The organism is Polaribacter sp. Z014 (assembly GCF_023555435.1).
Taxonomy (GTDB): domain Bacteria; phylum Bacteroidota; class Bacteroidia; order Flavobacteriales; family Flavobacteriaceae; genus Polaribacter.
Genome location: NZ_JALCZP010000003.1, coordinates 288,357 through 395,054, shown reverse-complemented (window position 1 = coordinate 395,054; position 106,698 = coordinate 288,357). Strand labels below are relative to the sequence as shown.

The following is a 106,698-nucleotide window of genomic DNA, read 5'->3' as shown; positions in this document are numbered from 1 at the left end:
CCATCTCGAACAGAGAAGTTAAGCCCAATCGCGCCGATGGTACTGCATTTATGTGGGAGAGTAGGTCGCCGCCTTTCTTTAAACCTCAATTCTTATGAATTGAGGTTTTTTTTTGTGCTAAAATGAAATGTTTTGGTGGAATTTTATCATATTTGTTTATTCTATTTATAATATTATAGCTTATTTTCGTTATTTATTAGAAGCTGTTTATTTATCTCTTAATGAATTATAAAAACATTGTATTTTCTATTTTTATTTTTTCTATTTGTTCTATGCGTGGACAAGTTGGGGGAGAAAAAGTGTATCAGTTTTTAAATGTATCTACTTCTGCTCGTCAAGTTGCATTAGGTGGAGAAGTTTTAACACTTTTAGATGATGTGAATCAACCTATATGGAACCCTTCTGTAATTAGTGTTGAGATTGACAATAAATTGTCTGCCAATTATACTAGTTTTTTAGCGGGAATAAATATTGGTTCTTTAGCTTATGCTAAAACTATTTCTAGACGGTTTGGTACCATTCATGGAAGTATTAAATATATTGATTATGGTTCTTTAATTGGAGCTGATGAAGAAGGCAATGAAACTGGAGATTTTAATGCTAGTGATATAGCGGTATCGGTGGGTTATGCTTTAAATATTCCAGGATCAAATTTTTTTGTAGGTTCTAATATTCGTTTTATAAATTCTAATATAGCTAATTTTTCTTCTATTGGTGTGGCAACAGATTTAGCTATTTTGTACTACAGTCCTTATAAGCCTTTTACATTTACTTTGGTTGCTAGAAATATAGGTGTTCAATTACAGACTTATAATGGAGTAAACGAAAAATTACCTTTTAAAGTTGCTTTAGGTGGTTCTTATAAATTAGAACATGTTCCTTTAAAATGGTATGCTACTATTGATAATTTACAGAAATGGGATATCTCAGTGCCAAACCCATCTGATCAAACAACGGATTTAGAAGGGAATATTACTAATGATAAAGTTGGTTTTATTGGTAATGCTTTTAGACATTTTGTAATTGGGGGAGAGTTGTTCCCTGAGAGTTTTATTAATTTAAGGTTGGGCTATAATTTTAGAAGAGCCGCGGAATTGAAATTACAAAATGCGAGAACTTTTAGTGGTTTTTCTTATGGATTTGGAATTCAAATGAACAGATTAAAGTTTAATTATGCGTATTCTAAGTATCACTCTGCAGCAAATGCAAGTACTTTTAGTTTATTAATAGATTTAGATAGTAGAAGATAATATGAGTAAAAAAATTATTATTGCAATTGATGGATTTTCATCTACCGGTAAGAGTACCATTGCTAAATTACTAGCAAAAAAGTATAATTATATTTATGTAGATACTGGTGCAATGTACAGAGCTGTTACTTTGTTTGCAAAACAAAATAGTTTTGTAGGTAAAGATTTTTTAGATAAAGAAGCACTTGTTTCTAGTTTAAAAGATATTTCTCTTACTTTTCAGTTTAACAAGGAATTGGGTTTTGCGGAAATGTTTTTGAATGGTGAAAATGTTGAGAAAGAAATTAGGACTTTAGAGGTATCTCAATTGGTTAGTAAAGTAGCTACTATTTCTGCAGTAAGAAAAAAGTTGGTGGCTGAACAACAAATAATGGGAGAAAATAGTGGAATTGTTATGGACGGTAGAGATATTGGTACTGTTGTTTTTCCGGGTGCAGAACTGAAATTATTTATGACCGCATCTGCGGATAAAAGGGCAACCAGACGTTATAAAGAGTTGGTTGATAGAGGTGATAAAGTGGATTTTAAAGATATTCTTTTTAATGTTGAAGAAAGAGATAGAATTGATTCTACGAGAGAAGACTCTCCTTTAATGAAAGCAATTGATGCAATTGGTTTTGATAATTCTGATATGGGAATTACAGAGCAATTTGAACGTATTTGTACGTTAGTAGATAGAAAACTTTCTGAATAACATTAAATTTATAAATGCGCTTAGCCCTGATTGAACGGTTTGTTTGAGCTCTTTTTTATTCCTTTTTAGGATAAAAAAAGCGAGTAGTGAAAGCAGGAAACAGCTTCTAATAAAAATAGTTAATACCTGAATATTATGGAATATTCAGGTATTTATGCGTTTGTAAAGAAATTTTCCACTTTGGATTTTTCATCACATAATCTACAATTTCTGGTGTCATTTTTTCTTTTTTACTCCATTCTGGTTGTAAAAATAACTGACATTTTTCGCCAACTTTGGCAGCTTCTTGTTCAGCAAAATCAAAATCTGACTTGTTATGAATAATCATTTTAAGTTCGTCTGCTTCTGGATAACATTCGTCTAAAGGCATTTTTGTTTTCTTTGGTGAAAGACAAAACCAATCCCATTTTCCGGAAAAAGAATAGGCTCCAGAAGTTTCTATATGTGTTTTTATATTATTCTGCTGAAGTAATTCTGTAATATAATTCATTGGCCACATTAAAGGTTCTCCACCCGTAATAACAACCGTTTTAGCGTGTTTTGTTACATTCTTTACAATTGTATCTGCTAGGGTTGGTGGGTGCAATTCTGCATTCCAACTTTCTTTAACATCACACCAATGGCAACCCACATCGCAACCACCAACTCTAATAAAATAAGCTGCAGTGCCTGTATGAGAACCTTCACCTTGTATTGTATAAAACTCTTCCATTAACGGAAGCATAATACCTTTGTTTACTAAATCTTTTGTCTTTTTATCCATCTTCATTAATATCAACCCTAAAAAGGTTTTAAAAGTGCAAAGGTAGTTTTTTGTGTATCAAGAATAAAAGGAATAATAAATTAATTCTAATTGCTTAATAATCAAAACAATTTTGTAAATTTGCACTCCTTTTTACGAGAACAGATTTATAAGAAGGATATTTAAAACAATTTATAAAAACAACTCTTTGCGTTTATATCGTTAAAATCTGATAAACAATAAGATACAAAATTATTATTCAGAAATGTCTGAAGAAACAAAAAACACTGAAGAGCAAGTAGTTGCTGCTGAAGTACAAGAAACAGCGACTCCAGCTGTAGATCCACAACAATTTTTAGCTGATTTTAACTGGCACAAATACGAACAAGGTATTGAAGCTGTTGATGAGGAAAAATTACAAGCATTTGAAAAAGCATTAGAAGGAACTGTAGGTTTTGTAAACGAGCGTGACGTAATTGAAGGAACTGTAATCAGAATTACTGATAGAGATGCAATCATCGATATCAACTCTAAATCTGAAGGAGTTATTTCTTTAAACGAATTCCGTTACAACCAAGGTTTAGCTGTTGGAGATAAAGTAGAAGTATTAGTTGACAAAAGAGAAGATTCTTCTGGTCAGTTAGTATTATCTCACAAAAAAGCAAGAGTTATTAAAGCATGGGAACGTGTTAACAATGCTCATGAAACTGGTGAAGTAGTTAACGGTTTCGTTAAATGTAGAACTAGAGGTGGTATGATTGTAGATGTTTTCGGAATCGAAGCATTCTTACCAGGATCTCAAATTGACGTTAAGCCAATTAGAGATTACGATCAATATGTTGAGAAAACAATGGAATTCAAAGTTGTTAAAATCAACCACGAATTTAAAAACGTTGTTGTATCTCATAAAGCTCTTATTGAAGCTGATATTGAATTACAGAAAAAAGAAATTATTGGTCAATTAGAAAAAGGACAAGTATTAGAAGGTATTGTTAAAAACATTACTTCTTATGGTGTCTTTGTTGATTTAGGTGGTGTAGACGGATTAGTACATATTACTGATTTATCTTGGTCTAGAATCAATCATCCTAATGAGGTTGTAGAATTAGATCAAAAATTAAACGTTGTAATTTTAGACTTTGATGATAACAAATCTAGAATTCAATTAGGTTTAAAACAATTATCTGCTCATCCTTGGGAAGCTTTAAACACTGACTTAAAAGTTGGAGATAAAGTAACTGGTGAAGTTGTTGTTTTAGCTGATTATGGTGCGTTTGTAGAAGTAGAACAAGGAGTAGAAGGGTTAATTCACGTTTCTGAAATGTCTTGGTCAACTCACTTACGTTCTGCACAAGATTTCGTAAAAGTTGGAGATAAAGTTGAAGCTCAAATTTTAACTTTAGACCGTGAAGACCGTAAAATGTCTTTAGGTATTAAACAATTACACCCAGATCCTTGGACAGATATTACTACTAAATATCCTGTAGGTTCTACTCACACTGGTACAGTTCGTAACTATACTAACTTTGGTGTATTCGTAGAATTAGAAGAAGGTATTGATGGTTTAGTTTATATCTCAGACTTATCTTGGACTAAGAAAGTGAAACATCCTTCAGATTTTGTAACTGTTGGTGATAAGCTTGAAGTACAAGTATTAGAATTAGATGTAGAGAACAGAAAGTTAAACTTAGGTCATAAGCAAACACAAGATAACCCTTGGGATGCACATGAAGCTACGTATGCAATCGGTTCTAAGCACACAGGAACAATCAAAGAAAAGAATGATAAAGGAGCAGTTGTAACTTTCGCTGATGGCGTAGAAGGATTTGCACCTACAAGATTCTTAGAAAAAGAAGATGGTTCTAAATTAGAAAAAGGAGACACAATAGAATTTGTAGTTTTAGAATTCTCTAAAGAATACAGAAGAGTTGTTGTTTCTCATACATCTTTATTTAAAGAGCAAGAGAAAAGAAATGTGAAAGTTGCCGTTAAGAAAGCAGCAGAAGCAGAAAAAACTACCTTAGGAGATATTGGTGGTCTTGCAGCATTAAAGAAAAAAATGGAAGAAGGTAAATAATCATTTACATTTCTAATATATTTTAAAAGTCGATACAATTTGTATCGACTTTTTTTGTGCCTTAAAATTTTCCAGTATAAAAAAAAATATTTTTCATTAGTGAATACTGAATACTGAATACAGCCAACACTTTCTCTGGGCGTTCCCTAAAAAGGTCGGGCTTTTCACTGTATCTTTTTATAGCTGTCATTGCGAAGTTTACTTTTTTGTAAACTGTGGCAATCTCATCATTAATTAACAGATTGCTTCGTTCCTCGCAATGACGCTTTTTAATAAGGGCTATAAAAAGGATGCCGTTACAATCCCTAACGCACATTTTTGCTAACATATAGCGTGCACAAAATTAACAGCTCACTAATTTATTTTATCACTTAATAGAATTATATTTGTTCCGCTTAAAAAGACAACCATAAAATATGACATTAATAAAATCAATATCAGGAATTAGAGGAACCATTGGTGGAAAAACTGCTGATAATTTAACACCAATAGATGCAGTAAAATTTGCTTCAGCTTACGGTGCATTTATTAAAGCAAGAAATGCAGGTAAGAAAAAAATAAAAGTGGTCATTGGTAGAGATGCTCGTATTTCTGGTAAAATGATATCTAGTTTAGTAGCGAATACGTTAGTTGGTTTAGGAATAGATGTAATCGATTTAGGTTTATCTACAACACCAACCGTAGAAGTTGCTGTACCTTTAGAAAAAGCAGATGGAGGAATCATCTTAACCGCTTCTCACAACCCAAAACAATGGAATGCTTTAAAACTTTTAAATGAAAAAGGAGAGTTTTTAAACGGAGCAGAAGGAGAGCAAATTTTAGTTTTAGCAGAAAGTGAAGATTTTTCATTTGCAGAAGTAGATGATTTAGGTTCTTATAAAAAGAATAAAAAATACCTTAAAAAACATATTAAAGAAGTTCTAAAACTAGATTTAGTAGATGTTAAGGCTATTAAAAAAGCAAAATTTAAAGTAGTTGTAGATGGCGTAAATTCTACAGGAGGAATTTTTATACCGGCTTTATTAAAAGAATTAGGCGTAAAATGTGTAGAGTTATATTGTACTCCAAATGGTGAGTTTCCTCACAATCCAGAGCCTTTAAAAGAGCACTTAACAGATATTTCTAAATTAGTAGTTAAGAAAAAAGCAGATTTCGGAATTGTAGTAGATCCAGATGTAGATCGTTTGGCTTTAATTTCGGAAGACGGTTCTATGTTCGGAGAAGAATATACATTAGTTGCTTGTGCAGATTATGTTTTAGGGAAATTAGGAGGAGGAAATACGGTTTCTAATTTATCATCTTCTAGAGCCTTAAGAGATGTTACCCAAAAACATGGCGGAACATACACTGCTTCTGCAGTTGGTGAAGTAAATGTGGTTATCAAAATGAAAGAAACCAATACAGTAATTGGTGGAGAAGGAAATGGCGGAATCATTTATCCTGCTTCTCATTATGGTAGAGATTCTCTAGTAGGTGTTGCTTTGTTTTTATCGCATTTAGCAAATAAAAAAATATCTTGTAAAGAATTAAGAGATTCTTACCCAAGTTATTTTATGAGTAAAAATAAAATTCAGTTAACACCAGAAATAGATGTTGACAAGATTTTAGAAACAATGGCGTCTACCTATTCTAACGAAGATGTTAATACAATAGATGGTGTAAAAATTGATTTTGCAGACGAATGGATTCATTTAAGAAAATCGAATACAGAACCAATTATTAGAATTTATACAGAAGCAAAATCACAGCAAGCTGCAGATGACTTAGCAGTAAGATTTATCAATGAAATTAAAGCAATTATAGCATAATATTTTGAAAAATAAAGTAATTATAGGTTCATTTTTATTAATGAGTATCTGTGCTTTTTCACAAGAAAAAAAGACAGAAGATTTTAAAAAAGTAGATAAAATAACAAATAAAGGAAAGTTCTTTTTTTATTGGGGATGGAATAGGGCTAATTATTCTAATTCTGATATTCATTTTAAAGGCGATAATGGTAGCTACGATTTTACCTTACATAATGTAAGAGCAAAAGACAGGCAGACTCCGTTTAGTTTTAATGATTATTTTAATCCAGGAAATATTACGATTCCTCAGAATAATTATAGAATAGGTTATTTTTTAAAGGAAAATTATACAATTTCTATTGGTGTAGATCACATGAAGTATGTAATGGTTGCAGACCAAACAGTTAAAATTGATGGAGTTATTACAAATTCTGGTAATCCTGATTTTGATAAAGTTTATAACAATGAAGATAGAATATTGTCTAAAGATTTTTTGCAGCTAGAGCATACAGATGGTTTAAACTATGTAAATGTTGAGTTTAGACGATTTGATGAAATTGGTCATTTGATAGGTATAAACCATAAAAACTTTCAAATAAACCTTAGTGAAGGTTTAGGAGCTGGTATTTTATATCCAAGAACAGATGTAACTTTATTTAATCAAGAAAGACATGATGAGTTTCATATTGCCGGTTGGGGAGCTTCTGCTGTAGTTGGTATAGATTTAACTTTCTTTAAATATTTCTATATTCAATCAGATTTAAAGTTTGGTTATATAAATATGCCAGATGTTCAAACTACCTATAATCCAAATGATGGAGCATCTCAAAGTTTTACTTTTTTTCAGAGAAACATACTTATAGGAGGAAGATTTCGCATATAAAAATTATAAATAAAGTACTAAAAGAATTATAAAAACTCTTTTGGTACTTTATTTCTATGTTTAAAACGTTTGTGAGACCATAAATAAACCTCTGGTTGGTTTCTAATATTCCTTTCCGTTATTTCTAAAAACTTATCGGTAAGTTGGTAATCTTTATATTCTTTTGGGTTTTCAGTAATCAATTCAAATTCTACTTCATAATAACCTCTTTTAATTTTTCTTGTCGTCCAGTAGACAAAAGACATATCGTACCTTTTAGCTAATGCTTCCGCACCCGTATGAATAGGAACTTTTATTCCCATAAATTCAGACCAATAATGAGTTTTATTTATTATTGGAGATTGATCGCTTAACAAAATATAAATTCCTTGTTTTTTATTTACAAAATTCCTGTGAATATTTCTTATTGTATCTGTTGTTCTATACAGAGTTCCACCAAATTTAGAGCGAGACATTTTAACAACCTTTTCAAAATACTTATTTTCGACTTTAGTATAAGCAGCATAAAAATGTGGTTTTTTAATTTGTAAAGGTAAACCCGTAAGCCATTCCCAATTTGCTTGATGAATTCCAACTAACGAAATACTTTTTCCGTTTTTTGCAACTTCTTTAAGTAAATCAATGTTTTTATATTTTATTCTTTTGGAAATTTCTTTTTCGGAAATTGTAAAGGTTTTTATCGTTTCTACAATAAAATCGGAAAGATGTCTAAGAAAACCTTTACTTATTTTTATAATTTCTTTCTCACTTTTTTCAGGAAAAGCTAAACGTAAATTTTCTAGTACAACTTTTTTTCTATAACCAATAATATAGTAGTTTAAGTAGTAAAGTCCATCGGAAATTAGGTATAATATCCTCATAGGAAGTTTAGAAAATAACCAGATGAAAGGATATATAAGACTAAAGACTATTAAATGCATGGAGTATTATTTTAGATTGCAAATATCGGATATAAATTTAAATTGATATAGTATTAGTAAATCAGATTTTAGTAAGTTTGTTGTATGATGAATAATATAAATCAAGCAGTTTTATTACTAATTATAGCCAATGTTTTGGTTTCTATGAAAGGGTTTAAGGATTATGCTTTTCTAGACAAATATAAATTTCAAGTAGGTAAAGTTTTATCTGGCGAAAAAATAAGAACAATTACCTCTGGTTTTTTGCATGTTGATTGGATGCATCTTGGTTTTAATATGTATGCTTTATATCTTTTTGGAGATATTGTAGTACATATTTTAGGAGTTGTAAATTTTTTAATTATTTATTTTGGTAGTCTATTAGCAGGCAGTTTATATTCACTTAGATACCACAAAAATGATCCTTATTATAGTTCCATAGGTGCCTCTGGTGCAGTTTCTGGTATTGTATACGCATCTATACTTTTATATCCGGGAATGGAACTGTATTTATTTTTTATTCCAATACCAATTCCTGGTTATATTTTTGGAGTTGGGTATTTACTATATTCAATTTACGGAATGAAAAAGCAATTGGGTAATGTCGGTCATTCTGCACATTTAGGGGGAGCTATAGGAGGTTTTGTAATATCACTTTTATTAAACCCTTCATTATTTAATACAAATAAGGTTTTAGTTATCTCATTGGGTATCCCAATTATTTTGTTATTACTTTTTGGTGATAAATTAAAAAATTTATAAAAAAGATAGCTGTTTTAAAGACATCTTTTTGCGCATAATTTTATTCTGAGAATTTATACTGTTTTTAGGAGAAACCTATTTCATCTTGTTATTTTTGTAGCGAACATATCTTTGTAAAGTTTTAGTAGAATTAATTTAAAATTTAGAATGAATTTAGAAATTGGAAATAAGGTAGCCGTTTTAGATGATGTTCTAAAAGGAAAAGTCATCAATATTAATGGTGATGAGATTTTTGTAGAAACTACGGATGGTATGGTGTTTAAGTTTCATTCGTCTGAGTTAGTTAGAATTGATGTAGAGCAACATGAATTATCTAAATATAGCGATATAAATAATGCTTTATTAAAAGATAAGATAGCCCAAAATCCACCGAAGAAAAGTTTATTCAAAAAGGAAAAAAAGGAAGTGATTTTAGAAGTCGATTTACATATAAATAAACTTGCAAAATCTACAAAATATATGGATAATTATGATATGTTAAATCTTCAGCTAGATACCGCAAAAAACAAAGTAGAGTTTGCTATTTCTAAAAGAATTTCTAAAGTAGTCTTTATTCATGGAGTAGGAGAAGGAGTATTAAGATCAGAACTTCAAAGATTGTTAAGTAAATACCCTGTTAAATTTTATGATGCTTCCTATAAGAAATATGGATTAGGAGCAACAGAGGTTTACATTTTTCAAAACCCTAATTAATTGTAATTTTAAGTTATGAATACTGTTTATTTAGATAGCGCAGCAACCACACAAATAGATGATGAAGTTATAGATGTAATATATACTTCTATGAAAAGTAATTATGGTAATCCTTCATCAATTCATCATTTTGGAAGAAAAGCAAAAACTGCGGTAGAAACTGCAAGAAAAAAAATTGCGAAACATTTTAATGTAACTGCAAGTGAAATTATTTTTACTGCAGGAGGTACAGAAGCAGATAATTTAATTTTACACAATGCTGTTTTTAATCTTGGAGTTAAAAGAATTATTACATCTAAAATAGAGCATCATGCCGTTTTACATACGTGTAATCATTTAGAAAAAACACATCACATTATTGTAGATTATGTTGATGTTGATGAATTTGGAACAGTTAATACTAAACATTTAGAAGAACTTTTATCAGCTTCAAAAGAAAAAACATTAGTAAGTTTAATGTTGATAAATAATGAAATTGGTAACATTTTAGATATTGATACTATTGCTGTAATTTGTAAAAATAACAATGCATTATTTCATTCAGATACTGTACAAGCTATTACTCATTATCCAATTGATTTACAAAAAATACCTGTAGATTTTATTGTAGCAAGTGCACATAAGTTTCATGGACCAAAAGGTGTAGGGTTTGCCTTTTTTAGAAAAGGATTTGGAATTTTACCGATGCTTCATGGTGGCGATCAAGAAATGGGAGCTAGGTCTAGTACAGAAAATGTACATGCAATTTTAGGCATGGAAAAAGCATTAGAAATTGCAATTAAAAATTTAGATAAGGACAAAAAAGATATAGAAAATTTAAAAGGATATTTTATGACTGAATTAAAGAGTCTTTCTAAAAATATTCAGTTTAACGGACTTTCTTCAGACTTAGAAAAAAGTAGTTATACCATTTTAAATGTGCGTTTTCCTTTTACAAATGAGATGCTTTTATTTAGTTTAGATATGGCTGAAATTGCTGTTTCTGGTGGAAGTGCATGCCAAAGTGGAAGCAATAAAGGTTCACATGTTTTAAGAGAAATTTTAAATGATGCTGATGCCGATAAAACTTCAGTTCGTTTTTCTTTTTCAAAATATACTACAAAACAAGAAATAGACTTTGTTGTAAATTATTTAAGAGAAAATATTTAAAATAAGGTGATAAATATAAAAACATCGCTAGTATTAAAAATATTTTTTAATACTAGCGATGTTTTTCATTATTTCAACTTCAAAAAAGAGATGTTATACTTTAAACCAAGGTTGATAAAAGGGCTACTCAATTCGCCTCCTTTTGCTTTTACATAACCTGAAGCTGCTCTTAAATTTAACGTTTTAGAAAGCTCATAATTGAATCCTAAACTAGGTTTTATAATTAAACCTTGTCCTGTACTAATGTTTCCTCCACCTGCGGCACCTCCTAAAACTTGTGTAAAAAAGGAAGTAGAATTATTTAACATCGGATTCGTTTTTAAACCTAAACCAACCAAACCTTCTGCATAAGCACCTGCATTACCAAAATTGGCAAAAGAAGTTTGACCAGCTACAAATATATTTTTATTTAAATCTAAATTTACTTGTAAAGAAATTTGATGCATGTGTTCTGTTACATCTTCCATTCTTTTGGCATTAAAATACATGTCTTGCTTTACAATTACCTCAAAACCTTTAAATTTTCCTTGTGTAAAAGAATTGTTTTCGATTTTTACACCATTTCTCTCTATATAATATTTAATACCAACTCCAAAAGTAGAGGTATAAAAATCTTTATTTGGCGTTAATAAATACCCTTTGTTAACGGAAACATAAATGTCTTTAAATAGTTGTTGTTCTAAAGAGATGTCTGGGTAGATTAAAAAACCACCATTAGTATTTATCCCGCCGCCGCCGCCGGCACCAATACCAAATTTAGCTAAAATGTTGGTTCTGTTATTGTTCATTGATAAATGATAACCTCCACCTAAAAAAACATCCATATAACCAGCTCTAATGCCATCATAGGCGCCATCTACTTTTAAGAATGTAAACCAGTTTTTATGTATGTAAGAAGTAAATTCGAATCCAGCTAATTTTATGGTTTTTCCATTATTAATTCCTTGTGTATCTCCTTTGATTTTAAGGTTATTAAAATGAACCATTAAAGAATTTCTTTTTGGATTTTGATTCCAACTGTTATTCTCAAAAGAATTTAAATCTATTTCTTTTTCTGCCGATTTATAATTTGAATATTCAAAATCTAAAGGAATTTCTAAAGCAACATTTAGTTGGTGTCCTTTAATTTCTCCACCATCAAAAAAGTTAATATAACTCCAACCTCCATTTATTGAAAAGTCTTTAAAATCATAACCTAAATTAAAATGAGGTAAGATAAAAGCACCACCACCATCTGGAGCACCCGCACCACCACCGCCACCAAAATGAAAACCGGTATCTGCATATAATTTTTCAGAAAAATATTTTTTAAGACCTGCATTTACACCTAATGTAAAAAAACCTCCTCTAATGCCGGAAATAGAACCATAAAGTCCAACACCAGCATAGAATTCATCATTTAAAAATAGATTATAATGAATACCGGTAAATCCCATGTTTGGTTCTTCAGAAAGGATACCATCAATTTCTAAAATAGGCATATCTATGGAAAGGAAATCTATTTTTGCAAATCCTTTTTGTGTTATTTTCTTCGGAATATTTTCTGTTTGAGAAAATAGTATTTGTTGAGAAATAAGTACTATAAATAAAAAAATAATCTTTTTCATAAAGTGATTTTTATCTTTTTTTGATGGTAATAATTACTGTTTTAGAAGTAGGAGTATTACTAATATCTGCTTTACTTTTTAAAGGCACGAGTACATTTGCTTCTGGAAAATAAGTAGCTGTACATTGATTAGGAATCTCATAAGGAACAACCAAAAAACCTTTTGCTATTCTTTCTTCATTCTTAAAATGACTTGTTAAATCAACTAAATCTAATTTTTTTAAATGTAATGAATTCATGTCGTTTTCATTCATAAAAATAACTCTTCTTTCATTTAAAACACCTCTGTATCTATCATTTAAACCGTAAATGGTAGTGTTGTATTGGTCATGAGTTCTAATGGTCATCATCATAAATTGATTTTTTTCTAACTCAATTTCAGAAGGTTTATTAATGCTAAAATTAGCTTTACCCGTTTTTGTAGGTGTAAAATCATTTTCTCGTGCATTGTTTGGTAAATAAAATCCGCCTTTAATTCTTACACGTTCATTAAAATTTGTAAAACCAGGAATGGTTGCTTCAATTTTATCACGAATAAGGTCGTAATTAGAAATTAATTCTAACCAATTGGTTGTTGAATTTGGTAATGTAGCATTAGCAATGCCAGCTACAATTGCAGCTTCACTTAATAATTGACTTGCACAAGGAGCTAAGGTTCCTTTAGATTGATGCACAACACCCATGGAGTTTTCTACAGAAACAAATTGTTCTCCTTTTTCTTGGAAATCTTTTTCTGTTCTTCCTAAACAGGGTAAAATTATTGCTTTTTTACCTGTAATTAAATGACTTCTATTTAGTTTGGTTGATACTTGCACTGTTAAGTTACAGTTTTGTAATGCTTTTGCAGTAAAAGTAGTATCTGGAGTAGCAGAAATAAAATTACCACCCATTCCCAAAAACACTTTCGCATCTTTTTTATACATGGCTTCTATAGCTTCTACAACATCAAAACCAAATTTTCTTGGGGCTTTAAATTCAAACTCTTTTTCTAAATTATCTAGAAAGGAAGCTGGCGGTCTTTCCCAAATTCCCATGGTTCTATCTCCTTGCACATTTGAATGACCACGCACAGGACAAGTTCCTGCTCCTTTTTTTCCTATACTACCTTTTAATAATAAGATGTTTACAACCTCACGGATATTATCAACCCCATTTTTATGTTGAGTTAAACCCATTGCCCAACAAATAATTATATTCTTATTGTTGATAATTAGGTCTGTAGTTTCCTTAATTTGTTCTAATGTTAAACCAGTTTGTGGTAATAAGGTATCTATAGAATATTTGTCTAAATCTTCTAAAAGAGTTTCTAAGCCCGCTGTTTTTTCTTCAATAAATTGATGATTGAAAACAGAATTAGGTTCAGCATCTTCTTTTTCTTTCATCAACTTTAAGATGATTTTTAATAAAGCAACATCACCATTAATTTTTACAGGTAAAAATAAATCGGTTAAATCTTGTCCACTACCAATCCATTTTAAAGGATTTTGAGGATCTTTATAATTCATTAAACCAACTTCTGGTAGCGGATTTATCGTTATTATTTTTCCACCTTGTTTTTTTGTTTCACCTAAAGCACTTAACATTCTTGGGTGGTTTGTCCCTGGGTTTTGCCCAATAACAATGACTAAATCTGTATGATTAAAATCGTCTAACGTAACAGAACCTTTTCCTATTCCTAGTGTTTGAGAAAGTGCAACACCACTAGATTCATGGCACATATTAGAGCAATCTGGTAAATTATTTGTCCCAAATTGGCGCACAAATAATTGATATAAAAAAGCGGCTTCATTACTAGTTCTGCCAGAAGTGTAAAAAATGGCTTCATCTGGCGAGTTTAAAGAATTTAATTCTTCACCAATTAATTTAAAAGCTTTTTTCCAAGAAATTTCTTCGTAATTAGTTGCTCCTTCAGGTAAATACATGGGGTGTGTAATTCGACCACTTTTACCAATTTCATAATCTGATAATTCAGACAATTCTTGCACAGAATGTGTTGTAAAAAATATAGGAGAGACTTTATTTTTAGTTGCTTCTTCTGCTACTGCTTTAGCTCCATTTTCGCAATATTCTGCTAAAAAAGCCCTTTTCTCATCAGGATCTGGCCATGCACAACCAGGGCAATCAAAACCATCTTTTTGATTTAGTTTTGATAACAATTGAATCCCTTTTGTAACACCAACTTCATTCTTTATATGAGTTAAAGCAGAAACAATAGCCTTTACACCAACAGCAGTTTTTGGAACTTCTGTTAAACGAATTCCTGTTAATTTTTCGGGAGGTTGTTCGTTTAATTTTTTAGACATAAATTGTTTTTGTTTTAATAAATGATGGATTTGAATAAATGGTCATTTTGTTGTCTCTGGTAAAACCAATTAAGCAGATACCAAATTCTTTGGCAAAATCTACCGCTAAAGAAGAGCAAGCAGAAACGGCTACAATAATAGGTATTTTTGCAATGAAGGCTTTCGAAACAATTTCATAAGAAACTCGGCCACTTACCAATAAGTATTTTGCATGGCTTAAATAATCTTTTATCAACAAATCTCCAATTACTTTATCAACAGCATTGTGTCTGCCAATATCTTCTTTAACAGTTAAAAATTCGTGGTTTTTATTAAAAAGTGCTGCAGCATGACTTCCTCCAGAATTTTTAAAAGTATGTTGAAAATCATTCATTCTTAAAAACATTTCATGTAAAATATCACTGGAAAAAGAATTTGGTTGTGTTAATTTTTCCCCATGCACTTTAATGTCTTTTAATTCTTTTTTACCGCAAATTCCGCAAGAAGAAACAGATAATAATGTTCTTTTATTCAAATACCCTTTTCCTAACAAATCTTTAGAAATAGGAATATTTATAATAGTAGGACTTCCATTTTCTTCCTTAACCACTTCAAAATTTAAAGTTTTATTACTTTTATAAATATCTTCGGCAAAAAGCAAACCTCTTATTAAAGCGTTGTCATTATCTGGGGTTCTCATAACCACAGTATAAGGTTCTTTATTAATATTAATTTGTAATGCAGCTTCTACTACCAAAACATCGTGAATTGAAGTTTGTGTATTTTCATTAATTTTTAGTGCTTGATAAGTAATCGTTTGCATGATTTATAAAGTTAAGCTTCCAATACAAACTTACTGAAAAAAGTAGTTGCTAAAAAACAAAAGTCTCGAAAGTGAATTCGAGACTTTTTATTTAAGTGTTTCAAGCCCCTAATCAAGGAACACTTAAAGTGTAGGTAAATTTAATAAAAAACTGATTGTAATATTGAAAATAAAATTTAATTTATTAACATTTAGCTAATTAAGTTGTGTTTTTTTGCAAATAAGAACAGCATACTCATTTATATTAAGTGTAGTAAGGAATAGATATAAATTGCCACCGTCTTTAAGTTTTGTTTCTTTTCTAATTTGAGCTACTGTTTTTGGGAAATTTCTAGTTGTAATATTGGCTTTGTTTTCAGGTACTAATTTCTTTAGTTTTTTCTTATCATAATTTACTACTTTTTCTATTTTAAAAACCCGTCCAGGAAAATTGATAATTTGATCTGAGGTATATAAATGTGAGTGTTGATGTAATTTAAATACTTTTAATTGTTGTGAAATTTCATGAAAACCACCAGATTTTAAAATGGCAGCATTTGGTTCATATAAATAAGTAAGCGGTTTAGAATATTCTGAAGTTAGTTCCTCTTTAAAATTAAAGTTAAAGGTTTGCAGTTCTTTTTTACCAATATTAACAGTTTTAATTTTTATAGGTTGATCATACTCTTTTTCTAATAAAAATAGTAATTCTTTTACTTCATTATTTACTGCAATAATATGAATTTCTTTTACATATTTTAATTCATTTATAGTGCTAGTAATATCTAAAATGGGAGAGTTTTTAAGGAGAATTTGATTTGTTTTAGAAAACAAAAAGTCGATATTTTCTGGAACATTAGGTAAACAATCTTTCAGTAAAAAAACTTTTCCTTTTACATCATCTCTTCTTGATGGATCTATGTAAATACAATCGAAATTAGCGGTGTCATTTTTAAGGAATTCAATTCCATCACCAGAAAAAGTAGTAATGTTTTCTTTTTTTAATTGCTGATAATTGTGCTTAACAATTGCAGATAAATGATTATTAATTTCGCAGTGCGTAACTTCTTTAAATTGTTTAGAAAAGTAAAAACAATCTACACCAAAACCACCTGTAATATCTATAATAGAGTTACCAGAAACTAAATTACATTTGTATTTTGCTGTAATTTCTGATGATGTTTGTTCGATGCTTATTTTAGGTGGATAATAAATGTTTTTTGTCTGAAACCAGGTAGAAAGTTTCTGTTCAGATTTTTGTTTTGCAACAATTTGATTCGCCAATTCTTGAATAGAGATATCCGTAAAAGGACTTCCTTTTAAAATCAGTTTTGTAATGTTCGATTTTAAATGATCAGTAATAAATTGCTGAACTTCTGGATGTAATATTGCTAAATTTAAGGACAATTTAAATATCTTTTGTAATCGATTTTACTATTTTATTATCAGACAAAAACTCTTTTAAAATCACTTTTAAGGCGGTGTACATTGGTACTGCAGTAATCATGCCCACAATTCCAAAAAGTAACCCACCGATAATAATAATTAAAAAGATTTCTAAAGGATGCGATTTGGTGGTTTTTGAAAATATAATAGGCTGACTCCCAAAATTATCAATTAATTGAGCGATAAAATAACCAATCATTACGTACATAGTTGTGGGTAAAATTTCTGTTTGAAAATCTTGACCAATATTACTAGTCATCGATAAAACAAACATAATAACAGCACCTATTAAAGGTCCCACATAAGGAATTAAGTTTAATAAGGCACATAAAAAGGCTATAACTACTGCATTGTCTATGCCGAAAATTAACAAAATAATGGTGTATAAAACAAATAGAATCGTAATCTGAAAAAGTAATCCTATAAAATATCTTGATAGTAAATCGTTAATGGTTTCCAAAGATTTAGAGAATCGACCTTCATTTCCTTTAGGAATTATTGTCATCACCGCTTTTTTTAGTAATAATTTGTCTTTCATAAAAAAGAAAGAGATAAATAATACTGAAAATAGGCCAACACTTAAAGTACCTACAGCAGCCAAAATAGCATTTAAAAAATCAGGAATTTCTTTAAATTGAGAAACAAAATTTAGATTTTTTAATTCGTTTAAAACATCAATTCCTTTCGATGAAAAATAAGAGGTTATTTGGTTAAATATTTCTTGAATATTTGCTTGTAATTTATCGACTTCTAATAATGATAAACTTTTACCTTGCTCAGCCACTAAGGGGATAAACATTAGAATTAAACCTGTTAAAAGTCCTAACATTAAAACCATTGTAAATACAACTGCCATTGTGTTCGGAAACTTTAATCTTTTTCTAAGAAAAAGAATGATGGGTCTTGCAATTAATGATAAAATTCCTGCAATAATAATATAAACTATTACAGATTGAATTGTATATAAAAAATAGCCTAGAAGGAAAATTCCTAATAGAATACTCAAGGCTCTTAAAATTCCGTTTGCTATTATTTTCGAATTCATTAGTTATATCCTTTTACGGTTCCCATGCTTAAAATTTTTCCATTACCAAATACATGATTTGTTGGTAATAAAGTTCCACTTTCTGTGGTTGTCCAATCTTGCCAAGTAGCGGGAGTTCCGTTCATTTTTTTACTTGGTACAAACATTTTATAACTTTTAGGAACATCATTAGAATCTAAAAGCCAAAGATATGAATCTCCAGGCGTAGAGCCGCCAGTTGTGTATTTTACTAATAAAGCATCTTTGTTCTCTTCTTTATAAATACTTCTTATAATTCCGTTTTCAAAAAGTTTATGAGGAGCAACCAACCAAAAAGAATCATTATTAAAAATGTCCCAAACTTTTTTTACAATGGTAGTATCTGCAATTTCTTGTTTTTTATTATTGAAGAAAATCGTACTTTTTTCTCTGTTTCTAGGAAATAAATTTACACGAATAGTATCCCAAGAAACGGCTACAACATGTTTTTCTTTATCCCATTTAAAATGTCTTTTACCAGCAAAACTCCATTCTATAAATCGTGTTTTTTTATAAGCTTCATGTTTTATTGCTTTTAAAATTTTATTGGCTAATTCGTTTGCTTTTTCATTGTATGCTTTCACATTTCCCATATCTAATTGTAAGCCGAATAAAGAAAAGGTATGTGATTTGGGTAATTTTATACCAGACTCTGTGTTTTTTAAATCAGACCAAGTTGCAGAAACGCCGCCCATAGGAATTATTGAAACCCACATTTTAAAAGATCTAGGTAAGTAATTATCGTCCAAAATCCATAAATAAGAATCTCCAGGAGTTGATCCGCCTGAGGTGTACGTAATTAATAGAGCATCTTTGCCATTATATTTTACAAGGCGTCTTTCTGTTCCTGGATCAAAAACTTTATACGGAGCAACCAACCAAAAAGAATCGTTGTTAAAAAAATCTTGTGCTTGTGTTATTAATTCTTTGTTTCCTGTAAGATTTCCATCAATATATACTTCCGATTTTTCTGGGTCTTTCGTATGTAAAGTTACCTTGTATTGTGCCCAAGAAATATGAACTATGTTTTCTTGCTTATGCCAAGTGTAATGATGTTCATTCCTAAAACTCCATTTTATAATTTCGGTATTATTATATGCATCAATGTTTAGGGAACTCAACATTTTAATAGCCAATTCATCTGCTTCCTTTCCTTGTGTTCCTTTGGGTAAAGATTCGTTGTTCGTCAAATAATAAATAGCTATGGTTGCAATTATAAGTACTATTATAATTCCGATAAATTTAAAAAACTTCTTCATGTATTATAATTTATAAGAGGTTGCTAAATTAATATTTTTAAAATGAAGAAACTATTTGTTGGCTTTATATAATTAAATATGGATTCTCAGTAAAAAAGGAAGCAAATAAAAGTTAAAAATCAGAAAAAATCTTTATAAATTTTTTAGGGAGTTCTTTTGTAATTAAAATAGATTCTTTTGTAAACGGATGAATAAACTCTAAATTAGCAGCGTGTAAATACAAGCCTTTTCCGTTTAGAATTTTATTTTCTATAAAATATTCTTTATCACCTAAAATAGGATTTTCAATAGCTAGTAAATGTTTTCTTAATTGATGTTTTCTACCTGTTTTTGGTTGTAGTTTTACCAAGTTTAAAAATCCAAATCGTTCTGAAAGGACAGATTCTAAAACTTCATATTCTGTTTGAGATTTTTTTTCATCAATAGAAAGATCAATAATTCCAGAAGCATTCATTTTACCAATAGTAATTGCAAAATAGGTTTTCTGAATTTCTTTATCTTTAAACAACTTTCCTAATACTGTAATAGCAGTGCTCGTTTTTCCGATTAATAAAAGTCCGCTTGTAGGATAATCTAATCTGTGGATTGGTTGTGGTTTTACTGCATCAGCTAAAGTACTTTTTTTAAGGTTTTGGGTTAAACCATTTGCAATCGTTACAAATTTGTTTCCACTGACTAAAATACCTGCAGGTTTGTATATAATGGCTAAATGATCATCTTCAAACAATACTTCAATATCAAGTTCTAATCTTTCAAAGGTGGATGAATTTTTAGATTCAAAAAGTTCTATTTTTTCTCCACCGGAAATGTATTTGGATGTGGTAGCTAAACTTCCATCAATAAAAACAAGTTCTTTTTTTATGGCTTTTTTAATGCCAGACTTTGTTGGAATGGATTTGAAAATTCCAACACCATATTCTTGAAAACGAATTGGTTTTTCAAGTTTTTCTACAATATGGGTTTCAGATAATTGCATTTTATTAAGTTTCTTTAATTCAATATTTTATTTTTGCTAACTGCTAACTGCTAACTGCTAACTGCTAACTGCTAACTGCTAACTGCTAACTGCTAACTGCTAACTAAAATCCAACAGCAGTATCGTCTCCACGTTTATCTGCTCCACCTTCTAAACTAGTATCCGGTAACACCAAAATAGCAGAAACTTTTCCTATAATTCTAGAAGTAGTTTCATCAATTGGGTACCCAAGTTCTTTTAAATCTGATATCACTTCTTTATCAAAACTATTTGGTTCCATTTTAATAACATCTGGCAACCATTGATGATGAAATCTTGCTGCATTTACAGCTTCTTGCATGCCCATTTTATATTCATGCACATTTAAAATTGTTTGTAAAACGGAGGTAATAATTGTAGATCCTCCTGGAGTTCCTACCACCATAAAAAGTTTACCTTCTTTTTCTACAATTGTGGGGGTCATAGAACTTAACATTCTTTTCTCTGGATGAATTTCATTGGCTTTTGCACCAATTAAACCAAACATATTTGGCACACCAGGTTTGCTGCTAAAATCGTCCATTTCATTATTGAAAAAGAAACCTAATTCAGGTGAATATAATTTAGAACCATAAGCACCATTTAAGGTTGTGGTAACAGAAACGGCATTTCCAAACTGGTCTATAATAGAATAATGAGTTGTTTCATCACTTTCTATAATTTCTATATTTCCATGAGAAACATCGGCAGATTTTGTAGCTTTTTCAAAAGAAAAATCTGCCATTCTTTCTTTAGCATATTCTTTAGAAATTAATTTTTGTTGTGGTACGGTAACAAAATCAGGATCACCTAAAAAGAAACTTCTATCTGCATAAGCGCGTCTTTCTGCTTCTGTAATTACTTGAATAGATTTGGTTGTATTGTGTCCGTATTTACCTAAGTCAAAAGGCTCAATAGCTTTCATTATTTGTGCTAAAGCAACACCTCCGCTAGAAGGGGGAGACATTGAAATTACTTTTAAATCATCATATTTAAAAGTAACGGGAGTTCTCCATTTCGCTTCATAATTTGCTAAATCTTCTAAAGTGATGATTCCTCCATTTGCTTGAATAAAACTCACTATTTTTTTTGCAGTTTCCCCTTTGTAAAATTCATCCAATCCGTTTTGTTGAATTCTGATTAAGGTTTCTGCTAAAGCAGGATATTTAATGGTGTCATTTTCTTTCCAGTTTTTACTTAAAGGAATGGAGTCTTTATTTGCTTTTAAAAATAAAGGTTGATAGTTTTTAATTCTGTCTTCTTGTTTTTTAGTTACAACAACACCTCGTTTGGCTAAGACAATTACGGGTTTTAGAATTTCGGACATAGGCAGAGTCCCAAATTTTTTATGAGCTGCAAAAATTCCTGCAAGCGTACCAGGAACTCCTACTGCCAATGCACCTAAAGTACTTTTTCCTGCAACAACATTACCTTCATTATCTAAATACATGTCTTTGCTGGCAGCTAATGGAGCTTTTTCTCTATAATCTAAAGCACCAATTTCTCCATCAGCTTTTCGGTAGACCATAAAACCTCCACCACCAAGGTTTCCTGCAAAGGGATAAGCAACCGCTAAAGCTAAATCTGTTGCAGCCATTGCGTCAAAAGCATTACCACCTTTTTTAAGAATTTCAATACCAATTTTAGAGGCTTCAACTCTTGCAGATACAATCATTGCTTTTTGAGATATTAAACCTGTAGAGTTTTTTTCTTTTTTAGGTGCTGTTTTACAGTTGATTAACAATAATGAAAATGTAAATAATAACAGTGCGTTTTTCATATAGTTAGTTGTTTTAATTCTTAAATAAATGATATGTCAATAGAAAAATTATTTCTATTTATTTTTATATTGAATGTCGGTTAATTCTTTGAATTTTTTATTTGTGTGCTCAATTAAGTCTTTAAAAAATAAGGTAAAATCTTCTTGGAGTTCATCTTCTAAAAGGCGTAAGTCTTCGATGGCTAGATTCATTTGAGATTTTCCTTTTGTTCTGGTATTCATTCCGTTTAAAACCTTTGCAATTCCGTCTTTATATTGATAATTGAATAAAATATTATATTCAATCATATACTTAATAAAGTTTTGAGACTTTACAGGTAAATCGTCTGAAATTTTGCTAAATAATTTATAAACGCTTTTGGTATACACATCCAAAGAAACGTCAGAATAATCAGCCCAATTTTTTGCTAAGAAATAATCATAAAAAATATCGATAATTACGCCATCATAATGTCTGTACCTTTTATGTAAACGTCTTTTGCTTTTCCGTACAATTTCATGAGCATCTGTAAAAGTGTCTATTTCTCTGTGTAAGAAAATTCCTTGCTGAATTTCTTTAGAAAAACCTTCGTAATTATTACCTCTAATATGGTCTGCAATAAAATTACCAATCATAATATTGGTGTCGTTTTGTGATAGATATAAATGGGCTAGGAAATTCATAAAGGTAAATGTAAAGAAAAAATTTACAAAGCATAAAAAAACCACAACTGAATTAAATTCAATTGTGGTTTTTTAAAATATCTATAAATTTAAGATTATAATAATCCGAATTTAACTATTCAACATTACAGGCATTACCAACATGGTAACTTGTTCACCTTCGTCTGTACCATCAATAGGAGTTAAAATTCCTGCTCTGTTTGGTAAAGACATTTCTATTAAAACATCGTTAGAACTTAAGTTGTTTAACATTTCGCTTAAAAAACGAGAGTTAAAGCCAATCTGCATATCGTCTCCTTGGTAATCGCAGCTTAAACGTTCGTCTGCTTTGTTAGAAAAATCTAAATCTTCTGCAGAGATATTTAATTCTGTACCCGCCATTTTTAAACGAATCTGGTGTGTTGTTTTACTAGAGAAAATAGAAACACGTCTTACAGAGTTTAAGAAAGAAGCTCTATCAACTGTTAATTTATTAGGATTCTCTTTAGGGATAACCGCTTCGTAATTAGGATATTTTCCATCAATTAAACGACACACTAAAACAATATTATCAAACGTAAACTTTGCATTTGCATCATTATATTCAATAGTAACATCGCTATCAGAACCACCTAAAATTCCTTTTAATAAGTTTAAAGGTTTTTTTGGCATAATAAATTCTGCAGTTTGATCTGCAGTAACATCTGTTCTTGTATATTTAACTAATTTATGTGCATCTGTTGCAACAAAAGTTAAACTTTGTGAACTAAATTGAAAAAATACTCCACTCATTACTGGGCGTAAATCATCATTTCCTGCAGCAAATATAGTTTTAGAAATTGCAGTTCCTAAAATGCTAGCAGGCACAACTGTTGTACTTGGTGATGCCAAAGTAACCGCTTTAGGAAATTCATCTCCACCAAAATAAGCCATGTCATATTTACCCTGATCAGAACTAATTTCAATTGCATTGTCACCTTCCGTTTTAAACGTTAAAGGTTGGTTTGGAAACGTTTTTAGAGTATCTAATAATAAACGGGCAGATACAGCAATAGATCCAGAACTTTCACTTTCTACTTCAACCACAGAACTCATAGTTGTTTCTAAATCTGATGCAGAAACCTTTAATTCATTCTCAGCTAATTCAAACAAAAAGTTATCTAAAATTGGTAAGGTATTGTTACTATTTATAACGCCGCCTAAAACTTGTAATTGTTTTAATAATTGCGAACTCGATACAATAAATTTCATGTAATGTATTTTCTTAATTTGTTTTACAAATATAACTTTATTAAGTGACTTTAAAAATTAATTTATTAACAGGTTATGAGCATTTTTTTTGAGGATTTAGAAACGTTATAATTATGTTAACAAACTTTATTTTGATTGATAAAAAACTACATTTGTTTTTATTGATAATCTCAGATTTTTTTAAGATTGTCACTTCGAACTCAGTTGAGAGGTTTCTATTAAGTCTCAACTGAGCTAGATCTGACAAGAATTGACCAATTTATACATATGAAGAAATTTTTACTTTCTACACTCGCATTTTTACTGATTTCAGTGTCAGTGTTCGCTCAAAAACCACAAAAATTAACCTCGAATCAGATTTTCGAAAAAATTCAGAAACTTAATTTCTTAGGGACCGCTTTATATATTGCGGCACATCCAGATGATGAAAATACACGTTTAATTGCCTATTTAGCAAATAATGTAAAAGCTAGAACAGGATATTTATCTTTAACAAGAGGAGATGGAGGACAGAATTTAATTGGTCCGGAAATTAGAGAATTACTTGGGGTTATTAGAACCCAAGAATTATTGGCAGCAAGAAGGGTAGATGGTGGAGAACAACTATTTACAAGAGCCAATGATTTTGGGTATTCTAAAGATCCAGATGAAACCTTAAAAATTTGGAATAAGGAAGAAGTTTTAAGTGATGTTGTTTGGGCAATTAGAACCTTTAAGCCAGATGTAATTATCAATAGATTCGATCATAGAACACCAGGTACAACACATGGGCATCATACAAGTTCTGCTATGTTAAGTGTGGAAGCTTTTGATATGGTTGGAGATTCTACAAAATATACAGGTCAATTAAAATATACTAAAACGTGGCAACCAAAACGTTTGTTTTTTAACACATCTTCGTGGTTTTATAAAACGCAAGAAGATTTTGATGCTGCTACCAAAGGAAAATTAACATCGTTTGATGTTGGTGTATATTATCCGTTAAAAGGAGTTTCTAATAATGAGTTGGCTTCTATAGCAAGCAGCCAGCATTTATGTCAGGGTTTTGGTAGATTAACTACCCGAGGAAGTGAAAATGAATACGTAGAGTTTTTAAAAGGAGAAGCTCCAAAAGATAAAAATGATATTTTCTCTGGAATAAATACCACTTGGAACCGTCTTGAAAATGGAGGTGAAATTGGTGATATTTTATATGATGTAGAAAATAATTTCGATTTTGTAAACCCGTCTAAGCACTTACCTCAATTAATGAATGCCTATAGTTTAATAGAAAAATTAGAAGATACGCATTGGCGAGCAATTAAAGAAAAGCAAATTAAAGAAATTATAGAAGCGTGTGTAGGCTTGTATTTAGAAGCTTCGGCAGTTAGTTCTTTTGGAACACCAAATTCTAAAATTGATGTAAATTTTGAAGTAGTAAACAGAAGTAGTTATCCTATGATATTGACTTCTATTACAACTACGTTGGATGAAAATACAATATACAAAGGCTTTGAATTAGAGCAGAATAAGAAACTAAATTTTAAAGAAAATATTTTACTGAAAACGGATGAATTTACAGATCCTTATTGGTTAAGAAAAGAACCTTCTTTAGGAATGTATAAAGTAGATAATCAAGAATTGATAGGGAAACCAGAAACACCAAGAGTGGTTAAAGTAGCTTTTAATTTGGTTGTAAATTATTTGCCAATAACAATTACTAAGAATGTTGTTATGCGATATGCAGAAAGAGATAAAGGAGAAGTTTACGAACCTTTTGAAATTTTACCGAAGGTAACTACTAAGCTAAAGGATAAGGTGCTTATTTTTTCTGATAGTATTTCTAAAAAAATTGATGTGGAAGTAAGAGCAGGAGCAAATTACGTAAACGGAAAAGTGAGTTTAAAAGTTCCAGAAAACTGGAGTGTTACGCCTAAAGATATTTCTTTTGATATTGCTCAGAAAAAAGATAAGCAAACCGTTTCTTTTATGGTAACACCTCCAAAAGAGCAATCTGAAGGGAAATTACAAGTTGTAGCATTGTTAGAAGGGAAAACGTATACCAAAGAATTGGTGGAAATTAATTATAGCCATATTCCCAAACAATCTGTTTTATTAAATTCTGAAGCAAAAGTGGTTCGTTTAAATATTAAAACAACAAATAATAAGATTGGGTATATAAAAGGAGCAGGAGATGTTGTTCCAGAAAGTTTACGTCAGATTGGGTATACGGTAGAGAATATAAATCCGTTAGAAATTAATGATAAAAACTTATTAAAATACGATGCTATTGTTGTGGGTATTAGAGCTTACAATGTAGTTGATGAGTTAAAGTTTAAACAAAAATACTTGTTAGCGTATGTAAAACAAGGAGGAAACATGATTGTGCAATATAATACGGATAGAAATGTAGATGTTGCCGCTCCTTATCCTTTAAAATTGTCTAGGGATAGAGTAACAGATGAGGCTGCAGCCGTTTTAATTTTAGCAGAAGACAACCCTTTAATGAATTTTCCTAATAAAATTACAAACGAAGATTTTAATGGTTGGGTACAAGAACGTGGTTTGTATTTTCCTAATATTTGGGATGAAGCTTACGTGCCTGTTTTATCTATGCATGATAAAGGAGAAAACATGAAATTGGGTAGTTTACTGATTGCAAAGTATGGAAAAGGAAATTATATATATACGGGTTTAAGTTTCTTTAGAGAGTTACCTGCAGGTGTTTCTGGTGCGTATAAATTATTTGCAAATATGCTGTCTGTAGAGAAAAACGTAGTAGAATAGTTTTAAAATTTTAGGTTTCAGGTTTAAAGTTGGAATAATAATATAGTGAAGTTAAAAAGAAAGCAAATAGGTTTAGCCCTGATTGAAACCTTTCGACTTCGCTCAAGACAGGCTTTATCCTTTTTTGAGGAACGAAAAAAAGATATAGTGGAAAGCAGGAAATAGCTTCTAAAAAATAAGATAAAATGAAAGAGCGAAAATATACTTGGAAAAAAGAATATTCAATGGTTTTAATTGCCAATGTAATTTACATTATTGCGTTTTATTTTATTACAAATTATTTTACGGTTTAGTCTATGGAAATTGAAAGTAAATTACATGCAATAGATTGGATTATTCTGTCTGTAACCTTGATTTTTATTGTGGCTTACGGAACGTATGTTACCCGAAAAAATGATAATGTAACCGATTATATAAAAGGAGGAAGCGATTCTAAATGGTGGACGATTGGACTATCTGTTATGGCTACACAAGCCAGTGCAATTACCTTTTTATCTACACCAGGACAAGCGTTTCATAGCGGAATGGGGTTTGTACAATTTTACTTCGGTTTGCCAATTGCAATGATTATTATTTGCGTGGTGTTTATACCCATTTATCATAAATTAAAAGTCTATACAGCCTACGAGTTTTTAGAGGGAAGATTCGATTTAAAAACGAGAAGTTTAGCGGCAATTTTATTTTTAGTTCAGCGTGGTTTGGCAGCGGGAATAACCATTTTTGCACCTGCAATTATTTTAAGTGCTGTATTAGATTGGGATTTGTTAACCCTGAATATTATCATTGGTTTTTTAGTGATTATTTACACGGTTTCTGGAGGAACAAAAGCGGTAAACGTAACACAAAAGCAACAAATGATTATCATTTTTATTGGAATGCTAATTGCGTTTTTTATGATTATGAGTCAGCTTCCGGAGAATATAACCTTTACCAATGCATTAGAAATAGCGGGAGCAAGTGATAAAATGCAGGTGTTAGATTTTTCTTTCGATTTAAGTAATAGATATACGGTTTGGACAGGGATTTTAGGAGGAACGTTTTTAATGTTATCGTATTTTGGAACAGACCAAAGTCAGGTGCAGCGTTATCTGTCGGGGAAATCGGTTAGAGAGAGTCAGTTGGGTTTAATTTTTAATGGATTGTTAAAGGTACCAATGCAGTTTTTTATTCTGTTAATTGGGGTAATGGTTTTTGTTTTTTATCAATTTAATGCATCTCCTTTAAATTTTAATCCTACAGCAAATGAAGCGGTTCAGAATTCTAAATATTTAGCAGAATATCAAGAGTTAGAAGCAGAGCATGCCATTATAGAAAATGATAAAAGGTTGTTGTTTTCTGATGGATTTCAAGTGGAAGAAAAACAAAGAATTCAAGAATTAAATTCTAGAGATTTAGAGCTAAAAGAATCGGCTAAAGAAATTATTAAAAAAGTTGATGAGAAGTCGATTAAAAAAATAGAATCGAATGATAAAGATTATGTGTTTATTCATTTTATTCTAAACAATTTACCAAGAGGATTAATCGGACTTTTATTAGCTGTAATTTTATCTGCAGCGATGTCTTCTACAGCGTCTGAATTAAACGCCTTGGCAAGTACAACTGCTATAGATTTATACAAGCGAAACGTAAGAGAAGATAAGAGCGAAGAGCATTATGTAAAGGCTTCTAAATGGTTTACGTTGGCTTGGGGAATTATTGCCATTTCGGTAGCTTGTGTAGCTAATTTATTCGATAATTTAATTCAGTTAGTTAATATTATTGGGTCTATTTTCTACGGAAATGTCTTGGGTATTTTCTTATTGGCGTTTTTTGTTAAATATGTTACAGGAAATGCTGTTTTTGTAGCAGCATTAATTACGCAAGCTTTAATTATTACTGTATTTTTACTTGATTGGTTGCCGTATTTATGGTTGAATTTATTAGGGTGTGCGTTAGTAATGGGAATTGCAATTATTATTCAAACATTTATGCCTTCTAAAGACAATCATACGGATGATTTAAAAACAATAGAAATTTAATGTGTTATGGAAAAGAAAACGATTAAATGGGGAATTATTGGTCTAGGTAATATTGCTCAAAAATTTGCTAAAGATTTAGCCACTGTAGAAAATGCAGAATTAGTTGCTGTGGCATCTAGAAGTCAAGAAAATGCTGATAAATTTGCTCTAAAATATAACTCAAAAAAAGCCTATGCTTCTTATTTAGATTTAGCTAATGATGCTGAGGTAGATGCAGTTTATATTGCAACTCCACACAGTTTTCATAAAGAGTATGCGATACTTTGTTTGCAACATAAAAAAGCGGTTTTATGCGAGAAACCTTTTGCAATGAATTTACAAGAGGTAGAAGAAATGATTGCGGTTGCAAAAGAAAATAATGTGTTATTAATGGAAGCGTTATGGACTTATTTTTTACCACATTATACCTATGTTTTAGAAAGTCTTAAAAACGAGAAATTTGGAAAGGTATTAAAACTAGAAGCAGATTTTGGTTTTTATAGAGCATTTGATAATGAGAGCAGATTATTTAAAAAAGAAGTAGGAGGAGGTAGTTTGTTAGATATTGGTATTTATCCAATTTTTGCGGCATTATCAACTTTAGGGATTCCAAATACTATAGAGGCAGATGCTACTTTTTTTGATAACGGAGCAGACTCTGCATGTAATATGACGTTTGCTTATAATGACACGAAAGCTGTTTTAAAAAGTACATTGTTAGAAGATGCTGCTACAGAAGCAATTTTTACTTGTGAAAGAGGGATTATAAAAATAAACACCATGTTTCATATGCCTACAACTGTAACAATTACAGAAAACGGCAAAGATGAAACCATCGATTTTAAGTACAAAACCATTGGTTATAATTTTGAAACAGAACACTTTAATAATCTGTTAAGAGCAAACAAAAAAGAAAGTGATGTAATGACTTTCGATTTCTCTAAAAACATAATAGCTACGCTAGATAAAGTTAGAAGTATTATAGGTTTGGAATATTAGTTTTTCTTCCAATAAAACGTATAACGTTACTTTTTGCTTTATGAAATAGACCTTCTTCGAGTTCTATTTCTTTTTCTTCTAATAAGATAATTTTAAAATTAGGAAAATCGTTTTTGATCATATCTATAGAAAATAAAAAATCAATGTTTTTTGGACCTCCAGCATTTGGGTTTTCTTTTTGTAATTCAAAATGATTTTTACTAAACCCTTCGAGGATTATAATTCCGTTGGGTTTTATCAATGCTGCTATTTTGGAGTGATACTCCGATAATATATTAGGAGGAAAGTGGGCGAAAATTAAAGAAGCAATATCAAATTTTTCATTCAATAGATTCAGACTAAAAAAATCGCCTACTTCATAATTAATTTTTACATTTTCTTTTTCAGCAAGTTTCAAGGCTTTGTTTTTTCCTTCTATACTAATATCAAAAGCAAAAATTTCTAAGCCTTTTTTTGCAGCATATACGGCGTTTCTACCTTCTCCTTCTGCAGGAAATAAAATTTTGCCTTTTAAATTATAGGTATCTAAAGTCTCTTTTAAAAATTCATTGGGTTTTATTCCATATGCATATTCTTTATCTGCATATCTTTCATTCCACATTTCTTTCATAGGATTATTTTAATGTTAAAATTGATTTTTTGAAGGAACCAATACTTTAAGGTTAAAAAAAATATTAAATTGAAAATAAATCTTTAAGTGTTAAATTGTCGTTTTTATTTAAACGTGCCATTATTTTTAAAAATACTATTGCGGTAATAAAAGCATCTCCGGTTGCCGTATGTCTATCGCTTTTAGAAACATTTAATTCGTCGCACAATGTATCTAAAGTAAAACGTTCTTTTTGGAGTGTGTTTTGATAAACAGCATGTTTAGATTTTCTGTATAAATGTTCCGTATCTAAAGTTTTGTTTTGAATATTGGGTAAATGATTTCTTTCTAAAATTTGGTTCATCATCATCATGTCAAAATTAATATGATGCCCTACTAAAATAGCATTACCAATGTATTTTAAAAAACTTTTTAGCGCTTCTAATTCAGTTATTTTAGTAATACGTCCTTCTTTTAAAAGGCCATGAATATGTACTGTTTCTGGATTAAAAAATTCTTGTTTTAAATATACTTCAAAACTATCGTTTACATTTAAAGTGTTATTTATTAAGGAAACGGCTCCAATAGATAAAACTCGATCTTTCATTCTATTAAAACCTGTAGTTTCAGTATCGAAAACAACAAATCTAGTTTCGGAGATACTTAGTTTCGGTGTATTTGAAATACTTTCTTCGTACTCTAAAAAGTAATCGGGAAGCTTATTTTGCTCTTTTTTATTAAACCAACTAAAATTCATAATTATCTAATATTACCGAGGTTAAATCTAATAGTAAGTACTTCTTGAATTTCTCTAATTGGTTTAAAACACCTTTTTAATTTTAACTTTTCTTCTTTTGTTAAGGACTCTAATTTTATAAATTTTCCAGAATCATTGTGTAAAATTCCTTGTTTGGTTTTAAATTTTAATAATGCTTTAAAAGCATAAGAACAAGATTGATATAGTTCTTTATTTTGAGGCTCTATTTCTGCTAATTTTTCAAAACGTTGTGCTGTATTATTTATTTCGAACACGTTGTTAGACAACGTTAAAAGTCTTGCAGCATTAATTAACGGCATTAAAGCTCTAGTTTTTATGTTAAAAGAGTCTTTATGGTCTCCGTTATTTTCTACTAAAAACTGTTTAAAAAATCCTAATGGAGAAGGACTTGCGATAGCTTCTTTTCCTAAAAGTGTAAATAAATGACTTCTTTCATTAAGTGTAGCAAAAATACTTTTAGTTAATTCTTTTGCCATGCTAACATCACCATAAATAGCATTAAAATCGAAGAAAATAGACGATAATAAAATGGCTTTTTCATCAACATTAATAATCCAATCGTTAAATTGATTTTTCCATTCTGTTAAAGATAGACACCATTTTGGGTTGCTTGCCATCATTTCTGCAGGGCAATATTCGTAACCGATTTTATGTAATGATTTGGTAATATAACCAGATAATTTTAGAAAATAGGCTTTTGTTTCTGCGTATTTATCTTCAGTTACTTCATCAAAAATAATTGCATTGTCTTGGTCTGTATATAAAAGTTGTTCTTTTCTTCCCTGGCTACCTAATGCCAACCATGTAAATTTAACAGGTGGAGGAGTTTCCATCTTTTTTAAAGAAAGCTCAATAACTCGTATGGCTACACCATCATTTATTTCAGAAATTATTTTAGAAATATGAGATAATGGAATGTTTTGTTCTAAATAAGATTTTAAAAGCTGATTGGCTTTGATTCTAATTTCTCTAATTTCTCTAGTTTTTTTAGCGCGTTTAATTTCCTTTAAAATTACTGTAGGGTTATTTCCTAAAGATGCTAAAACATCATGGTTTGTTAAAATTCCAATTAATTTAGAATTACTTGTTCCGTCTTCAGTAATACATAAATGCCCTACTTTATGTTTTATCATTTGCAGTTGAGCATCTAAAACCGTTAAGTTTTTAGATTGTGTAATTACCGGAAAAGACATGATATCTTCAACAGAATCATTAATAGAAAAAAGACCTGTTGCAATTTTATTTTTAAAATCGCTATTGGTAATAATTCCAATAGGTAAGCAGTTGTCATCAATCACTATAATGCAACTAATTTTTTGATTGCTCATTTTTGTTGCCGCTTCTTTAACAGTAGACTTAATGGTGCATTTTAAAGGTTTTTTAGTAAAGTTGACAGATTGTAAATTGGAGTCAGATAAATTATCTTGAACTATATAATCTGTAAAAACATTGTTGTTTTCTTCATTGGTATAAGGATCAAAAGATTTAGAGGCAAATGAAGTTAATAAGAATTTATTAATTTTTAAACTTCTTTGAGATACTGCTTCAAAAATTTCAATAGGAATACCGTATACAATAGATTCCTCATTGGCGACGGCGTCTAAAACATAATTCTCTTTACTAATTAAAGGTCTTAATCCAAAAATATCACCACCGTCGCATATATCTATTAAAGATTTTTTGTCTTCTAGATTTTTATACAAACTAATACCTCCATTTCTTACAATGTAAAAATGTTTGTGATTGGCTTCATTTTGGTGATAAAGAACTTTTCCTTTTTCTAAATAGATGATGGATACTTGAGAAGCGATTTCAAGTATTTTGGAACTTGTTAATAGATTGAAAGGAGGATAGTTTTTTAAAAAATCGTAAACGCGTTCTGCAATTGAGTTTTTCATCTTTTATGTATTTGTTGATGAATTTTGTTATAAACCGAAAAATATTGATACATATTTATATGTGATGAATGTTTGCTAGTAGTCATCTTTTCTAACAGGTGTTTTTTCTAAATCAAAAACGGCTGTACAAATATTAACTTCAAACCAATTTTTAAACATTTTGTAGTTACGTCTTTGAGGCCATTCCTTTTTATCAGTGTGCCAACCTTCTAATTCCATCATAAAATATTTATCATATTTATTTTTTAGATGAACTTCAATATCTTCGTAACTATTGCTGTTAATTAAATATGTATTTATATCATTGAGGTCTGATGCTTCAATGGATGTAGTTGGATAAATAGCATTATGCCAATCAATAAATGGTTGCAATGGTTTTAAAGAAATGGCAGATCTATTAATGTAGTTTTCATCAAAGTCATCAAGCTCATTAGTACCTTCATTAGGAAAATCCATTTTTAACATCTCGGAAAGATAGTCGTCTTCAGATTGTGTTGTTACTCTTAATGTTGGAACTCCATTCTTTTCAAAGAAATGAAAATCGACTACAAAATCTGTAAATTCTTTAAAATGACTTGCTTTATGATTTGTCATCTTTTCTAATAATACATAATCTTCACCATCTTCTTTTGCTAACGAAATAATGTTTTCAAATTCAGGTTTTTCTAGAATAGATCGCATATTTCCTAAGTTCCAAGTATTTTGGACTAACTCGTAAACGTCTTCATGATATTCATAACCTTTAAATTCATGATCAAACTGTTTAGCAAATTTTTCTAGCAGTCTGGCGTATTTTTCTTCTTTATTCTGATCAGTTTTGTTATCGCCAAATAGGTTCACCACTTTATTTTTTTTCATTTTGATGTGAACTTTAAATATTTTTTATAATTTTATTATAAACCGTACAATAATACTCATGAAATCTAGGGAGTAAAATATTTTCTAAATTTTCGGTGTTTTTTAAAGTTGATAAATCAAATAATTTGATGTCATCTACTTCTTCTTTTTGAATGCTTAAAGTTGATAAAGGAACTTTTAATTCTGCAATAAAAACATGATGATGTTCATTATCTTGAATTCCGTTTGCATGAGAAACTTGATGAATTCTTGTACCAATTTTAATGAGGTCTCTTTCTTGCAGTTCCAAACCAATTTCTTCAAAAACTTCTCTTTTTGCAGAAGTGATTACATCTTCTCCTGCGCCAATATGTCCTGCAACAGAAATATCCCACAAACCAGGAAACACTTTTTTGGTCAAAGCTCTTTTCTGTAGTAATATTTTTTCATCCGAAGTAAAAAGCCATATGTGAACAGTGGCATGAAACCAACCGTTTTTATGTGCTTCAGATTTTAAAGCAGTCTTTCCTGTAGGTTGTCCTTCAGAAGTTAAAATATCAATGAGTTCGTCCATATATAAGAATTATGAATTACGAATTATTAATTCGTAATTCATAATTGGAATAATTTATTCAAAATAAGAAAAAGTTTCATCACCTTTAATATTCAATAATGTTTCATAAATCATTTTAATCACATTTTCTACATCATCTCTGTGTACCATTTCTACAGTTGTGTGCATGTATCTTAACGGTAAAGAAATTAAGGCAGAAGCAACGCCACCATTACTATATGCAAAAGCATCTGTATCGGTTCCTGTAGCTCTAGAAAGTGCAGAACGTTGAAAAGGAATATTTTCTTTTTCGGCAGTTTCTGTAATTAAATCGCGTAATTTTTGTTGTACAGCTGGTGCATAAGCAATAACCGGACCTTTACCTAACTCTAAGAATCCAGCAGTTTTTTGCTCGATCATTGGTGTAGTTGTATCGTGTGTTACATCAGTAACAATAGCAACATTTGGTTTTATGGTTTGTGTAATCATTTCTGCACCACGTAAACCAATTTCTTCTTGTACCGCGTTGGTAATGTATAAACCAAAAGGCAATTCTTTTTTGTTTTCTTTTAATAGACGTGCAACTTCGGCAATCATAAAACCACCCATTCTGTTGTCTAAAGCTCTACATACAAATTTATCTCCATTTAAAATATGAAAAGTATCTGGATAGGTAATTACACAACCAACATGAACACCTAAAGCTTCTACTTCTTTTTTAGTAGCACAACCTGTATCAATAAAAATATTGTCTGGTTTTGGTGCTTCTTCATTCGCTTTATTTCTAGTGTGAATTGCTGGCCAACCAAAAACACCTTTTACAATGCCATTTTTTGTATGAATGTTTACCATTTTACTTGGTGCAATTTGATGATCTGATCCTCCGTTTCTAATTACGTAAATCAATCCGTTATCAGAAATATAATTTACATACCAAGAAATTTCATCTGCATGCCCTTCAATTACAACTTTGTATTTTGCATCTGGGTTTATAACACCAACAGCAGAACCATAAGTGTCTGTAATAAATGTGTCTATATAAGGTTTTAGGTAGTCCATCCAAATTTTTTGACCTTCCCATTCGTAACCAGTCGGAGCAGCATTATTTAGATATTTTTCTAAAAATGTAAGAGATTCTTTATTTAATATTGATTTTTTTGACATTATATATATGTTTATAAGTGTGAAAAGTTTTTAAAGCTAAAATGTCTGTTTGTAGGTTTTCTTTTTATGGAATTGAAAAAGAAAAAGTATTTAGAGCATTTTACACTTTCAATTGTAAAAATAATACGAATTTTTAGGAATTCCATTAAAATAATCACAAAAAAGTGTAACAAAAGTGCTTACTTTTACACTAATCACCAAACGAATATCACTAAAACCAACAATATGAAGTTAGTAATTGAAAATTTAACCAAGACTTATAAAAACGGTGTAAAAGCAATCGATAATCTAAGTATCGAAATAGGTACAGGAATGTTTGGTTTATTAGGCCCAAATGGAGCAGGTAAATCATCATTAATGAGAACCATTGCAACGTTACAAAGTCCAGATTCTGGTTCAATTACTTTTGGTGATATTAATGTTTTAGAAGACAATATGTCTTTGCGAAAAGTATTGGGGTATTTGCCACAATCTTTTGGTGTGTATCCAAAAATGTCTGCGCAAGATTTATTAGATTATTTTGCTACGTTAAAAGGAATTTCAAAAAAAGACGAAAGAAAAGCTATTGTAAAAGAAGTTTTAGAAATTACTAATTTATATGACGTAAGGCATAAGCATGTTGCAGGATATTCTGGCGGAATGAAACAACGTTTCGGAATTGCTCAATTGCTTTTAAATAACCCAAAATTGATTATTGTTGATGAACCAACTGCTGGTTTAGATCCTGCAGAAAGACATCGTTTTTTAAATGTTTTAAGAGAAGTTGGTACCAATACAACCGTTATTTTTTCTACGCATATTGTAGAAGATGTAAAAGAGTTATGTAATGAAATGGCAATTTTAAACGGAGGTAGAATTCTAAAACACACCACTCCGCAAGAGGCAACTTCGGAAATAGCAAATACTATTTGGACCAAAATTATAGAGAGAGAGGAATTGGAAGAAAACGAGAAAAATTTCAATATTTTATCATCAAACTACAATCAAGACAATACGTTAAATATTAGAGTGCATGCTTCAGAAAAACCTTCGGATGATTTTGTGGCTGCAACTCCGCAGTTAGATGATGTGTATTTTATTGCTTTAAAACAAGATGAACCGCAGTTGGTTTAATTTTTAGATTTCTAGACTTTTGGATGATTAGATTGTTAGAAACTCTATAATTTAATCCATAAATCTAAAATCCTATTCTTCTAAACATCTAATTAATCCATCAATCTAAACATCCAAAAAAATGTTTTCAACTATTTTCAAACAAGAATTAAAATACTGGTTTAGTAAACCGGCATTTTATATTTATATCGGTATTTTTTTAATATTGGCTTTCTTTTTATCAGCTGCTTCAGCTGGTTTTTTCGACTCTGTAACAGCTACCACTGGTTCATCGAGAATTGTAAATTCTCCCATAGGAGTTTCCAATTTATTTAACGCGTTAACTATTTTTATATTCTTTTTATTTCCTTCTATTGTTGGGGTTTCGGTGTATAGAGATTTCAAAAGTGAAATGCATACCATTTTATATTCCTATCCTTTTACCAAAGCAAATTACTTATTTGCAAAGTTTTTTAGTTCCATTGTAATTGTTTCTATCATTGTATTGTCTATTGCCTTGGGAATGATGATTGGATTTCGTTTTCCTGGAACAAACTCAGATATTGTAGGGCCATTTAACCTCCAAGCATATTTGCAAACGTATTTCATTTTTATTTTACCAAATGTATTATTGTTTGGTGCCATTGTTTTTGCCGTAGTTGCGTTTACTAGAAATATTGCAGCAGGTTTTATTACGGTTATTATTTTAATGTTCGGACAAGGGGTTTTAGAAGGTTTGCTATCAGACCCAGAACACAGAACTTTGGCTGCGATTTTAGATCCTTTTGGTTCTGCTGCGTCTAATTATTACACAAAATATTGGACACCTTCCGAACAAAATGAATTACAAATTCCATTAAAAGAAATGATTGTATACAACCGTTTATTGTGGTTGGCAATCTCAACTTTAATTTTTGGTTTGGTCTATAAGTTTTTTACCTTTAGTCAGAACGCAATTTCTATTTCCTTTAGAAAAATAAAAGGAGAAAGAGTGACAAAAACAAACTTTAGCGGAATTACTAAAATTACTTTACCTAAGGTTTCTTATGACTATTCTTTTATTCAGAATTTAAAAACTACTTGGAAGTTATCGAATATCGATTTTAAATACATTCTTAAAAGTTGGGCTTTTATTTCTATTGTTTTAGTGGGTTTGGTACTGATTGTTGTCATGCTTTCTGAAGTTGGTGATATTTTTGGAACACCAACATTACCGGTAACTTGGAAAATGATTAACCTAAGTGGCGTTTTCTTTGCTTCTATAAATATTTGTACATTTTTATATGCAGGTATGTTGGTGCATAGAGCCAAAATTGCCAAAATAAATCATTTGGTAGATGCCACTCCAATTCCTAATTGGACTCTTTTATTCTCTAAATTAATTGCGCTTATAAAAATGCAATTGGTTTTATTAGCAGTAATTATTGTTTCCGGAATGGTTTTTCAGATGTATAAAGGATATTATAATTTTGAAATTGGCCATTACTTTTTTGAGTTGTATTTTTTAAGTTTTATCAGCCTATTTATTTGGGCTTTGTTATCAATATTTGTACAAACTTTAATAGGGAATCCGTATTTAGGTTTATTCGTTTTATTAGTGATTTCTATTGGAATGCCGTTTTTATCTTTGGCAGGTATTGAGCAATCTATTCTTAAATATAACCAGGGTCCAGGGTTTAATTATTCGGATATGAATGGATATGGAGCAACTTTAGTTCCTTATTTATCGTATAAAATTTATTGGATTTTATGTGGATTGTTACTCTTGGTCGTTTCTTTTTTATTCTGGGTTCGTGGAATTCCGAGTTCGTTTTCAGAAAGAGTTACCATTGCAATAAGTCGTTTTAAAGGTTTTGCAGTTATTAGTTTTGGAGTATTATTAATTGCGTTTTTAGGGTTAGGGTATTCCATTTATCAAGAAACAGGAACCAAAACGAAAAGAACATCTTCTAAGGAAGCAGAATTACAAAGTGTAAGTTGGGAAAAAACCTATAAAAAATATGAAGGTTACGCTCAACCAAGAATTATTTCCGTTAAAACGGATGTAAATATTTTTCCGAAGGAAAGATTGTTTGATGCTGCAGCAACTTTTATCATGGTTAATAAAACGGACAAAGCAATTGATACCTTGTTTTTAAATCATAATTCTTTAGAAAGTACTTTTAAATTTAACAGACCAAATACCTTAGTTTTAGAAGATACTATTCAGAATTTTAACATGTATCGATTCGAAAATAAAATTTTACCAGGAGATACTTTACAACTTTCTCTTACTGTAAAAAGTAAGGCGAATACAAATTATAGAAAAAGATCGCCTGTAAAAGAAAACGGAACTTTTATCAATAATGTTTCAATGTTTCCTTCTTTAGGATATTCTTCTCAGGGAGAATTAACAGACAATAAAACACGTAAAAAATACGATTTACCAGAAAATGATTTACGTCCAGCACCAACAGATTCAACCGCTTTAGGTGATACCTATATTTCTAAAGATTCTGATTGGATCGATTTTGAAGCAACGGTTTCAACATCTAAAGATCAAATAGCCATTGCGCCTGGGTATTTACAAAAAGAATGGACAGAAGGAGATCGTAAATATTTTCATTATAAAATGGATAGTAAAATATTGAATTTCTATGCTTTTAATTCTGCTAGGTATGAAGTGAAAAAAGAAATGTGGAAAGGTATTTCTTTAGAAATTTATTATCATAAAGCGCACGATTTCAATTTAGATAGAATGATGAAAGGAATGAAGGCGTCTTTAGATTATAACTCTAAAAACTTTAGTCCTTATCAACATAAACAATTAAGAATTGTAGAGTTTCCTAGAACAGACGGAAGTTTTGCACAATCTTTTCCGAATACAATTCCGTTTTCTGAAGGTGTTGGTTTTATTGCCGATGTAGATGATAAAAATGAAGATGGTGTAGATTATCCGTTCGCAATTACGGTGCATGAAGTTGCGCATCAATGGTGGGCGCATCAAGTTATTGGGGCAGACGTTTTAGGAGCAACAATGTTGTCGGAAAGTTTGTCTGAATACGTGTCTTTAAAAGTATTAGAACATCAACATGGAAAAGATAAAATGAGAACTTTTTTAAAAGAAGCTTTAGATGGATATTTAATGCAAAGAACCATGGAGAGAAAACGAGAAAATGCCTTGATGTATAATGACGGACAAGGGTATATTCATTATCAAAAAGGTTCGTTGGTTTTTTATGCTTTGAGTGATTATATAGGAGAAGCAAACTTAAATGGTGCGTTAAAAAAGTATGTAGAAAAAGTAAAATTTCAAGAAGCGCCGTACACAACTTCTATAGAAATGGTGAATTATATAAAGGAAGCAACACCAGATTCTTTACAATATGTAATTAAAGATATGTTTGAAACGATTACTTTATATAGAAACCGAATTTTAGATGCAAAATCTACCCAATTAGAAAATGGAAAATACGAAGTGGAAATAGAATTTGAAGTTTCTAAGTATAGAAATGATGAAAAAGGAAAACGTTATTACGGAGAACAAGTAGGAGATACTTTAACCTATCAAACAGATAAAATGAAAAAACCTATTTTATCGGTTCCGTTGGCAGATTATATTGATATTGGTATTTTTACAGAAGAAGAAGTAGATGGCGAAAAGAAAGAAAAAGAAGTGTATTTAAAGAAACATAAGATTACACAAATTCATAATAAAATTAAAATTATTGTTGATAAAAAGCCAGTTGAAGTAGGCGTGGATCCTTATAATAAGTTAATAGATACAAAGTCTGAAGATAACAGAAGAAAATTATAAAGATGAAAAATCATAACAAAACACTTTCGGCATCAGCATTTTTTTTAATAGTTGTTGTATTGCATCTTTCGGGACTTTTATTTAATGATACTTTAGCTTTTATTACAAAACCTTTTATTGCCATTTCTTTAGTTATGGTGTATTTGACTTCTGTAAATAAAGCAAATTATTGGTATGTTGCTGCGCTGTTTTTTTCTCTTTGGGGAGATTTATTTTTGCTATTAAAAGCAGAATTTTTCATGTTCGGGTTGGTTGCTTTTTTAATGGCACATATTTTATATATTAAAATAGCGGCAGGTTATGTGAAAAAAATAAATTTCATTAAAATAATAACAGCTTCCATTCCGTTTATAATTGTTTTTGGTGCTGTCGTATTTTTGATAAGTGAACATTTAGGAGCAATGTTATTCCCTGTTATTGTTTACGGAATTGTTATTTGTTCTTTTGGTACACTTACATTATTGAATTATCTTCAAGAAAAAAGTACAGAAAATTTATGGTTCTTTTTAGGAGCTGTATTTTTTATATTGTCGGATAGTTTGTTAGCAATTAATAAGTTTTACGAGGCAAGAGAAGTGTATGGAATTAGTATCATGATTACCTATATTGTGGCGCAATATTTAATTTGTAAAACAATGATAGGTAAAAGTAATAGCGTGTTAAATAGTTAATTATTTATTATGAAAAACCTTGTTTTAATAGTTTTTGTATGTAGTCTTTTGCAATCTTGTACAAGTGAGAAAAAGATAAAACTAAATTTTTTAGATGAGTTTGTTTTGGCAGATTCAATTCCGTTTCAAAATTCAATTATTGGCGGTTTGTCTGGTGTAGATAATGCAAACGGAGCCTATTATTTTGTGGTTGATGATGCTAGGAATCCTCGTTTTGTGAAAGCTGAAATTAGTGTCAAACAAAATAAAATTGAGACAGTAGATTTAAAAAATGTTGTTTTACTAAACGATACTACCACATCTTATTATAAAGAAAATGCTTTAGATTTAGAATCAATTTTTGTAGATGCAGAAACCGAAGAAGTTTATTTTGTTGGTGAAGGGAATATTAATAAAGGTAAAAGCCCTACCGTTTTTAAAACAGCTATAAATGGTACCTTTTTAGGTGATTTTTCACTTCCTAAAAGTTTTAAAAATACTAAAATTATCAAACACAATGCTGCGTTCGAAGGATCTTCTAAAAGTATTGATGGAAAAGGGTTTTGGGTAGCAATGGAAGGACCATTAACTACAGATGGTGAAGATCCTACTTTTACAAAAGCATCATCGCCAGTAAGAATTACATATTTTGATAAAACAACAAAAAAAGCAACAAAACAGTTTGCGTATCAATTAGAACATATTACCAAACCAGCAAAAGGCGATATCAATTTAAACGGACTTACTTCTATTTTAGAATACAAAGAAAATCACTTTTTTATTATTGAAAGAACCTATCAAAGTGGTTACGGTTCTTATGGGAATATTGTAAGAATATTTGATGCTGTCATTAATAAAGAAACAACGAATGTTTTAAATATAGATTCATTGAAAAACTCAGCATTTATTCCGCTTAAAAAACGCTTATTATTAAATTTTGAAGATGTTAAAAATCATTTAACAGACGGAATAATAGATAACATAGAAGGTATTACCTTTGGACCAGAATTAGCCAATGGAAATCAATCTTTACTTTTAGTTACTGATGATAATTTTCAGGTGTATGGAAAACAATTAAATCAATTTATTTTATTAGAAATTACGCATCAATAATTTCTATTTTTGTCAAGTTAACGTACTATAAAAAATGAATTTTTCGAAGTTAAAAGAAGCGAGGTTAAGAAAAAAGTTTGATAAAAATATCAAACAAGTATCAGAGAGTAGAACTGTTTCTCAAAAAGAAATTCAATCTGTAGGTATTTTAACAACGGAAAGTGTTGCTTCAAAAATAGATGTTCAAGCAAAAATAGAATCCATTCTTGGTGTTAGAAATACTAAAATATATAGTTTTAAAAAGTATTCTAAATTAGATGAAGGCTCCTTTAAATATTTTTCAGAAAAAGATATCAATTGGAAAGGAGACTATACCCAACCTAGTTTTAATAGCTTTTTAGAGGAACCTTTTGATTTGTTAATTGGTTATTTTAATGAAACTAATTTGTACTTAGAAAATGCAGTATTAACATCTAATGCTACTTTTAAAGCGGGTTTTTCTGGTGTAAACTCTAAACTGTATGAATTAGAGATTTTAGGTGAAACCGAACATTTAGAAGCATTCTTATTAGAACTAAAAAAATACCTTCAGATTCTTAAAAAGCTAAAAAATTAAACTTTAATAAAAAAGTTGTGTATTCTTGCTAAGATTTGTTTTTTTAGTAATTAATTTCAGCTTTAAGTTGTAATTTTACTGCTTATAAAATACATAATAATGCAAAAATTTATTGGAACTGGAGTTGCGTTGATAACACCTTTTAAAGAAGATTTAAGTGTAGATTTTGATGCACTTGTAAAATTGGTGAATTTTAACATCGAAAACGGAACAGATTATTTAGTTATCAATGGTACTACAGCAGAAAGTGCAACTATTACCAAAGAAGAAAAACAAGAGATTATCAATATTATTATTAAAACAAATAATAAACGGGTACCTTTAGTTTTAGGGGTTGGTGGTAATAATACTGCTTTAGTTATAGAAGAATTACAAACAAGAGATTTTACAGGCTTAGACGGTATTCTTTCTGTAGCTCCTTATTATAGTAAGCCAACACAAGAAGGTTTTTATCAGCATTTTAAAGCCATAGCACAAGCTACAGATTTACCAATAATTTTATACAATGTTCCTGGTAGAACTGCAAAAAACATGGAGCCTGCAACCACAATACGTTTGGCAAATGAATTTGATAATATCGTAGCTATTAAAGAAGCCGGTAATAATCAACAACAGTATTATACATTATTAAAAGACAAACCAGCAAATTTTTTAATTATTTCTGGTGATGATGATATGGCTTTAGGAGTTGCTTTAGCAGGTGGTTCTGGAGTTATTTCTGTTATCGGTCAAGCTTTTCCAAAACAATTTTCTACCATGATAAACCATGGTTTACAAGGAAATAATAAAGACGGTTATGCAATTCATTATAAAATGATGGATGTGATAGATTATATTTTTGAAGAAAATAATCCGGCCGGAATAAAAACTGTTTTACAAGAATTAGGAATTTGTAAAAATGAACTTCGATTGCCTTTAGTAAAAGCAAGTGCAGAACTTCAATCTAAAATTGTTAATTTTGTAGCGAACTTTAAATAGAGAATATGTTATCACCAATTATAGAAAAAGCATTAAACCAACAAATAAGAATAGAAGCCCAGTCTTCTCAAATATATTTAGCAATGGCTTCTTGGGCAGAAGTTTTAGGTTTTGAAGGTGTTGCACAGTTTATGTATGCACATTCAGACGAAGAAAGAATGCACATGTTAAAGTTGGTAAAATTTGTAAATGAACGTGGTGGACATGCAAAAGTATCGGCTTTAGATGCGCCTCCGGTAGAATTTGGTGAATTTAAAGAAATGTTTCAAGAATTATTTAATCATGAAGTATATGTATCTGATTGTATTAATGATTTAGTAGATATTTGCTTACAAGAAAAAGATTATGCTACTCATAATTTCTTACAATGGTATGTTTCTGAACAAATAGAAGAAGAAGCATTGGCAAGAAACATCTTAGATAAGATAAAGTTAATTGGAGATGATAAAGGTGGTTTTTATCTGTTTGATAATGATATTAAACAATTAATTACTGCAGCTGTTCCTCCTCAACAATAATATTAACAAACTTTTAGTAACAACTAATCGCTTTTTTTGCGTCTTTTGTGTCATATATTATATGACATAATTTATTGTCAAAAAAAGCGTTTTATTTTCATACGTTATTTTAAATGCTGAGCATTTATAATTTCATTGAAACAGTTATCCTAAACTTATATTTACTGAACTTGTTTTAGTATTTTAGGAGCTAAAAGGGAAGAGTTATTTGAAGAAAAATAAATTCTTTTATTATCCATATTTAATCACTAATTTTGCACGATGCAAAAAATTAAAAATTTAGCGTATTTATTGTTGTTCTCACTTGTATTGATTTCTTGTGGTGAATATCAAAAAGTATTAAACAAAGGTACTACAGAAGAGCAGTATAAAATGGCTGTAAAATTGTACGAAAGCAATAAATATAGTAAAGCTTTACGTTTGTTTGAGAAAATTACACCAGCATATAGAGGTAAGCCACAAATGGAGCGTATTCAATTTATGGTAGCTCAATCTAATTTTAATGAGAAAAACTATAGTATTTCTGGTTATTATTTTGATCGTTTTGCAAAAAATTATCCTAAAAGTTCAAAGAGAGAAGAAGCAGCTTATTTATCTGCTTATAGTTATAAATTGGCTTCTCCTAAATTTAGTTTAGACCCAACGGATACAAATAAGGCATTAGATGCTTTTCAAAGTTTTATAAATACGTACCCAGATTCTGATAAAATTGATCAAGCAAATGAACAATATAAAGAATTAAGGTATAAGCTTCAGAAAAAATATTTTGAAATTGCTAAAACGTATTATAGAACTGCAGAGTACGATTTAAGAAATTATAAAGCTGCAATACAGGCTTTTGATAATTTATTGGCAGACTATTTAGGGTCTGAGTTTAAAGAAGAGGCATTGTATTACCGATTAAAAGCTGCCCATGATTTTGTTTTAAAAAGTTATGACAGAAGAAAACCGGAACGTATAAAAGATGCAATTGAAGCATACGATAAGTTAAAAAGAAATTACCCAGAATCTCAATATATGGAAGATGCAAACAAAATGTTAGCAACTTTAAATAAAGAGCAAATAAGAATTGATAACTTAATAGCGAAACAAGTTGAAGCGGCTGCTAAAACTAAAGTTGAAAAATCAAAAAAGAAATAATAATTAATTATGGATTATAAAGACACAAAGGCACCTTTAAGTACTATTACTTATAATAAGAATGAAGTAGAAGCTGCTACAGGAAATATTTATGAAGCTATTTCTATTATTGCTAAAAGAGCAAACCAAATCAACGGAGATTTAAAGAAAGAATTGGTTGATAAGTTAGAAGAGTTTGCAACTTATAATGATAGTTTAGAGGAAGTTTTCGAAAATAAAGAACAAATAGAAGTTTCTAAGTTTTACGAAAGATTACCAAAGCCAACAGCTATGGCTATGGAAGAATGGCTAAATGGTAAAGTATATTTTAGAACTCCAGAAGCAGAATAATGTCTGTTTTAAGTGGTAAAAAAATTCTGTTAGGAATTACTGCTGGAATTGCTGCATACAAAACGGCTAGTTTAGTTCGTTTATTTATAAAATTAGGCGCAGAGGTCAAAGTTATTATGACTCCTGCGTCTAAAGATTTTATAACACCTCTTACACTTTCCACACTTTCTAAGAACCCTGTGCATTCTACTTTTTACAATAAAGAAGATGAGGAGAATGAAATGTGGAATAGTCATGTAGATTTAGGTCTTTGGGCAGATTATATGGTAGTTGCACCTGCAACAGCTAACACCATGTCTAAAATGGCGAATGGAACCTGCGATAATTTATTATTAGCAGTCTATTTGTCTGCAAAATGTCCTATATATTTTGCACCTGCAATGGATTTAGATATGTACATTCATGCATCTACAAAAGAAACGTTACAAAAATTACAAAATTTTGGTAATACCATTATCCCTGCTACTTCTGGTGAGTTGGCAAGCGGTTTGGTTGGTGAAGGAAGAATGGCAGAGCCGGAAGATATTGTGTCATTTATAGAAAGTGATATTCTATCAAAATTACCTTTAAAAGGAAAAAAGGTCTTATTAACTGCAGGTCCAACATACGAGGCTATAGATCCTGTGCGTTTTATAGGAAATCATTCTTCTGGTAAAATGGGATTTGCAATTGCTAAAGCAGCGGCTAATTTAGGTGCTGAGGTTTATTTAATTTCTGGCCCAAGTCATCAAAAAATACAACATTCTTTAGTTCATAGAGTAGATGTGGTTTCTGCAGATGAAATGTACAAAGCAGCTCATAAATACTTTAAAGAAGTAGATGTTGCTATACTTTCTGCTGCGGTTGCAGATTATAGACCGAAAAATGTAGCTACTCAGAAAATAAAAAAGACGGCTTCTACGTTAGAGATTGAGTTAGAATCAACAAAAGATATTTTAGCTTCTTTAGGTGAAATTAAGGAAAATCAATTTTTAGTTGGTTTTGCTTTAGAAACTAATAATGAGCTAGAAAATGCAAAAGGAAAACTAAAACGGAAGAATTTAGATGCTATTGTTTTAAATTCTTTACAAGATAAAGGAGCTGGTTTTGCTACAGACACAAATAAAATTACTATTATTGATAAAGATTTGAATGAGAAATCATTTGAATTAAAATCGAAAGAAGAAGTGGCTAAAGATATTTTGGATGAAATTGTAAAGAATATTTCTTAATACTTCTTCTCTCCTCGAGCATTACTTTAATCAAAATATTTTTTGATTGAATACATTGAACGCAGTTTTCGAGGGGTTTAAAGTTAGGTCTAGACTGCGCTCGACCAGACGTAAAAACTAAAAACAAATGCGTAAAGTTATATTCATTTTTCTGTTATTATTTTCTGTTTCAGTGCTAAAAGCGCAAGAATTGAATTGCTTGGTTACCATAAATTACAAACAAGTTGATGGTTCAAATACGCAGGTTTTTAAAACACTAGAAAAATCTTTATCCGAGTTTGTAAATCAAACAAAATGGACTAATAACAACGTTAAGCCAGAAGAAAGAATAGATTGTGCTTTTACTATTATAATAACTTCTAGAGATGCAAATAATTTTAAAGGAACGATACAAGTTCAATCTACAAGACCCGTTTTTGGTTCTAGCTATGCATCACCTGTTTTAAATTTAAAAGACAACGATTTCAATTTTAAATACAATGAATTCGATCCATTAATTTATAATAAGAATTCTTACGATAGTAATTTAATTTCTACCATTGTTTTCTATACAAATATAATTATAGGTGCAGATGCAGATACTTTTAAAAAGAATGGAGGAGAAGCTTCTTTTAAAGTAGCAGAGAATGTAATGTTACAAGCACAGCAAAGTGGCATCGCTTCTTGGCAAAATGTGGTAGGTAAACAAACTCGTTTTTTATTAATAGATAGTTTTTTATCACCAAAACTATCGGCTTATAGAACGGCTACTTATAATTATCATAGAAGAGGTTTAGACGAGTTTTCTATAAATAATGGTATTGCTAAACAAAATATGGAAGAGGCTGTAATCTCTTTAGAAAGTATTTATAATAAAACGGTGGGTAATTACTTGATCCGTGTGTTTTTTGATGCAAAAGCGGATGAAATTGTAAATATGTATACGGATGATGCTACTTCTAGAAATCAAAATAGATTAAAAGAGGTTGTTAAAAAAATATCTCCGAATAACAACTCTAAGTGGAAAAATATTAAGTAAAACATTCCTTATAATTATTGTTTATACTTGGTACAATTTTCCTTAATTTTAGCTTCTAAATTTCAGAAAATTTGTTAACACAACTTTCCATTAATAACTACGCATTAATCAATCAGTTATCTATTGATTTTTCTTCAGGTTTGTCTATAATTACGGGTGAAACAGGAGCAGGTAAATCCATACTTTTAGGTGCATTAGGATTGGTTTTAGGTAACCGCGCAGATTTATCTTCCTTAAAAGACACCAGCAATAAATGTGTGGTAGAAGCTAAAGTGGCTATTGCGAATTACAATTTAGAAGATTTTTTTAACGAAGTAGATTTAGATTACGAAGCCGAAACCATTATTAGAAGAGAGATTTTGCCATCTGGTAAATCGAGAGCTTTTGTAAATGATACGCCCGTAACGTTGTCTGTTTTAAATAAATTAAGATCCAAATTAATTGATGTGCATTCGCAACATCAAACCATAGAACTGTCAGACAATCTTTTTCAGTTTTCAATTTTAGATGCTTTAGCAAAAAACACAGCAAAAATAGCTTCTTATAAACGTGGTTTTTCTCAGTTAAGTAAATTAAAAAAAGAACTTAGCGTTTTAGAAGATCAACAAAAAGAAGCAAATAAACAATACGATTATAATTTGCATCTTTTTAAAGAATTAGAAGAAGCGAAGGTTAAAGTTGAAGAGCAAGAAGATTTAGAAGAAAAGTTAGAGAAATTAAACAATATAGAAGATATTAAAGATAATTTGTCTGAAGCTTTAGGAATTACGGTAAATGAAGAAATCGGAATTCAGAATTTACTAAATACTTTAGAAAATCGATTGTCTAAAATTGCTATATTTTCTAAAGAATATCAAGATTTATCAGAAAGAGTTACATCAGTAAAAATTGAAATTGATGACATTGTTTCTGAGTTAGAAGATGCAAATGAAAATGTAGATTTTAATCCGAATGAAGCAGAAGAGATCAACGATAGATTACAATTATTATATAATTTACAGAAGAAACATACGGTAAGTAATAATAAAGAATTAATTGCTGTTTTTGAAGAGCTTTCAGAAAAAGTAGCGCAAGTAGAATCTGCCGACGAAGTAATTAATGAGAAGCAAAAAGAAATAGATGATGTTTCTGTTAAACTAGATAAGGTTGCAGATTTAATTTCAAGTGCAAGAACAAAATCAATACCAAAGTTAAATAAAGAACTACAAGTTTTATTATCCGATTTAGGTATGGAAAACGCGCGTTTCTCAATTAAAATAAAGCCAACTAAAAACTATTTTATTAACGGAAAAGACGAATTAGAATTCCTTTTTTCAGCAAATAAAGGAGGTAGTTTTGGAGAATTAAAAAAAGTAGCTTCAGGTGGAGAATTGTCTAGGATAATGTTATCAGTAAAAACAATTTTATCAGAAAACACACAATTACCAACCATTATTTTTGATGAAATAGATACTGGAGTTTCCGGTGAAGTTTCTAATAAAATAGCTGCAATTATGCAAAAAATGAGTACTAATATGCAGGTAATTGCCATTACACATTTACCGCAGATTGCCGCAAAAGGAAGTAATCATTATAAAGTATATAAGCAGGAAGTGAAAGGAGTAACCACCACTAATTTAAAACTTTTATCTACAGATGAAAGAATTAAAGAAATTGCAGAAATGCTAAGCGGAAAAGATATTACGGACTCTGCACTTACTCACGCAAAAGAATTATTAAATTAGTTTATTTAAAATTTAAAAAGTTAGAATGTCATTTCGAAATGAGCTTTTTAGCCTTTCAACTTCGCTCAATATAAACTAATGAGAAATCTCATAAAACAAATATTTAATAGCATGTACAACTTATTAAAAGGCAAAAAAGGAATTATTTTTGGTGCTTTAAACGAAAATTCAATCGCTTGGAAAACGGCACAAAGAGCGCATGAAGAAGGAGCAGAGTTTGTGTTAACCAATGCACCGGCTTCTATAAGAATGGGTGAATTAGATGTTTTGGCAAAGAAAACTAATTCTCAAATTATTCCTGCGGATGCAACTTCAATCGAAGATTTAGAAAATTTAGTAGAAAAATCTATGGAGATTCTAGGTGGTAAAATCGATTTTGTTTTGCATTCCATTGGTATGTCTGTAAATGTTAGAAAAAAGAAAGCCTACACAGACCCAAATTACGATTTCACTCAAAAAGGGTGGGATGTTTCTGCGGTTTCTTTTCATAAAGTAATGAATGTTTTATATCATAAAAAAGCCATGAATGAATGGGGCTCAATCGTTGCGTTAACCTATATGGCGGCGCAAAGAGTGTTTCCAGATTACAATGATATGGCAGACAATAAAGCCTATTTAGAATCTATAGCACGTAGTTTTGGTTATTATTTTGGTAGAGATTTTAAAGTGAGAGTCAACACCATTTCTCAATCACCAACACCAACAACTGCTGGAAATGGCGTAAAAGGTTTCGATGGATTTATCAATTTTTCAGAAAAAATGAGTCCGTTAGGTAATGCTTCTGCCGCAGATTGTGCAGATTATACCATTTCGCTATTTTCTGATTTAACCAAAAAAGTGACTTTGCAAAACCTATTCCACGATGGCGGATTCTCTAATATGGGAATTAGTAATGCTGTTATGGACAAGTTTGAGTAAAAAGATCTTCAATCTAAGTTTTAAAAAATAGCTTCATGTAAATATTTTTAGTTGAAGCTAGACCCTACTAGGAGTTTATCTCGACGTAGTCGAAAGACACTTGCTTTTTTTATTCAGAAACAGCATAAAAAAGTGCTCAAACAATAGCTTTAATGAGGGCTAAGTTATTTTGTTGGTGCGTAGATAACTAGATTTTTTTTATATTTTCAACTCCATCACCTATTTTTTGCCACATTAACCCAGTAGCATTGTCTGTTCTAGTTTTGTAATAATTATTTCATTAGAAATTCTAATGCTAACAGGCGTTTTTCTAAAATAGAAACCATTCTTCAATGTTATTTTTGATGCACTTATAAAGAGAATAACCCTATTAAACTTGTAAGAAGTTTAATAGGGTTATAAATAGGTGTGCTATATATTTTATTAGTAGTACTTATAAAATGTTGCGTAATTCTTGTTAATAATCTAGTTACATTTTCTTATAATCGAATTCTATTACCTGTTCATTCGAGTCACTATCCTTGTAAGTATAAATGAGGTTAATGGTAGTGTCATTTAGCAACTTAATAATTAAAGTAGAGGTTTCATTTATAGCTATCGTTTGCGCGTCTAAAACATTGTAATGTAGCTTACTTACTTTAATAAACTGACAATCCGCCTGGGTATTAAAAGTTACCGTGCTAACTCCTTTTGTTACACTTGCCGAAAATATTGCAGGCATTGGGTAGCTTACATTAATGTTATTACGTGTTAAATCACTTCTATTAAAAGTCTTTTTATGTTGAGAAAACACCAGTAAATCATCTGATTCAAAATTTAACGTATTTTTTTTCAAACAATCATCATCAACACCACTAATTGTCCAAACTCCCTTCAATTTTGCTATAACATCAGTGCCATCGTAACTATTGTTCGTATCAGTAGAGTCTTCCTCCTTATCAACTACATCTGTTTCATCAGCATCTTCTTCTTCAAATTCATCATTATCACTTCTAATAAATAGATCTACCTGCGTTTTATTAGCCGCATTTTTCGATGTTATTTGTAAAGTATTATCAACCAACGCTATTTCTGAATCTGAACCATAAAAAGTAACACTATTTAATTGGTTTACAACATAAGTACCAGAATAAGTAGATGTTGAAGTAGAAGCACCAGAACTTTTCTTATAAAAAACTTTGTAGGTATTATCTTCATTAAAGTTGGCATATGATTCTTTTAAGGTAGCAAAATCACTTTCAGCTATTAATTCCCCATCAACCTTACTGATAATAAGTCTCCATTCTCCAACAAGTTTTGCTTTAGTAGCATTCTCTACAGGTGTTTCTTTACTTTCTTCTGAGTTTGCATCATCATTAGATTCACAAGAAATAAGCCCAAATAGCACTAAACTAATTGTTAAGACTATTAAACTACTTTTTTTTAACAAATATTTCATTTTTATATATTTTATGTTATTGTCGCTTACATAAGCATGCAATTTACTTTTATTATTGCGAATAGTTTTAAGTTAACGCATCCTAAATTTCTTTATTGCGTATATATTTTTAATGTTTCACCATTTTTATAAATAACTAGAAGAAAAGAAGGTGTAGAAAGTTTATCTAAGTTAGTTTTTTAAAGTAAATATGCTATTATATACAATCTATTGGTTGGTTTTGTTATTGTATTTCATCAAAAGAAATAATATGCTATAATTACTTTTTTTTGAAGCTGTTTCCTGCTTTCCGCACTCGCTTTTTTTATTCAAAAAGATCATAAAAAAGAGCTCAAACAATTGCTTCAATCAGGGCTAGACTAGTTTGCTTATTTTAGTAAAGCTAAAAACTTTTAGGTTTCTTAAATTTAGGAGTGAGTCAAAAAAAAATAATCGAAAACGATGACGTAAATTTTGTATTTCTAATAATTTAATTATTGAAATATAAGTACTTACAAAACCCTTTAATACGCTGCTTATTTAAGATTTATAAGCATCAATAAGCCCTTGTATAACTTCTGAAGTCAACTCAAAACCTTTTAGTTGAGGCCAGCCTTCCCAAACAACAATCCCATCAGGATTAATAAGTATACAATGTGGAATTCCTTTTATTTCTAACGTTCTATTAAGTCTAGCTTTTCTATCAATAGCGCTATAATATTCAATTTTAGCCTTCTTAAAACCTTTAATTTTAGCCTTAGATTCGTTACTGATACCAATAACCACTAGATCTTTGGCAAACTCTTTATAAAAAGCATTCATTTCTGGAATCCCTCTAACACAAGGTCCGCACCAAGTAGCCCAAAAATCGATTAAAACAAATTTACCATCCGTTTCAGGTTTATCCGTTAACCATGTGCTAACCACTAATTCTGGTGCTTTTTTATTTAAAAACGACTTTGCCCACATCTTTTTTTGTTGCCCATAAGAAGTCATAAAAAAGAAGAAAATAGATAATAAAGTAAATTTTTTCATGTGTTTTTTATGCTATAATTTCGTAATCGATACTTAATTTTCTTAGAGCTCTTAAAGCAGATCCCGCATTTTTATCTTCCATTTCAATATCTACAACGTCACCTTCTAAAAGGATTTCTGTAAGTTCATTAGATAAAGACTCAGAAATGCTTACAGAAATTTCTGCAATACATCTAGCAATCGCTCTTTTATCTGGTCTTTGGGCATCACAAGACAATAAGTTTAATTTCATAATATTTATTTGTGAATGCAATATACAAGAATTGAAATAAGTTTTTCTAAATTAAAGACTATAGTGTGTACGTCCATTCTTAAATGAGCTTTTTTTAACGATTGAAGAATCTTATATCTGTGTAATTAAAAGATTTCTCCTTCTTTGTCATGTAAAATAACAAAGGCTAGATTAACTTTTATTAGGAATGTTAATTTATTTTTTGAATTATTTTATTTTAATCACATATAATAAGTTTCGATTTTTTGTTTCTTTTTCATCCATAGAAAAAAGAAAAGAATACTATCTTTACTATAAAATAAAGAATAATGAAAGTTGTAACCCTTACTATAAACCCTGCTTTAGACAAAAGTGCTAAAGTGGTAGAAATGACACCTTTTGATAAACTAGAATGTTCAGATATTACCTATCATCCAGGAGGAGGCGGAATCAATATTTCTAGAGTATTACACAGACTGTCTATAGAAAGTCATTGTGTATTTCCTTACGGTGGTAAAACGGGCGAGCACTTAAAAGACTTATTAGTAGATCAACAGGTTAACGTTTTTGCAACACCAATCTCTATTTGGACAAGAGAAAATTTTGCTGTTTTTGAAGTAAAAACAGGCTTACAATATAGATTCGGAATGCCTACGGCTTCTTTTTCAGAAGCTGAAATGGAAAATGTAGAAAAATTAATAAATGAGCAAGTAGCTACCAACGATATTTTTGTAATTAGTGGAAGTTTACCAAAAGGATTGCCCACAGATTATTATTCCAAAATTATTAAAAGTTTAAAAGCAAAAGACGTTAAAGTAATTGTAGATACTTCTGGACCTGTTTTTAACGAAGTTTTAAAAAACGAGTTGTTTTTAATTAAACCCAACCAAAAAGAATTGGCAAGGTTAGCAGGTAAAGACTCTTTAAATAAAGAAGAACAAGAAGCTTTTGCAATGCAACTTGTTACAAATAAAACAGCACAATATGTAGTGGTTTCTTTAGGGAAAGACGGTGCGTTTATGGCACATAAAAACGGTGTAGAATACGTTACGGCACCCGTAATTTCTGTAAAAAGTACCATTGGTGCAGGAGACAGTATGGTTGCAGGGTTAATTTATGCCATTACCCAAAACGAATCACCAAAAAACATTTTACGTTGGGGCGTTGCCTGTGGCGTATCTGCAACTCTAAGTGAAGGATCAGATTTGGCACACAAAGAAAATATAGAGAAAGTTTTAAAATTACTATAATATTTATTTGAAGCTATTTCCTGCTTTCCACACTCGCTTTTTTTATCCTAAAAAGGCTAAAAAAGAGCTCAAACAATTGTTTCAATCAGGGCTAAACTAGTTTGTTAACGATATAGAAAATTAGGATTTTACTTGTGTTGTTTTTAAAAACGGTGTAGGTCTGATTTTATCGACATGAAAAGACTTATAATTTTTTTAAATAATACAGTTGGATTTTTAATGTATTTAAGACGAAATAAAATCTCAAAGTAGAGATTTTGTAGAAGCCGCAATTTTATGTTTATGGTTTAATTTATCATAAAAATAACCTTCAATTTTAGAAGTTGTGTCATTCCGAAATGAGCTTTTTTAAGCGATTGAGGAATCTCACTTTATGATGATTATAAGATTTCTCATTACTTCAGTGTTTTTTATCAAAATAAAATTATAATTGAATAGAGTTCTGTATTAACTATTTTACAACTCATTTCAAAAGAAAAAAAGGAAAGAACTCAACTAAATCAGAACCCTATAAAATAAATAGACATCGTATTTTTTAATAATGTAATTAATTGTTATAGAGTGTTTTATTAGAATGATTAACAGTTGGGTATAATATGTCTAAACATTATAAGCCTTAAAAATCTCAACAAATTCTTATTTTTGGTAGCTGATTATCATTTAAATAATTAAAGAACAAACAAATGGCAAATACATTATTTGACAAAGTATGGGATTCACACGTTGTTCGTCAAGTTAAAGACGGACCAGATGTGTTTTTTATAGATCGTCATTTTATCCACGAAGTTACAAGTCCCGTAGCTTTCTTAGGTTTAGAAAGTAGAGGAAACAGTGTTGTATATCCTGCGCGAACATTCGCAACAGCAGATCACAACACACCAACCATAAACCAACATTTACCTGTTGCAGATCCTTTATCTGCAAATCAGTTAGATGCTTTAGAAAACAATGCAAAAAAGCATGGTATTTCTCACTGGGGTTTAGGAGATATTAATAACGGAATTGTACACGTTGTAGGTCCAGAAAACGGAATAACGTTACCTGGAGCGACAATTGTTTGTGGAGATTCTCATACATCTACGCATGGTGCTTTTGGAGCTATTGCCTTTGGTATTGGAACTTCGGAAGTAGAAATGGTGTTGTCTACGCAATGTATTATGCAACCAAAACCTAAATCCATGCGTATTAACGTAAACGGTAAATTAGGTTTAGGTGTAACGCCTAAAGATGTTGCTTTATATATTATTGCAAAACAAACTACTTCTGGAGCAACAGGTTATTTTGTTGAATATGCAGGAGATGTTTTTGAAGACATGTCTATGGAAGGTCGTATGACTGTGTGTAACTTATCTATAGAGATGGGAGCACGTGGAGGTATGATTGCACCAGATACTAAAACATATGAATATTTAAAAGGTCGTGCTCAAACTCCTAAGGGAGCAGATTGGGACAAAGCCATGAAATATTGGGAAACTTTATATACAGAAAAAGGCGCAGAATTTGATGTTGAATTTAATTATGATGCAGCAGATATTGAACCAATGATTACTTACGGAACAAACCCAGGAATGGGAATGGGGGTAACTAAATCAATTCCTTTAGCAGAAAGTGTAGAAGGTGGAGTAGATACTTACAGAAAATCATTAGGATATATGTCTTTTAACGAAGGTGATTCTATGATTGGTAAAGAAATTGACTTTGTATTCTTAGGTTCTTGTACAAATGGACGTATAGAAGACTTTAGAGGTTTTTGTTCTATTGTAAAAGGAAGACAAAAAGCACCTAATGTTACGGCTTGGTTAGTACCAGGATCACATAAAGTAGTAGATCAAATAAAAGCAGAAGGTTTAGATAAGATTATTACAGACGCAGGTTTTGTTTTAAGAGAACCAGGTTGTTCGGCTTGTTTGGCAATGAATGATGATAAAATTCCTTCAGGAAAATTATCAGTTTCAACATCAAACAGAAACTTCGAAGGAAGACAAGGACCAGGGTCTAGAACATTACTAGCTTCACCTTTAGTGGCTGCAGCATCTGCAGTTAGCGGAGTAGTAACGGATCCTAGAACATTGCTAGTAGGCTAGCAACGTTCGCTATTGGCAATTGGCGATTTGGCTTTTAGCTAATTGCGAAATGCTAACAAGCGAAAGGCTTAGAAAAATGAGAAACTTTAGAAAATATCAAGTTTGGGAATTAGGACACGAGATTACATTAGAGGTCTATAAGCTTTCAAAACAATTTCCTAAAGAAGAATTATTTGGAATAACGAGTCAAATGAGAAGATGTTCTTCTTCCGTACCTGCAAATATTGCAGAAGGATGCGGAAGAGAAACAGAAAAAGAGTTTAAACGCTTTTTAGTAATAGCTAATGGATCGGCAACAGAATTAGAATATTTTTTAATTTTGATAAAAGATTTAAAATTAGCAGAAATTGAATCAATAGAAAAGTTAATTGAAAAAGTAGATCAATTAAAAAGAAGTTTAAACAGATTAATAAGTAAATTGGGTTAAGGGCACTTTGCCTTTCGCTATTTGCAATTGGCGAAAAGTGAACAGCGAAAAGCCAATAACAAAAAAAATAAATTAAAATAATTGCTTCAGCAATTCGACAACCGTGAGAAGCGAAAGGCGAAAAGCTAAAAAGCTAAAAGCATAAAAGATGGCTTACGATAAATTTGACGTACTAACAAGTACAGCATATCCTTTACCTACAGAGAATGTAGATACAGATCAAATAATTCCTGCTCGTTTCTTAAAAGCAACTGAGCGTAAAGATTTTGATATCAATTTTTTCCGTGATTGGAGATTTGAACAAGACGGAACACCAAAAGCAGATTTTCCTTTAAACAAAGAAATTTATGCAGGTTCTAAAATATTAGTTGGAGGTAGAAACTTTGGTTCTGGTTCTTCTAGAGAACATGCAGCTTGGTCTGTGTACGATTTTGGTTTACGTTGTGTAATTTCATCTGCCTTTGCAGATATCTTTAAAAACAACTGTTTAAATGTAGGGGTTTTACCTGTACAAGTTTCTCCAAAATTTGCAGATACATTATTTGCAGCAATTATGGCAGATCCTAAAACAGAAATTAAAGTAGATTTACCTAACCAAACAGTAACTTTAGTTGCTACTGGAGAGTCTGAATCTTTTGTAATTAATACTTACAAAAAAGACAATATGTTAAACGGTTTTGATGATATTGATTACTTAAAAAACATCGAAAACGAAATTTCTGCATTTGCTGAAACAAGACCATTTTAAGAATACTTTTTAGGTTGAATATGGCTAGTAGAAAGATTGAAATAATGGATACGACACTGCGTGATGGAGAACAAACATCAGGAGTGTCGTTTTCAGTTTCCGAAAAATTAACAATCGCTAAATTACTTTTAGAAGAATTAAAAGTAGATCGTTTAGAAATAGCGTCTGCAAGAGTTTCTGAAGGTGAGCTAGAAGCTGTTAAAAAAATAACTTCTTGGGCTACTGAAAATAATTTTTTAGACAAAATAGAAGTATTAACTTTTGTTGATGGAGGGAAATCTATTGATTGGATGCTAGATGCTGGGGCGAAAGTTCAGAATTTATTAACCAAAGGATCTTTAAATCACTTAACACATCAACTTAAAAAAACACCAGCACAACATTTTGCCGATATTAAAGCAAATATTGAGTCTGCTGCTACGCATGATATAAAAACCAATGTCTATTTAGAAGATTGGTCTAACGGAATGCGTAATTCTAAAGAATATGTTTTTGAATATTTAGATTTCTTAACGGCTCAAAAAGTAGAACGTGTTTTATTGCCAGATACTTTAGGTATTCTAACACACGATGAAACTTTTAAATTTATTGCTGAAGTTCGTGAAAAATACCCAACAACGCATTTCGATTTTCATGGTCATAATGATTATGATTTAGGAGTTGCCAATGTTATGGAAGCTATAAAAGCGGGTGCAAACGGTTTGCATTTAACCATAAATGGGATGGGAGAGCGTGCAGGAAATGCACCGATGGCAAGTGTTATAGCTGTGATTAATGATTTTTTAAAGGATGTAACGATCGCTGTAAATGAAAAAGCATTAAATAAAGTTAGTAAGCTTGTAGAAACTTTTTCTGGTTTTCGTATTCCTGTAAACAAACCCGTTGTTGGTGCAAATGTTTTTACACAAACTGCCGGAATTCATGCAGATGGTGACAATAAAAACAACTTGTATTTTAATGATTTAATGCCAGAGCGTTTTGGTAGAAAACGGAAGTATGCATTAGGTAAAACATCTGGAAAAGCAAATATTCAGAAAAACTTACAAGATTTAGGTCTGAGTTTAAATGATGAAGAGCTTAAAAAAGTTACCCAAAGAATTATTGAATTAGGAGATAAAAAGGAAGTGGTTTCTCAAGAAGACTTGCCTTATATTATTTCTGACGTTTTAGATAGTAATGCTATTGAAAAACGTGTTGTTGTAGAAAATTATGTCTTAGGACATGCTAAGGGAATGAAACCATCTACTACTTTACAATTAAGAGTAGAAGGTGTACAATATGAAGCACATGCGCAAGGAGATGGGCAGTTTGATGCCTTTATGAATGCATTGCGTAAATTGTATAAAAGACATAGCAAAAAAGATTTACCAGCTTTAATTGATTATGCAGTAAGAATTCCTCCTGGGAGTAATTCTGATGCTTTGTGTGAAACGATTATTACTTGGAAATTAGAAGAAAAAGAGTTTATTACGCGTGGGTTAGATTCAGATCAAACAGTATCTGCAATTAAATCTACCGAGAAAATGTTGAATATTATTTAAAAAATGCCATTTGCTCTTAGCAGTTTGCTATTAGCTAAAAAAATAAATTAATTAAATTATCTGCTGTTTATTGAGCCAATGGCCAATAGCTAACAGCTAAAAGCTTAAACACATGAAATTAAATATCGCATTATTAGCAGGAGACGGAATAGGACCTGAAGTAATTGATCAAGCAGTAAAAGTATCTGATGCAATTGCTCAAAAATTTAACCACGAAATTACTTGGAAACCAGCTTTAACAGGTGCTGCTGCCATTGATGCAGTGGGTGAACCTTATCCAGATGCAACACATGATATTTGTGTAGCTTCAGATGCTGTTTTATTTGGTGCAATTGGACATCCAAAATATGATAATGATCCTTCTGCAACGGTTCGTCCAGAGCAAGGTTTATTAAAAATGCGTAAAAAATTAGGCTTATTTGCAAATGTAAGACCAACATTTACGTTTCCATCTTTATTAGATAAATCTCCTTTAAAAAGAGAAAGAATAGAAGGAACTGATTTGGTTTTTTTACGCGAATTAACTGGAGGTATTTACTTTGGTGAAAAAGGTAGAAGAGATGGTGGAGAAACTGCTTTCGATAATTGTGTATATACAAGAGCTGAGGTTCAAAGATTAGCTGTAAAAGGTTTTGAATTGGCAATGACTCGTGGTAAGAAATTATGTTGTGTAGATAAAGCAAACGTTTTAGAAACATCTCGTTTATGGAGAGAAACTGTACAAGCTATGGAAAAAGATTATCCAGAAGTTGAAGTTTCTTATGAATTTGTAGATGCAGTTGCAATGCGTTTAGTTCAATGGCCAAATAGTTATGACGTATTAATTACTGAAAACTTATTCGGAGATATTTTAACAGATGAAGCTTCTGTAATTTCTGGTTCTATGGGATTAATGCCATCTGCATCTGTAGGAACTGAGAATGCTTTGTTTGAGCCAATACACGGTTCTTACCCACAAGCAACAGGATTAAATATTGCAAACCCAATGGCTACTGTTTTATCTGCAGCAATGATGTTTGAAAACTTTGGTTTACAAGAAGAAGGAAAAGCAATTAGAGCAGCAGTAAATAAAGCTTTAGATGCAGGTTTTGTAACTGAAGACTTAGCAGACGGAGGAAAAGCTTACGGAACAAAAGAAGTAGGAGACTGGTTAGCTAAAAATATCTAGTAATTACTAGTTTAGATATATTAAAAAAGGTTCGCAATTTGCGAACCTTTTTTAGTTTTATAATATTTCCTTAGGAAGAATTTTACGTGTCCAAGTGTTTAAACGCTTGTATTTACTCACTTCAGAATCTGGATTAAAATCGAATGTAGTCTCCCAAGAATTTTCTGGGCGAAATTCTATTTCCATACCTTTTAGAACACCTTTAGATATTTTATCAGAATTTACAATTACAATACATTCTGTGTTTAAATTGGCGCTTCTAGGATCTAAATTAAAAGTACCAATTACAGTTGTTTTTTGATCAATAACCATCGATTTTGCATGTAGACCAAAAATAGGTTTGTGATCTAGTTTTTCTTGCAATTCTCCAGTCATTATTTTTGTACGTTCTGCGGCATCAGGTTTAAACTCAAAGATTCTAATTCCTGTTTCTAATAATTTTTTTCGATCTGTTTGATAACTGCTAAAAGCTTCTACATTATCTGTAGATGACAAACTGTTGGTTAATATTCTAATTTTTACACCACGTTGAACAGCTTCTTTAAATAAATTTTGAGCAAGCGCAGTTGTAATCAAATAAGGTGTTTGTATCTCTATAGATGATTTGGCGTTTTTAATTAAATCAATTAACGCACTTGTAGCAATACCACCACCTCCTAAACCATTCGCTCCGTCATTTTTACCAGGAGCATCAGAAATAAAAGAAACATCGTCTAACCAAACTAAATTTCCAGATGCTTCAATGGCATGAAAAGTTGTGGGCAAAGCGGCTATTCTTTGTCTAATTTGTGGCCAAAAATTAGCAGGATTACAGGCGTAGTTGTGTAAGTTATCAAACTTGTTTGTAGTGTAAATGTTTTTAGGACTTTCTTTTATTATACTCGTAACATTTTCACTTAAAGCACTATTCCAAAATTGATTGAATGAAGTGTTTACCTTTTTAGAGGCTTTACCTAAGAGCAAAATATCTCTGTCTCTAAAATTGTATTCGTGGTCGTAATCAAAATATTCATCGGCAATATTTCGTCCTCCAGTAATTACCACTTTGCCGTCTACAATAAATGTTTTATTGTGCATACGTTGATTTGCAGACCTAAAATCAGTTGTAAATTTCTTAATTTTATGAAAGATGTTCTTTCCTAAATTTACTCCGGGATTATAAATTTTAACAGAAATATTCTCATGAGAAGCAAAGGTTAGAATGTCTTCAATATCAGAATCAACCATAATATCGTCTACCAGAATTCTAATTTTAACTCCACGATCTGCTGCTCTTACCAAATAATCGCAAGCAATTAATCCTACGTTGTCTGTAGAGAAAATAAAATACTGAATATCAATTGTTTTTTCGGCATATTCTGTTAACCATGCTCTGGCAACCATAGAACCACTTCCGTCTTCTAAAACATACACACCTGTTTTAGTTTCCATCAATTCAGTAACATTTTCTAATTCTTTAGAAAGTGTTGTGTTGTCGTTTCTATGAATAGTAGCACAAAAGTCCTTTTCTGAACTTTGTTTTTGAGTTTTACTACAAGAAGCGATAATTATGAAGACAACTATTAAACTATACCTGAATTTTAAAATGAAGTTCATTTGTTTATTACTTTTTGGGATTCAAATAAGGTTTAAAGATAAATAAAAAAGGAAGGAATTATTTTTTCGCTCTTTTTACTAATTCTAGTTTATCTGTAGTTGTTTTTGTGGTAAAGAAACCATAATTAATAGTTACTTTTTTCTTATCAATTCTATCGATGGTTCCTACCGAATTTGAGCCAATCACTTTTACGCTGTCATCAATTTGATAGATGTATTCAGATTTTTCTTTGGCTATTTTAGCAGCTTCAATCTTCTTTTCTTTTCTAACTTCTACAACCTTTTGTAAAACTTCTTTTTCTACTTTCTTAATAATTTCTTGCTGTTGTTTTTCGGCTACTTTGGCTTTTTGTTTTTGTGCTTTGGTTTTTGGAGCTAAAGGTTTTTTCATTACTTGTTTTACCTTTAAGTCTGCAACCCATTTATTAAAATTAGTGTTTAATTCCTTTTTGTTATTGGTTTGAAAGTATTTATTAAGCAGTTCATTTGTTTTTCTTCCTAAAGAAAGCATTTTTTGGTTTTGGTCATATAGTTCTTGAAAACCAGATAATTTATCTTGAACACGTTGCTCTTTTTCTTGTAAATTATCTAAATGTTCTTGTCCTTTAGAATGTTGGTTTTCTAAATTATCAGAATGCTTTTGTAATCTATTACGTTCTTTTTGAAGTTTAGAAATCGTCTTATCTAAACGAACTTTTTCTGTCTCGACACGTTTTTTTGCTTTGTTGATAATACTAAACGGAATTCCGTTTTTCTGAGCAACTTCAAACGTAAAAGAACTTCCTGCTTGCCCTATAAACAAGCGATATAGCGGTTCTAAAGTACGTTCGTCAAATTGCATATTTGCATTGGTAACATTCTCTAATTCGTTGGCTAATACCTTTAAGTTGGAGTAGTGTGTCGTTATAATTCCGAATGCTTTTTTATAATAAAATTCTTCTAAGAAAATTTCTGCCAAAGCTCCACCTAATTCGGGGTCGGATCCTGTACCAAATTCATCAATTAAAAACAACGTATTTTCTCCACATTTACGTAAAAAATTACGCATGTTTTTTAAACGATAACTATACGTACTTAGTTGGTTCTCTATAGATTGATTATCTCCAATATCTGTTAAAACGGTATCAAAAATGTACGTCTGACTGCGTTCATCAACAGGGATTAAAATTCCACTTTGCAACATTACTTGTAATAAACCAATGGTTTTTAAAGTGATACTTTTTCCACCAGCATTGGGACCCGAAATAACAATAATTTGTTGTTTTTCGTTCAGTTCTATACTTTGCGAAACGGTAGGTAATTCTTGCTTTTTATTCTTTCTCCATAAAATAGGATGATATGCATCCTTAAAAAGTATCTTTTTCTCTCTTGATATTTTAGGTAAAACGGCATTCATTTCTACCGCATATTTTGCTTTTGCACCAACCACATCAATATGAATTAAAAAAGAAAGATATTCTTCTAATAAATAAACATGCGGACGAATAGTAGCGGATAATGCTCGTAAAATTTTTACAATTTCTTGCTTTTCATCATAAATTAAATTTTGATATTCTCTAGAATAAGCAAGTGTTGCTTGCGGTGCAATATAAACGATGTTACCAGATTTTGAGGAACCTAATAAGCTACCAGCAACCTTTTTTCTATGCATTGCAGAAACGGCCAAAACACGCTGATTGTCTACAACAGTTTCTTTAATGTCATCTAAATGACCGGCAGAAATTGCTCTAGATAAAGCACTAGAAAAACTGGCCCCGATTTTACCACGAACATTATTAATGTCTTTTCTTATTTGTCTTAAAGAATCTGATGCGTTGTTTTTTACTTCACCAGAAATATCAATGATCTTTTTGATTTCATCATCTATAAAAGTGGTGAATTCAATTTCTTGTGAAAGCTCGAAAAAAGTAGGGAATTGAACCTTAAATTTCTTAAAAAACTTAATCAATTCGTTTACAGTAAGAGATGTCGTAGCTATTTTTAAAAAAGCATCTGTTTCTACAAAACTATTTTCTATAGCCAAACGTTTTACGTTTTCTGTAATATTATCGAAGCTATGATTAGGAATTCTGTTTTCACTTTGAAAAGAAGAAACGTATTCGTTAACCAAATATAATTCTTTAAAAAGTGCTTTTTTATTAATGATGGGTTCAATTTCAGTAACTTGTTCTTTACCCAAACTAGAAATACAATGTTCTGCAACATGTTGTAAAACTGTTGAAAATTCTAAATCTTGTAATGTCTTGGATGATATGTTTTTATTCAAAATACGCTCTTTGATATCTTAGAAGACTTTTTATGATTTTTATAACCGGTGAAGTCTAAGTTTAGCGACAAAAATAACAAAGAATCTATGTAAAAGTAGCTGATAATTAAAAAAATATTTTGAATCTAATATCTGATTAATTTTATGATTATAGTATTTCTAGAATTATAAAATAAACTTTTTTTAGAATAAAATTTTTAAAGGTGTTTGCAGTGTATTAAGAATAATATTTTTTTAATAAAAACTCCATATCATATATAATAATATGGAGTTTTAATATTTTATTTTTTGGTAACGTATTAATTTACAATCACTTTTTTAGTAGCTGATTTTTCTTTAGTAACAAGCTTAAAAAGATAAATTCCTTTTGATAAATTTAAATCAGTAATTTCATTTTTGCCACTATTTAAAACTCTTTTTTTAATTTCATTACCTAAAAGTGAATAAATAAGTAAATCTGCTTTTTCTAAAGCTGTAATAGTAATTTTTCCGTTAGTTGGGTTTGGAAATAAAGAAAACGCTAGTGTATTATAAGTATCAGTACTTAATGCAGTACATTCAGCTTGATTATTCACAAAGTTTGATGTTGTATCAATATTTGTCCAATTGTCTGCACTCCAAGTAGCATTATCAACTTCAATACAAGTTAAATTTGGATTGTTAATGGCATTAAATAGTGTGAAAACGGTATTGTTTCCATTTTTCACATTTAAAGAGGTGAGTGCATTAGATTGTATGTTTAAAGAAGTTAATAAAGTATGTGCACTTACATCTAAATCTGTAAGTTGATTATCGCTAACATTTAAAGTAGTTAAGGATGTAAAATCTTCTATACCCGTTAAGTCTGAAATATTTTTATTAGAAACATCTAAATTAGATATCATATTTACATTGTCTGTAAACACTTTGCTGTCCGGAATTCCTTTATCTAAACCGGCATTTATTAAGGCCATTTCAAAATTGTTATCAGGTATTGTTGTTTCTATAGCAACAGCAGTGTTGTAAGTATTTGTAATTACAGGTGCATTATAATCGAAATAAATATTTGCAGTAGTATCAAAATCATCACCAATTACTGTGTTACTTTTAGGTTTTATTTTATAAAATAACCAACCGTGACTAGCTGGTTCGTTAGAAGTGCTATCTGCTAAATGTATGTTTTCGAAAATAAATTCTACTTTATTAGTATTGCTAATAGCGGTTCTATATGAATGACTTGCTGCTACGGGCTGAAAAGTAGTCATGTCTAAATCAGCATCAATAATGTCTTTTACTACAATATTTATTGCTGATGCAGTACCCGTATTTTGAAAACGAACTCTATACGTTAAATCATTTGGTACTTGTGTGGTACTAATTTTATCACCTTCAAAACAAACCACGTCATTGGGGTCGTAAGCGTTTACAATAATATCAGAAAAAATATGGGTGTTATCTGCAGGTGTTGCATCACCTGTTAAAGGTGTAATAGAAGTGGTGTAGGTAATTGTATCACCTCCATTTACTGGGTTTGTGGAGTTTGTAGGTGTATTTATGGTAAATTGAACATCAATATAACTTTCTTGAAAAGGCATTAAATTGGTGTAATTCCATGTTAAAGAATTACTTGTTTGAGCATCAGGACTTGTACTTGCATTATTAAAAATTTCTTGGTTTTCATTAAAGTTTAAAGTTATCGTTCCGGATGGAATAATTGTAGATCCATTATTTTTGTAGAACACTCTTAACTGTGTATCAAAACCTGGTCTAGATTCAGATGTAGTAAAAGCATATACTTCTACATCATTTACTTGTGAGTTTGCAGTTATGCAAAAATCGATAGTTTCTGTATTTCCAGAACCCGTAAAATTAGTGGTTTGTGTAGTTGGGGTTGCTGTAAAAAATGATGGAAAGTTTGGTATTAATTCGGTATTTACATTTGTGTCATTTATATAAATTGTATACGTACCATCTGTAGCGCTAAACGCAGAAGCACTAACATTGGCACTTGTACTGTTAATTCTTGTATTTACAGATTTTGTATCTGCAGCATCGCAACCATCATTATTAAAATCAAAAGAAACAGTACCCGTTATTGTATTAGAATTTACGGGTACAAAAGAACAATATTCTGTAAAGTTCATGTGAGGGTCTATACCATTACCTAAATTGCCTGCAGCAACCAAAGCATCGTCTATACAAATAGCATTTAAATTTGTATTATTTTTTGCAGTAAAAGTGTTGTAAGCAAGTGTATTAGAATTTCCGTTTTTAAGGTTTAAAGACGTTAATAAATTATTATTACAGTAAAGTTTACTTAAATTAGAAAAACTAGACAAGTCTAATTCTGTAAGTAAATTTCCAGAACAAGATAAACTAGCTAAAGTATTAATAGTTGTAGTATCTAAACTTGTTATTAAATTATTAGAGCATTCTAAATAATTTAAAGAAGTATTCGATAAAGTATTTAAAACAGCTAACTGATTATTAGAACTACGTAGTGTTTGCAAATTTAAATTTCCAGAAACATCTAATAAAGGTAAACTGTTATTACTAATATTTAGATTGGTTAGTCCAGCTTGAGGTAATAAATTAATAGTAGCTAATTGATTATTATAAACTTCTAGAGTTTGTAATGAAGTAGAATTTGGTAAAGTTAAATTTGTTAAAAGGTTGTTGTGTGCTTTTAAAGTTATTAAACCTGTAACGTCTGTTGTGTTTAGTGTTGTAAGTTTATTGGATGTCGTTTCAATAGTTGATAATGTACTTGTAGTTGGTAATAATAGATTGGTTAATAAATTTGAATTACATTTAAGTGTAATAAGACTAGTTGCCATTGTTGTATCTAAACCAGGTAGTTTATTTGTGTTACACAAGAGAGATGTTAAAGTATTGGTGGTTGGTAACTGTAAATTAGTTAATAAATTATTAGATGTTGAAACAGTAATTAAGTTTGTATTGTTTGTTAAGTCTAATGATACAATTCGATTTTGATAACATTCTAAAGTTTTAAGAGCAGCACTGCTTGATGCATTTAATACGCTTAATTGATTTTGTTTACATTTAAGTGTCTCTAATTGTGGGGTGTTATTTATATTTAAATTATTTAGCGTGCAATTTTCTGCATTTAATGAAGTAAGATTAGCGTGATTTGATAAATCTAACGAAGTTAGACTGTAATTATAACTGGCATTTAAATTTTCTAAAGCGGGTGTATTTGTTATATTTAGACTTGCTAAATAATTACTTGAAGCATCTAAATGAGTTAATGCCGTTTTATTAGAAAGGTCTAATGAAGTAATATAATTTTCTTTACAAATTAAGGTTTCTAAAATGTTATTATTAGGAAGTATTAGCGTACTAATACCACTATTCGTAGCCATTCCTGTTGGATTAATATTGCTTGAGCAATCTAAATAAGTTAGCTGCGTAAGTGCAGAGACGTCCAAGCTAGACAGATCGTTTTGAGAACAAGTTAAAGAAGTTAAATTTATAAAAGCTTCAATACCTGTAAAATCTGAAATACCTGGAGAACCTATCTCACCCATTTCGCCTCCAATAAATTCTTGATAACCAGATATATTTAATATGGTTACAGCTTCAGCTTCGGTAACAGATATTTCGTAGTTTCCATCGGTGTTTATTGAGGAGTTGTTCAGTAAAACTTCTTTAAAATTATAATCAGGAATAGTAATATTTTGTGACAATATTATATTAGTAAAAAAAAGTAATACAATAGAAAGTAGTTTTAGTTTCATAATTTTAGTTTTTAGTTATTCAAAGTTAACTGTACTTTTTAAAAGAGAGTAAGGGGAAATCACCCATTTTTAAAAAGAAATTTATATATTTAAAATGAGTGATGTTTAACGTTAAAGTAAATACTCCTTTCATTAAAGGAATGGTACTTTTGATAAAAGGAATATCTTTGAAGAAATATTAAAAGCAACTAGCAATGCAAAGAAATTTATCCGAATCTTGGTCTACTATTTTACAATTAGAATTTGATAAACCTTATTTTAAGGATTTATCTAGTTTTGTAACATCAGAATATAAAAATCACCAATGCTTTCCTAAAGAAGAAGATATTTTTGCTGCATTTAATTTTTGCTCTTTTAATGATTTAAAAGTGGTTATTATTGGCCAAGACCCTTATCATGACGAAGGGCAAGCAAATGGTTTGTGTTTTTCTGTAAAAGATGATATAAAGCATCCTCCTTCTCTAAAAAATATTTTTAAGGAAATTGGAGCAGATTTAGATCAAGAAATTCCACAAAGTGGGAATTTAGAAAAGTGGGCAAAGCAAGGAGTTTTATTATTAAATGCCACTTTAACGGTAAGAGCTCATGAAGCAGGAAGTCATCAGAAAAAAGGGTGGGAAGAATTTACAGACGCCGTTATTGAGCAAATATCTAATGAAAAAGAAAATGTGGTTTTTTTACTTTGGGGAAAATTCGCAGAAAGTAAAACGAAGCTAATAAATACAAATAAGCATACCGTTTTTACAGCTCCTCATCCATCTCCCTTAGGTGCTTGGAGAGGTTGGTTTGGAAGTAAACATTTTTCTAAAACCAATGAGGTTTTGAGGAACTTAGATAAACCTACAATAAAATGGTAGGCATAATTGTTTGGTTTTCATGTGGTAATAAAATGGCGTCCAGAATATCTTCTGTTGTGTCTGGGTAATTTACAGGAATTATAGTATCGCTCTCAATCCATTTTGCAATTTTAATTAATTGTTTTCTATTTAATTTTTTTAAAACAGAAACTCCCATTTGTTTTAGAGCTAAAGCATTGCATTGTTGTTCATATTGATTTTTCATGGGGATTACCATTAATTTTTTCTTTAAAAACAATGCTTCGGAAGGAGTTTCAAATCCAGCTCCACAAAGAACACCATTAGAAGAAGCCATGCTTTTTATAAAATCAAATTCGCTAATTGGGTAAATAGTAATGTTCTTTTTAAAGATTAAACGTTTGTGTTCTTTAGAAAAAATATGCCATTTTACAAGAGGTATTTTAGATAATATATCTACAATTTTAGTTACATTATAAGAGGGTAAATAGACGGTAATATGCCCTTTATTGCTATTTTTTTTAGACCGAATGCTTTTTCTTATGATTGGTGTAAAAGTAGCAGAACTATAAGGTTTAAAATGAAATCCAAATCTATAATTTGATGGTGCATAGTGCTTTAAAATTAATTTTTCAATTTTGTGTTTGCCATATTTTGGTGAAGCTACATCTAGCACTGCATTTTGATGGCTTAAAGAAACAATATTTACATTATTTAATTTTGCAGCCCAAGCAGTAACGGGTTCAAAATCGTTTATAATTAAATCATAGTCCTTTATAGGGAAAGTTTTTATTTCTTTGTAGAAACGAGCTAGTTTCATTTTTTTGAAACTTGCCAAAAAATCAATACCACCTTTTTTTCCGAAGGTAAAATTTAAGCCAGAAAGTTTATATTTTATATAGAAACCGATGTCTAAATTATTTTCATTTCCACTAATTAAAATATCTAGTTCACCTTTTTGTTGCAGGATAGGTATAATTTCTTTAGCTCTTGTTAAATGACCATTTCCTGTTCCTTGAATAGCATATAATATTCGCATAAATATTTATTTTAGTGGTTTTTCAATATCAAATTCTTTTAACAATTCTTCAAAAAGAAAATTATTTTGATCTTCCTTGTTTAAGTTCTTTAACTCTTTTTTGCTGAGTTTTTTTGTAGGTTTTTTAGCTATTTCATCCTTGGCATATTCATATAAATTCCATTGTTGGTTATGGTATTCTAAAGCGGTTAAGTTTTCTATCCAATCTCCAGAATTTAAATAAGTAGTTTTTCCTTTTTCATTTTCTATTTCTCTAATTTCTGGTTGATGTATATGTCCGCAAATTACGTAATCATACTTGTTTTCAATAGCAATGTCTGAAGCCGTTTTTTCAAAATTATTAATAAACTTAACGGCACTTTTTACACTGTTTTTTATCTTTTTAGAAAGTGATAATTTTCCGTAACCAAAGAGTTTACTAATCCAATTTATAAAGGTGTTTATTAGAATTAAAAAATCGTATCCTTTTCCTCCTAATTTAGCTAACCACTTAGAATTTTTCATGGTAATATCAAAAACATCTCCATGAAAAATCCATGCTTTTTTATCATCAATGTTTAAAACGAGTTTGTTTAAAATTTTAAAATTTCCTAATTGAAAACCTTTAAATTTTCGAAGCATTTCATCATGGTTTCCGGTAATGTAATAAATGGTGGTTCCTTTAGAAAGGAGAGAAGTAATGTGTTTAATTACATTCATGTGAGACTTAGGAAAGTAACGTTTGTTAAATTGCCAAATGTCTATAATGTCGCCATTAAGTATTAATACTTTTGGCTGAATTGTTTTTAAATAATTTAATAATTCTTTAGCTCTACAACCATAAGTACCTAAATGTACGTCTGAAATTACAACATAATCTAATTTTCGTTTTTTTTGTTTTTTCATTTTGTATCATAAAAAGAAAAAGAATTGTTTCTTGTGTAAACAAGTTTATGAAGAAAACGATTTTCTAAATATATGTAAACAATTATCTTATTTCTAAGTTCTATCAAACATAAAAAGAGTATGTGTTGTAAACGTAAAATAAAAATGAAAAAAAGGTAAGATAAACTTTATGAAAAAGTTTACTAAAAGTTAGCTTACTATTAAGAGGTATAGTGTTTTAGAACGAAAAAAATCCGCAGTAAAAGCGGATTCATTGAATTTGAAATTAAGAAACAAATAGGTTTTAGGTTAAATCTACTTGCTGTAAGGTTGTTTGAATAGTTGTTGTATTGTCTGCTAAACCACAATGGCTAGACGTACTTCTACAAGAAGAGAAACAAAGAATTCCTAAAATACAAACTGCAATAAATACTACTTTTTTCATTGATAATGGTTTTTCGTGTTAAATGTACATATTTTTTATGAAATCACTAGAATTTTTCTTCTCATCAATAACGTTAAATTGTACCATTTTATTTTGTATGCGTGTAATTAAGTTTTTTGTAATAGGTTTTCCGTCATTCCATTCGGTAATTTTTAACCATTGCTGAATGTCTTCTAATTGCTGTTCATATCTTTCTGCAAGAATTACATCAATCATTTTACTTTTTTTAAAGTCTTTTGTTTCATCATTAATAATGTCTAAAACTTTTTTAACTTCTTCAAAATTATTTTCTAAAACTTCATTTCTAACAGCAATTACAAAGCAAGGCCATGGAGTAGGGCAGTCGTCAATTCTTCTAAAAGTACCATTATCTACCAAAGGTTTTGTGGTAAAATGTTCCCACATAAAATAGTCTGCTTCTCCGTTTGTTAAGGCATCAATTCCGCCTTGTAAATTGCCAATTACTTTAAATTTTAAATTAGCAATATTCCAACCTTGGTTGTAAGCATTTACAATGGCCATTAAATGAGAGCCAGAACCAAACCTACTAATAGCAATGGTGGCATGTTCTAAATCTTCTATATTTTTTAAAGATGATTTTGCGCCTACATGAATTCCCCAAATTAAAGGAGATTTTACAAATGTCTGTACAATTTTAGAAGGGTTTCCGTCTGCAATATCTTTAATAATTCCTTCGGTTAAAACAATAGCAATATCTACATCACCAGCACGTAAAGCTTTGCACATTTGCCCAGTTCCTCCAGGAAAATCTTGCCAACGAAGATTAATATCTTGTTTTTTGTATGCTTTATTTTTTAGTGTTAAATACCAAGGGTAATTAAAGTGTTCTGGAACTCCGCCAACATTAAGGTTTGTCATTTACTCTACTAATTTTTCAAGTGTATATTCTATTAATTCAGCAACTACTTTACCTGGGTTTTCACTAAAAGATCCATTGGCTCTATTGGCAATAATTGCGTTGATAGAACAGGCTTTGTGTCCCAATAATTTAGATAAACCATAAATTGCTGAGGTTTCCATTTCTAAATTGGTAATTCTATGTTGGTTAAAACTAAAACTATCAATTTTATGGTTTAATTCATTATCCTGCAAAGCTAAACGTAAAATTCTTCCTTGTGGTCCGTAAAAACCGCCAGCTGTAGCTGTGATTCCTTGATAGGTTTTGTCAGATTTTAACCTGTTTTCTAATTCTTTGCTATTTTCAATTACAATGGGATACGATTTTTTAGCGCTCCAATTAGTGTGTTGTACAAAAGCATTTTCAATTTCTGGATTCGAAATGGTGTCAATTTGATAAGAATGTAACATTCCGTTTAAATCTAAACCGTGAGAACCAATTACAAAAGAATCTACAGGGATATCATTGTGTAAAGAACCCGAAGTTCCTATTCTAACAATGTTTAAAGACGTTAAATTTTCTTTTGGTTTTCTAGTTTCTAAATCGATATTAACAAGTGCATCTAACTCATTTAAAACAATATCTATGTTATCTGGGCCTATTCCGGTAGAAATAACAGAAAATTGTTTGTTTTTGTAGGTGCCTGTAGTCGTTTTAAACTCGCGTTTTTGAGTAGTAAACTCGATAGAATCAAAATATTTAGAGATTTTATCGACTCTATCTTGATCGCCAACAAAAATTATGTTTGTGGCAATATGTTCTGGTTTTAAATTTAGATGATATACGCTTCCATCTGGGTTTAAGATAAGTTCAGATTGTTTTATAGACATTTAAGATGTAATTTGTAATAGTCTTTCAGATTGATTATTATATAAAAAACTATATTTTTTTGCACCACCAAGATACGAATTTTCATTGCGAAGTTCACCATAAAAATTAAGTTGGTTTTCTAGCACTTTTTTTCCTTTTCGAGATAATTTTACGGGATCGAAAGAGGTAAATAATTTTTGAAGTTGCTCTATATGATGTTCGTATTGCAAATCTCCAAAACCATATATAGTTTGTGATTCTAGTAATTGATTAACTAGTTGAGGTTTAGATGAAAAATTATGAGAATTTGCAGTTTCTAGAATGGTGTTTTCTATTTGGTTTAATCCGTTTTTAATGGATGGAAATCTTTGCAAATGTGCGGCTAAGGCGTCCGCTAAATGGATAAAAGGAGACATTGGGTTAAACTTATAGACCGTTTCTAACCTTAAAGGGCTATCTGAGCAATATAATTGCCAAATGTAGTCTGCGTACTCAATATCATCTAAAGATAAATCGATGCGGCTTTTATAATGTTGCTGCATCTGATTTTTAGTAAGTTCAGAAAAACTTTTTAATTTGTTAGAATCTTTAGTTTTGCTACTTGTTACTAAAGAAATATGATACCCTTTTCTATAGATTTTTAACCAACTAATAACAGCAATCATATTAATTTGACAAAATAAATCATGGTCAAACCATAAGACAATCTCTTTGCTTTCTTTTTTACTGCAAAGCGTCCTGTATTCTTTTAAGGTAAAATCTATAAATTTCTTTTTACTAATGCTGTAAGAGGTTTTTAAGAAATCGAATCTGGTTTTCCAGAAAGTTTCACTTCCTACATCAACAGTAGTTTTTCCTTCGCACAACATTTCTCTCCAGGTAATAAAATCTCCAGAGAAATTCAGATTTTTAAGATAGTTTGTAGTACTATCTCCATTTGTAATATGTAATATAGAAGAACTCATAATTTATTAATAACGTTTACACTAATTATTTATGGTGAGGTGATTCTAATTTTTATCCACCAACACGTTTTACTTTAAATCCTTTATCTTTTAACATGGTCATTATTCGGTCTCTAAAATCTCCCTGAATAATAATTTTATCATCTTTAAAACTACCGCCAACAGACAGTTTTGTTTTAATTTCTTTTGCTAGCTTTTTAAAATCTGATGTTGCGCCTGTATAGCCTTCTAAGATGGTAATTGGTTTCCCTTTTCGCTTTTCGTATTTGCAAATAATAGGATCGTCTTGTAACCAAATATCCAATTTTTCTTTTACAGGTTCAATGGTTTCCTTATGTTCTGGAAATAAATTTTTTAATTGATCTTTGAAATCCATTTTTTATCAGTTTACAGTCTTCAGTCTTCAGTCTTCAGTTAACTTATTACTGCCAACTGAAGACTGATAACTGCAAACTATTTTTTTAATCCTAATTCTCTTAAACGTTCGTCTAAAAATTCTCCTGCCGTAATATCTTCAAATTGTTTTGGGTGCTTTTCGTCGATACAGTTTTCTAAAACATCTAACTTCATATCAGAAATAGGATGCATAAAAAATGGAATTGAATATCTTGATGTTCCCCACATTTCTTTTGGCGGATTTACAACTCTATGAATGGTAGATTTTAGTTTGTTATTACTGTGGCGCGATAACATATCTCCAACATTAATCATAATTTCGTCTGGCGCTGCCATGGCATCAATCCAATCTCCTTTATGGTTTTGTACTTGTAATCCTTTTCCTTGTGCGCCCATTAATAAGGTAATTAAATTAATGTCTCCGTGCGCTGCAGCTCTTTCTGCACCTTTTGGTTCTGTTTTTATAGGCGGATAATGAATAGGACGTAATATGCTATTTCCGTTTTTTATATAATTATCAAAGTAGGTTTCTTCTAAACCTAAATGTAAGGCTAAAGAGCGTAAGACATATTTAGCTGTTTTTTCTAACATTTGGTAAGTTTCTTTACCAACTGCATTAAACTTAGCTAATTCGTTTACTGTAACATTTTCTGGATATTCTTTAGCATATTTAGAGTCTGCATCTACATATTGTCCGAAATGCCAAAACTCTTTTAAATCTCCTTCTTTTTTGCCTTTCGCAGATTCTTTTCCAAAAGAGACATAACCACGTTGCCCTCCAATTCCAGGAATCTCGTATTTTTCTTTTGTTTCTATTGATAAATCGAAAAAGTTTTTTATTTCTCTATATAAGTTTTCTACTAACGTATCATCTAAAAAGTGTCCTTTTAAAGCCACAAAACCTATGTTTTCGTAGGCATGACCAATTTCATCGATAAATTGTTGTTTTTTGCTTTTATCCGAAGATAAAAAATCGGCTAAATTTACACTTGGTATTTTATTCATGATGATTAAATTAAAAAAATAAAGGACGTTAAAGTTACTAAAAAATACTAAATTGAAATAATATTATTTTTTCTTAAAGGGAATTAAGTAAGTCATGGTGTAATTAAAACCAAAACCGGTACTGCTTTCAAAGATTCTATTAAAACCAGGAGCATATAGGGTTTCGAAATTATCGGGCTCTTTTACACTCATTAAAATCTTATAAGAACCGCTAAAAGAAACGAAGAAATTTTTAAATGTTTCTACTTTTAAACCTATTACAAATTCAGACCAATGTGCATTTAAGTCAGAGGCAGTGTTTGCGGTTGTATTAGCGTTTGAAGGGAAATAGATAGGGTTATCATCTAAGCCAGTTATTACATTGGGAGTATAACTATTTAAAGTTTGATCGAAAAGACTAAAACCATAACGATATCCTATAAATATTTCGTTGTTCATGTCTAACCAGTTTTTGTAAACATTATAGTTAACACCCAACCTTAAATAACTTCCTTTTACAGTAGAATTTGTGTAATCTTCTGCTGTGGTTTCTTCTTCATAACCAACTTCTGCAGCAATATATAAGTTTTTCTTAATTCTATAATCTCCCACAATTTCTAACCCCGAATACGTGTTGTTGAATTGTGCTAGTATTGGTTTACTAAGATCTACGCCTAGTCTTAGTCCATAATTAGATTTGTAGATTATAGAGTCTTTTTTGGCATCTATAAGGGTGTCTTTTTTTTGTTCTTGAGATTGTCCATTAACAAAAACAAAAAGGAAACAGATGCTAATGAAATATTTGTACATGTGCTGTATTTTGATTGTCTAGAGTTGTTAATGTAGATGGCGTAAATTCTTTTATCCAAGTATTATCAGAATAAAAAGTAACATCATTAAAAGTAACTTTATAACCACAAGAACGAGAAACGTATTCTTCTTTTGGTGTATAAGTTATGGTAAAAGTATCTACGTCTGTTCCGTTAGAAAATTTATAAACAGTTTTTGTATCTAAGCTATTCAAAGGAATATAAATAGAGTCTAAACTAGTACCATTAAAATTTGCGATGGTATCTTTTCCTTCTGCCCAAACATATAAAGTACTCACGCTTTTTAAGGTTTCCTTATTAGTGTCATCATAAAAACGCAACACCAATTTAGGAGTAACAGGGTTTTGCAAACAGAAATCATCTTTTGTACAAGAGGTATTTATAAGCAAACCAAAGACTAAAATAACTATAATTTTGTGTAAACTATTCTTCAACTTCTACAATTTTATTGATGGCTTTAGCCAATTTAAAATCTAATTTAGTAACCCCTTCTACATCATGTGTGGTTAACTTAATATCTAAGGTGTTGTAATTATTTGTCCATTCTGGATGATGATTTAAAGCCTCACATTCAAAAGCAATTCTATTCATTGCAGACATACAATCTTTAAAGTTATCGAACTCAAAATCTGTATGTAAAGCATCGTCATAATAATCCCAATCTTGTAATTTTTCTAATTTTCTATTGATTTCGAAGTCTGTTAGTTTTTTCATTCTTTTTAACTTTTATTATGAGTTACCAATATATAATGATTCTTACAAATATTTATTGTCCATTTTAATAAAATTATCTTAATTCTAATAATTTAGTTCCTTTATTATTAGTTCTTTATGAAATGGATACATAAACCTTATTATAAGAAAATAATTTTTTTATACTTTTTCAAACAAGACAACCGTTTCAATATGACTCGTATGAGGAAATTGATCTACCAAACTAATTTTTTTCATTTGATACCCCGCTTCTGCCAATAATTCTGTATCTCTAGCTTGTGTTGCAGGGTTACAAGAAACATACACCATTCTGTCTGCATTTAAATTGATTATTTTTTGTAGTGTTTTAGGCGCAATTCCTGCTCTAGCAGGATCTAAAATAATGGTTTTTATTTTATCTTGATATTCTGGATGTGCAACTAAGAACTTACCAACATCTGCGGCATAAAACTTTAGGCCATCAATATTATTTCTTTTGGCATTTTTCTCTGCATCTTCAATAGCGGAAGCTACAATATCTACGCCTACAATTTTTGCGTTTTCACTTTTAGAAGCTACAATTTGACCGATGGTTCCTGTTCCGCAAAATAAATCCATTACCACAGTATTGTCTACTTTTGTTTTGTCTTCTAAAACATATTCAACAACTTTAGAGTATAGTTTTTCGGCACATTTTGGGTTGGTTTGAAAAAAGCTTTTCATACTAATTTCAAAATTTAAACCTAATAATTCTTCTACAATTTTATCTTTTCCATACACTAAATCTAAACTACCTGCGGTTGCAATAGTTCTATCTCCGGTTTCGTCATTAATGGTATGTAATAAACCTGCTAAACGATCTCCAAAAATATCTTTAAGGAAAGTCGCAAATTTCTGTAAATCGAAATTCTCTAATTCAGGAGAGGTAGTAACTAAATTACATAGCAATTCGTCTGTTTTAAAAGATTTTCTTACTACAAAGTAACGGAAAAAACCTGTCTTTCTTGGTCCGTGCCAAGGTTCTAAACCGGTGTCTATACAATATTGACGAATGTTTTTTAGATTGTCTTCTAGTTGCTTATCAAACAAGCCAGAATCTTTTTCTAAATTATCTCCCATCCACCAAACACCTCGTCTTTTAAAACCTAGAGTGAACTCGTCTTTATCTCTTTTTGTAACTCTATCATAACCAATAGCAGAAAAACCATATTCCATTTTATTTCTGTAATGAAATACATTTGGAGAAGTAATAAATTCATCAAATAAATCTTCGATATTTTCTACTTTACCAATTCGTTTGAATAAAGATAAAGTACTTTCTTTTTTATATTGATGTTGTAAATCTATAGGTAATTGAATGTAAGGCGCACCAGGAATATCTTGAAAAGGTACTTCCACTTCATCTTCAGAAGGTTCTAAAACATCTATCAATTTAGCTTCTGCATAGTTTTTACTAGACTTGCTAATTTGTGCTTTTACCAACTGACCGGGTAACGTATTTGGTACAAAAACAACAAAACTTCCTTCTTCAGAATGGATTCTTGCAATTCCTTTTCCGCCAAAAGCGTAATCTTCAATTTTTAATTCTAAAACTTGATTCTTCTTTACAAATTTATTTCGTTCTCTACGTGGCATTCTTAATTGTTTATGGGATGCAAAATTAGGGAAAATATAGTTTGATGAAACAAAAAAGGCCACTCATTTGAGTGGCCTTTCTGTAAAAGTAAGATTATACTTAGTTTCCTGCTTCTTTTTGTGCTTCTTTAATCATTTGTTCGTTTGCAACTATGGCAAATTCCACACGTCTGTTTTTACTTCTTCCTTCTGCAGTTTCGTTTGTTGCAATAGGATCATTAATACCTAAACCTTTGGTTTCAATTCTAGTGCCAAGTATTCCTTTAGAAATTAAATAGTCTTTTACCGAATTAGCTCTCTTTGCAGATAAAGTTTGGTTGTATTCTACTTTACCAGTGCTATCTGTGTAACCATAAATAGCAATATTGGTATTTTCATAACTATTAAGAACTGGAACTAATTTTTCTAAGTTTGCTTGTGCAGTAGCAGTTAAAGTAGATTTATTAGTATCAAACCTTACAGCATTTTCTCCTAAAGTTAACATAATTCCTTCTCCAACTCTTTCTACTTCTGCGCCAGGTAAAGCTTCTTCAATTTCACGAGCTTGTTTGTCCATTTTATTACCAATTACACCACCGGTAACTCCACCAATTACGCCACCTAATACAGCGCCTAATTCAGAATTTTTTCCATTTCCAACATTGTTTCCAATTACGGCACCTAAAATAGCACCTGCTGCAGTACCAATACCAGCACCTTTTTGAGTGTTATTTGCATTTTTAACAGCTTCACAAGAAGTAAGCATGCTTGCCGTTAAAAGTAATACTGATAAACTATAAATTATTGATTTTTTCATTGTGTTTTTTTAATTGATTATTGTCTTTGAAATGAATACGTAATATCTTTTGTTTGTCCTGCAACATTAATTTGGTCTACCAAGTCGAAACTTGTTTCTGTTACATTTTTAATATTTAAAACAAAACCATTATTAACTTCTTTAGCCTTGTAATCGTTAATAATTTTTAAAACAAAATTACCATCTTTATTAAGGTACCAAGTTATTGGAGAGCTAAATTCTTTACAAGAAGTATCTGGGGTGTTAAGAGACATTTCTCCTTTGTTATTATTTGAAATAAAGCTCCAGTTACTACCAACAAAACATTTAGAATCTGCAATGTAAAAAGAAGTAACATTTAAAAAATCTGATCCAGGAAAATTAACAGCTGTAATTGTGAAATTACCTTTTAATATTCGTTCGGTTTTATTGTCTAGTTTGGTACTAACAGCAGAAGTAGATTTACACCCAATAGCTGCAGTCATCAATAAGACAATACATAAAATTTTTTTCATAAGTAAATAAATTATTTTTTGCAAAGTTAAGAATAGTAGTTAGCATAATCTTTTTTTTATGCTATAATTTTAAGACACATGTAGATGTGAATAGTCACTATTATTGCTTTAATTTCTGTATTTTTTTAGCCTTCATTTTAAATAAAGTCTATTTTGCTATTTAATGATGATTTTGGTAAGATTTTAAATAGAAAACACCATAGTTTAACTTTAATTTTTTTCAGTATTATTTTGTAACAAATCTATTTTTGGTTCGTCTTATTTATGTAACTAACTATATATAAATATGAGTTTTATAAGAGTATTATTCGCTATTTTTTTTCCGCCACTTTCTGTGATAGATAAAGGTTGTGGTTCTTTCTTTATTATTTTTTTATTAACGCTTTGCGGATGGATTCCTGGAGTAATAGGTGCTTTAGTAATTTTAAATAATCCTAAGAATTAATTTTTAGAGAATTGATATAAATAATCTTTTAGAAACCTTAAACCACTAATTAACTTGTTCTCCGTTTTTAATTTCTTTAGAGGCTTGTAATAAAACTACATTTCCATCTGTATTATAAACACCCATCACCAAACATTCGCTCATAAAGTTGGCAATTTGTCTAGGTTTAAAATTTACTATTACAGAAACTTGCTTGTTTAAGAGGGCTTCTTTGGTATATAAATCTGTTATTTGTGCACTCGATTTTTTAATACCTAAAGCACCAAAATCAATTTTTAATTGATACGCAGGTTTTTTAGCTTTAGGGAAATCATTCACTTCAATTATGGTACCTATTCTAATATCAACTTTTAAAAAATCTTCGAAATTAATTTCTTCTTTCATCTGTTATTTTTTCTTTCCTAATTTCTGAATTACCCATAAAGGACCTATCAGTAAAAATTCTAAATCTTTTAAAAAAGAGGGTTTTGCTCCTTCTACTTTATGTCCATAAAACTGACCAATCCAAGCTAAAACAAAAATAATAAGAGATGCATAAAGTAAGTTTACTTGATTGGCTAGCAAAAAATTGGCTAAAATGGCTGTTAAAATTATAAATAACATTTCTATAAAATACCAAATACCTAATCGTAGATAAAAAACAGAAATAACAAAACCAACTATTACGGCCCAATTTTCTATTAATGGATTAGATAAATTTAAGGAGTTTTCTAAAAATGTAGTTGGTATACTCATGAGTAAACCAATAACACTAAAAAAAATTAATGGAACACAAATATAATGTATTGCTTGGTTTGTTTCATTTTGATGACTTACAGCATATTCGTCAAAATATTCTTTGGCAGTTTTCATGAATGTTATTTATAAGCTTAAAGATAAGTGTTGTTATACTATTTTTTATTTCCAGCCATTTCTAATCATTAACTCTTCTATGTGCGCAAAATGATGTTTGCTGTGCCAAGCATAAATACAAATACTTTCCTTTAAATGAACCTTTTTATTATCTGAAGGATGAATAAAAGTTTTTTCTAATTCAGCATCTTTTAAGTCACGTAATAAATATACCCATTTAGAATGTAATGCCTTTAAAGCATCAATAGATAAAAATATTGGTGCAGATTTAGCATCTTGTAATTCTGCCCAACGCTCTTCATAGTATGCTTTAATTATAGGATTGTCTTCTGTTAAAGCCCATTTAAAACGCGTATACGAATTATGATGACTGTCATAACAATGATGTACAACTTGTCTAATTGTCCAGCCACCTTCTCTGTAAGGGGTGTCTAGTTGGTTGTCCGATAGGTTTTTGGTTAAATACTCTAGTTCTTGAGGGAATCTTTCTAAAATTGAAATCCAATCTTCAATATTTTTTTTGGTGATATTTTCTGGGATATTTGTTCTTCCTATCGGATATTTTAATTCTTCTAATGTCATTGTTGTTTTATTTAAGAAACGTTTAGAATTTCTGTTTTTAGGGGTTATAGGTTACGCTTTTTTAAAGCTGATAAATGCATTCACCGTATCTTTTTCAAAAAGAGAAAGTTTTTCTCAATTATCAAAAACGTTCGATTTATTTGGGTATAAGATAGTATTTATTTTAAAAACATTTAAACTCGCATTAAAATTGTCTTTTTCTTAGTTTTATTTGATGTATGACCGTTCTATTTTTTACATTTACAAGATAGTTTTAAAATTTTTTAACCTTTAAAACTTTGAAAACCTTTAAAATTTGAGCCTAAATTTTTCTTTAATAATTCCTGTTTACAATCGACCTAATGAAATAGAAGAGTTGCTAGAAAGTCTTACCAAACAAGATTTTTCTACTGATTTTGAAGTTTTAATTATAGAAGATGGTTCTTCGGATAAAAGTGATTTAGTTGTAGAGAAATATAAAAATCAATTAGATTTAAAATATTTTTTTAAAGAAAATAGTGGAGCAGGAGCAAGCCGAAACTTCGGGATGCAAAAAGCTACGGGAAATTATTTTATTATTTTAGATTCTGATGTAATTGTACCAGAGCAGTATTTATTCGAAGTAAAAAAAGCTCTAGAATCTAAATTTACAGATGCTTTTGGAGGACCAGATGCAGCGCATAGCAGTTTTACATCCCTGCAAAAAGCTATTAATTATTCAATGACTTCTGTTTTAACAACAGGAGGAATTCGTGGTAAAAAGCAAGCAGTTGGTAAATTTCAACCAAGAAGCTTTAACTTAGGTTTGTCTAAAAAAGCATTCAAAAAAACACAAGGTTTTTCTAAAATGAAAAACGGAGAAGATATCGATTTAACATTCCGACTTTGGGAAAACGATTGTGAAACACAATTGATAGAAAAAGCATTTGTCTACCATAAAAGAAGAAGTACAATTCCACAGTTTTTTAAACAAACTTATGGTTTTGGAACCGCAAGACCAATTTTAAATAAAAAGTATCCATCAACAGCAAAACCAACGTATTGGTTTCCTTCTTTGTTTATTATAGGGATTGGTATAAGTATCATTTTAGCCTTCTTTGGCTACAATCAATTACTCTATTTCTATGGGTTTTATTTCGCGCTAATTTTCTTAGATTCTTTAGTTCAGAATACCAATTTGTATGTCGCTTTTTTAAGTGTATTTACTACTTTAACCCAATTTTTAGGCTATGGATTGGGGTTTTTAGAATCGAAATTTATCCAAAAAAAATAATTAAGTAATTAACCTTAAAGGTTTTTAAAGCCATTGAGGTTTAGATATTTTCACCTAAAAAACTCTTTAGATTTTTCCCAATAGACATCCATTTCAGTTAAGGACATGTCTGCAAGTTCTTTTCCTTCTTTTTTAGCTTCTTCTTCTAAAAATTGAAAACGATTTATAAATTTTTTGTTGGTTTTTTCTAAAGCATTTTCTGGGTTTATACCAATAAAACGAGCGTAGTTAATCATAGAGAACAAAACATCACCAAATTCTTTTTCGGTATTTTCTTTGTTTCCTGCTTTCACTTCTTCGTTTAATTCAGTTAATTCTTCTTGTACTTTTTCCCAAACTTGTTCGGGTTTTTCCCAGTCGAAACCAACACCTTTTACTTTTTCTTGAATTCTGCTTGCTTTTACAACGGCAGGTAAACTTTTAGGAACACCTCCTAAAACGGATGTGTTTCCTTCTTTTAATTTTAATTGTTCCCAATTACGTTTTACTTCTTCTTCCGTTTCTGCAACAACGTCTCCATAAATATGAGGATGTCTGTGTATTAATTTGTCGCAAATAGCATTAGCAACATCACCAATGTCAAAAGCTTTTTGTTCGCTTCCTATTTTAGCATAAAAGACGATGTGCAGAAGCACATCGCCTAATTCTTTTTTTATTTCTGGTAAATCATTATCAAGAATAGCATCTGCTAATTCGTACGTTTCTTCTATAGTTAGATGACGTAAACTTTCTAAAGTTTGTTTTTTATCCCACGGACACTTCTCACGAAGATCATCCATAATATCTAACAATCTATTAAAAGCGGCTAACTGTTCTTTTCTGCTATTCAAAATGATGTTTTATTAAAATATCATTTCGAAATGAGTTGAAAAACGATTGAGAAATCTAACTAAGATTCCTCCTCATTCTTCGTTCGGAATGACAGTTGTTGTTTTTTTTATATTAAATACCACAAACCTGCTCACTGAAAACTGAGACTGAATACTGCTTACTCTTTTTCAGTTTCTAAGTTGAATATTATGTTCAGTATATAGTAAATCTAATATGTTTATGAGATTTCTCAATCGCTTAAAAAAGCTCATTTCGAAATGAAAGTCGTTATATTATTTAGTTTCTAATACTAAATGGCAGAAACAAGCTCACTGAAAACTGAGACTGAATACTGCTTACTCTTTTTCAGTTTCTTCAGCAGCCACTGCTTCTACTTTAGAAAAATCCATACCGGCTTTTACTAAAATATTAAACCACTGAATTACTTTTTTTATGTTAGAAGCGTATACTCTTTCTTCATCATAACCAGGTAAAACTTCAGAGAAAAAAGCTGTTAAATTTTTACTGCTTTCTTTATGAGATAAAGCTTCTTTACCTTCTGTTTTTTCATACATAGCGGTAAAAATGTTTAATAAAGGTACATCTTCTTCGTACGTGTAAATTGCTATGTTTTCTAACAAACTTACGTTTTGAGCAGCATTAATTGCTACACGTTTTTTTTCTACTAAAGATTCTGCTATTACGGCATTTTTAGATTGTGAGATTACTTGAAATAATCCAGGTTTACCTGTTACGGCAATAATTTTATTAAATTCCATATTGTATATTTTGTTCTATATTATCTCGTGAGCGGTTGTAGTTTTAATTCGAAAACAAATAGTTTTCGTTTGCACACGGACAAACTTAATTTTTATTATTTACCTTTTTTAGCATTTGGGAAACGCATTCTGTAATCTACATTAATTTTCCCTTTAGAAATATTTTCTAATTTCTTTTTTATCAATCTTTTTTTTAGTGAAGAAAGTTTATCTGTAAATAAAATTCCATCTATATGATCATACTCGTGCTGAAAAACTCTTGCAGCTAAACCATCTAAGGTTTCTGTTTGGGTTTTAAAATCTTCATCTTGATATTCAATGGTAATTTCTGGCTGACGAAAAACGTCTTCTCTAACATCAGGAATACTTAAACATCCTTCGTTAAAAGCCCATTCATCACCTTCTTCTTTTAATATTTTAGCATTTATAAATACTTTATTGAAGTTTTTTAAAGCTTCTCTGTCCTTGTCAGATAAATCTTCATCTTCGGCAAAAGGAGAAGCATCAATAATAAATAAACGGATTGCTTTACCAATTTGAGGAGCTGCCAAACCAACACCAGAAGCATTGTACATGGTTTCTTTCATATTAGAAATCAATTTTTCTAAATCGGGATAATCTGCATCAATTTCTACGGACATTTTTCGTAAAACTGGATCTCCATAAGCTACAACTGGTAATATCATTTCTTTTTATTTTAAGATTGGCAAAAGTACAATTTAGAATTACGAATTACGAATTTTTGAATTACGAATTTTTATAAGTCATAACTTTTAGAATTATTTTAACAATTCAACAATGCTGTAATTATAGATTTACATAATTGTTATTTGTTATATAAATACGACTGTAAAATGATTGTCGCACTAATTTCATCAACTAAAGCCTTGTTTCTACGTTGTTTTTTGTTTAAACCACCATCAATCATTGTTTGAAAAGCCATTTTAGAAGTAAAACGTTCATCAATTCTTAGAAGGGGAATTTGAGGAATTTGTTTTTCTAATTTTTTTAGAAAAGGAAGTATTAACGTTTCACTTTCACTATCTGTATTATTCATCTGTTTCGGTTTTCCTACTATAAAAAGTTCTACCTGATTTTCTGAAATATATTTTTTCAAAAAAGGAATTAAATCATCTGTATTTACAGTTGTTAAACCAGAGGCTATAATTTGTAGTTCATCAGTAACTGCAATACCTGTTCTTTTTTTACCAAAATCAATGGCGAGAATTTTACCCAAATTAAATGTTTTTTGCAAAAATAAAAGTTATAATATAATAACTACTGTTTAATTGAAATATTATCAATTAATGAACGTTTTTTTGTTTTATATTATATAAACATCCAGTTAAATTCGTTTTCTTAATACTTGCCGATAGGTGTACAACTATTCAAATTTATTGTGAATCATTTAAAAAACATTTGTTTGTCAGATGGTTACAGTGAAGTCTTGGTTGTTGATTCTAAAAGCAAAGCGGTCTTAAATCATTTATCTATAATAAATGATAATTGTATTTTAAACAAGATGTAATAATCTGTTTAAAAAACGTATATTCGTCCACGTTTTTGTGGATAGATTTATATTTGCACAAATATACTTATTACGATGAAAGAAATTAGAAAAATCATAGAGTCAGCTTGGGATAATCGCGAGTTGTTAAAAGAAGAAAATACAATTAACACTATTAGAAAAGTTGTTGATTTATTAGATAAAGGAGAGTTAAGAGTTGCAGAGCCAATAGATGGTGGATGGCAAGTTAACGAATGGGTAAAAAAAGCGGTAGTTTTATATTTTCCTATTCAGAAAATGGAAACTTTAGAAGCTGGTATTTTCGAATATCACGATAAAATGCCTTTAAAAACAGATTACGCAGCACAAGGAGTTCGTGTAGTTCCTGGAGCATCTGCTCGTAAAGGGTCTTATCTTTCTCCTGGTACTATCTTAATGCCAAGTTATGTAAATATTGGTGCGTATGTAGATGAAGGTACTATGGTTGATACTTGGGCTACTGTGGGGTCTTGTGCACAGATTGGTAAAAATGTTCACCTTTCTGGTGGTGTTGGTATTGGTGGTGTTTTAGAGCCTTTGCAAGCTGCACCTGTAATTATAGAAGACGGAGCTTTTATAGGTTCTAGATGTATTGTTGTAGAAGGAGTAAGAGTCGAAAAAGAAGCGGTTTTAGGTGCAAATGTTGTGTTAACAATGAGTACTAAAATTATTGATGTTACTGGTGATGTACCTGTGGAAACTAAAGGTGTAGTACCTGCACGTTCTGTAGTAATTCCTGGTAGTTATACTAAGAAATTTGCAGCAGGAGAATTCAATGTACCATGTGCATTAATTATCGGAAAAAGAAAAGAAAGTACCAATAAAAAGACTTCTTTAAACGATGCGTTACGTGAATATGATGTAGCAGTTTAAGAATTAAAAAACTATGACAAAAATTACTGCAATTATTCCAACATTAAATGAAGAGATTCATATTGGTGATGCTATTAAATCAGTAAGTTTTGCAGATGAAATTATTGTTATAGATTCTTATAGTACAGATAAAACTTTAGAAATAGCAGAGAAGTTAAATGTAAAAATCATCAAACGAAAGTTTGATGATTTTTCTTCTCAAAAAAACTTTGCTATTGACCAAGCAACCCATGCTTGGATTTATATTTTAGATGCAGATGAAAGAGTAACACCTGCTTTAGAAAAAGAAATTTTAGATGTGGTTAAAAACCCTAAAGATTTTGTGGGATATAATATTAGAAGAATAACCTATTTTGCAGGTAAAAATATAAAATATGGTGGTGTTCAAAATGATAGAGTTATCCGGCTTTTCTTAAAAGATTTTTGTAAATATGATGGAGCTCTTGTGCATGAAAAAATTAATTTTAAAGGAAAAATAGGGGTTTTAAAACAAAATATAGAACATTATACGTTTAGAGATTATAATCACTATATCAATAAACTAAATAGGTATTCTACCTTAAAGTCAGAAGAATTATTTAGCAAAGGAAAATCGACTGTGAGTCTTTTTCATTTTATTATAAAACCATCCGCTAGGTTTATAAAACATTACTTTATTAAATTGGGTTTTCTTGATGGTTATGCGGGATTAATTTTTGCAAAAACACAATCTTATGGCGTTTTATCTAGATATATTAAACTTTGGTTACTAACTAAAAAAAGTTAAGATGAAAATAGGATTTGATGCAAAAAGAATTTATCACAACACTTCTGGTTTAGGTAATTATGGTAGAGATTTGGTTAGGGTTTTATCAGAGTTTTATCCGCATAATACTTATAATTTATACAATCCAAAACCGAAAAAAGTAAAACGACTTCAACCAAAAGAAAATATTTTTGAAATTTTACCCGAAACGAAATTCTGGAGAAAATTTTCGTCTATATGGAGACAAGGTCCTATTTTACATCAATTGGAAAAAGATGGTGTTCAAATTTTTCACGGATTAACAGGAGAACTTCCAGGTGGGGTACAGAATTCAAAAATAAAAAGTGTTGTTACCATACACGATTTAATTTTTATTAGATATCCTAAGTTATACTCTTTTTTTGATAGAATTATACATCTTAAAAAAGTAAAGTTTTCGGCTAATAATGCTGATAAAATTATCGCGATTAGCGAACAAACTAAAAGAGATATTGTACAGTATTTAAAAATTGATGCAGCTAAAATAGACGTTATTTACCAAGGTTGTCATGCAACTTTTATAGAAGAAAAATCTACTGTATTTAAAAGAGAGGTTAAAGATAAGTTTAAGCTACCAGAAAAATTTATATTAAATGTAGGTGCTTTAAACGAGCGGAAAAATATTTTATCTCTTATAAAGGCTATTGAAAATATTGATGTTCCTTTAATAATTATTGGAGGTAAAACGTCTTATTTTAAAGTTTTAGAAAGCTATATAAAGGATAATCAGTTAGAAAAAAAAGTTCATTTTTTAGAAAATGTAAGCATGCCAGAATTATCTGCAATTTATCAGTTGGCATCCGTTTTTGTATATCCCAGTGTTTTTGAAGGGTTTGGAATTCCGATTATAGAGGCATTATATTCTAAAACACCGGTTATTACAAGTACAGGTAGTTGTTTTTCTGAAGCAGGTGGTCCTGATTCTATGTATGTTACTCCTAAGGATGTTGAGGCTTTATCAAGTAAAATACAACTGGTTTTATACGATGAAAGGTTAGCAAATAACATGATTGAGAAAGGCTTTAAATTTGTGCAGAAATTTAATGATGATGTAATTGCCGAAAAGTATTTTTCTATATACAAAAATCTGCTTTCATAAAGTCTTATTGATTATTTAAAAGGGATGCAAAACTATTTTTCTAGTCTTAAATTAAATGTTAATTTTGCGGTTCAATTAATAAAGAGGTTTTAATGTTATTAGGGAATTTTACTGCACATAAACCTAGTAAATCACAATAAATAAATTCATGCAAAAAATTTTTTTTAAAGAAGCAATCTCATCAGAAATATTTAGTGTAATCTCTAAAGCCTCAAAAGAATTAGGGGTTGATAGTTTTGTGATTGGTGGGTTTGTACGTGATTTTTTATTGAAAAGAGGCAATGCAAAAGATATTGATGTGGTTGCTGTAGGAAGCGGAATTGAGTTAGCTCAAAGAGTTTCTAAACTATTGCCGAATAAACCAAAAGTTCAGGTTTTTAAAACGTACGGTACTGCTATGTTGCGTTATAAGGACGTAGAAATTGAATTTGTTGGTGCAAGAAAAGAGTCTTATACAGAAGATAGTAGAAATCCAAATGTAACAGAAGGTTCTTTACAAGACGATCAAAATAGAAGAGATTTAACCATAAATGCCTTGGCTTTAAGTTTAAATGAAACAAATTTTGGGCAATTATTAGATCCGTTTAACGGAATTGAAGATTTAAAAAATAAGGTAATTAAAACGCCATTAAATCCAGATATTACCTATTCTGATGATCCTTTAAGAATGATGCGTGCCATTCGTTTTACAACGCAATTAAATTTTAATATAGAAACAGAATCTGTAGAAGCAATTACTAGAAATGGGTATCGATTAAAAATTATTACTCGCGAAAGAATTGTAGATGAATTAAATAAAATATTAGCATCTCCAAAACCTTCTATTGGTTTCTTATTGTTAGAGAAAACAGGTTTGTTAAAGCAAATTCTTCCGGAGTTAATTGCTTTAAAAGGAGTAGAAGAGGTAGAAGGTCAAAAACATAAAGACAATTTTTATCATACCTTAGAAGTAGTAGATAATATTTCTGAAAATACGGAAGATGTTTGGTTGCGTTGGGCAGCTTTATTACATGATATAGGAAAGGCACCGACCAAAAAATTTAGTAAAAAAGTAGGTTGGACTTTTCATGCGCATGAGTTTGTAGGTTCTAAAATGGTGTATCGTTTATTTAAGCGTTTAAAAATGCCATTAAATAATAAGATGAAGTTTGTTCAGAAAATGGTTATGTTAAGTTCTAGACCTATTGTGTTGGCAACCGAAGTTACAGATTCTGCTGTAAGGCGTTTGGTTTTTGATGCTGGCGATGATATTAATTCTTTAATGACCTTGTGTGAAGCAGATATTACCACCAAAAACCCAAAGAAATTTAAGCGTTATCATCAAAATTTTGAGTTGGTAAGAGCTAAAATTAAAGAGGTTGAAGAGCGAGATAATATTCGTAATTTTCAACCACCAGTTACGGGAGAAGAAATTATGAAAGCTTTTAATTTAAAACCATGTAGAGAAATCGGTCAAATAAAAGAAGCAATCAAAGAAGCTATTTTAGAGGGTGAAATACCAAATGAACAACAAGCTTCTTATAATTTTATGATTGAAAAAGGGAAAAGTTTAGGTTTAACTTTGGGATAGTTCTTATTCTTGCCAATCCAAAAATTTAGGTTCGATAACAGCATTTTTATGAGGCGGTGTCAAATTTAATTTCTTGTTATTTAAAACCAATTCATATTTTTCTAAATAGGCTAAAGCCATCACTTTTGCATTGAATACGTCTTGTGCGTATTCATGACATTTTTTTCTTGAAAAATTTGAGTAATTTTCAATAGAACTTGCTAAGTCAGAAGCATTATTAGATAAAAAACCAACTTCTTTGGTTACAATTTCTGGGAGAGAACCATAAGGTGTTCCAAAAACAGGACAACCATAATACAAGCTTTCTGTAATTGCTAAACCGAAAGGCTCGTGCCATTTTACAGGAAAAACCAGTCCTTTAGATTCGTTTAAAATATCGAATTTTTGTTGTCCGCCAATCATTCCGTAAAAGGATGCTCGGGTCGAAAAGGTAAAACGAATTCCCATGTTAACATTAAAACGAACGCCTCCTAAAATTTTAATTTTTTCTTTCTTCGTCTTTTTTATTGTATTAATTGCTCCTGTAACATTTTTTACTCTCCAAGCGGCTTTACCTAAAAAATGAAAATAGTCTTTAGGTGCTTTTAAAGTTGGTTTGCTATATTCGCTCCAGTCTAATCCGTTGTAAACAAAAGAAGTAGAGTTGAATCTTTTGGCATGGTTTTGTGATACAAAAATGGTGTTAGCATCTAATTCTGGTGTATCATTTGCATTTCCATGTTTTGTAATTACATAGGGTTTTTTTAATGTTTCAATATTTTTTGGAGGGAAATTAAAGTGAACAACATCAATATTATTTGGAATTTGACTAAGAATATCAACTTCATCATTTATGTGAATAACATTACCGAAATTACAATGCGATCCTTTTTTTACTAAAAAAGTAATTTTATGTCCTAAATTGTTGAGTTCTTTTCCCAAACTCCAAATTACTCTTTCTGTTCCTCCGTATAAAGTTACAGGAATACTGCCTTTGCTTACTATTAAAATATGCATCGTTTTTATTTAAGTTGTTGGGTTTGTTTAAAATAGGAATTCATTACTAATAAAGAGAGTACTTTTTCTAATTTAGTATCTTTAAATTGTAGTGTCCAATTTTTTGCATTTTGTATTATTTTTTCAGCTTCTTCTATGTTTTTAGAATAAAAATTCATTTTTTCTTCCATATCAGAATAATCATCTTTTATTAAAACATAATGATGGTTGGGTCTTAGTTTTCCTTCCATATACCAAGTTTCAAATTTTGGTTTAGGCATAAAACACAGAGAATTAGAAGACATAATCCATTTTAAATTCGTGGCTACATCATTGCCTTCAATAGACAAGATAAATTTATATTTTAATTGTTCTTTTATGCTGATAAAATTCGTCTTGTTTTTATCTTTTAGAAAAATAGGTAAAATATTAAAACCTTTTCTATTTTTAAATTTCTCTACAAGCAGTTTTCTATTTTCCTTGTGCGTAATTCCTCTCCAAACAATTTCGTCTTTTTTATCAGAAAAAGGTGTGGTATCATCAATAAAATTAAAATGTCTTAATTTATTTAAAGGTAAAAGAACGGAATTTCCATTGTGATTAATAGGTCTGCTTTTTACAAAAGTAGGACTTGCTACGTTGGTGTCTACATCTCCAAATAAGAATTTTACAACTAAATTTTGATTAAAATATCGACCATATTTCATTAAGTCATAATAGTACATACTTTTATGACCTTTTTTTTGGAAATTTTTTAATTGAATTCCATCAATTTTCTTTTGAGGTAGTTTGTTATTGATGTAATAAGTAACTCTTTCTTCAATTAACTTTTTAGGATATTTATTCTGATAACCTATCCAAAGTTTTAACTTTTTGTTGAAAAAACTTCTAGGTAAAGCATCTAAGAAACCATTTTTAATATAATAAAAGGTTTTATTTCTTTTAAAAAAAGTAAGGACGCCCATCTTAATATTAATTTTAGCTTAAAGATTGCATAGAAACCAGTTTAAAATATTCGCCTTTTATAGCCAATAATTCTTCGTGTTTTCCTTGTTCTACAATTTTTCCTTTTTTTAGTACTACAATTTTATCTGCTTTCTGTATGGTAGATAATCTGTGTGCAATCACTAAAGAAGTTCTGTTTTGCATCATCTTTTCTAAGGCAACTTGTACCAATTGTTCAGATTCGGTATCGAGAGCAGAAGTTGCTTCATCCAATATCATAATTGGTGGATTCTTTAGAACAGCTCTGGCAATAGACAAACGTTGTTTTTGTCCGCCAGAAAGTGTGTTACCACTATCACCAATATTAGTTTCAAATTTTGCCGGTAAATTTTGAATGAACTCATTAGCATTCGCAATTTCAGAAGCTTCTAAAACAGCTTCTTCAGAGGCGCTTTCGGTTCCTAATTTTATATTGTTAGCAATGGTGTCATTAAATAAAATAGAATCTTGAGTTACAATTCCCATTAAGCCACGTAAAGACTTTTTAGTAATGTCCTTAATGTTTTCTCCATCAATGGTAACTTCACCTTTGTTTACATCATAAAAGCGAGTAATAAGGTTTGCTAATGTAGATTTTCCACTTCCAGATTGACCAACCAAGGCTACAGTTTGTCCTTTTTTTACGGTTAAAGAAAAATCTTTTAGAACATATTCTTTTTTGTATTTAAAAGAAATATTTTTAAAAGCAATTTCATTTTCAAAATTTTGTTTAACAATAGCATTTGGTTTGTCTTTAATACTGTTTTCAGTATTTAAAACTTCCATTATTCTTTCTGCGGATGCATCTCCTTTTTGAATATCTGAATAAGTTGTTGCAATAGCTTTTACAGGGTTTAATACGAGGTAAAATAAACCAATATATCCAAAAAACTCTTGTGGTTTCATATCGCTATTTTCACCTAAAACTAATTTACCTCCATACCAAAGAATGGCAATGATTGTAGTAACTCCTAAAAACTCACTCATAGGCGATGCCATAGATTTTCTATGGATAACTTTGGTCATCAGTTTACTGTATTTGTCTGTAGAATCTGTAAATCTAGATTCTATTCTCTTTTCTGCATTAAAAGCTTTTATAACGCGTAAACCAGTTAGGGTTTCTTCTATAAAAGATAAAAAATTACCGGTTTCTTGTTGTGCTAATAAAGAGTTCGCTTTTAATTTTTTACTGATAGATGATATAATAAACCCAGAAACTGGTAATAATATAAAAACAAATAAAGTTAATTTTACACTTATGGCAAACATAGAAATAAGTGTAAAAACTATTGTTAAAGGTTCTCTAACAATGGTTTCTAAAGAAGTTAAAAATGTAGTTTCTACTTCTTTTACATCAGCGGTTAACCTAGCAATGGTATCTCCTTTTTTCTTTTCGGAAAAATAGGCGATGGGTAATTCTAATATTTTATTGTATAATTTATCTCTAATATCCTTAACAACTCCATTTCTAAGAAAAGCTAAAACATAAGAAGCTAGGTATCTAAAAAGATTTTTAAAGAAGAATAAACTAAAAGAAAGTACGCAAATAAATAATAATGCCTTATCAATTCCTCCGTTATCTAACATGTTAGTAACAGAGAAATTAATAGAGCCTTGTACATAATCGTAAATACTGCTTATGCCGTCATACACAGGTTTTTGATGTACTTTTTCTTCTTTACCGAATAATATACCTAAAACAGGAATAAAACCGAGTACAGATAGTACATTAAAAACGGCATATAAAATATTAAAAAACACATTTAACAATGCAAATTTTTTGTAAGGTTTTGCAAACTTTAAAATGTCTTTAAAATGATTCATTAATTCAATTTCATTTCTTTAATTATTCTTTGAATTTTAGCATCTAATGCGGCTTCCGTAGCTTTAGCATTTTTAGCGTTGTCTAATTTGGTGTTTACACTAAAGTAGAACTTTATTTTTGGTTCCGTTCCACTTGGTCTTGCAGCAATTCTTGTTCCTGATGTAGTTTGATATATTAACACATTAGATTTAGGCATGTCAATAGCAGTTACCTCACCAGTAATTAAATTCTTTTTTGTTGATGCATCATAGTCGCAAAGAGATTCTACTTTTTCTCCATCAATTTCTGTTAAAGGGTTGTTACGCATATCACTTAACATTTGCTGAATTTCTGCAGCACCATCCATACCTTTTTTAGTAATTGAAATTAAATGCTCTTTGTAGAAGCTGTTTTTAATATAAATCTCTAATAATTCTTCATAAAAAGAAGCTCCGTTTTGTTTTGCATAAGCAGCAACTTCACAAGCTAAAAGAGTTGCTGTTACAGCATCTTTATCTCTTACAAAACCACCAACCATATATCCAAAACTTTCTTCTCCACCACCAATAAAATCGAGTTCAGGGAAATCTCTTACCATTTTAGCAATCCATTTAAAACCTGTTAAACCAACTTTGGTTTCTACGTTATAACTAGCGGCAACATCATTTACTAACTCAGTAGAAACAATAGTAGAACCTACAAATTGATTTCCTTTAATTTTACCTTCTTCTTTCCATTTTTTTAACAAGAATTCTGTCATAACAACCATTGTTTGGTTCCCATTCATTAATTTCATGTTACCATCTAAATCTCTAATAGCAACACCTAATCGATCACAATCAGGATCCGTACCAATTACAATATCAGCACCAATTTTGTTTGCTAAATCGGTAGCCATTTTTAAAGCTTCTGGTTCTTCTGGGTTTGGAGATTTTACTGTTGGGAAATCTCCATTAGGTACTCTTTGTTCTTCAACAATATGTACATCTGTATATCCTGCTTTTGCTAATGCATCTGGTACAGAAACTATAGAAGTACCATGTAAAGAGGTAAATACAATTTTTAAGTTCTTTCTATCAATTTTGTCAGATAAAGATCCGTTTTTTACAGAAGCTTCAATAAATACATCATCAACATTTTTACCAATTACCTCAATTAAATCTTCATTTGCATTAAAGTTAACTTCAGAGAAGTCTAATGCATTTACGTTTCCAATAATTCCACCGTCATGCGGAGGAACAATTTGTCCACCGTCTGCCCAATACACTTTATATCCGTTATATTCTGGTGGGTTGTGAGATGCCGTTAATACAATACCTGCATCACATCCTAAATGACGTACAGCAAAAGATAATTCTGGAGTAGGACGTAAATCTTCAAAAAGAAATACTTTTATATTATTTGCAGATAAGACATCTGCTACAATCTTTGCAAACTTTTTACTATTATGTCTACAATCAAAAGCAATTACTACGTTTAATTGTTCTTTTTTTACGTTTTCTATTAAGTAATTAGACAAGCCTTGTGTTGCTCTACCTAAGGTGTATTTATTAATTCTGTTGGTTCCTGCACCCATAATTCCACGCATTCCACCAGTACCAAATTCCATGTTTTTATAGAATCGGTCTGCTAAAGCATCTGGGTTATTTGTGATTAGATCTTGAATTTCTGTTTGAGTTTCAGCGTCAAAAGTTGATGTTAACCATTGTTTTGCTTTGTCTAAAATATTATCCATTGTATAGAGATTGTGTTGTATTACTTAATTTATGTACAAATATACTATTTAGAAATTGAGTTTTTCTTTAATTGTATAGTGTTTTTCGTTGCTCTTTGTTTTTATTATGAGTTCCCCAATAAATCCGGCTAAAAATAATAAAGTTCCTAAAATCATGGAAGTTAATGCAATATAGAACCAAGGATTATCTGTAATTAAAATTGTTTTTATGCCATTAAATACTTTATAAAGTTTGAAAGCACCAATGTAAAAGGCAGATGTAATTCCGAATAAAAACATTAAGGTTCCCCAAAGTCCAAAAATATGCATGGGTCTTTTACCAAATTTAGATAAAAAAGAAATAGTAATCAGATCTAAAAAACCATTTACAAAACGGTCCATTCCAAATTTTGTTTCTCCGTATTTTCTTGCTTGGTGTTGTACTACTTTTTCGCCAATCTTAGTATACCCTTCATTTTTAGCTAAAACCGGAATGTATCTGTGCATTTCGCCACTTACTTTTACAGATTTTATCACCTCGTTTTTGTACGCTTTTAATCCGCAATTAAAATCGTTTAGTTTTAAACCAGATGTTTTTCTGGCTGCTGCATTAAATAATTTAGAAGGTATGTTTTTAGTGATAACATTGTCATAACGTTTCTTTTTCCAACCAGAAATAAGATCGAAATCTTCTTTAATAATTAAATCGTACAATTCAGGAATTTCATCTGGATTGTCTTGTAAATCGGCATCCATGGTTATAACTACGTCACCTTTTGCCATTTCAAAACCAGCGTCTAAAGCTTGAGATTTTCCATAGTTTTTTTGAAACCGAATTCCTTTTACTTCTGTATGTTTGGTTGATAGTTTTTCAATTACATTCCAAGAATTATCTGTGCTGCCATCATCAATAAAAATAATTTCATATAAATAACGATTGGATTGCATCACTTTTGCAATCCAATCGTATAATTCTTGTAAAGATTCATCTTCGTTAAGAAGTGGTATTACTACCGAGATATCCATGTTCTTTTTATTCAATATTTATAATTCAAAGTTTAGTTTGTACAAAACCTAGAATATTAAAATTTAGTATGTTTCTTCTTCGTTTTTTTTCATGATTGCTGCAACTATTGCAGAAACAATAAAACCAAAGAATGCGGATGTTGCTAAAATAATAGCGGATAATATGCCCGGAGACTGAAATTTTTCTGCCATTGCAGTAGAAGCATCAATTTGTTCTTCTGTCATACCAAAATCTAACCATTTTTGTTGTTGTAATTCCATAGCTTGTTGTTGAAAAGTAGGGTCTATGAAATTCATGAAAATTAATGTGTAAACTAAACCAATTACGGCACTAATCATTGTTATTCCTAAACCTATTTTAACGCCTTCTCCCCAAGAAATAAAACCACCATTTGCTGTTCTAAATGTTTTAATACCTATTATAATAAGCGTTATCATAGCAATAAAACTTACAACACTATTTATCCATTGAAATTCTAATAAAGTTCCTGTGGCAAAAAGAATTAAGTGTGTAATTACACCAATAAGACCTAAGTATAGACCGTAATTTAGTATGATGTTTTTACTATTTGCTTGATTTTCCATTTTTTTTTTAAAAGTTTAGTTATACAAATATATTGTTTTCATTGTTGATAGTTTTTAATTATTCATAAAAGTTTGTTTACTATCACAACAATACATTAGTATTCAGACTGTTGAAAATGTTACAAAAAATTTACACTTTTTTTATTGTCAAAATAAAAATAGATTGTAAATTTGCCGCGGCAAGTCCTACACAACTAGCTCCCTTTGAATCCTCCAGGGCGGGAACGCAGCAAAGGTATTAGGTTGTAGCAGTGTGATGTAGGTAGCTTGCCATTTTTTATTTACTATAATTTAATTCTGAACTTCTTCAGAATTTTTCTTTTTTATAATAGTTATTAACTTTCTCCTTTTTAGTTTTCTACACTTAGTTTTAAGATATTTGCTAATATTTAAAGATGTTACTTAGTAAACATTGAATCTTAATTCTAGAATTTTAAATTTTTATGAGTAAAGTTGTATTAATTACCGGTGCTTCGTCCGGAATAGGAAAATCTATTGCTACGTTTTTATCTGAAAAAGGATATAAAGTTTATGGTACAAGCAGAAACCCTAAGAACTCAGAAAACTTTTCTTTTGATCTGATTGCTTTAGATGTTTTAAAAGTGGATACTATAAATAAGGCAATCGATTTTATTATCAAGAAAGAAGGTAGGTTGGATGTTTTGGTGAATAATGCAGGAATGGGAATTACTGGCCCAATTGAAGATACGCCAACAGATGAAATGCGTGCTGTTTTTAATACGAACTTATTTGGTGCTGTAGATGTAATGAAAGCGGCTTTACCACAAATGCGCAAACAAAAATCGGGTACTATTATAAACGTAACTTCTATTGCTGGTTATATGGGATTGCCTTTCAGAGGATTATATTCTGCCACAAAAGGAGCTTTAGAAACAATAACGGAAGCGACCAGTATGGAAGTGAAACCATTCGGGATTAAAGTTGCTTGTGTTGCTCCTGGAGATTTTGCAACCAATATTGCTGCAGGAAGATATCATACGCCTGTTTTTGATGATTCTGCTTACAAAGAAAATTATCAAATGAATTTAAATTTGATGGACGCGCATGTAAGCGGAGGAATGGATCCGATAGAAATGGCAAAAGCGGTGCATAAGATTATAGAAACTAAAAACCCGAAAATACATTACAAGGTTGGTGGTTTTATGGAAAAATTCTCTATTGTTTTAAAACGAATTTTACCAGATAGAATGTATGAGAAGATTTTAATGAACCATTATAAATTGTAGATTCTGATCAAGACCTCACAGGTTTTTAAAACCTGTGAGGTCTGAAAATATCTTTATTTAACTTCTAAGAATTGTTATGAACTAACTATCTTTGCGTTAGGGATTGAAGCAATTGTTTGAGCTCTTTTTTGTTTTTTAACAAAAAAAGCGAGTGCGTAAAGCCCGCTCGAACGCCCAAAACCTCTTGACTCTGCTCGAGATGACAATTATTAAGAACAATTACAACTAAATATATATAAATGAAATTTTTTATTGACACTGCAAATTTAGAGCAAATTAAAGAAGCGCAAGCTTTAGGTATTTTAGACGGAGTTACTACAAACCCATCTTTAATGGCTAAAGAAGGAATTACTGGCGAAGTAAATATTATTAACCATTACAAAGCAATTTGTGAATTGGTAGATGGTGATGTTTCTGCAGAAGTAATTGCTACAGATTTTGACGGAATGGTAAAAGAAGGAGAAGCTTTGGCTGCTTTAAATCCTCAGATTGTGGTAAAATTACCAATGATTAAAGACGGTGTAAAAGCGTGTAAATACTTTTCTTCTAAAGGAATTAAAACAAACGTAACGTTAGTGTTTTCTGCAGGTCAGGCTTTATTGGCTGCTAAAGCAGGAGCAACGTATGTTTCTCCGTTTATTGGTCGTTTAGATGATATTTCTACAGACGGAATGAACTTGATTAAAGAAATTCGTTTAATTTATGACAATTACGGTTTCGAAACTCAAATTTTAGCAGCTTCTGTGCGTAATACAATGCATATTATTAACTGTGCAAAATTAGGATCTGACGTTATGACTGGACCTTTAAGCGCTATTGAAGGTTTGTTAAAACACCCTTTAACAGATAGTGGTTTGGCTACATTTTTAGCAGATTACCAAAAAGGGAATTAATAAGCCCATCCTAACCTTACCGAAGGGAAGGAGCTGTGGTGGGAATTGAGTGTGGAAAATGTTTATTTGAAGCTATTTCCTGCTTTCGCTACTCGCTTTTTTTGCTAAAAAGGCAAAAAAGAGCTCAAACAGACCGCTCAATCAGGGCTAAACTTGTTTGCGAGCTAATAGCTAATAAATAAAATTAAAGAGTCGTTAACTTTCATAGTAATAAATGAAAGTTTGCGACTTTTTTATCTTCAATAACTTTTGGACTTTGTAACTTTGCGGCTTTGTAACTTTGCAACTATATTAAATGTACCCAAAGAAACCTTTAGCACAAATTGTAATTTCAGCATGTATTCAATTTCATATTGATACCGTTGTTATTTCTCCAGGATCTAGAAATGCTCCGTTAACGGTTGGTTTTTCTAATCACCCAGGAATAAAAGCATTAAGTGTGGTAGATGAGCGTTGTGCTGCTTTTTTTGCATTAGGTATTGCGCAACAAACTCAGAAACCTGTAGCCATTATTTGTACCTCTGGTTCTGCGTTGTTAAATTATTATCCGGCAATTGCAGAAGCTTTTTATAGCAACATTCCGTTGGTTGTAATTTCTGCGGATAGACCAAAACATTTAATTGATATTGGAGACGGGCAAACGATTCGTCAAGAAAATGTGTTTGATAATCATATTTTGTTCGCTGCCAATCTAATTGAGAACGAGAAATATAAAACACGTAATTCTCAATTAATAGGAGAAGCTTTGCAAATAGCAGTTTCACAAAAAGGACCTGTGCATATAAACGTTCCGTTTGATGAACCTTTGTATGAAACTGTTGAAGAAATGCAAAGTTTTAATTTTCCGCATATTGCTTTAAGTTTTTTAGATAATTCTCATATTGATTATGGTAATTTATCAAAAATATGGAATTCAGCAGAAAAGAAAATGATTCTTGTTGGTGTTAATTATCCTGATGCCGATTTACATAAATTAATGGATTTGTATGCAGAGGATGAATCTGTGTTAATCTTAACAGAAACAACTTCTAATTTACATCAAGAAAAGTCTGTTAATTCTATAGATCAGTTAATTTTTTCTTTGGATGAAAATCAGTTTGAAGATTTAAAACCAGAGGTGTTAATTACTTTTGGAGGCATGATTGTTTCTAAGAAAATTAAACTGTTTTTAAGAAAATATCAACCAAAACATCATTGGAATATAGATGAAAAGAAAGCGGTAAATACGTTTTTCTGTTTGTCGGAATTTATACAAATAAAACCATTAGATTTCTTTTTGAAATTTAATAAAGAAATAATAAAAAAAGAAAGTAAGTATCAACAAAAATGGTTGCAAATTCGTGATGAAAAACGAGTAAAGCATCAAGAATATTTATCAAAAGCAACACATTCAGATTTTAAAGTTTTTGAGCAGGTTGTAGAAAGTATTCCTGCTAATAGTAAGTTGCAAATTAGTAACAGTTCTATTATTAGATATGCACAATTGTTTTCTATTGATAAATCAAACAAGGTGTTTTGTAATAGAGGAACAAGCGGAATTGACGGAAGTACTTCAACGGCAATTGGAGCCGCTTTTGCAAGTGAAAAGCAGACGGTTTTTATCTCTGGAGATATTAGTTTTTTCTATGATAGTAATGCGTTGTGGAACGCTAATATTCCGAAGGATTTTAGAATTATATTAATCAATAATTCTGGTGGTGGAATTTTTAAAATTATTCCGGGACCAGGAACTACCAATGCTTCAAAATATTTTGAAACCCCACATACATTAACTGCAGAGCATTTATGTAAAATGTATCATTTCGATTATTTACAAGCAAATTCTACAGAAGGAGTACAGGAACATTTACAAGGTTTTTATGAAGCATCAGAAAAACCAAAAATATTAGAAATCTTTACGCCAAGTGAAGAAAATAATTTAATTTTAAAAGAATATTTTAAATATATACAATAATGAGTTTACAAGAAGATTTATACGACGAAGAAGAGAACTTGCAAGATGACGAAAATAACTCGGAAGAGGTAGAGATGTACTTGAAAGAGGGAGATAAAGTTAGCTTAGTAATTGAGACAGAAACCAATTTAGGGTATACCGTTTTAATTAATGAAGAATTTGATGGTTTACTTTTTAGAAGTGAAGTTTTTCAGGAATTAGAAGAGAATATGGAAGTTACAGGATACATCAAGCAAATACGTGAAGACGGAAAAATAGATGTTTCTTTGAGACCACAAGGTTTTAGAAATGTAATAGATTCGGATGTAGAGAAAGTATTGACAAAATTAAAAGAGAGTAGAGAAGGTTTTTTATTATTAACAGATAAAAGTTCTCCAGATTCTATTCGTTTTCATATGAAAATGAGTAAAAAAGCCTTTAAAAAAGCTGTTGGAAATTTATATAGACAAAAACTAATTCTTATTAAAGAAGATAGAATAGAGTTGGTGTAACATCAGTATTCAGTCGTCGGTCGTCAGTTAGCAGTAGGCAGTAGGCAGTAAAGTTGTTTTTTTATAAATTTTATTTGTTATTTTTTTAACGAATATAGATTTTTTAATTTTGCATACTGCATACTGCATACTGCATACTGCATACTGCATACTGCATACTGCATGCTGCATACTGCATACTGCATACTTTTTACCTTCCGCCCAATCTTAAAATATTTTCATAAAACTTATCGGCATTTGGGTCTGCAGGATCCATTTTTCCGTAACCAATTTTATACTGTATAATAGCTTTTCTAATTTGTTTTCCTTTTTCGTAATATTTACCAACATAATAATCACCTAAAGGAGATGATGGATATAATTTTAGAATCATTTTACCAAACGGAAGTAATTGATCTCCATTTTCTTTTTCCATAACTATTTTTTCTATTGCATACACATCACTTTCTCTAATATCTAAATTACTCCCAAAAAGGAATTCAATTTCTACGTATTTGTTTTCTAAATAAGCAATTGCGTCAGAAGGAGATAAATCTTTTATATTATTCTCAAATTCTTCTTTAGAAATAGCAGAGTAAACTTCAAAAACTTTGTTTAAAGCTCTAGGAATTGCTTCGCTCATTGCAGATATGCTGCTAGTAGTATTTATAGTGTCATTTATAATATTAAAGTTTTTTAACTCTAAAGCACTTAAACCTGTTTGTAATTCACCTATTTGAGTCTGTTTTGTTGTAGAAAATGAAGTGGAGTTGTTGATGTACAAGTAAAAAGTGTTGTCTTCTTTTAATAATCTAGGTAAATTATAATCTTGCATTTGTTGTCCTATAAAATCAGAAAAAGTAGGGTTTATACAAATGTAAGAGTTGATCAGAGGGATTTTTTCACCTAAAAAAAAGGAAACTAAGTTGGCAGAAGTGCCTTCTCCTACAATAGTAATAAATGGAGAAGTATTGTAATTACTTTCCAATTCAAAAATTACTTCATCTTTTATAAATTGATAAAACTTCTTATTATCTGTAGTTAATTCTCCATTAGTTACATTAAAATAGGTGTCTTTTTTTCTGGTTTTAGCCATTTCAATTCCTACCACAATTTGTTTAGGAGCTTTGCCTTTAGCTGCAAATAAAACAGAATTACCAACATAAGTATCAAACAAAAACTCACTATCTAAAACAATAGCTAAAGGGTAATTTTTTTCTTCATTTTTGTCATAACCCTTTGGAAGGTAGATTCTTATTTTTCTTTGATCATCAGCATAATCAGATAGGATAGTTTTTTTTATAATATTTTGAGAAAACCCGCTAAGGCAAAATAGCATAAATATTAGTATGAACGATTTCTTTATCATAAATTTGATTCTTTATTTTTGTAACCAATTATTTTGTTCTTCTAAAAGAACGTCCAAAATACAAAATTATGATACAACCCGAGTGGAAAACTGTTAAAGAATATGAAGACATTACCTATAAGAAGTGTAATGGAGTTGCTAGAATAGCGTTTAATAGGCCTAATGTTAGAAATGCTTTTAGACCTAAAACAACCAAAGAATTATACGATGCTTTTTATGATGCAGGAGAAGATGTAAACATTGGTGTGGTGCTTCTTTCAGCAGAAGGACCCAGCACCAAAGATGGTGTGTATTCTTTTTGTTCTGGAGGTGATCAAAAAGCGCGTGGACATCAAGGTTATGTTGGTGAAGACGGGTATCACAGGTTAAATATTTTAGAAGTACAACGTTTAATAAGGTTTATGCCAAAAGCTGTAATTGCAGTGGTTCCGGGTTGGGCAGTTGGTGGCGGACATAGTTTACATGTGGTTTGCGATTTAACTTTGGCTTCTAAAGAACATGCAATTTTTAAACAAACAGATGCCGATGTAACTTCTTTTGACGGTGGTTATGGTTCTGCTTATTTGGCTAAAATGGTAGGGCAAAAAAGAGCTCGTGAAATTTTCTTTTTAGGAAGAAATTATTCTGCACAAGAAGCGTATGATATGGGCATGGTAAATGCCGTTATTCCGCATGAAGAATTAGAATCTACCGCTTATGAATGGGCGCAAGAAATATTAGCTAAAAGTCCGACTTCTATAAAAATGTTAAAGTTTGCCATGAATTTAACAGATGATGGCATGGTTGGTCAGCAAGTTTTTGCTGGTGAAGCTACCCGTTTAGCATATATGACTGATGAAGCAAAAGAAGGAAGAGATGCTTTTCTTGAAAAGAGAAAACCAAACTTTCCTAAAAAATGGATACCATAGATTTCAGTTATCAGTTATCAGTTATCAGTTATCAAGTGTCCGATTGAGCGCAGTCGAAATCTTTTTTAATTTAAAATCACAAAACGTAATTCTAAATTTATAATTCGTAATTATTTATAATGAAACCACAAGTAGTATCTTTTTTAATAAAATGTCCGGATCAAAAAGGATTGGTAGCAAAAATAACCAGTTTTTTTTATGAAAACGGATTCAATATTTTAAGTTCTCAGCAGTATGTAAATTCACTTGAGAACTCCTATTTTATGAGAGTCCGTTTAGATGCAAAGGGAACGGATATTTCTAAGGAAACTCTAGAAAATAATTTTTCGAAATTGGCAACACCATTAAACATGGATTGGTCTGTAAATTATTGCGATAAAAAACAAAATGTAGCCATTATGGTTTCGCACACAAGTCATAATTTATATGATTTGTTAGAACGATCTAAAGAAGGACGTTTAGATTGTAATGTAAAAATGATTATCAGTAATCATAACAAATTAAGGTATGTAGCAGATATGTTTAATGTACCTTTTTATCATTTACCAGTTACAAAAGAGACCAAAAGAGATCAAGAAGATCAAATTGTACAATTGTTAGACGCTAATGAGGTAGATTTAGTAATTATGGCAAGGTATATGCAGATTTTATCTTCGGATTTTATTAAACATTACCCTGAGAGAATTATTAATATTCATCATTCATTTCTACCTGCTTTTCAAGGAGCAAATCCGTATAAAAAAGCGTATGAAAGAGGTGTGAAACTAATTGGAGCAACGGCACATTATGCAACTGTAGATTTAGATGAAGGGCCAATTATAGAGCAAGACGTAAAACCAATAACGCATGAAAGTACACCAATAACTCTAAAAAGAATTGGTGCAGATATAGAAAAATTGGTATTGGCAAAAGCAGTAAAAAATCACTTGAATCATCAAATAATTGTTTCAGGAAATAGAGCAATTGTTTTTCCAGAAGCAGGAGAATAATTTTTAATTACGAATTATGAATTATGAATTTTGATAATTTGTAATTCATAATTCATAAATTGTAATTATAGTTTATGAAAATAATTTGTATTGGGCGCAATTACGCAAAACATATAGAAGAATTAGCAAATGAAAGACCAGAAAACCCTGTAGTTTTTTTAAAACCAGATTCTGCTATTTTACCAAGAAAAAATCCATTTTTTATTCCACCTTTTTCAGATGATGTTCATTATGAAGTAGAGGTTTTGGTGAAAATAAATAAAGTTGGTAAACATATAGACGCTAAGTTTGCACATAAGTATTACGATGAAATTGGATTAGGAATCGATTTTACGGCAAGAGATGTACAAGCAAAATGTAAAGAAAAAGGATTGCCTTGGGAAAAAGCAAAAGCATTTGATGGAAGCGCTGTTATTGGTGAGTTTTATCCAAAGGAAGAATTTGATTTAGAAAATTTAAAATTTCAATTGTATAAAAACGATGAAATTGTTCAAGACGGAAATACCAATGCAATGTTGTGGACAACGGATGAATTAATTTCTTATGTTTCACAATACTTCACCTTAAAAAAAGGAGATATCATCTTTACAGGAACACCTGCAGGAGTTGGTAAAGTTGTAGAAAATGATGTTTTAAAAGGTGTTATTGAAGGAAAAGAGTCTTTTAATATAAGAGTAAAATAGAAATTAACCGCAAAGTTCGCAAAGAAAACGAAAAGTGAGCAAAAGGCAAAGAAATATTTTCTTTGTGCCCTTAGCGAAATAACTCTCCGCCCTTTGCGTTTAAATAAAATTATATGCAAGCAGAAATCATAACCATAGGAGATGAAATTCTCATCGGACAAATTGTAGATACCAATTCACAATTTATCGGTCAGCAATTAAATAAAATAGGGGTTTCAGTGTATCAAATAACATCTATTCAAGATGATGAGCAACACATTCTAAACGCTCTAAAAGAAGCACAAGATAGGGTAGGTATTGTTATCATAACCGGAGGCTTAGGTCCAACAAAAGATGATATCACTAAAAAAGCAATTGCGAAGTTTTTTAATGATAACAAGCTTATAGAATATCCGGAAGTAATAGCACATATAAAAGGACTGTTCCAAAAAATAAATCATCCATTTAAAGAAATACAAAGATACCAAGCGCAATTGCCTTCAAAAGCAACTTTGTTAATGAATAATTTTGGTACTGCACCCGGAATGTGGTTTTATGAAAATAAGACTGTCTTTGTGTCACTTCCAGGAGTTCCGTATGAAATGAAAGGTTTAATTACCCATAAAGTTTTACCAAAAATTCAGCAGCAATTTAAATTACCCTTCATTATTCATA

General features: G+C 30.4%; 97 protein-coding genes, 1 rRNA gene and 1 other RNA gene (1 of these 99 cut by a window edge). 47 read left to right on the top strand and 52 right to left on the bottom strand.

The genetic code is table 11. The annotated features are described in order from the left end of the window. The 3 genes from rrf to cmk form a co-directional block, all read left to right on the top strand. A 5S ribosomal RNA gene (rrf, locus tag MPF19_RS19470) occupies positions 1-77 on the top strand; the annotation flags it as partial. Between the two features lie 144 nt (positions 78-221). Next, a complete protein-coding gene (gene porQ, locus MPF19_RS06965; protein ID WP_249987412.1) occupies positions 222-1,250 on the top strand; it encodes a type IX secretion system protein PorQ in 1,029 nt (342 codons plus the stop codon). Between the two features lies 1 nt (position 1,251). Further along, complete coding sequence (cmk, locus tag MPF19_RS06960; RefSeq protein ID WP_203393662.1) at positions 1,252-1,944, top strand: (d)CMP kinase; 693 nt, start codon at positions 1,252-1,254, stop codon at positions 1,942-1,944. Positions 1,945-2,077: 133 nt separating this feature from the next. On the opposite strand, the gene MPF19_RS06955 is transcribed toward cmk, so the two are convergent. Beyond that, positions 2,078-2,707, bottom strand: coding sequence for a 7-carboxy-7-deazaguanine synthase QueE (locus tag MPF19_RS06955; RefSeq protein WP_203393661.1), 630 nt, complete (start codon positions 2,705-2,707; stop codon positions 2,078-2,080). Between the two features lie 244 nt (positions 2,708-2,951). On the opposite strand from MPF19_RS06955, the gene rpsA reads away from it, so the two are divergent. The 3 genes from rpsA to MPF19_RS06940 all read left to right on the top strand — a co-directional run bounded on the left by rpsA (position 2,952) and on the right by MPF19_RS06940 (position 7,433). After that, on the top strand, positions 2,952-4,763 hold the full coding sequence (gene rpsA, locus MPF19_RS06950) for a 30S ribosomal protein S1 (RefSeq protein ID WP_249987410.1): 1,812 nt from the start codon (positions 2,952-2,954) through the stop codon (positions 4,761-4,763). 416 nt (positions 4,764-5,179) lie between these two features. Then, positions 5,180-6,571: a phosphoglucosamine mutase gene (gene glmM / locus MPF19_RS06945; RefSeq protein ID WP_249987409.1), complete on the top strand. Its 1,392-nt coding sequence runs from the start codon at positions 5,180-5,182 to the stop codon at positions 6,569-6,571. 40 nt (positions 6,572-6,611) lie between these two features. Further along, the gene (locus MPF19_RS06940) at positions 6,612-7,433 is read left to right on the top strand and encodes a hypothetical protein (RefSeq protein ID WP_502925064.1); all 822 of its coding nucleotides are present in this window, start codon (positions 6,612-6,614) and stop codon (positions 7,431-7,433) included. 26 nt (positions 7,434-7,459) lie between these two features. Here MPF19_RS06940 and MPF19_RS06935 read toward each other — a convergent pair whose 3' ends face one another. Continuing rightward, positions 7,460-8,353, bottom strand: coding sequence for a lysophospholipid acyltransferase family protein (locus tag MPF19_RS06935; RefSeq protein WP_284041416.1), 894 nt, complete (start codon positions 8,351-8,353; stop codon positions 7,460-7,462). Between the two features lie 84 nt (positions 8,354-8,437). Between MPF19_RS06935 and MPF19_RS06930 the strand changes: the two genes are divergently transcribed. The 3 genes from MPF19_RS06930 (at position 8,438) to MPF19_RS06920 (ending at position 10,936) form a co-directional block, all read left to right on the top strand. Then, entirely contained in the window at positions 8,438-9,094 is a 657-nt protein-coding gene (locus tag MPF19_RS06930) for a rhomboid family intramembrane serine protease (protein WP_249987403.1), read from the top strand. Between the two features lie 147 nt (positions 9,095-9,241). Then, the gene (locus MPF19_RS06925; protein WP_203393656.1) at positions 9,242-9,787 is read left to right on the top strand and encodes a DUF8465 domain-containing protein; all 546 of its coding nucleotides are present in this window, start codon (positions 9,242-9,244) and stop codon (positions 9,785-9,787) included. A 15-nt stretch (positions 9,788-9,802) separates the two neighbouring features. Next, positions 9,803-10,936, top strand: a complete 1,134-nt coding sequence (locus MPF19_RS06920; RefSeq protein ID WP_203393655.1) for a cysteine desulfurase family protein — start codon at positions 9,803-9,805, stop codon at positions 10,934-10,936. Between the two features lie 68 nt (positions 10,937-11,004). On the opposite strand, the gene MPF19_RS06915 is transcribed toward MPF19_RS06920, so the two are convergent. The 10 genes from MPF19_RS06915 to dnaN form a co-directional block, all read right to left on the bottom strand. Beyond that, positions 11,005-12,543 carry a hypothetical protein gene (locus MPF19_RS06915; RefSeq protein ID WP_249987401.1) on the bottom strand — a complete coding sequence of 513 codons (1,539 nt, stop codon included), beginning with the start codon at positions 12,541-12,543 and terminating at the stop codon, positions 11,005-11,007. 10 nt (positions 12,544-12,553) lie between these two features. Beyond that, positions 12,554-14,845, bottom strand: coding sequence for an FdhF/YdeP family oxidoreductase (locus tag MPF19_RS06910; RefSeq protein WP_249987399.1), 2,292 nt, complete (start codon positions 14,843-14,845; stop codon positions 12,554-12,556). After that, on the bottom strand, positions 14,838-15,647 hold the full coding sequence (gene fdhD / locus MPF19_RS06905) for a formate dehydrogenase accessory sulfurtransferase FdhD (RefSeq protein ID WP_203393652.1): 810 nt from the start codon (positions 15,645-15,647) through the stop codon (positions 14,838-14,840). The genes MPF19_RS06910 and fdhD overlap by 8 nt, the downstream gene beginning before the upstream one ends. A gap of 195 nt (positions 15,648-15,842) precedes the next feature. Next, the gene (locus tag MPF19_RS06900; protein WP_203393651.1) at positions 15,843-17,033 is read right to left on the bottom strand and encodes a class I SAM-dependent methyltransferase; all 1,191 of its coding nucleotides are present in this window, start codon (positions 17,031-17,033) and stop codon (positions 15,843-15,845) included. A 1-nt stretch (position 17,034) separates the two neighbouring features. Continuing rightward, positions 17,035-18,117 (bottom strand): AI-2E family transporter, encoded by a 1,083-nt coding sequence (locus tag MPF19_RS06895; RefSeq protein WP_203393650.1) that lies wholly within the window; start codon positions 18,115-18,117, stop codon positions 17,035-17,037. Then, a complete protein-coding gene (locus MPF19_RS06890; RefSeq protein WP_203393649.1) occupies positions 18,117-19,394 on the bottom strand; it encodes a hypothetical protein in 1,278 nt (425 codons plus the stop codon). The genes MPF19_RS06895 and MPF19_RS06890 overlap by 1 nt, the downstream gene beginning before the upstream one ends. 112 nt (positions 19,395-19,506) lie before the next feature. Beyond that, a complete protein-coding gene (locus MPF19_RS06885) occupies positions 19,507-20,370 on the bottom strand; it encodes an RluA family pseudouridine synthase (protein ID WP_203393648.1) in 864 nt (287 codons plus the stop codon). 103 nt (positions 20,371-20,473) lie between these two features. Next, the gene (gene ggt, locus MPF19_RS06880; RefSeq protein ID WP_203393647.1) at positions 20,474-22,168 is read right to left on the bottom strand and encodes a gamma-glutamyltransferase; all 1,695 of its coding nucleotides are present in this window, start codon (positions 22,166-22,168) and stop codon (positions 20,474-20,476) included. A gap of 54 nt (positions 22,169-22,222) precedes the next feature. Then, positions 22,223-22,831: an acyl carrier protein phosphodiesterase gene (locus MPF19_RS06875; protein ID WP_502925062.1), complete on the bottom strand. Its 609-nt coding sequence runs from the start codon at positions 22,829-22,831 to the stop codon at positions 22,223-22,225. Positions 22,832-22,942: 111 nt separating this feature from the next. Further along, positions 22,943-24,061: a DNA polymerase III subunit beta gene (gene dnaN / locus MPF19_RS06870; protein ID WP_203393646.1), complete on the bottom strand. Its 1,119-nt coding sequence runs from the start codon at positions 24,059-24,061 to the stop codon at positions 22,943-22,945. A gap of 267 nt (positions 24,062-24,328) precedes the next feature. Between dnaN and MPF19_RS06865 the strand changes: the two genes are divergently transcribed. The 3 genes from MPF19_RS06865 to MPF19_RS06855 all read left to right on the top strand — a co-directional run bounded on the left by MPF19_RS06865 (position 24,329) and on the right by MPF19_RS06855 (position 29,823). Beyond that, entirely contained in the window at positions 24,329-26,827 is a 2,499-nt protein-coding gene (locus MPF19_RS06865; RefSeq protein WP_249987397.1) for a PIG-L family deacetylase, read from the top strand. A 296-nt stretch (positions 26,828-27,123) separates the two neighbouring features. Continuing rightward, positions 27,124-28,845, top strand: a complete 1,722-nt coding sequence (locus tag MPF19_RS06860; RefSeq protein ID WP_249987395.1) for a sodium:solute symporter family protein — start codon at positions 27,124-27,126, stop codon at positions 28,843-28,845. A 6-nt stretch (positions 28,846-28,851) separates the two neighbouring features. Next, the gene (locus MPF19_RS06855) at positions 28,852-29,823 is read left to right on the top strand and encodes a Gfo/Idh/MocA family protein (protein WP_249987394.1); all 972 of its coding nucleotides are present in this window, start codon (positions 28,852-28,854) and stop codon (positions 29,821-29,823) included. Here the strand turns inward: MPF19_RS06855 and MPF19_RS06850 are convergent. From MPF19_RS06850 to MPF19_RS06825, 6 genes are all read right to left on the bottom strand, one after another. After that, on the bottom strand, positions 29,804-30,433 hold the full coding sequence (locus MPF19_RS06850; RefSeq protein ID WP_203393642.1) for a class I SAM-dependent methyltransferase: 630 nt from the start codon (positions 30,431-30,433) through the stop codon (positions 29,804-29,806). The two genes, MPF19_RS06855 and MPF19_RS06850, sit on opposite strands and share 20 nt — an antisense overlap. Positions 30,434-30,497: 64 nt before the next feature. Further along, positions 30,498-31,169, bottom strand: coding sequence for a 3'-5' exonuclease (locus tag MPF19_RS06845; protein ID WP_249987392.1), 672 nt, complete (start codon positions 31,167-31,169; stop codon positions 30,498-30,500). A 2-nt stretch (positions 31,170-31,171) separates the two neighbouring features. After that, positions 31,172-33,088, bottom strand: a complete 1,917-nt coding sequence (locus tag MPF19_RS06840) for a DUF294 nucleotidyltransferase-like domain-containing protein (protein ID WP_249987390.1) — start codon at positions 33,086-33,088, stop codon at positions 31,172-31,174. 75 nt (positions 33,089-33,163) lie between these two features. Next, complete coding sequence (locus tag MPF19_RS06835; protein WP_249987388.1) at positions 33,164-33,946, bottom strand: hypothetical protein; 783 nt, start codon at positions 33,944-33,946, stop codon at positions 33,164-33,166. A gap of 13 nt (positions 33,947-33,959) precedes the next feature. After that, entirely contained in the window at positions 33,960-34,499 is a 540-nt protein-coding gene (locus tag MPF19_RS06830) for an NUDIX hydrolase (protein WP_249987386.1), read from the bottom strand. Positions 34,500-34,553: 54 nt separating this feature from the next. Continuing rightward, positions 34,554-35,642, bottom strand: coding sequence for a M42 family metallopeptidase (locus tag MPF19_RS06825; RefSeq protein WP_249987384.1), 1,089 nt, complete (start codon positions 35,640-35,642; stop codon positions 34,554-34,556). A 225-nt stretch (positions 35,643-35,867) separates the two neighbouring features. Here MPF19_RS06825 and MPF19_RS06820 point away from each other — a divergent pair, with 225 nt between their 5' ends. From MPF19_RS06820 to MPF19_RS06760, 13 genes are all read left to right on the top strand, one after another. After that, positions 35,868-36,755, top strand: coding sequence for an ABC transporter ATP-binding protein (locus MPF19_RS06820; protein ID WP_203393637.1), 888 nt, complete (start codon positions 35,868-35,870; stop codon positions 36,753-36,755). A 121-nt stretch (positions 36,756-36,876) separates the two neighbouring features. Beyond that, positions 36,877-40,530: an ABC transporter permease/M1 family aminopeptidase gene (locus tag MPF19_RS06815; RefSeq protein ID WP_249987382.1), complete on the top strand. Its 3,654-nt coding sequence runs from the start codon at positions 36,877-36,879 to the stop codon at positions 40,528-40,530. 2 nt (positions 40,531-40,532) lie between these two features. Continuing rightward, positions 40,533-41,201 carry a lysoplasmalogenase gene (locus MPF19_RS06810; RefSeq protein ID WP_203393635.1) on the top strand — a complete coding sequence of 223 codons (669 nt, stop codon included), beginning with the start codon at positions 40,533-40,535 and terminating at the stop codon, positions 41,199-41,201. 9 nt (positions 41,202-41,210) lie between these two features. Continuing rightward, positions 41,211-42,293, top strand: coding sequence for an esterase-like activity of phytase family protein (locus MPF19_RS06805; RefSeq protein WP_249987380.1), 1,083 nt, complete (start codon positions 41,211-41,213; stop codon positions 42,291-42,293). A 34-nt stretch (positions 42,294-42,327) separates the two neighbouring features. Further along, on the top strand, positions 42,328-42,849 hold the full coding sequence (locus tag MPF19_RS06800) for a DUF6913 domain-containing protein (RefSeq protein ID WP_249987378.1): 522 nt from the start codon (positions 42,328-42,330) through the stop codon (positions 42,847-42,849). A gap of 99 nt (positions 42,850-42,948) precedes the next feature. Continuing rightward, the gene (dapA, locus tag MPF19_RS06795; RefSeq protein WP_249987377.1) at positions 42,949-43,827 is read left to right on the top strand and encodes a 4-hydroxy-tetrahydrodipicolinate synthase; all 879 of its coding nucleotides are present in this window, start codon (positions 42,949-42,951) and stop codon (positions 43,825-43,827) included. Positions 43,828-43,832: 5 nt separating this feature from the next. Beyond that, positions 43,833-44,345 carry a ferritin gene (locus MPF19_RS06790; protein ID WP_203393631.1) on the top strand — a complete coding sequence of 171 codons (513 nt, stop codon included), beginning with the start codon at positions 43,833-43,835 and terminating at the stop codon, positions 44,343-44,345. A gap of 261 nt (positions 44,346-44,606) precedes the next feature. Beyond that, positions 44,607-45,485 carry an outer membrane protein assembly factor BamD gene (locus MPF19_RS06785; RefSeq protein ID WP_249987375.1) on the top strand — a complete coding sequence of 293 codons (879 nt, stop codon included), beginning with the start codon at positions 44,607-44,609 and terminating at the stop codon, positions 45,483-45,485. Between the two features lie 9 nt (positions 45,486-45,494). Further along, complete coding sequence (locus MPF19_RS06780) at positions 45,495-45,815, top strand: DNA-directed RNA polymerase subunit omega (RefSeq protein WP_203393629.1); 321 nt, start codon at positions 45,495-45,497, stop codon at positions 45,813-45,815. Further along, complete coding sequence (gene coaBC / locus MPF19_RS06775; protein ID WP_249987373.1) at positions 45,815-47,026, top strand: bifunctional phosphopantothenoylcysteine decarboxylase/phosphopantothenate--cysteine ligase CoaBC; 1,212 nt, start codon at positions 45,815-45,817, stop codon at positions 47,024-47,026. Before MPF19_RS06780 ends, coaBC begins: the two co-directional genes overlap by 1 nt. Positions 47,027-47,153: 127 nt before the next feature. Continuing rightward, positions 47,154-48,044: a type IX secretion system protein PorD gene (porD, locus tag MPF19_RS06770; RefSeq protein WP_203393627.1), complete on the top strand. Its 891-nt coding sequence runs from the start codon at positions 47,154-47,156 to the stop codon at positions 48,042-48,044. Positions 48,045-48,115: 71 nt separating this feature from the next. Beyond that, positions 48,116-49,768 (top strand): DNA repair protein RecN, encoded by a 1,653-nt coding sequence (gene recN, locus MPF19_RS06765; protein ID WP_249987372.1) that lies wholly within the window; start codon positions 48,116-48,118, stop codon positions 49,766-49,768. A 111-nt stretch (positions 49,769-49,879) separates the two neighbouring features. Next, on the top strand, positions 49,880-50,686 hold the full coding sequence (locus MPF19_RS06760) for an enoyl-ACP reductase FabI (protein WP_249987418.1): 807 nt from the start codon (positions 49,880-49,882) through the stop codon (positions 50,684-50,686). A gap of 469 nt (positions 50,687-51,155) precedes the next feature. On the opposite strand, the gene MPF19_RS06755 is transcribed toward MPF19_RS06760, so the two are convergent. The 3 genes from MPF19_RS06755 to MPF19_RS06745 all read right to left on the bottom strand — a co-directional run bounded on the left by MPF19_RS06755 (position 51,156) and on the right by MPF19_RS06745 (position 53,370). Next, the gene (locus tag MPF19_RS06755; protein ID WP_249987370.1) at positions 51,156-52,124 is read right to left on the bottom strand and encodes a lipocalin family protein; all 969 of its coding nucleotides are present in this window, start codon (positions 52,122-52,124) and stop codon (positions 51,156-51,158) included. A gap of 519 nt (positions 52,125-52,643) precedes the next feature. Beyond that, the gene (locus MPF19_RS06750; protein WP_203393624.1) at positions 52,644-53,138 is read right to left on the bottom strand and encodes a TlpA family protein disulfide reductase; all 495 of its coding nucleotides are present in this window, start codon (positions 53,136-53,138) and stop codon (positions 52,644-52,646) included. A gap of 7 nt (positions 53,139-53,145) precedes the next feature. Continuing rightward, the gene (locus tag MPF19_RS06745) at positions 53,146-53,370 is read right to left on the bottom strand and encodes a hypothetical protein (protein WP_203393623.1); all 225 of its coding nucleotides are present in this window, start codon (positions 53,368-53,370) and stop codon (positions 53,146-53,148) included. Between the two features lie 308 nt (positions 53,371-53,678). Here MPF19_RS06745 and MPF19_RS06740 point away from each other — a divergent pair, with 308 nt between their 5' ends. The 6 genes from MPF19_RS06740 to leuB all read left to right on the top strand — a co-directional run bounded on the left by MPF19_RS06740 (position 53,679) and on the right by leuB (position 60,567). Further along, positions 53,679-54,599, top strand: a complete 921-nt coding sequence (locus MPF19_RS06740) for a 1-phosphofructokinase family hexose kinase (protein ID WP_249987368.1) — start codon at positions 53,679-53,681, stop codon at positions 54,597-54,599. A gap of 683 nt (positions 54,600-55,282) precedes the next feature. Next, the gene (gene leuC, locus MPF19_RS06735) at positions 55,283-56,683 is read left to right on the top strand and encodes a 3-isopropylmalate dehydratase large subunit (RefSeq protein WP_203393621.1); all 1,401 of its coding nucleotides are present in this window, start codon (positions 55,283-55,285) and stop codon (positions 56,681-56,683) included. 76 nt (positions 56,684-56,759) lie between these two features. Continuing rightward, complete coding sequence (locus MPF19_RS06730; RefSeq protein ID WP_203393620.1) at positions 56,760-57,110, top strand: four helix bundle protein; 351 nt, start codon at positions 56,760-56,762, stop codon at positions 57,108-57,110. A 148-nt stretch (positions 57,111-57,258) separates the two neighbouring features. Then, positions 57,259-57,858 (top strand): 3-isopropylmalate dehydratase small subunit, encoded by a 600-nt coding sequence (gene leuD / locus MPF19_RS06725; protein WP_203393619.1) that lies wholly within the window; start codon positions 57,259-57,261, stop codon positions 57,856-57,858. A 20-nt stretch (positions 57,859-57,878) separates the two neighbouring features. Beyond that, positions 57,879-59,399: a hydroxymethylglutaryl-CoA lyase-like TIM-barrel protein gene (locus MPF19_RS06720; RefSeq protein WP_203393618.1), complete on the top strand. Its 1,521-nt coding sequence runs from the start codon at positions 57,879-57,881 to the stop codon at positions 59,397-59,399. A 112-nt stretch (positions 59,400-59,511) separates the two neighbouring features. Continuing rightward, on the top strand, positions 59,512-60,567 hold the full coding sequence (gene leuB / locus MPF19_RS06715) for a 3-isopropylmalate dehydrogenase (protein ID WP_249987367.1): 1,056 nt from the start codon (positions 59,512-59,514) through the stop codon (positions 60,565-60,567). A gap of 57 nt (positions 60,568-60,624) precedes the next feature. Here the strand turns inward: leuB and MPF19_RS06710 are convergent, their stop codons facing one another. The 3 genes from MPF19_RS06710 to MPF19_RS06700 form a co-directional block, all read right to left on the bottom strand. Further along, positions 60,625-62,163, bottom strand: coding sequence for a phospholipase D family protein (locus MPF19_RS06710; RefSeq protein WP_249987365.1), 1,539 nt, complete (start codon positions 62,161-62,163; stop codon positions 60,625-60,627). 58 nt (positions 62,164-62,221) lie between these two features. Next, complete coding sequence (locus MPF19_RS06705; protein WP_249987362.1) at positions 62,222-64,429, bottom strand: endonuclease MutS2; 2,208 nt, start codon at positions 64,427-64,429, stop codon at positions 62,222-62,224. A 299-nt stretch (positions 64,430-64,728) separates the two neighbouring features. After that, positions 64,729-68,166 carry a DUF7619 domain-containing protein gene (locus MPF19_RS06700; RefSeq protein WP_249987361.1) on the bottom strand — a complete coding sequence of 1,146 codons (3,438 nt, stop codon included), beginning with the start codon at positions 68,164-68,166 and terminating at the stop codon, positions 64,729-64,731. A gap of 194 nt (positions 68,167-68,360) precedes the next feature. On the opposite strand from MPF19_RS06700, the gene MPF19_RS06695 reads away from it, so the two are divergent. Next, positions 68,361-69,023, top strand: a complete 663-nt coding sequence (locus MPF19_RS06695) for a uracil-DNA glycosylase (RefSeq protein WP_249987359.1) — start codon at positions 68,361-68,363, stop codon at positions 69,021-69,023. Here the strand turns inward: MPF19_RS06695 and MPF19_RS06690 are convergent. The 14 genes from MPF19_RS06690 to MPF19_RS06625 all read right to left on the bottom strand — a co-directional run bounded on the left by MPF19_RS06690 (position 69,007) and on the right by MPF19_RS06625 (position 79,851). Next, on the bottom strand, positions 69,007-70,020 hold the full coding sequence (locus MPF19_RS06690) for a glycosyltransferase family protein (protein ID WP_249987357.1): 1,014 nt from the start codon (positions 70,018-70,020) through the stop codon (positions 69,007-69,009). The genes MPF19_RS06695 and MPF19_RS06690 overlap by 17 nt on opposite strands. Before the next feature lie 6 nt (positions 70,021-70,026). Beyond that, on the bottom strand, positions 70,027-70,905 hold the full coding sequence (locus MPF19_RS06685; RefSeq protein WP_203393611.1) for a UDP-2,3-diacylglucosamine diphosphatase: 879 nt from the start codon (positions 70,903-70,905) through the stop codon (positions 70,027-70,029). Between the two features lie 283 nt (positions 70,906-71,188). Further along, a complete protein-coding gene (locus MPF19_RS06680) occupies positions 71,189-71,329 on the bottom strand; it encodes a hypothetical protein (RefSeq protein WP_203393610.1) in 141 nt (46 codons plus the stop codon). A gap of 18 nt (positions 71,330-71,347) precedes the next feature. Beyond that, positions 71,348-72,208: a substrate-binding domain-containing protein gene (locus MPF19_RS06675; RefSeq protein ID WP_249987355.1), complete on the bottom strand. Its 861-nt coding sequence runs from the start codon at positions 72,206-72,208 to the stop codon at positions 71,348-71,350. After that, positions 72,209-73,078 carry a nucleoside phosphorylase gene (locus MPF19_RS06670; protein ID WP_249987354.1) on the bottom strand — a complete coding sequence of 290 codons (870 nt, stop codon included), beginning with the start codon at positions 73,076-73,078 and terminating at the stop codon, positions 72,209-72,211. Continuing rightward, positions 73,079-74,023, bottom strand: coding sequence for a DUF1835 domain-containing protein (locus MPF19_RS06665; protein ID WP_249987352.1), 945 nt, complete (start codon positions 74,021-74,023; stop codon positions 73,079-73,081). It abuts the gene before it with no gap. 52 nt (positions 74,024-74,075) lie between these two features. Then, positions 74,076-74,399: a translation initiation factor gene (locus MPF19_RS06660; protein ID WP_203393606.1), complete on the bottom strand. Its 324-nt coding sequence runs from the start codon at positions 74,397-74,399 to the stop codon at positions 74,076-74,078. A 77-nt stretch (positions 74,400-74,476) separates the two neighbouring features. After that, positions 74,477-75,424 carry an isopenicillin N synthase family dioxygenase gene (locus MPF19_RS06655; RefSeq protein WP_203393605.1) on the bottom strand — a complete coding sequence of 316 codons (948 nt, stop codon included), beginning with the start codon at positions 75,422-75,424 and terminating at the stop codon, positions 74,477-74,479. Positions 75,425-75,487: 63 nt separating this feature from the next. After that, positions 75,488-76,213 (bottom strand): DUF6048 family protein, encoded by a 726-nt coding sequence (locus MPF19_RS06650; protein WP_249987351.1) that lies wholly within the window; start codon positions 76,211-76,213, stop codon positions 75,488-75,490. Then, the gene (locus MPF19_RS06645) at positions 76,194-76,667 is read right to left on the bottom strand and encodes a DUF6452 family protein (protein ID WP_249987349.1); all 474 of its coding nucleotides are present in this window, start codon (positions 76,665-76,667) and stop codon (positions 76,194-76,196) included. Before MPF19_RS06645 ends, MPF19_RS06650 begins: the two co-directional genes overlap by 20 nt. Continuing rightward, on the bottom strand, positions 76,657-76,947 hold the full coding sequence (locus MPF19_RS06640) for a 4a-hydroxytetrahydrobiopterin dehydratase (RefSeq protein ID WP_249987348.1): 291 nt from the start codon (positions 76,945-76,947) through the stop codon (positions 76,657-76,659). The genes MPF19_RS06645 and MPF19_RS06640 overlap by 11 nt, the downstream gene beginning before the upstream one ends. 159 nt (positions 76,948-77,106) lie before the next feature. Continuing rightward, positions 77,107-78,561 (bottom strand): 23S rRNA (uracil(1939)-C(5))-methyltransferase RlmD, encoded by a 1,455-nt coding sequence (gene rlmD / locus MPF19_RS06635; RefSeq protein WP_249987346.1) that lies wholly within the window; start codon positions 78,559-78,561, stop codon positions 77,107-77,109. A 100-nt stretch (positions 78,562-78,661) separates the two neighbouring features. Next, entirely contained in the window at positions 78,662-79,357 is a 696-nt protein-coding gene (locus MPF19_RS06630) for a YiaD family glycine zipper/OmpA-like lipoprotein (RefSeq protein ID WP_203393601.1), read from the bottom strand. 17 nt (positions 79,358-79,374) lie between these two features. Then, on the bottom strand, positions 79,375-79,851 hold the full coding sequence (locus MPF19_RS06625) for a lipocalin family protein (protein ID WP_249987345.1): 477 nt from the start codon (positions 79,849-79,851) through the stop codon (positions 79,375-79,377). Positions 79,852-80,137: 286 nt separating this feature from the next. Between MPF19_RS06625 and MPF19_RS06620 the strand changes: the two genes are divergently transcribed. After that, positions 80,138-80,296: a YqaE/Pmp3 family membrane protein gene (locus MPF19_RS06620; RefSeq protein WP_105048061.1), complete on the top strand. Its 159-nt coding sequence runs from the start codon at positions 80,138-80,140 to the stop codon at positions 80,294-80,296. A gap of 45 nt (positions 80,297-80,341) precedes the next feature. Here MPF19_RS06620 and MPF19_RS06615 read toward each other — a convergent pair whose 3' ends face one another. From MPF19_RS06615 to MPF19_RS06605, 3 genes are read right to left on the bottom strand one after another with little or no spacing between them, the layout of a single operon-like run. Then, positions 80,342-80,680 (bottom strand): tRNA-binding protein, encoded by a 339-nt coding sequence (locus tag MPF19_RS06615; RefSeq protein ID WP_249987344.1) that lies wholly within the window; start codon positions 80,678-80,680, stop codon positions 80,342-80,344. 3 nt (positions 80,681-80,683) lie between these two features. Then, positions 80,684-81,148, bottom strand: a complete 465-nt coding sequence (locus tag MPF19_RS06610) for an Mpo1 family 2-hydroxy fatty acid dioxygenase (RefSeq protein WP_203393599.1) — start codon at positions 81,146-81,148, stop codon at positions 80,684-80,686. Positions 81,149-81,193: 45 nt separating this feature from the next. Continuing rightward, positions 81,194-81,730, bottom strand: coding sequence for a YfiT family bacillithiol transferase (locus tag MPF19_RS06605; protein ID WP_249987342.1), 537 nt, complete (start codon positions 81,728-81,730; stop codon positions 81,194-81,196). A gap of 295 nt (positions 81,731-82,025) precedes the next feature. On the opposite strand from MPF19_RS06605, the gene MPF19_RS06600 reads away from it, so the two are divergent. Then, positions 82,026-82,982 (top strand): glycosyltransferase family 2 protein, encoded by a 957-nt coding sequence (locus MPF19_RS06600; protein ID WP_249987340.1) that lies wholly within the window; start codon positions 82,026-82,028, stop codon positions 82,980-82,982. A gap of 50 nt (positions 82,983-83,032) precedes the next feature. On the opposite strand, the gene mazG is transcribed toward MPF19_RS06600, so the two are convergent. The 4 genes from mazG to ruvX all read right to left on the bottom strand — a co-directional run bounded on the left by mazG (position 83,033) and on the right by ruvX (position 85,808). After that, positions 83,033-83,812 carry a nucleoside triphosphate pyrophosphohydrolase gene (gene mazG / locus MPF19_RS06595; RefSeq protein WP_249987338.1) on the bottom strand — a complete coding sequence of 260 codons (780 nt, stop codon included), beginning with the start codon at positions 83,810-83,812 and terminating at the stop codon, positions 83,033-83,035. Positions 83,813-84,148: 336 nt separating this feature from the next. After that, complete coding sequence (locus tag MPF19_RS06590) at positions 84,149-84,571, bottom strand: DUF5606 family protein (RefSeq protein WP_249987337.1); 423 nt, start codon at positions 84,569-84,571, stop codon at positions 84,149-84,151. Between the two features lie 95 nt (positions 84,572-84,666). After that, a complete protein-coding gene (gene def, locus MPF19_RS06585) occupies positions 84,667-85,257 on the bottom strand; it encodes a peptide deformylase (protein WP_203393594.1) in 591 nt (196 codons plus the stop codon). A gap of 140 nt (positions 85,258-85,397) precedes the next feature. Beyond that, a complete protein-coding gene (ruvX, locus tag MPF19_RS06580; RefSeq protein WP_203393593.1) occupies positions 85,398-85,808 on the bottom strand; it encodes a Holliday junction resolvase RuvX in 411 nt (136 codons plus the stop codon). A 366-nt stretch (positions 85,809-86,174) separates the two neighbouring features. Between ruvX and MPF19_RS06575 the strand changes: the two genes are divergently transcribed. The 4 genes from MPF19_RS06575 to MPF19_RS06560 all read left to right on the top strand — a co-directional run bounded on the left by MPF19_RS06575 (position 86,175) and on the right by MPF19_RS06560 (position 90,443). Then, a complete protein-coding gene (locus MPF19_RS06575) occupies positions 86,175-86,990 on the top strand; it encodes a 2,3,4,5-tetrahydropyridine-2,6-dicarboxylate N-succinyltransferase (RefSeq protein ID WP_203393592.1) in 816 nt (271 codons plus the stop codon). 13 nt (positions 86,991-87,003) lie between these two features. Then, positions 87,004-87,756, top strand: coding sequence for a glycosyltransferase family 2 protein (locus tag MPF19_RS06570; protein ID WP_249987335.1), 753 nt, complete (start codon positions 87,004-87,006; stop codon positions 87,754-87,756). Between the two features lies 1 nt (position 87,757). Further along, positions 87,758-88,873, top strand: a complete 1,116-nt coding sequence (locus MPF19_RS06565; protein WP_249987333.1) for a glycosyltransferase family 4 protein — start codon at positions 87,758-87,760, stop codon at positions 88,871-88,873. A gap of 148 nt (positions 88,874-89,021) precedes the next feature. Next, positions 89,022-90,443, top strand: coding sequence for a CCA tRNA nucleotidyltransferase (locus tag MPF19_RS06560; protein WP_249987332.1), 1,422 nt, complete (start codon positions 89,022-89,024; stop codon positions 90,441-90,443). A gap of 3 nt (positions 90,444-90,446) precedes the next feature. Here MPF19_RS06560 and MPF19_RS06555 read toward each other — a convergent pair whose 3' ends face one another. From MPF19_RS06555 to MPF19_RS06530, 6 genes are all read right to left on the bottom strand, one after another. Further along, positions 90,447-91,439, bottom strand: a complete 993-nt coding sequence (locus MPF19_RS06555; RefSeq protein ID WP_249987331.1) for a glycosyltransferase — start codon at positions 91,437-91,439, stop codon at positions 90,447-90,449. Between the two features lie 5 nt (positions 91,440-91,444). Further along, positions 91,445-92,383 (bottom strand): glycosyl transferase family 90, encoded by a 939-nt coding sequence (locus tag MPF19_RS06550; protein WP_249987329.1) that lies wholly within the window; start codon positions 92,381-92,383, stop codon positions 91,445-91,447. Between the two features lie 13 nt (positions 92,384-92,396). Continuing rightward, positions 92,397-94,226 (bottom strand): ABC transporter ATP-binding protein, encoded by a 1,830-nt coding sequence (locus MPF19_RS06545; RefSeq protein WP_249987328.1) that lies wholly within the window; start codon positions 94,224-94,226, stop codon positions 92,397-92,399. Then, positions 94,226-95,941 (bottom strand): phospho-sugar mutase, encoded by a 1,716-nt coding sequence (locus tag MPF19_RS06540; RefSeq protein WP_249987326.1) that lies wholly within the window; start codon positions 95,939-95,941, stop codon positions 94,226-94,228. The genes MPF19_RS06545 and MPF19_RS06540 overlap by 1 nt, the downstream gene beginning before the upstream one ends. Before the next feature lie 48 nt (positions 95,942-95,989). Further along, the gene (locus MPF19_RS06535) at positions 95,990-96,946 is read right to left on the bottom strand and encodes a glycosyltransferase family 2 protein (RefSeq protein ID WP_203393584.1); all 957 of its coding nucleotides are present in this window, start codon (positions 96,944-96,946) and stop codon (positions 95,990-95,992) included. Positions 96,947-97,009: 63 nt separating this feature from the next. Next, the gene (locus MPF19_RS06530) at positions 97,010-97,531 is read right to left on the bottom strand and encodes a DUF4199 domain-containing protein (protein ID WP_203393583.1); all 522 of its coding nucleotides are present in this window, start codon (positions 97,529-97,531) and stop codon (positions 97,010-97,012) included. 177 nt (positions 97,532-97,708) lie between these two features. Here MPF19_RS06530 and ffs point away from each other — a divergent pair. From ffs to MPF19_RS06505, 5 genes are all read left to right on the top strand, one after another. Next, positions 97,709-97,807: signal recognition particle sRNA small type (ffs, locus tag MPF19_RS06525), an RNA gene on the top strand. Between the two features lie 167 nt (positions 97,808-97,974). After that, the gene (locus MPF19_RS06520) at positions 97,975-98,778 is read left to right on the top strand and encodes an SDR family oxidoreductase (RefSeq protein WP_203393582.1); all 804 of its coding nucleotides are present in this window, start codon (positions 97,975-97,977) and stop codon (positions 98,776-98,778) included. 239 nt (positions 98,779-99,017) lie between these two features. Next, positions 99,018-99,671: a fructose-6-phosphate aldolase gene (gene fsa, locus MPF19_RS06515; RefSeq protein ID WP_249987324.1), complete on the top strand. Its 654-nt coding sequence runs from the start codon at positions 99,018-99,020 to the stop codon at positions 99,669-99,671. A 295-nt stretch (positions 99,672-99,966) separates the two neighbouring features. Then, the gene (gene menD, locus MPF19_RS06510) at positions 99,967-101,625 is read left to right on the top strand and encodes a 2-succinyl-5-enolpyruvyl-6-hydroxy-3-cyclohexene-1-carboxylic-acid synthase (protein ID WP_249987323.1); all 1,659 of its coding nucleotides are present in this window, start codon (positions 99,967-99,969) and stop codon (positions 101,623-101,625) included. Then, positions 101,625-102,116 (top strand): S1 RNA-binding domain-containing protein, encoded by a 492-nt coding sequence (locus tag MPF19_RS06505; protein WP_249987321.1) that lies wholly within the window; start codon positions 101,625-101,627, stop codon positions 102,114-102,116. Before menD ends, MPF19_RS06505 begins: the two co-directional genes overlap by 1 nt. Positions 102,117-102,306: 190 nt before the next feature. On the opposite strand, the gene MPF19_RS06500 is transcribed toward MPF19_RS06505, so the two are convergent. After that, entirely contained in the window at positions 102,307-103,434 is a 1,128-nt protein-coding gene (locus tag MPF19_RS06500; protein ID WP_249987320.1) for an alpha/beta hydrolase-fold protein, read from the bottom strand. Between the two features lie 98 nt (positions 103,435-103,532). Between MPF19_RS06500 and MPF19_RS06495 the strand changes: the two genes are divergently transcribed. From MPF19_RS06495 to MPF19_RS06480, 4 genes are all read left to right on the top strand, one after another. Further along, entirely contained in the window at positions 103,533-104,372 is an 840-nt protein-coding gene (locus MPF19_RS06495) for a 1,4-dihydroxy-2-naphthoyl-CoA synthase (RefSeq protein ID WP_249987318.1), read from the top strand. A gap of 119 nt (positions 104,373-104,491) precedes the next feature. Further along, entirely contained in the window at positions 104,492-105,361 is an 870-nt protein-coding gene (gene purU / locus MPF19_RS06490) for a formyltetrahydrofolate deformylase (RefSeq protein WP_249987316.1), read from the top strand. A 74-nt stretch (positions 105,362-105,435) separates the two neighbouring features. Next, entirely contained in the window at positions 105,436-106,044 is a 609-nt protein-coding gene (locus MPF19_RS06485) for a fumarylacetoacetate hydrolase family protein (RefSeq protein ID WP_249987315.1), read from the top strand. A gap of 113 nt (positions 106,045-106,157) precedes the next feature. Next, on the top strand, positions 106,158-106,698 hold the 5' portion of the coding sequence (locus MPF19_RS06480) for a competence/damage-inducible protein A (RefSeq protein WP_249987313.1). Its footprint extends 704 nt past the window's final position; the window shows 541 of its 1,245 coding nt (coding positions 1-541); its start codon is at positions 106,158-106,160; its stop codon lies off the right edge, out of view.

Bases quoted from the DNA above. Each gene is read 5' to 3' on its own strand.
- porQ (WP_249987412.1), top strand. From the start codon at position 222: ATGAATTATAAAAACATTGTATTTTCTATTTTTATTTTTTCTATTTGT.
- cmk (WP_203393662.1), top strand. From the start codon at position 1,252: ATGAGTAAAAAAATTATTATTGCAATTGATGGATTTTCATCTACCGGT.
- MPF19_RS06955 (WP_203393661.1), bottom strand. From the start codon at position 2,707: ATGGATAAAAAGACAAAAGATTTAGTAAACAAAGGTATTATGCTTCCG.
- rpsA (WP_249987410.1), top strand. From the start codon at position 2,952: ATGTCTGAAGAAACAAAAAACACTGAAGAGCAAGTAGTTGCTGCTGAA.
- glmM (WP_249987409.1), top strand. From the start codon at position 5,180: ATGACATTAATAAAATCAATATCAGGAATTAGAGGAACCATTGGTGGA.
- MPF19_RS06940 (WP_502925064.1), top strand. From the start codon at position 6,612: ATGAGTATCTGTGCTTTTTCACAAGAAAAAAAGACAGAAGATTTTAAA.
- MPF19_RS06935 (WP_284041416.1), bottom strand. From the start codon at position 8,353: ATGCATTTAATAGTCTTTAGTCTTATATATCCTTTCATCTGGTTATTT.
- MPF19_RS06930 (WP_249987403.1), top strand. From the start codon at position 8,438: ATGATGAATAATATAAATCAAGCAGTTTTATTACTAATTATAGCCAAT.
- MPF19_RS06925 (WP_203393656.1), top strand. From the start codon at position 9,242: ATGAATTTAGAAATTGGAAATAAGGTAGCCGTTTTAGATGATGTTCTA.
- MPF19_RS06920 (WP_203393655.1), top strand. From the start codon at position 9,803: ATGAATACTGTTTATTTAGATAGCGCAGCAACCACACAAATAGATGAT.
- MPF19_RS06915 (WP_249987401.1), bottom strand. From the start codon at position 12,543: ATGAAAAAGATTATTTTTTTATTTATAGTACTTATTTCTCAACAAATA.
- MPF19_RS06910 (WP_249987399.1), bottom strand. From the start codon at position 14,845: ATGTCTAAAAAATTAAACGAACAACCTCCCGAAAAATTAACAGGAATT.
- fdhD (WP_203393652.1), bottom strand. From the start codon at position 15,647: ATGCAAACGATTACTTATCAAGCACTAAAAATTAATGAAAATACACAA.
- MPF19_RS06895 (WP_203393650.1), bottom strand. From the start codon at position 18,117: ATGAATTCGAAAATAATAGCAAACGGAATTTTAAGAGCCTTGAGTATT.
- MPF19_RS06890 (WP_203393649.1), bottom strand. From the start codon at position 19,394: ATGAAGAAGTTTTTTAAATTTATCGGAATTATAATAGTACTTATAATT.
- MPF19_RS06885 (WP_203393648.1), bottom strand. From the start codon at position 20,370: ATGCAATTATCTGAAACCCATATTGTAGAAAAACTTGAAAAACCAATT.
- ggt (WP_203393647.1), bottom strand. From the start codon at position 22,168: ATGAAAAACGCACTGTTATTATTTACATTTTCATTATTGTTAATCAAC.
- MPF19_RS06875 (WP_502925062.1), bottom strand. From the start codon at position 22,831: ATGAATTTCCTAGCCCATTTATATCTATCACAAAACGACACCAATATT.
- dnaN (WP_203393646.1), bottom strand. From the start codon at position 24,061: ATGAAATTTATTGTATCGAGTTCGCAATTATTAAAACAATTACAAGTT.
- MPF19_RS06865 (WP_249987397.1), top strand. From the start codon at position 24,329: ATGAAGAAATTTTTACTTTCTACACTCGCATTTTTACTGATTTCAGTG.
- MPF19_RS06860 (WP_249987395.1), top strand. From the start codon at position 27,124: ATGGAAATTGAAAGTAAATTACATGCAATAGATTGGATTATTCTGTCT.
- MPF19_RS06855 (WP_249987394.1), top strand. From the start codon at position 28,852: ATGGAAAAGAAAACGATTAAATGGGGAATTATTGGTCTAGGTAATATT.
- MPF19_RS06850 (WP_203393642.1), bottom strand. From the start codon at position 30,433: ATGAAAGAAATGTGGAATGAAAGATATGCAGATAAAGAATATGCATAT.
- MPF19_RS06845 (WP_249987392.1), bottom strand. From the start codon at position 31,169: ATGAATTTTAGTTGGTTTAATAAAAAAGAGCAAAATAAGCTTCCCGAT.
- MPF19_RS06840 (WP_249987390.1), bottom strand. From the start codon at position 33,088: ATGAAAAACTCAATTGCAGAACGCGTTTACGATTTTTTAAAAAACTAT.
- MPF19_RS06835 (WP_249987388.1), bottom strand. From the start codon at position 33,946: ATGAAAAAAAATAAAGTGGTGAACCTATTTGGCGATAACAAAACTGAT.
- MPF19_RS06830 (WP_249987386.1), bottom strand. From the start codon at position 34,499: ATGGACGAACTCATTGATATTTTAACTTCTGAAGGACAACCTACAGGA.
- MPF19_RS06825 (WP_249987384.1), bottom strand. From the start codon at position 35,642: ATGTCAAAAAAATCAATATTAAATAAAGAATCTCTTACATTTTTAGAA.
- MPF19_RS06820 (WP_203393637.1), top strand. From the start codon at position 35,868: ATGAAGTTAGTAATTGAAAATTTAACCAAGACTTATAAAAACGGTGTA.
- MPF19_RS06815 (WP_249987382.1), top strand. From the start codon at position 36,877: ATGTTTTCAACTATTTTCAAACAAGAATTAAAATACTGGTTTAGTAAA.
- MPF19_RS06810 (WP_203393635.1), top strand. From the start codon at position 40,533: ATGAAAAATCATAACAAAACACTTTCGGCATCAGCATTTTTTTTAATA.
- MPF19_RS06805 (WP_249987380.1), top strand. From the start codon at position 41,211: ATGAAAAACCTTGTTTTAATAGTTTTTGTATGTAGTCTTTTGCAATCT.
- MPF19_RS06800 (WP_249987378.1), top strand. From the start codon at position 42,328: ATGAATTTTTCGAAGTTAAAAGAAGCGAGGTTAAGAAAAAAGTTTGAT.
- dapA (WP_249987377.1), top strand. From the start codon at position 42,949: ATGCAAAAATTTATTGGAACTGGAGTTGCGTTGATAACACCTTTTAAA.
- MPF19_RS06790 (WP_203393631.1), top strand. From the start codon at position 43,833: ATGTTATCACCAATTATAGAAAAAGCATTAAACCAACAAATAAGAATA.
- MPF19_RS06785 (WP_249987375.1), top strand. From the start codon at position 44,607: ATGCAAAAAATTAAAAATTTAGCGTATTTATTGTTGTTCTCACTTGTA.
- MPF19_RS06780 (WP_203393629.1), top strand. From the start codon at position 45,495: ATGGATTATAAAGACACAAAGGCACCTTTAAGTACTATTACTTATAAT.
- coaBC (WP_249987373.1), top strand. From the start codon at position 45,815: ATGTCTGTTTTAAGTGGTAAAAAAATTCTGTTAGGAATTACTGCTGGA.
- porD (WP_203393627.1), top strand. From the start codon at position 47,154: ATGCGTAAAGTTATATTCATTTTTCTGTTATTATTTTCTGTTTCAGTG.
- MPF19_RS06760 (WP_249987418.1), top strand. From the start codon at position 49,880: ATGTACAACTTATTAAAAGGCAAAAAAGGAATTATTTTTGGTGCTTTA.
- MPF19_RS06755 (WP_249987370.1), bottom strand. From the start codon at position 52,124: ATGAAATATTTGTTAAAAAAAAGTAGTTTAATAGTCTTAACAATTAGT.
- MPF19_RS06750 (WP_203393624.1), bottom strand. From the start codon at position 53,138: ATGAAAAAATTTACTTTATTATCTATTTTCTTCTTTTTTATGACTTCT.
- MPF19_RS06745 (WP_203393623.1), bottom strand. From the start codon at position 53,370: ATGAAATTAAACTTATTGTCTTGTGATGCCCAAAGACCAGATAAAAGA.
- MPF19_RS06740 (WP_249987368.1), top strand. From the start codon at position 53,679: ATGAAAGTTGTAACCCTTACTATAAACCCTGCTTTAGACAAAAGTGCT.
- leuC (WP_203393621.1), top strand. From the start codon at position 55,283: ATGGCAAATACATTATTTGACAAAGTATGGGATTCACACGTTGTTCGT.
- MPF19_RS06730 (WP_203393620.1), top strand. From the start codon at position 56,760: ATGAGAAACTTTAGAAAATATCAAGTTTGGGAATTAGGACACGAGATT.
- leuD (WP_203393619.1), top strand. From the start codon at position 57,259: ATGGCTTACGATAAATTTGACGTACTAACAAGTACAGCATATCCTTTA.
- MPF19_RS06720 (WP_203393618.1), top strand. From the start codon at position 57,879: ATGGCTAGTAGAAAGATTGAAATAATGGATACGACACTGCGTGATGGA.
- leuB (WP_249987367.1), top strand. From the start codon at position 59,512: ATGAAATTAAATATCGCATTATTAGCAGGAGACGGAATAGGACCTGAA.
- MPF19_RS06710 (WP_249987365.1), bottom strand. From the start codon at position 62,163: ATGAACTTCATTTTAAAATTCAGGTATAGTTTAATAGTTGTCTTCATA.
- MPF19_RS06700 (WP_249987361.1), bottom strand. From the start codon at position 68,166: ATGAAACTAAAACTACTTTCTATTGTATTACTTTTTTTTACTAATATA.
- MPF19_RS06695 (WP_249987359.1), top strand. From the start codon at position 68,361: ATGCAAAGAAATTTATCCGAATCTTGGTCTACTATTTTACAATTAGAA.
- MPF19_RS06690 (WP_249987357.1), bottom strand. From the start codon at position 70,020: ATGCGAATATTATATGCTATTCAAGGAACAGGAAATGGTCATTTAACA.
- MPF19_RS06685 (WP_203393611.1), bottom strand. From the start codon at position 70,905: ATGAAAAAACAAAAAAAACGAAAATTAGATTATGTTGTAATTTCAGAC.
- MPF19_RS06680 (WP_203393610.1), bottom strand. From the start codon at position 71,329: ATGAAAAAAGTAGTATTTATTGCAGTTTGTATTTTAGGAATTCTTTGT.
- MPF19_RS06675 (WP_249987355.1), bottom strand. From the start codon at position 72,208: ATGACAAACCTTAATGTTGGCGGAGTTCCAGAACACTTTAATTACCCT.
- MPF19_RS06670 (WP_249987354.1), bottom strand. From the start codon at position 73,078: ATGTCTATAAAACAATCTGAACTTATCTTAAACCCAGATGGAAGCGTA.
- MPF19_RS06665 (WP_249987352.1), bottom strand. From the start codon at position 74,023: ATGAGTTCTTCTATATTACATATTACAAATGGAGATAGTACTACAAAC.
- MPF19_RS06660 (WP_203393606.1), bottom strand. From the start codon at position 74,399: ATGGATTTCAAAGATCAATTAAAAAATTTATTTCCAGAACATAAGGAA.
- MPF19_RS06655 (WP_203393605.1), bottom strand. From the start codon at position 75,424: ATGAATAAAATACCAAGTGTAAATTTAGCCGATTTTTTATCTTCGGAT.
- MPF19_RS06650 (WP_249987351.1), bottom strand. From the start codon at position 76,213: ATGTACAAATATTTCATTAGCATCTGTTTCCTTTTTGTTTTTGTTAAT.
- MPF19_RS06640 (WP_249987348.1), bottom strand. From the start codon at position 76,947: ATGAAAAAACTAACAGACTTCGAAATCAATAGAAAATTAGAAAAATTA.
- rlmD (WP_249987346.1), bottom strand. From the start codon at position 78,561: ATGCCACGTAGAGAACGAAATAAATTTGTAAAGAAGAATCAAGTTTTA.
- MPF19_RS06630 (WP_203393601.1), bottom strand. From the start codon at position 79,357: ATGAAAAAATCAATAATTTATAGTTTATCAGTATTACTTTTAACGGCA.
- MPF19_RS06625 (WP_249987345.1), bottom strand. From the start codon at position 79,851: ATGAAAAAAATTTTATGTATTGTCTTATTGATGACTGCAGCTATTGGG.
- MPF19_RS06620 (WP_105048061.1), top strand. From the start codon at position 80,138: ATGAGTTTTATAAGAGTATTATTCGCTATTTTTTTTCCGCCACTTTCT.
- MPF19_RS06615 (WP_249987344.1), bottom strand. From the start codon at position 80,680: ATGAAAGAAGAAATTAATTTCGAAGATTTTTTAAAAGTTGATATTAGA.
- MPF19_RS06610 (WP_203393599.1), bottom strand. From the start codon at position 81,148: ATGAAAACTGCCAAAGAATATTTTGACGAATATGCTGTAAGTCATCAA.
- MPF19_RS06605 (WP_249987342.1), bottom strand. From the start codon at position 81,730: ATGACATTAGAAGAATTAAAATATCCGATAGGAAGAACAAATATCCCA.
- MPF19_RS06590 (WP_249987337.1), bottom strand. From the start codon at position 84,571: ATGGAATTTAATAAAATTATTGCCGTAACAGGTAAACCTGGATTATTT.
- def (WP_203393594.1), bottom strand. From the start codon at position 85,257: ATGATATTACCAGTTGTAGCTTATGGAGATCCAGTTTTACGAAAAATG.
- MPF19_RS06575 (WP_203393592.1), top strand. From the start codon at position 86,175: ATGAAAGAAATTAGAAAAATCATAGAGTCAGCTTGGGATAATCGCGAG.
- MPF19_RS06570 (WP_249987335.1), top strand. From the start codon at position 87,004: ATGACAAAAATTACTGCAATTATTCCAACATTAAATGAAGAGATTCAT.
- MPF19_RS06565 (WP_249987333.1), top strand. From the start codon at position 87,758: ATGAAAATAGGATTTGATGCAAAAAGAATTTATCACAACACTTCTGGT.
- MPF19_RS06560 (WP_249987332.1), top strand. From the start codon at position 89,022: ATGCAAAAAATTTTTTTTAAAGAAGCAATCTCATCAGAAATATTTAGT.
- MPF19_RS06555 (WP_249987331.1), bottom strand. From the start codon at position 91,439: ATGCATATTTTAATAGTAAGCAAAGGCAGTATTCCTGTAACTTTATAC.
- MPF19_RS06550 (WP_249987329.1), bottom strand. From the start codon at position 92,383: ATGGGCGTCCTTACTTTTTTTAAAAGAAATAAAACCTTTTATTATATT.
- MPF19_RS06545 (WP_249987328.1), bottom strand. From the start codon at position 94,226: ATGAATCATTTTAAAGACATTTTAAAGTTTGCAAAACCTTACAAAAAA.
- MPF19_RS06540 (WP_249987326.1), bottom strand. From the start codon at position 95,941: ATGGATAATATTTTAGACAAAGCAAAACAATGGTTAACATCAACTTTT.
- MPF19_RS06535 (WP_203393584.1), bottom strand. From the start codon at position 96,946: ATGGATATCTCGGTAGTAATACCACTTCTTAACGAAGATGAATCTTTA.
- MPF19_RS06530 (WP_203393583.1), bottom strand. From the start codon at position 97,531: ATGGAAAATCAAGCAAATAGTAAAAACATCATACTAAATTACGGTCTA.
- MPF19_RS06520 (WP_203393582.1), top strand. From the start codon at position 97,975: ATGAGTAAAGTTGTATTAATTACCGGTGCTTCGTCCGGAATAGGAAAA.
- fsa (WP_249987324.1), top strand. From the start codon at position 99,018: ATGAAATTTTTTATTGACACTGCAAATTTAGAGCAAATTAAAGAAGCG.
- menD (WP_249987323.1), top strand. From the start codon at position 99,967: ATGTACCCAAAGAAACCTTTAGCACAAATTGTAATTTCAGCATGTATT.
- MPF19_RS06505 (WP_249987321.1), top strand. From the start codon at position 101,625: ATGAGTTTACAAGAAGATTTATACGACGAAGAAGAGAACTTGCAAGAT.
- MPF19_RS06500 (WP_249987320.1), bottom strand. From the start codon at position 103,434: ATGCTATTTTGCCTTAGCGGGTTTTCTCAAAATATTATAAAAAAAACT.
- MPF19_RS06495 (WP_249987318.1), top strand. From the start codon at position 103,533: ATGATACAACCCGAGTGGAAAACTGTTAAAGAATATGAAGACATTACC.
- purU (WP_249987316.1), top strand. From the start codon at position 104,492: ATGAAACCACAAGTAGTATCTTTTTTAATAAAATGTCCGGATCAAAAA.
- MPF19_RS06485 (WP_249987315.1), top strand. From the start codon at position 105,436: ATGAAAATAATTTGTATTGGGCGCAATTACGCAAAACATATAGAAGAA.